Source organism: Bradyrhizobium sp. Ken51 (genome assembly GCF_055807435.1).
The window spans coordinates 1-115,343 of the sequence record NZ_JBVVPB010000017.1; the positions used below are offsets into that span (position 1 = coordinate 1).

General features: G+C 60.1%; 106 protein-coding genes, 2 tRNA genes and 2 pseudogenes (1 of these 110 running past the window's edge). 62 read left to right on the forward strand and 48 right to left on the reverse strand.

The genetic code is table 11. From position 1 onward, the window contains the following. Positions 1–484, reverse strand: a 484-nt coding sequence (locus tag AC0L27_RS25900) for a cadherin-like domain-containing protein (protein ID WP_473320675.1), incomplete at its 3' end; no start/stop codon positions are given. Positions 485–1,140: 656 nt separating this feature from the next. Next, positions 1,141–1,401 (reverse strand): hypothetical protein, encoded by a 261-nt coding sequence (locus tag AC0L27_RS25905; protein WP_275171397.1) that lies wholly within the window; start codon positions 1,399–1,401, stop codon positions 1,141–1,143. Positions 1,402–1,623: 222 nt separating this feature from the next. Between AC0L27_RS25905 and AC0L27_RS25910 the strand changes: the two genes are divergently transcribed. The 6 genes and pseudogenes from AC0L27_RS25910 to tnpC all read left to right on the forward strand — a co-directional run bounded on the left by AC0L27_RS25910 (position 1,624) and on the right by tnpC (position 7,796). Continuing rightward, positions 1,624–2,634: a hypothetical protein gene (locus AC0L27_RS25910; protein ID WP_473320677.1), complete on the forward strand. Its 1,011-nt coding sequence runs from the start codon at positions 1,624–1,626 to the stop codon at positions 2,632–2,634. A gap of 1,458 nt (positions 2,635–4,092) precedes the next feature. Next, positions 4,093–4,821 carry an acyltransferase gene (locus AC0L27_RS25915; RefSeq protein ID WP_473320678.1) on the forward strand — a complete coding sequence of 243 codons (729 nt, stop codon included), beginning with the start codon at positions 4,093–4,095 and terminating at the stop codon, positions 4,819–4,821. Between the two features lie 125 nt (positions 4,822–4,946). Continuing rightward, positions 4,947–5,318, forward strand: a complete 372-nt coding sequence (tnpA, locus tag AC0L27_RS25920) for an IS66-like element accessory protein TnpA (protein WP_473320679.1) — start codon at positions 4,947–4,949, stop codon at positions 5,316–5,318. A gap of 91 nt (positions 5,319–5,409) precedes the next feature. Then, the gene (tnpA, locus tag AC0L27_RS25925) at positions 5,410–5,844 is read left to right on the forward strand and encodes an IS66-like element accessory protein TnpA (RefSeq protein WP_473320681.1); all 435 of its coding nucleotides are present in this window, start codon (positions 5,410–5,412) and stop codon (positions 5,842–5,844) included. Then, positions 5,841–6,197: an IS66 family insertion sequence element accessory protein TnpB gene (tnpB, locus tag AC0L27_RS25930; protein ID WP_007606730.1), complete on the forward strand. Its 357-nt coding sequence runs from the start codon at positions 5,841–5,843 to the stop codon at positions 6,195–6,197. Before tnpA (AC0L27_RS25925) ends, tnpB begins: the two co-directional genes overlap by 4 nt. A 69-nt stretch (positions 6,198–6,266) precedes the next feature. After that, positions 6,267–7,796: pseudogene (gene tnpC / locus AC0L27_RS25935) on the forward strand (IS66 family transposase). A gap of 122 nt (positions 7,797–7,918) precedes the next feature. Here tnpC and AC0L27_RS25940 read toward each other — a convergent pair. From AC0L27_RS25940 to AC0L27_RS25965, 6 genes are read right to left on the reverse strand one after another with little or no spacing between them, the layout of a single operon-like run. Beyond that, positions 7,919–9,739, reverse strand: coding sequence for an ABC transporter ATP-binding protein (locus AC0L27_RS25940; RefSeq protein ID WP_473320682.1), 1,821 nt, complete (start codon positions 9,737–9,739; stop codon positions 7,919–7,921). After that, positions 9,732–10,739 (reverse strand): glycosyltransferase family 2 protein, encoded by a 1,008-nt coding sequence (locus AC0L27_RS25945; protein WP_473320684.1) that lies wholly within the window; start codon positions 10,737–10,739, stop codon positions 9,732–9,734. Before AC0L27_RS25945 ends, AC0L27_RS25940 begins: the two co-directional genes overlap by 8 nt. Then, positions 10,736–13,696 carry a glycosyltransferase gene (locus AC0L27_RS25950; protein ID WP_473320685.1) on the reverse strand — a complete coding sequence of 987 codons (2,961 nt, stop codon included), beginning with the start codon at positions 13,694–13,696 and terminating at the stop codon, positions 10,736–10,738. Before AC0L27_RS25950 ends, AC0L27_RS25945 begins: the two co-directional genes overlap by 4 nt. Further along, entirely contained in the window at positions 13,693–14,811 is a 1,119-nt protein-coding gene (locus tag AC0L27_RS25955) for a glycosyltransferase family 2 protein (RefSeq protein WP_473320689.1), read from the reverse strand. Before AC0L27_RS25955 ends, AC0L27_RS25950 begins: the two co-directional genes overlap by 4 nt. Positions 14,812–14,852: 41 nt before the next feature. Continuing rightward, on the reverse strand, positions 14,853–15,851 hold the full coding sequence (gene galE, locus AC0L27_RS25960; protein WP_473320691.1) for a UDP-glucose 4-epimerase GalE: 999 nt from the start codon (positions 15,849–15,851) through the stop codon (positions 14,853–14,855). A 1-nt stretch (position 15,852) separates the two neighbouring features. After that, positions 15,853–16,818, reverse strand: coding sequence for a UDP-glucuronic acid decarboxylase family protein (locus AC0L27_RS25965; RefSeq protein ID WP_473320692.1), 966 nt, complete (start codon positions 16,816–16,818; stop codon positions 15,853–15,855). A 135-nt stretch (positions 16,819–16,953) separates the two neighbouring features. Between AC0L27_RS25965 and AC0L27_RS25970 the strand changes: the two genes are divergently transcribed. The 6 genes from AC0L27_RS25970 (at position 16,954) to AC0L27_RS25995 (ending at position 23,646) form a co-directional block, all read left to right on the forward strand. Continuing rightward, complete coding sequence (locus AC0L27_RS25970; RefSeq protein WP_473320694.1) at positions 16,954–17,982, forward strand: glycosyltransferase family 2 protein; 1,029 nt, start codon at positions 16,954–16,956, stop codon at positions 17,980–17,982. Positions 17,983–18,352: 370 nt separating this feature from the next. Continuing rightward, positions 18,353–18,535, forward strand: a complete 183-nt coding sequence (locus AC0L27_RS25975) for a hypothetical protein (protein WP_473320695.1) — start codon at positions 18,353–18,355, stop codon at positions 18,533–18,535. 246 nt (positions 18,536–18,781) lie between these two features. Continuing rightward, complete coding sequence (locus AC0L27_RS25980; protein ID WP_473320696.1) at positions 18,782–19,999, forward strand: glycosyltransferase family 4 protein; 1,218 nt, start codon at positions 18,782–18,784, stop codon at positions 19,997–19,999. Continuing rightward, positions 19,996–20,973 (forward strand): NAD-dependent epimerase/dehydratase family protein, encoded by a 978-nt coding sequence (locus AC0L27_RS25985; RefSeq protein WP_473320698.1) that lies wholly within the window; start codon positions 19,996–19,998, stop codon positions 20,971–20,973. Before AC0L27_RS25980 ends, AC0L27_RS25985 begins: the two co-directional genes overlap by 4 nt. Positions 20,974–21,231: 258 nt before the next feature. Beyond that, positions 21,232–22,212: a glycosyltransferase family 2 protein gene (locus AC0L27_RS25990; RefSeq protein ID WP_473320699.1), complete on the forward strand. Its 981-nt coding sequence runs from the start codon at positions 21,232–21,234 to the stop codon at positions 22,210–22,212. A gap of 210 nt (positions 22,213–22,422) precedes the next feature. Beyond that, positions 22,423–23,646: an acyltransferase family protein gene (locus AC0L27_RS25995; RefSeq protein WP_473320701.1), complete on the forward strand. Its 1,224-nt coding sequence runs from the start codon at positions 22,423–22,425 to the stop codon at positions 23,644–23,646. 739 nt (positions 23,647–24,385) lie between these two features. On the opposite strand, the gene AC0L27_RS26000 is transcribed toward AC0L27_RS25995, so the two are convergent. The 4 genes from AC0L27_RS26000 to AC0L27_RS26015 all read right to left on the reverse strand — a co-directional run bounded on the left by AC0L27_RS26000 (position 24,386) and on the right by AC0L27_RS26015 (position 29,112). Further along, positions 24,386–25,078 (reverse strand): class I SAM-dependent methyltransferase, encoded by a 693-nt coding sequence (locus AC0L27_RS26000; RefSeq protein WP_473320702.1) that lies wholly within the window; start codon positions 25,076–25,078, stop codon positions 24,386–24,388. Positions 25,079–25,126: 48 nt separating this feature from the next. Further along, the gene (locus AC0L27_RS26005; protein WP_473320703.1) at positions 25,127–26,158 is read right to left on the reverse strand and encodes a polysaccharide pyruvyl transferase family protein; all 1,032 of its coding nucleotides are present in this window, start codon (positions 26,156–26,158) and stop codon (positions 25,127–25,129) included. 84 nt (positions 26,159–26,242) lie between these two features. Continuing rightward, positions 26,243–27,730 (reverse strand): lipopolysaccharide biosynthesis protein, encoded by a 1,488-nt coding sequence (locus AC0L27_RS26010; RefSeq protein ID WP_473320705.1) that lies wholly within the window; start codon positions 27,728–27,730, stop codon positions 26,243–26,245. Positions 27,731–27,789: 59 nt separating this feature from the next. Then, a complete protein-coding gene (locus tag AC0L27_RS26015) occupies positions 27,790–29,112 on the reverse strand; it encodes a glycoside hydrolase family 16 protein (protein WP_473320706.1) in 1,323 nt (440 codons plus the stop codon). A gap of 238 nt (positions 29,113–29,350) precedes the next feature. On the opposite strand from AC0L27_RS26015, the gene AC0L27_RS26020 reads away from it, so the two are divergent. The 3 genes from AC0L27_RS26020 (at position 29,351) to AC0L27_RS26030 (ending at position 32,729) form a co-directional block, all read left to right on the forward strand. Beyond that, positions 29,351–30,127 carry a glycosyltransferase family 25 protein gene (locus AC0L27_RS26020; protein WP_473320708.1) on the forward strand — a complete coding sequence of 259 codons (777 nt, stop codon included), beginning with the start codon at positions 29,351–29,353 and terminating at the stop codon, positions 30,125–30,127. 91 nt (positions 30,128–30,218) lie between these two features. Next, positions 30,219–31,439, forward strand: a complete 1,221-nt coding sequence (locus tag AC0L27_RS26025) for a glycosyltransferase (RefSeq protein WP_473320710.1) — start codon at positions 30,219–30,221, stop codon at positions 31,437–31,439. A gap of 39 nt (positions 31,440–31,478) precedes the next feature. Further along, entirely contained in the window at positions 31,479–32,729 is a 1,251-nt protein-coding gene (locus AC0L27_RS26030; protein WP_473320712.1) for a hypothetical protein, read from the forward strand. Positions 32,730–32,763: 34 nt separating this feature from the next. Here AC0L27_RS26030 and AC0L27_RS26035 read toward each other — a convergent pair whose 3' ends face one another. Beyond that, positions 32,764–33,819 carry a glycosyltransferase family 2 protein gene (locus tag AC0L27_RS26035; RefSeq protein ID WP_473320714.1) on the reverse strand — a complete coding sequence of 352 codons (1,056 nt, stop codon included), beginning with the start codon at positions 33,817–33,819 and terminating at the stop codon, positions 32,764–32,766. 478 nt (positions 33,820–34,297) lie between these two features. Here AC0L27_RS26035 and AC0L27_RS26040 point away from each other — a divergent pair, with 478 nt between their 5' ends. From AC0L27_RS26040 to AC0L27_RS26080, 9 genes are all read left to right on the forward strand, one after another. Further along, the gene (locus AC0L27_RS26040) at positions 34,298–35,329 is read left to right on the forward strand and encodes an acyltransferase family protein (RefSeq protein WP_473320716.1); all 1,032 of its coding nucleotides are present in this window, start codon (positions 34,298–34,300) and stop codon (positions 35,327–35,329) included. A 106-nt stretch (positions 35,330–35,435) separates the two neighbouring features. Next, on the forward strand, positions 35,436–35,861 hold the full coding sequence (locus AC0L27_RS26045; RefSeq protein ID WP_473320718.1) for a hypothetical protein: 426 nt from the start codon (positions 35,436–35,438) through the stop codon (positions 35,859–35,861). A gap of 94 nt (positions 35,862–35,955) precedes the next feature. Continuing rightward, complete coding sequence (locus tag AC0L27_RS26050) at positions 35,956–37,032, forward strand: ABC transporter substrate-binding protein (RefSeq protein WP_473320720.1); 1,077 nt, start codon at positions 35,956–35,958, stop codon at positions 37,030–37,032. 4 nt (positions 37,033–37,036) lie between these two features. After that, on the forward strand, positions 37,037–38,020 hold the full coding sequence (locus AC0L27_RS26055) for an NAD-dependent epimerase/dehydratase family protein (RefSeq protein ID WP_354101375.1): 984 nt from the start codon (positions 37,037–37,039) through the stop codon (positions 38,018–38,020). A gap of 66 nt (positions 38,021–38,086) precedes the next feature. After that, a complete protein-coding gene (locus tag AC0L27_RS26060; protein WP_473320722.1) occupies positions 38,087–39,478 on the forward strand; it encodes an O-antigen ligase family protein in 1,392 nt (463 codons plus the stop codon). 86 nt (positions 39,479–39,564) lie between these two features. Continuing rightward, entirely contained in the window at positions 39,565–40,248 is a 684-nt protein-coding gene (locus AC0L27_RS26065) for a hypothetical protein (protein WP_473320724.1), read from the forward strand. A gap of 115 nt (positions 40,249–40,363) precedes the next feature. Continuing rightward, entirely contained in the window at positions 40,364–42,763 is a 2,400-nt protein-coding gene (locus AC0L27_RS26070) for a polysaccharide biosynthesis tyrosine autokinase (protein ID WP_473320726.1), read from the forward strand. A 10-nt stretch (positions 42,764–42,773) separates the two neighbouring features. Further along, entirely contained in the window at positions 42,774–43,526 is a 753-nt protein-coding gene (locus tag AC0L27_RS26075) for a hypothetical protein (RefSeq protein WP_473320728.1), read from the forward strand. 411 nt (positions 43,527–43,937) lie between these two features. Beyond that, complete coding sequence (locus tag AC0L27_RS26080) at positions 43,938–44,537, forward strand: integrase core domain-containing protein (protein WP_473320812.1); 600 nt, start codon at positions 43,938–43,940, stop codon at positions 44,535–44,537. A gap of 183 nt (positions 44,538–44,720) precedes the next feature. Here the strand turns inward: AC0L27_RS26080 and AC0L27_RS26085 are convergent, their stop codons facing one another. After that, positions 44,721–45,905, reverse strand: coding sequence for a polysaccharide biosynthesis/export family protein (locus AC0L27_RS26085; RefSeq protein ID WP_354101380.1), 1,185 nt, complete (start codon positions 45,903–45,905; stop codon positions 44,721–44,723). 153 nt (positions 45,906–46,058) lie between these two features. Further along, positions 46,059–47,570, reverse strand: a complete 1,512-nt coding sequence (locus AC0L27_RS26090; RefSeq protein WP_354101381.1) for an undecaprenyl-phosphate glucose phosphotransferase — start codon at positions 47,568–47,570, stop codon at positions 46,059–46,061. A gap of 73 nt (positions 47,571–47,643) precedes the next feature. Between AC0L27_RS26090 and AC0L27_RS26095 the strand changes: the two genes are divergently transcribed. The 3 genes from AC0L27_RS26095 to AC0L27_RS26105 all read left to right on the forward strand — a co-directional run bounded on the left by AC0L27_RS26095 (position 47,644) and on the right by AC0L27_RS26105 (position 50,146). Then, the gene (locus AC0L27_RS26095; protein ID WP_354101382.1) at positions 47,644–48,348 is read left to right on the forward strand and encodes a hypothetical protein; all 705 of its coding nucleotides are present in this window, start codon (positions 47,644–47,646) and stop codon (positions 48,346–48,348) included. 71 nt (positions 48,349–48,419) lie between these two features. Then, complete coding sequence (locus tag AC0L27_RS26100) at positions 48,420–48,737, forward strand: hypothetical protein (protein ID WP_354065128.1); 318 nt, start codon at positions 48,420–48,422, stop codon at positions 48,735–48,737. A 110-nt stretch (positions 48,738–48,847) separates the two neighbouring features. After that, positions 48,848–50,146: a hypothetical protein gene (locus tag AC0L27_RS26105; protein WP_473320731.1), complete on the forward strand. Its 1,299-nt coding sequence runs from the start codon at positions 48,848–48,850 to the stop codon at positions 50,144–50,146. Positions 50,147–50,154: 8 nt separating this feature from the next. Here the strand turns inward: AC0L27_RS26105 and AC0L27_RS26110 are convergent, their stop codons facing one another. Continuing rightward, positions 50,155–50,763, reverse strand: a complete 609-nt coding sequence (locus tag AC0L27_RS26110; RefSeq protein WP_473320733.1) for a transglutaminase-like cysteine peptidase — start codon at positions 50,761–50,763, stop codon at positions 50,155–50,157. A gap of 219 nt (positions 50,764–50,982) precedes the next feature. Here AC0L27_RS26110 and AC0L27_RS26115 point away from each other — a divergent pair, with 219 nt between their 5' ends. After that, a complete protein-coding gene (locus tag AC0L27_RS26115; protein WP_275172064.1) occupies positions 50,983–51,687 on the forward strand; it encodes a metallophosphoesterase family protein in 705 nt (234 codons plus the stop codon). A gap of 34 nt (positions 51,688–51,721) precedes the next feature. Continuing rightward, on the forward strand, positions 51,722–52,384 hold the full coding sequence (locus AC0L27_RS26120) for a hypothetical protein (RefSeq protein WP_354210377.1): 663 nt from the start codon (positions 51,722–51,724) through the stop codon (positions 52,382–52,384). 615 nt (positions 52,385–52,999) lie between these two features. On the opposite strand, the gene AC0L27_RS26125 is transcribed toward AC0L27_RS26120, so the two are convergent. Continuing rightward, positions 53,000–53,440 (reverse strand): hypothetical protein, encoded by a 441-nt coding sequence (locus AC0L27_RS26125; RefSeq protein WP_354210378.1) that lies wholly within the window; start codon positions 53,438–53,440, stop codon positions 53,000–53,002. Positions 53,441–53,489: 49 nt separating this feature from the next. Then, a complete protein-coding gene (locus AC0L27_RS26130; RefSeq protein ID WP_275172070.1) occupies positions 53,490–53,771 on the reverse strand; it encodes a hypothetical protein in 282 nt (93 codons plus the stop codon). 2,490 nt (positions 53,772–56,261) lie between these two features. Between AC0L27_RS26130 and AC0L27_RS26135 the strand changes: the two genes are divergently transcribed. Continuing rightward, the gene (locus AC0L27_RS26135; RefSeq protein WP_275172072.1) at positions 56,262–56,435 is read left to right on the forward strand and encodes a hypothetical protein; all 174 of its coding nucleotides are present in this window, start codon (positions 56,262–56,264) and stop codon (positions 56,433–56,435) included. Positions 56,436–56,544: 109 nt separating this feature from the next. Here the strand turns inward: AC0L27_RS26135 and AC0L27_RS26140 are convergent, their stop codons facing one another. Next, positions 56,545–57,090, reverse strand: coding sequence for an NUDIX hydrolase (locus AC0L27_RS26140; protein ID WP_354101387.1), 546 nt, complete (start codon positions 57,088–57,090; stop codon positions 56,545–56,547). Positions 57,091–57,682: 592 nt separating this feature from the next. Between AC0L27_RS26140 and AC0L27_RS26145 the strand changes: the two genes are divergently transcribed. Then, positions 57,683–58,048, forward strand: a complete 366-nt coding sequence (locus AC0L27_RS26145; protein ID WP_354210380.1) for a VanZ family protein — start codon at positions 57,683–57,685, stop codon at positions 58,046–58,048. A gap of 30 nt (positions 58,049–58,078) precedes the next feature. On the opposite strand, the gene AC0L27_RS26150 is transcribed toward AC0L27_RS26145, so the two are convergent. Then, complete coding sequence (locus AC0L27_RS26150; RefSeq protein WP_354256593.1) at positions 58,079–58,210, reverse strand: CHRD domain-containing protein; 132 nt, start codon at positions 58,208–58,210, stop codon at positions 58,079–58,081. Positions 58,211–58,218: 8 nt separating this feature from the next. Continuing rightward, the gene (locus tag AC0L27_RS26155; protein WP_354101389.1) at positions 58,219–58,503 is read right to left on the reverse strand and encodes a hypothetical protein; all 285 of its coding nucleotides are present in this window, start codon (positions 58,501–58,503) and stop codon (positions 58,219–58,221) included. A 238-nt stretch (positions 58,504–58,741) separates the two neighbouring features. Here AC0L27_RS26155 and AC0L27_RS26160 point away from each other — a divergent pair, with 238 nt between their 5' ends. Beyond that, positions 58,742–58,882, forward strand: coding sequence for a hypothetical protein (locus AC0L27_RS26160; RefSeq protein WP_354210382.1), 141 nt, complete (start codon positions 58,742–58,744; stop codon positions 58,880–58,882). A gap of 6 nt (positions 58,883–58,888) precedes the next feature. Then, on the forward strand, positions 58,889–59,881 hold the full coding sequence (gene galE / locus AC0L27_RS26165) for a UDP-glucose 4-epimerase GalE (protein WP_354210383.1): 993 nt from the start codon (positions 58,889–58,891) through the stop codon (positions 59,879–59,881). A 40-nt stretch (positions 59,882–59,921) separates the two neighbouring features. Here galE (AC0L27_RS26165) and AC0L27_RS26170 read toward each other — a convergent pair whose 3' ends face one another. Next, positions 59,922–60,380, reverse strand: coding sequence for a hypothetical protein (locus tag AC0L27_RS26170; RefSeq protein ID WP_275172079.1), 459 nt, complete (start codon positions 60,378–60,380; stop codon positions 59,922–59,924). Between the two features lie 612 nt (positions 60,381–60,992). Here AC0L27_RS26170 and AC0L27_RS26175 point away from each other — a divergent pair. Both AC0L27_RS26175 and AC0L27_RS26180 read left to right on the forward strand, forming a co-directional pair. Continuing rightward, on the forward strand, positions 60,993–61,664 hold the full coding sequence (locus AC0L27_RS26175; RefSeq protein WP_354210384.1) for a hypothetical protein: 672 nt from the start codon (positions 60,993–60,995) through the stop codon (positions 61,662–61,664). 18 nt (positions 61,665–61,682) lie between these two features. Further along, positions 61,683–63,833 (forward strand): CHASE2 domain-containing protein, encoded by a 2,151-nt coding sequence (locus AC0L27_RS26180; protein ID WP_473320739.1) that lies wholly within the window; start codon positions 61,683–61,685, stop codon positions 63,831–63,833. Positions 63,834–63,868: 35 nt separating this feature from the next. On the opposite strand, the gene pobA is transcribed toward AC0L27_RS26180, so the two are convergent. Then, entirely contained in the window at positions 63,869–65,041 is a 1,173-nt protein-coding gene (gene pobA / locus AC0L27_RS26185) for a 4-hydroxybenzoate 3-monooxygenase (protein ID WP_473320741.1), read from the reverse strand. 48 nt (positions 65,042–65,089) lie between these two features. On the opposite strand from pobA, the gene AC0L27_RS26190 reads away from it, so the two are divergent. Next, positions 65,090–65,995 carry a helix-turn-helix domain-containing protein gene (locus tag AC0L27_RS26190; protein WP_473320743.1) on the forward strand — a complete coding sequence of 302 codons (906 nt, stop codon included), beginning with the start codon at positions 65,090–65,092 and terminating at the stop codon, positions 65,993–65,995. Between the two features lie 5 nt (positions 65,996–66,000). On the opposite strand, the gene pcaG is transcribed toward AC0L27_RS26190, so the two are convergent. Both pcaG and pcaH read right to left on the reverse strand, forming a co-directional pair. Beyond that, entirely contained in the window at positions 66,001–66,627 is a 627-nt protein-coding gene (gene pcaG / locus AC0L27_RS26195) for a protocatechuate 3,4-dioxygenase subunit alpha (protein WP_473303646.1), read from the reverse strand. A 4-nt stretch (positions 66,628–66,631) separates the two neighbouring features. After that, on the reverse strand, positions 66,632–67,420 hold the full coding sequence (pcaH, locus tag AC0L27_RS26200; RefSeq protein WP_473320745.1) for a protocatechuate 3,4-dioxygenase subunit beta: 789 nt from the start codon (positions 67,418–67,420) through the stop codon (positions 66,632–66,634). Positions 67,421–67,514: 94 nt separating this feature from the next. Between pcaH and AC0L27_RS26205 the strand changes: the two genes are divergently transcribed. From AC0L27_RS26205 to AC0L27_RS26215, 3 genes are all read left to right on the forward strand, one after another. Beyond that, a complete protein-coding gene (locus AC0L27_RS26205; RefSeq protein ID WP_473320813.1) occupies positions 67,515–68,459 on the forward strand; it encodes a LysR family transcriptional regulator in 945 nt (314 codons plus the stop codon). A gap of 51 nt (positions 68,460–68,510) precedes the next feature. Beyond that, positions 68,511–69,815: a nicotinate phosphoribosyltransferase gene (gene pncB / locus AC0L27_RS26210; RefSeq protein WP_473303654.1), complete on the forward strand. Its 1,305-nt coding sequence runs from the start codon at positions 68,511–68,513 to the stop codon at positions 69,813–69,815. A gap of 246 nt (positions 69,816–70,061) precedes the next feature. Further along, positions 70,062–71,369: a GGDEF domain-containing protein gene (locus tag AC0L27_RS26215; protein ID WP_473320748.1), complete on the forward strand. Its 1,308-nt coding sequence runs from the start codon at positions 70,062–70,064 to the stop codon at positions 71,367–71,369. A gap of 14 nt (positions 71,370–71,383) precedes the next feature. On the opposite strand, the gene AC0L27_RS26220 is transcribed toward AC0L27_RS26215, so the two are convergent. Beyond that, the gene (locus AC0L27_RS26220; RefSeq protein WP_473320815.1) at positions 71,384–72,004 is read right to left on the reverse strand and encodes a TetR/AcrR family transcriptional regulator; all 621 of its coding nucleotides are present in this window, start codon (positions 72,002–72,004) and stop codon (positions 71,384–71,386) included. A 51-nt stretch (positions 72,005–72,055) separates the two neighbouring features. On the opposite strand from AC0L27_RS26220, the gene AC0L27_RS26225 reads away from it, so the two are divergent. The 3 genes from AC0L27_RS26225 to AC0L27_RS26235 all read left to right on the forward strand — a co-directional run bounded on the left by AC0L27_RS26225 (position 72,056) and on the right by AC0L27_RS26235 (position 76,758). Next, positions 72,056–72,322, forward strand: coding sequence for a hypothetical protein (locus AC0L27_RS26225; RefSeq protein ID WP_473320750.1), 267 nt, complete (start codon positions 72,056–72,058; stop codon positions 72,320–72,322). Between the two features lie 351 nt (positions 72,323–72,673). Further along, a complete protein-coding gene (locus AC0L27_RS26230; RefSeq protein ID WP_473320752.1) occupies positions 72,674–76,078 on the forward strand; it encodes an acyl-[ACP]--phospholipid O-acyltransferase in 3,405 nt (1,134 codons plus the stop codon). A gap of 5 nt (positions 76,079–76,083) precedes the next feature. Next, a complete protein-coding gene (locus AC0L27_RS26235; protein WP_354210459.1) occupies positions 76,084–76,758 on the forward strand; it encodes an esterase/lipase family protein in 675 nt (224 codons plus the stop codon). A 3-nt stretch (positions 76,759–76,761) separates the two neighbouring features. Here the strand turns inward: AC0L27_RS26235 and tcuB are convergent, their stop codons facing one another. Further along, positions 76,762–77,868, reverse strand: coding sequence for a tricarballylate utilization 4Fe-4S protein TcuB (tcuB, locus tag AC0L27_RS26240; protein ID WP_473320756.1), 1,107 nt, complete (start codon positions 77,866–77,868; stop codon positions 76,762–76,764). Beyond that, positions 77,855–79,246 carry an FAD-dependent tricarballylate dehydrogenase TcuA gene (tcuA, locus tag AC0L27_RS26245; RefSeq protein ID WP_354256606.1) on the reverse strand — a complete coding sequence of 464 codons (1,392 nt, stop codon included), beginning with the start codon at positions 79,244–79,246 and terminating at the stop codon, positions 77,855–77,857. The genes tcuB and tcuA overlap by 14 nt, the downstream gene beginning before the upstream one ends. A gap of 155 nt (positions 79,247–79,401) precedes the next feature. Between tcuA and AC0L27_RS26250 the strand changes: the two genes are divergently transcribed. Then, entirely contained in the window at positions 79,402–80,097 is a 696-nt protein-coding gene (locus AC0L27_RS26250) for a GntR family transcriptional regulator (protein WP_354256609.1), read from the forward strand. A gap of 13 nt (positions 80,098–80,110) precedes the next feature. Here the strand turns inward: AC0L27_RS26250 and ybaK are convergent, their stop codons facing one another. The 8 genes from ybaK to mobB form a co-directional block, all read right to left on the reverse strand. Beyond that, on the reverse strand, positions 80,111–80,584 hold the full coding sequence (ybaK, locus tag AC0L27_RS26255) for a Cys-tRNA(Pro) deacylase (RefSeq protein WP_354210398.1): 474 nt from the start codon (positions 80,582–80,584) through the stop codon (positions 80,111–80,113). Positions 80,585–80,694: 110 nt separating this feature from the next. Next, complete coding sequence (gene fdhF / locus AC0L27_RS26260) at positions 80,695–83,463, reverse strand: formate dehydrogenase subunit alpha (RefSeq protein ID WP_473320760.1); 2,769 nt, start codon at positions 83,461–83,463, stop codon at positions 80,695–80,697. After that, the gene (locus AC0L27_RS26265; protein ID WP_354210401.1) at positions 83,460–85,169 is read right to left on the reverse strand and encodes an NADH-ubiquinone oxidoreductase-F iron-sulfur binding region domain-containing protein; all 1,710 of its coding nucleotides are present in this window, start codon (positions 85,167–85,169) and stop codon (positions 83,460–83,462) included. Before AC0L27_RS26265 ends, fdhF begins: the two co-directional genes overlap by 4 nt. Positions 85,170–85,416: 247 nt before the next feature. Further along, positions 85,417–85,692, reverse strand: a complete 276-nt coding sequence (locus tag AC0L27_RS26270) for a hypothetical protein (protein WP_354210402.1) — start codon at positions 85,690–85,692, stop codon at positions 85,417–85,419. 87 nt (positions 85,693–85,779) lie between these two features. Continuing rightward, positions 85,780–87,435 carry an OFA family MFS transporter gene (locus tag AC0L27_RS26275; protein ID WP_354065193.1) on the reverse strand — a complete coding sequence of 552 codons (1,656 nt, stop codon included), beginning with the start codon at positions 87,433–87,435 and terminating at the stop codon, positions 85,780–85,782. 318 nt (positions 87,436–87,753) lie between these two features. After that, complete coding sequence (locus AC0L27_RS26280) at positions 87,754–88,017, reverse strand: sulfurtransferase TusA family protein (protein ID WP_007606513.1); 264 nt, start codon at positions 88,015–88,017, stop codon at positions 87,754–87,756. Positions 88,018–88,073: 56 nt separating this feature from the next. Then, positions 88,074–89,330: a molybdopterin molybdotransferase MoeA gene (locus AC0L27_RS26285; protein WP_354210403.1), complete on the reverse strand. Its 1,257-nt coding sequence runs from the start codon at positions 89,328–89,330 to the stop codon at positions 88,074–88,076. 9 nt (positions 89,331–89,339) lie between these two features. Next, positions 89,340–89,867: a molybdopterin-guanine dinucleotide biosynthesis protein B gene (mobB, locus tag AC0L27_RS26290; protein WP_354210404.1), complete on the reverse strand. Its 528-nt coding sequence runs from the start codon at positions 89,865–89,867 to the stop codon at positions 89,340–89,342. 208 nt (positions 89,868–90,075) lie between these two features. Here mobB and fdhD point away from each other — a divergent pair, with 208 nt between their 5' ends. Together fdhD and mobA are read left to right on the forward strand one after the other, a co-directional pair. Then, positions 90,076–90,966: a formate dehydrogenase accessory sulfurtransferase FdhD gene (gene fdhD, locus AC0L27_RS26295; RefSeq protein WP_354210405.1), complete on the forward strand. Its 891-nt coding sequence runs from the start codon at positions 90,076–90,078 to the stop codon at positions 90,964–90,966. After that, complete coding sequence (gene mobA / locus AC0L27_RS26300) at positions 90,953–91,588, forward strand: molybdenum cofactor guanylyltransferase MobA (RefSeq protein ID WP_354210406.1); 636 nt, start codon at positions 90,953–90,955, stop codon at positions 91,586–91,588. Before fdhD ends, mobA begins: the two co-directional genes overlap by 14 nt. A 7-nt stretch (positions 91,589–91,595) precedes the next feature. Here the strand turns inward: mobA and AC0L27_RS26305 are convergent, their stop codons facing one another. From AC0L27_RS26305 to AC0L27_RS26315, 3 genes are read right to left on the reverse strand one after another with little or no spacing between them, the layout of a single operon-like run. Beyond that, a complete protein-coding gene (locus AC0L27_RS26305) occupies positions 91,596–93,545 on the reverse strand; it encodes a molybdopterin biosynthesis protein (RefSeq protein WP_473320764.1) in 1,950 nt (649 codons plus the stop codon). 12 nt (positions 93,546–93,557) lie between these two features. Beyond that, positions 93,558–94,664, reverse strand: coding sequence for a molybdopterin-binding protein (locus AC0L27_RS26310; protein ID WP_354210460.1), 1,107 nt, complete (start codon positions 94,662–94,664; stop codon positions 93,558–93,560). A gap of 53 nt (positions 94,665–94,717) precedes the next feature. Next, positions 94,718–95,551: an ABC transporter substrate-binding protein gene (locus AC0L27_RS26315; RefSeq protein WP_354210408.1), complete on the reverse strand. Its 834-nt coding sequence runs from the start codon at positions 95,549–95,551 to the stop codon at positions 94,718–94,720. A 401-nt stretch (positions 95,552–95,952) separates the two neighbouring features. Between AC0L27_RS26315 and AC0L27_RS26320 the strand changes: the two genes are divergently transcribed. Together AC0L27_RS26320 and AC0L27_RS26325 are read left to right on the forward strand one after the other, a co-directional pair. Then, positions 95,953–96,846 carry a helix-turn-helix transcriptional regulator gene (locus tag AC0L27_RS26320; protein ID WP_354210409.1) on the forward strand — a complete coding sequence of 298 codons (894 nt, stop codon included), beginning with the start codon at positions 95,953–95,955 and terminating at the stop codon, positions 96,844–96,846. 97 nt (positions 96,847–96,943) lie between these two features. Further along, positions 96,944–98,173, forward strand: a complete 1,230-nt coding sequence (locus AC0L27_RS26325; protein WP_275172119.1) for an ABC transporter substrate-binding protein — start codon at positions 96,944–96,946, stop codon at positions 98,171–98,173. Positions 98,174–98,396: 223 nt separating this feature from the next. Here AC0L27_RS26325 and AC0L27_RS26330 read toward each other — a convergent pair whose 3' ends face one another. Further along, positions 98,397–99,374, reverse strand: a complete 978-nt coding sequence (locus AC0L27_RS26330; protein WP_473320767.1) for a TAXI family TRAP transporter solute-binding subunit — start codon at positions 99,372–99,374, stop codon at positions 98,397–98,399. A gap of 107 nt (positions 99,375–99,481) precedes the next feature. On the opposite strand from AC0L27_RS26330, the gene AC0L27_RS26335 reads away from it, so the two are divergent. From AC0L27_RS26335 to AC0L27_RS26390, 12 genes are all read left to right on the forward strand, one after another. Further along, positions 99,482–100,456 carry a Bug family tripartite tricarboxylate transporter substrate binding protein gene (locus tag AC0L27_RS26335; protein ID WP_354210411.1) on the forward strand — a complete coding sequence of 325 codons (975 nt, stop codon included), beginning with the start codon at positions 99,482–99,484 and terminating at the stop codon, positions 100,454–100,456. 381 nt (positions 100,457–100,837) lie between these two features. Next, positions 100,838–100,913 (forward strand) — tRNA-Ile (locus AC0L27_RS26340). Between the two features lie 245 nt (positions 100,914–101,158). Continuing rightward, positions 101,159–101,584: a nucleoid-associated protein gene (locus AC0L27_RS26345; RefSeq protein ID WP_473320769.1), complete on the forward strand. Its 426-nt coding sequence runs from the start codon at positions 101,159–101,161 to the stop codon at positions 101,582–101,584. 24 nt (positions 101,585–101,608) lie between these two features. After that, complete coding sequence (locus AC0L27_RS26350) at positions 101,609–102,265, forward strand: hypothetical protein (protein ID WP_473320771.1); 657 nt, start codon at positions 101,609–101,611, stop codon at positions 102,263–102,265. Between the two features lie 246 nt (positions 102,266–102,511). Then, positions 102,512–102,588: transfer RNA gene (locus AC0L27_RS26355), tRNA-Ile, on the forward strand. 258 nt (positions 102,589–102,846) lie between these two features. Then, positions 102,847–104,487: an amidohydrolase gene (locus tag AC0L27_RS26360; RefSeq protein ID WP_354210413.1), complete on the forward strand. Its 1,641-nt coding sequence runs from the start codon at positions 102,847–102,849 to the stop codon at positions 104,485–104,487. A 400-nt stretch (positions 104,488–104,887) separates the two neighbouring features. After that, on the forward strand, positions 104,888–105,355 hold the full coding sequence (locus tag AC0L27_RS26365) for a universal stress protein (protein ID WP_275172130.1): 468 nt from the start codon (positions 104,888–104,890) through the stop codon (positions 105,353–105,355). A gap of 72 nt (positions 105,356–105,427) precedes the next feature. Continuing rightward, positions 105,428–105,556: a hypothetical protein gene (locus AC0L27_RS26370; protein WP_007600646.1), complete on the forward strand. Its 129-nt coding sequence runs from the start codon at positions 105,428–105,430 to the stop codon at positions 105,554–105,556. Positions 105,557–105,696: 140 nt separating this feature from the next. Further along, on the forward strand, positions 105,697–105,906 hold the full coding sequence (locus tag AC0L27_RS26375; protein WP_354210414.1) for a hypothetical protein: 210 nt from the start codon (positions 105,697–105,699) through the stop codon (positions 105,904–105,906). Between the two features lie 118 nt (positions 105,907–106,024). Then, positions 106,025–106,204, forward strand: a complete 180-nt coding sequence (locus AC0L27_RS26380; protein WP_473320774.1) for a hypothetical protein — start codon at positions 106,025–106,027, stop codon at positions 106,202–106,204. Between the two features lie 236 nt (positions 106,205–106,440). Next, complete coding sequence (locus AC0L27_RS26385) at positions 106,441–106,674, forward strand: hypothetical protein (RefSeq protein WP_473304716.1); 234 nt, start codon at positions 106,441–106,443, stop codon at positions 106,672–106,674. 105 nt (positions 106,675–106,779) lie between these two features. After that, entirely contained in the window at positions 106,780–107,076 is a 297-nt protein-coding gene (locus tag AC0L27_RS26390) for a hypothetical protein (RefSeq protein WP_354210416.1), read from the forward strand. 68 nt (positions 107,077–107,144) lie between these two features. On the opposite strand, the gene AC0L27_RS26395 is transcribed toward AC0L27_RS26390, so the two are convergent. The 5 genes from AC0L27_RS26395 to AC0L27_RS26415 all read right to left on the reverse strand — a co-directional run bounded on the left by AC0L27_RS26395 (position 107,145) and on the right by AC0L27_RS26415 (position 110,195). Beyond that, positions 107,145–107,435, reverse strand: coding sequence for a hypothetical protein (locus AC0L27_RS26395; RefSeq protein ID WP_354256780.1), 291 nt, complete (start codon positions 107,433–107,435; stop codon positions 107,145–107,147). Positions 107,436–107,601: 166 nt separating this feature from the next. Continuing rightward, positions 107,602–108,093: an Hsp20/alpha crystallin family protein gene (locus tag AC0L27_RS26400; protein WP_354065234.1), complete on the reverse strand. Its 492-nt coding sequence runs from the start codon at positions 108,091–108,093 to the stop codon at positions 107,602–107,604. A 365-nt stretch (positions 108,094–108,458) separates the two neighbouring features. Further along, positions 108,459–109,331 carry an RNA polymerase sigma factor RpoH gene (gene rpoH, locus AC0L27_RS26405; RefSeq protein WP_354065236.1) on the reverse strand — a complete coding sequence of 291 codons (873 nt, stop codon included), beginning with the start codon at positions 109,329–109,331 and terminating at the stop codon, positions 108,459–108,461. A 25-nt stretch (positions 109,332–109,356) separates the two neighbouring features. After that, a complete protein-coding gene (locus tag AC0L27_RS26410; protein ID WP_354218103.1) occupies positions 109,357–109,539 on the reverse strand; it encodes a hypothetical protein in 183 nt (60 codons plus the stop codon). A gap of 104 nt (positions 109,540–109,643) precedes the next feature. Then, positions 109,644–110,195 carry a TetR/AcrR family transcriptional regulator gene (locus AC0L27_RS26415; RefSeq protein ID WP_354210419.1) on the reverse strand — a complete coding sequence of 184 codons (552 nt, stop codon included), beginning with the start codon at positions 110,193–110,195 and terminating at the stop codon, positions 109,644–109,646. Positions 110,196–110,323: 128 nt separating this feature from the next. Here AC0L27_RS26415 and AC0L27_RS26420 point away from each other — a divergent pair, with 128 nt between their 5' ends. Both AC0L27_RS26420 and AC0L27_RS26425 read left to right on the forward strand, forming a co-directional pair. Further along, a complete protein-coding gene (locus AC0L27_RS26420) occupies positions 110,324–111,181 on the forward strand; it encodes an oxidoreductase (protein ID WP_354210420.1) in 858 nt (285 codons plus the stop codon). Positions 111,182–111,228: 47 nt separating this feature from the next. Next, positions 111,229–112,230: an NADP-dependent oxidoreductase gene (locus tag AC0L27_RS26425; RefSeq protein WP_354256791.1), complete on the forward strand. Its 1,002-nt coding sequence runs from the start codon at positions 111,229–111,231 to the stop codon at positions 112,228–112,230. A gap of 28 nt (positions 112,231–112,258) precedes the next feature. Here AC0L27_RS26425 and AC0L27_RS26430 read toward each other — a convergent pair whose 3' ends face one another. Next, positions 112,259–113,056 (reverse strand): adenylate/guanylate cyclase domain-containing protein, encoded by a 798-nt coding sequence (locus AC0L27_RS26430; RefSeq protein ID WP_354256794.1) that lies wholly within the window; start codon positions 113,054–113,056, stop codon positions 112,259–112,261. Positions 113,057–113,169: 113 nt separating this feature from the next. On the opposite strand from AC0L27_RS26430, the gene AC0L27_RS26435 reads away from it, so the two are divergent. After that, complete coding sequence (locus AC0L27_RS26435) at positions 113,170–113,673, forward strand: hypothetical protein (RefSeq protein ID WP_473320781.1); 504 nt, start codon at positions 113,170–113,172, stop codon at positions 113,671–113,673. Positions 113,674–113,685: 12 nt separating this feature from the next. Here the strand turns inward: AC0L27_RS26435 and AC0L27_RS26440 are convergent. Both AC0L27_RS26440 and AC0L27_RS26445 read right to left on the reverse strand, forming a co-directional pair. Then, positions 113,686–114,871: pseudogene (locus AC0L27_RS26440) on the reverse strand (adenylate/guanylate cyclase domain-containing protein). A gap of 142 nt (positions 114,872–115,013) precedes the next feature. After that, positions 115,014–115,343, reverse strand: the 3' portion of a protein-coding gene (locus AC0L27_RS26445) for a HutD/Ves family protein (RefSeq protein ID WP_354210424.1). It continues 255 nt past the right edge of the window; 330 of the gene's 585 nt are visible here — the last part of the coding sequence; the start codon falls outside the window, past its right edge; it ends in the stop codon at positions 115,014–115,016.

The following is a 115,343-nucleotide window of genomic DNA, read 5'->3' on the forward strand; positions in this document are numbered from 1 at the left end:
GCGAGGAGCTGTCGACGTCCGTCACTCCCGCCAGCAGGGTGGCCGCGCTGATGGAGTAGCTGGTATCCTCGGTCCCCCCCGCCAGCGTCACAGGTTTGGCCACCGGGGCAGCCTTGGTGGCAACCGAGCTATCGAAAGTTACGTTGTCCGCCACAAGTGCAGACAGCTTCACATTCTTAAGCGTAACCGTTTCGCTGCTCGACAACTTTACAACGACGTCCGTCCCGACCTGCTTGCTAGCGGCTTTGAAGACGGAAAAGCTTGAAAAGCCGTAATTCGCAACTCGCAATACATCGCCGCCTACTCCGGCAGCGAAGTCCGCAATCGTGTCGGAACCATAACCTTTCGAGACGACGAAGGTGTCACGTCCGGCCCCTCCCGTGAGGAGGTCATTTCCAGCGCCCCCAAAAAGAGTGTCCGAGCCAGACGTTCCAGAAAGCACACTCGTGTAAGCGCCGCTCAACAACTTGGTTTGTTTTGCCATGACTGCTTGCCCTTTTCATGCAGCAAGCAATCAAATGCCCCTCAATGCGAACTTAGCAGGAAGCCAACAAGTTGAATGATGTGTGCGAGGGCGACGGACAGACTTAACGGCCTCCTAAATTCTTGTACATCAAGAAGCAGAGGCCCGCGAAACTACGGACAGGGGTTTTGTCCGCACTACAGCAGGAGTTGCCGTGGAACTCAGATGCTCTGGTGCAATCATGGGACTTTCAGGTGACTGCTCCTCGAACTCAAACAAGAGCGCAATTGAAACATCTGCTTGACGAGCAATGTCATATTTCGCATTAGCGGAGCAGCACTTCTAAAAAGAATTTGCTCCGAGCAGCGGGTATGGCGATGTTTGTTCAAAATCCGATCTGGATCCTAGGAGCGTCAGTCGTGGCGCTGACAGTGAGCTACGATAGCGCCGTTGCCGGTCCGAGTGCAGATGCTGCACGCAAATGCATGCGCTTTTCTTATCTAGCGTATCCCTACAAGCGACCCGGCTCGGCCCCCGGAACGGCAGATCGTCAGACCTACTTCAGGGAATGCATGGGCAAGGACGGCAATGTCCCGGAGCCAGCTCACGCAGCCAGCTCGCCAAAAGGCGACGGCTAGAGGCGACGAGGTGCTCCCCCAGCGACGACCCTTTCGCTGCTATTTCTCGGTGCTCCCATCCTCAACCTTGCCGCCGTTGGCGACGCACTTGTTGAAGAAAGCCCGCTGATCCTTGCCGCTGCCCTTGGCACTGCCCGCTGCGGGATTGCCCCGTTCGCGAAGCGGAAACTGCTTGGCCGTGAGAGCGCCGCACCTTTTAGCGACCTCGGCAGTGATCGCAGATGCCGGACTGGTGGCCGAACCAAAAAGTGAACAGAGAAAAATGGAGGCCGCGAAGCCGGGGGTTAATCTGATGCGCACAATGCCTCTCCCTGCCGAATGGATACTGACACTTTCAGTCCCATCGGCTAATGCGCCGTACACTAGTTTCTTTTGAGAATTTTGAAACACCGGATTATGATAGTAAATGATCCATCGGCGGGGTGCCTAAGCAGTATGACGTCCCGTGATTTACGAGTGCCCAGCCTAGACGAAGGAGAACAGACCGGGTCTGAGGTCCAGTTCGCGCTCGTCATAGCGCGCATGATCGATACCGTTAAGAGCGACCCGGAGCTGATGCGCCGGACCGTTTACGATCTCGCGCGCCACAAGCTTCAAGAGCAACTCGGCAGTTCTGGTCCGGCCGAGATGAAGCAGGCCGAATTGGCGCTTGAAGCTGCCATTCGCGGTGTCGAGCAATTCTCGCAGGAGCAGATTTTTCCGGCACCATCTATGGCGCCGCAGTTGGATGGCCCCTTGCCCCCGTATTCCCCTCGCCCCACCCCTTTGGCCGCCGGGGTTGGGCTCGAATCCGTTGCTGAACGCCGGCATCGCCTTTTCTGGACCGCCGCCAAGCGCTCCGGGGGCGTACTTTTGATCGCTGCATTGTTTCTTGCGGTGGTCTCTCAACGCGAGCGCCTGGACTCGCTTGGAAAGGCCGTTCACAGCTATGGAAAATCGACGTCGCCGGAGCAACCTGCGCCCTCGCCGAGCTTGAACTTACCGCCGAACCCGCCTACGCCGCAACCGGGTTCGCTGCTGCCGAGGGAATACGGCATCTACGCGGTTGGCGACAGCTCATTAACTGAATTGCAGCTGCTGCCCGGCCGCCCGCCTGACATCCGGATCGCTGTTTCGGCCGCCTTCAAGCTTCCCAGGGGTGCAAGCCTGCCGAATGGACACCCCAAATTCCTGGTGTTTCGGCGCGATGTGGCGACGAACATATTGGAGCGAGCCGAGGTGCGCGTGATCGCAAAGATCACACGCGAATTCTCCAGCGAAGCTGCTGGAAAACGGCCCGGCGAAGACGATGTCTGGGTCATCAGAAATTTCTCGTATTCATACCGGGTTTCTCCGGTGCCCGAAAATTCCGAGATGTACGAGGTCCACAGTGAGGATCCGGGGCTGGAACTCCCTCCGGGCAATTACGCGCTTATCCTCAAGAACCAAGCCTATTATTTCAGCGTCGCTGGCGAGATTGCCGATCCCAGGCAGTGCATAGAGCGGGTTGTCACCACAAACGGCACCTTTTATTCGGCCTGCAAGAAGCCCTAGCTCTTTCAAATATGCCGCCGATGCCTAGCTCTGTGGGGACGATTGACGGCCGAAACGAGGGAGATTCCGATGAAACCGAAACTATTTGCGATCTTACCGCTTATTTTATCTCTCGCCGCACCGGCCTTTGCCCAAGGGACGCAGCAGAAGAACACTTCAGTCCGAACACAAGGCTCTACTGCTGGAACCCGACCGCCGGTGGCGACGCAGCCCAGCAACAATCCGTTTCAGAACCCGATTGGCCAGGGAGTGCCGCCCGCGGCTTCGTCATATCCCAACGCCAACAGCAACCGAACCAACGTTCCGCGCTAGCGAACTCGATGAGGGATTCCTTGGTCAGCGCAAGTTGACGTCTACGTCGATTGTGGATGTTCCGTCGATTCGAAGCGAACTTCCCGAGACTGCTATCTTGAACTGATCGGAGCCCCTTTCCGCTACATCGGCAAGGTACCGGAAGGACGGACCACTCAAGACCAAGCGACCCGATTTCGGCGCTTCGACGATCGAAATCTTGTCGACTATGAATGTTGACCAGCGCAAACCCTGAATGCATTGCGCGCCCGGCGTGATCGTGAAGGACCAGCGCACGGTGTCTGATTGCAACTTGAACGGCCGCGGATGCAAAATGCATACGCCGCCAGCACTAAGAGACACGGGGCACCAGAACAGGCCACCGACCAGCACTACGGCTACGGCTCGAGCCCTTCGAACATATCGAGTCATCTCACGATCCGGCCGCTGCATTTTCCGTCCTCAATAACGACAAATATAACACCCTTTTGGTAGGTAGACGCGGCGTCTCTGCGGCCACAAATTGCGCAGATTGGTTGAATTTTAGAGTTGAAGGATGATCAGGCCGGCGTCACCGTAGACTATGGAAATCGAATCGGAGCTAACGTGTGCCAAGCGAAAACGTTCGTTGCTAGATGATATAGCATTGAAATTCGGTACTTCCGCTCTGCGTTTGACGTACGGGAGCCCGGTCGATATTCATAAACTGCTTGCTGTAGTAGTTCTCGCAGGAATCTTGGTTATTATAGCAGTTTGGTACAGCGCACGTATTTGCTGTTCGTAGAACCAATGGATGCCACCCTGTTGCTTTGGTGTCTGGGGTTCTCAAGGCACTCTTGCCCGCTGGTCTCTCCTTTAAGAGATTGCTGATCGCTGGCTGCCAAGTGTGGCCAAGTATCCGCCGGTGACAAACATTGGAGGCGCAGCGTCCCTTCACCCCAGGGCTGCCCTTGCGTTTAGCCGATGTGCATTGGGGACGGCCTCTTGGCAGAACATCGTTCCCCCATCAATCTGGTTAGTTCCTCGATCCCTGCCGAAGAGCCGACCGTTGCACCGTGGTCCCTTCCGATTAGAGGGCGGCCCACGGCACCTGCCCGCCGTCTCGCTACAGCCTCTCATGCGGAAAATCAGTATTGAGTAGCCAAGCCCACAACACTGGATAGCCGGATGAAAGCTGTTGTCAAAGAAGCCTCTCTGGGCAATCTTGTTGCAGAAGAGGTCGCGAGAGGGCTTTCGACGTTGCGTGTCTTAAATCAAAAGATTTCCTTTGGGCGATCCCACATCTATCGATTGTGGAAATTGTCAGTCCTAAGAACTTTATTTGCGGCCCTGAAACACGGGCAAGGACTTAGAGTGCTCATCTTCCCTCAAGCGACATTGTCGGTGAAAGGTCGCCTGGAAGTTGGTAAAGGCGCCGTATTTCTATTCAACGAACCATGGCCCTTTTCTGGCGCCGAGCCCGGTTCTCTTGTCATAATGCGCAACGCAACTGTTCGGCTAACTGGAGGCGTTTTTGCCATCAAGTCGGGCGCCTTTGTCGAGGTGAAGGACGGTGCACTGCTTGAACTTCATGGCGGCGGGTATGCCTCGCGCAATCTGCAAATTGAGTGCCGAAGCCGAATTACAATTGGAGCCGGCGCGGCGATTGGACCAGATGTCATTATTAGAGACAATGATGGACATCAATTGACAAATGCGAACCATGACACAGTCAGTCACGTGAGGATTGGAGAAAATGTCTGGTTGGGAGCTAGGTCCACGATCCTGAAGGGAGTCACGATAGGTAGTGGCTCGATCATTGCTGCAGGCGCTTTAGTCGTAGATGACGTACCGGAAAACTCCCTTGTTGGAGGGATCCCCGCGAAGGTAATTCGGAACAATGTCAGCTGGAAATGATGCAGACTGTGTGGCTCAATCCGCTGCTGCCGAAGCGGTCGCTCGATGTCGGTGGAAGCCGCCTTCCCGGATCGGGTGCGAGCGTGAGATGGCTTTCTCATTAATTCGCAAGCAAATGAGCAAACGTGACGACGGTTACGGTTCTGGCCGGTCCAGAGCGGCGACGGCGGTGGACCGCTGCCGAGAAGCTTCTGGTCGTGGAGGAGAGTCTGGCGCCTGGGGCTAGTGTCGTCGAGGTTGCTCGACGACATGACGTTCACCGAAATCTGGTTACGGCTTGGCGGCGGCAGGCGCGCACAGGCGTCCTCGCTTGCGGGCCCGAGCCGATGCAGCGGCAGGATGGCGAAGCCCGTTTTGCGGCGGTCTCCATTGCGCCAGACCGGCAACCGTTGACGGCGCCCTCCGGAAGCTGCGGCGCGATCGAGATTGAGTTCGCGGCCGAGGCTCGGATGCGGATCACGCAAACGATCTGGAGAGAATTGGTTGCTGGAACGTAAGCGCTGTTTCGGTCCCACCTTCCATTGAAGGCGTCGAGCGAGGAATGATCGATCTCTGATTGGAGATCGGCTTGGGTCTAAGCTTGACCATATGCTTGAGCCCAGGACCTCGGTTCGTCGGGTCGAGGTCATCACGGAGAGCGGCCGACGGCGGCAGTTCTCGGCCGACGACAAGGCGCGGTTCGTCGAGGAGACGCTCGCCCCGGGAACCGTGGTATCGGAGGTCGCGCGGCGGCACGGATTGTCGCCGCAACAGCTGTTTACGTGGCGCCGGCAAATGCGACAGCCGGTTGCGATCCCAGTGGCTCCCGAGCCGCAGACATTTGTGCCCGCTGTCGTTAGCCCATCGTGCACGCCGCCGGAGCGCTCACCGCGGCAGCGCCGACGACTTCGGAAGACGCCCGAGGGGGCGGAGAACAGCGGCATCATCGAGATCGAGATCAACGGCGTCGCCGTCCGGGTCGGCCGCGGCGCGGATGCCGCGACGGTTGCGGCCGTGATCCATGCGCTGAAGACCTGCACGTGATCGGTCCGACGGGCGCGGTGCGGGTGATGGTGGCGACCAGGCCGGTCGACTTCCGCAAGGGTGCCGAAGGGCTCGCGGCCCTGGTGCGTGAGAGCATCCAGGCCGATCCGTTCTCCGGCGCCGTGTATGTGTTCCGCGCCAAGCGCGCCGACCGGGTGAAGCTGATCTATTGGGACGGCACGGGTGTGTGCCTGTTCGCCAAGCGGCTTGAGACCGGTTCGTTCTGCTGGCCCAACGTGCAGGACGGCGTCATTCGCCTGACCGCGGCGCAGCTGTCAGCCTTGCTCGAAGGACTGGACTGGAAGCGCGTCCACGCCGCGCGCGAGACACCGTCGCCGATCCAGGCGAGTTGAACTGCGGCACAGTGAATCAGTATGCATGTCGCGCTCGCGGGATGCCGCGACGCATGGTGTAATCGCATCATGGCGACGACGGCCGACACGCTTCCGGACGATCCCGGCACGCTCAAGGCGATGCTGCTGGCCGAACGGGCGCGCGCCGCGCGGCTCGAGCAGATCATCAAGGAGTTGCAGCGTCATCGCTTCGGCCGCCGGGCCGAGACGCTGCCGGAGGACCAGTTGCTGCTCGGCCTGGAGGAGGTCGAGCAGGTCGAGGCGAGCAGTGATGCCGCAACCGATGCAGCCAATGCTGCCGAGCGATCGAGCCGAGCCGCACGGCGCCGCAGGAACAGAGGAGCGCTGCCGGCGCATCTGCCGCGGGTCGAGATGCTGATCGACCTCGACGATCACGCCTGCCCTTGCTGTCAGCAGGCGCTGCACCGGATCGGCGAGGATGTGAGCGAACGATTGGATATCGTCCCGGCCCAGTTCCGGGTCCTGGTCGTAAGGCGGCCGAAGTATGCCTGCCGGGCCTGCGAGACCATGGTGCAGGCACCGGCGCCAGCGCGGCTGATCGAGGGCGGGCTACCGACCGAAGCCACCGTGGCGCAGGTACTCGTCGCCAAATATGCCGACCATCTGCCGCTGTATCGGCAGGCTCAAATTTACGCCCGCCAGGGCCTCGAGCTGGATCGCTCGACCCCGGCCGATTGGGTCGGGCGGGCAGCCTTCCTGTTGCGGCCGGTGCATGAGTGACTGCTCGCGAGGCTGAAGCAGTCGACAAAACTGTTTGCCGACGAGACCACCGCCCCGGTGCTCGATCCCGGACGCGGCCGCACCAAGACCGGCCAGCTCTGGGCCTATGCCCGCGACGACCGGCCCTGGGGCGGCACGGACCCGCCCGCCGTCGCCTATGTCTACGCTCCCGATCGCAAGGCCGAACGGCCGATCGTCCACCTCGCGGGTTTTGCCGGCATCCTCCAGGTCGACGGCTATGCCGGCTATCGGGTCCTGGCCGAGCGCGGTGACGTAGAACTGGCGTTCTGCTGGTCCCATGTGCGCCGGCGCTTCTACGAACTCGCCGCGGCCGGTCCCGCACCGATCGCAAGCGAGGCGCTCGAACGTATCGCCGGGCTCTACGTCATCGAAGCCCAGATCCGCGGCCGCACCGCCGACGAGCGTCGCGCCGTCCCCCAAGAGAAGAGCCGGCCGATCGCCGACGAGTTCGAGCCCTGGCTGCGCGCCAAGCTCAGTCTGATTAGCCAGAAGACCAAACTCGCGGAGGCTATCCGATATGCGCTGTCGCGTTGGGACGGGCTGACGCGCTTCATTGCCGACGGCCGCATCGAGATCGATTCCAACGTCGTCGAGCGTGCTATCCGCCCAATCGCGCTCAACCGCAAGAACGCCCTGTTCGCTGGCTCGGACGGCGGCGGCGAACACCGGGCCGTCATCGCCTCACTGATCGAAACCTGCAAGCTCGTCGGCGTCGAACCCCACGCCTATCTCGCCGACGTCATCACCCGCATCGTCAACGATCACCCGAACAGCCAGATCGACGAACTGCTACCCTGGGCCTATCTCGCTACCCAAAAACGCTGGCGCGTGGCCTGAGAACATCGCTTACGCTGGAACAGCAAATCCGAAGATGGAAGGGACCTTTGCTTTGCCCACTTGCGGTCGTGTAGCCTAGACGCCTACACGCTCGGTATCCCGAACTCTGATGAACTCACAATTCAAGACGTTTGGCCAGCCATCGTGGCTCTGGTGAGCGGACCACGCTCATCTTTCAACAATTCCGAAGGAAGTCCTTCTGCGCAAACTTTTCCGTCTTCTATGCAAACAACGTGATCCGCAGCGGCAATAGTTTCAAGTCGGTGCGTTATAAGCAGTATGGTTCGACCAGAAAATCGTAACTGTATCGCGCGCCTCACGCTTTCTTCCAAATTCCGATCTAACGCGCTCATGGCCTCATCCAAAATTAAGAACTGCGGGTTGCGCAAGATGGCACGGGCCAAGCCAAAACGCTGGCGTTGTCCGCCGGAAAAGCGCAGTCCGTGCTGACCGATCCAGGTATCGTATCTGTCTGGTAATTTGTCGACGAAATCGGAAATGCCGGCAATACGAAGGGCATCTAAGATCCGATCTTCAGAAGCATTGGTATCAGCCATGCGAATATTATCAATGACTGTACCCTCGATGAGGTCGACGTCCTGTCCCGCAATGGCAAGCTGCCCGAGCCAATCTGCTCGCCGCACATCCTCAAGTGGTAGACTGTCGATGCAGATTGCGCCATCGGTCGCGGAGTAAAGCCTTAAAAGTAGATTGACGATCGTTGTCTTGCCGGCACCGCTGGCACCAACCAGCGCCGTCGTCTTGCCTACTGGAATGTGAAAGGTGACATCCTCCAAAGCAGGCGCAGAACCCGAGTCGTAGCGAAAAGTCACGTTATTGAATGAAATTTTGTCGTGCAACATCTTCACCGAGCAATGCCCCGACTGCGGATAGTCCTTGTCATCTGTCGAGAGCATGCGACGAATAGAACGTAACTGTGGCTCAATCTGCGCCAAATACAACAAATTGCCCTCAAGCTCACGAATATGGGGTTGAAGACGATAGAGCAAAGCGACTGCCGTTAGCGTCGTTGCGAAACCAATGCTCCAAAGGTTCGCGGCAACGATGACTAGGCAGAGAATTAAGAGATAGCCAACCTCGGTAAGGGGAGAGATTAACGAGGAGAAACGAGCGAGCCTAAACGCGAGCTCACGAGCATCGGAGGAAGCCTGCTCAAACCTTCGCTGATGAACCTTTTCCTGCCCGTAAGCCCGGATCGTACGCATGCCCTGCAGCGTCATCAACATATGCTTGCCCAGTTCCTGATGGATGCCCTTCGCCTTGGCGCCAAGCGTGCGCGTCGGGGCCGAAAGCTGACGCAAGCCGACGGAGATGAGTAGCGAGGTGAGCAGTGCCACCACGGAAATTTTAATCGAGAGCGCCAGGAGAAATGACATGAAAAGTAAAATTGAGCAAACGCTGACTATGATACGAGTAAGGCTGCCATACCCCCCGGCAATCAGCCACGTCTCGGTGCCCAATATCTCCATCAGTTGCGCCTCATCGTGGCGCTGAAAAAAGGAATAGGAGACGGAGAGATATTGTTGATGGACAGAGTTGCGGGCGGCTTCGTTGATCTGCTCGCCGGCATAGCAACTGACAAGAGAATGAACGAACGCTATAGCGCCGCGGGCCACGATGAGCAGAAAAATGACCCCTGCTGCTGGCATAGGATCACCAAACCAACGCGCGGCATACCGCAACGCATCACCCAGAAGACCGCTTGTCGACGCTGCCAGTTCCACCTGCCCCATAGCGAGATAGAAGAAAAGAAGAACAAGCGTGATCCCAACGGTTTCCGCCAACGACGAGGCTAAGCCGAGGACAACCAGCGAAGGGGTTATCCAGCGCGGCAACGGAGCCACCTTGAGCAACCGAAACAATTCGCATAATGCTGCGCGCCTACCCACTATCAACTCAAACGCATCCTTGTCGCTAATCATTGGCCTCACTTGGTTGGCCAATACTGAACCACGAAATGGGCTCATGCGACCCCGTCCTACTCCGGATCATCGATTTCTTGAGCTGCCTGCGTGCGGATCTGATAGCTTCCCGCGGCAGGTCAAACGTGAGCACAACGGCAGCCAGGAGAGGATCCCGTTGCATCAAGAGCTTCGACGATGACAGAAAATAGCCAAACTTGCCCATCGTCAAAGCTCTCCAAAGCAACCAACTGCCGAAATTTCTTAGGCCACGATTTAACCTATTCTTCCGGTTCCGATGGCGAGTGATCATCTCATCCATCACTAACATCCAGGATCGCAGCATTCGAGGTAGATTGCTTGACATGTTTTCCGGCAGATAGCGGTAGCCAATCTGATACTCTGGGACGACGGCGAAGTGGTACTGTTCCGCCACGCGACAATAGAAAAGCAAATCTTCGCATCCCTGTGCGCCCGCCTTGTGAAGGTCACTCTCGAAGCCGTTTGCGGCTACGAGAGCCTGCCGGCGAACCAAAGCCGCGCTGCCGTTGCCTATAAAATTACCAGCGAAAATATCGTCCAAAACGTCACCCGCACAATAAGTTGGCGGAGCTTTCAGGATCACACGGCCATTTGCGTCAATAAGTACATACCAGCTATAAACCAAGCCGATCTGCTCCCCTCCTTCGACCATCGCATTAAGCTGACGCTCTATTTTCGTCGCCGCCCAAAGGTCATCCGCATCAACGAAAGCGACAAGGTCGGCATGGGCACTTTGCCAGCCCCGATTTCTGGCCGCCGCAACGCCAGCGTTGTCTTGACTGATAATCCTAATTCGTCGATCTAAGGCGGCATGTTGCTGTACGACAACGAGAGTGTCGTCGGTCGATCCATCGTCAACGACTATGATCTCGAGCAATTCGTGTGACTGCGATCTAACGCTGTAAAGGGTCTCATGGATTGTTGAGGACGCATTGTATGCGGGGATCACCACGCTTACGAGATGCGGATCGATCGTCATCGATACGCCTCCATGCAATTTACAAATGCATCAAGTGTGCTGTCGCCCCGCACTTCGATCCGCGGAAGATCAAGCAGATCGTCCGTCAGCCTCACCACACTATTGACCGTGCTAAATCCGACCTTGAAACCGCACTCCGCCGCAAGAATTCTAAGCCTCTGATCTGTACGGCCGAACGGCGCTGCAAGCGATGTCACGGGTCGGCCCAGCCATTTTTCCAACTGCGCGCGGGAGCGCGTCAATTCCTCGGCAAGTTTTCTTGTTGAAAGCCCATCGCCGCGGGAGTGGCTTGCGAGATGACTGCCGAATGTCGCTCCTTCCATAGCGAGTTCTGAGATTCTCGCAGCGCTCATAAGCGGCGCAGGGCTCCCGGCAGACGTGTCCCATTCCGACCGCGTGCCGACAAGGTCGGTTACAATGAATACCTCTGCAGAGAAATCATTCTCCTGAAGGATAGGCCAAGCGTTCTCGGCAAAATCTTCATAGCCGTCGTCAAACGTGATCAGAACGGGTCGACCAACGAATGGGTGATTATTCTCAATAAACCATGCGAGCTGTTCCGAATTGATTGTGTGATATCCGTTACGGCGTAGCCATCGCATCTGCGCCCTAAACGCTTCCGGCCGCAGGCGATACCGCGCTAGTTGCTCGGGCCCGTCGGCGGCAATTCGGTGGTACATCAAGACAGGAATATGCGAGTTCCTCTCGGAGCCCGCCAATTCCAAACGCCGTGCAACGGCACCATCCCATACTATAAACCGCGCGACTTCGGTCTCTATTGGCGCGTTGACCGGGGCATTCTGCACATGCGGCGCGGGGGCCAGCTCTCCAGGGTACAACCGCCTGTATCGATCTACCCGATATAGCTCCGTCTGTATGGAAGCTTCCAGGGCAAGTTCGGGGACGCTCTCCATTACCTGCGAAATTTTTTCCGCTCCGAATGGGTTTTCCCAGTCGAACCCTGTTCGCGACATATTATCTTTTAGTACGAAAGCATGCGCTGTGAGAAGGTGCCCGCCGGGTCGTAAAGACTGTGCTAGTCGTTTTGCGACTCGATCTAACTCAGCTTGATCGTCCAAATAGTAAAGCACCTCAGAACAAACAATTAGATCCATATCTTTCGGAACGGCATCGGTGGACAAATCAAGATGAGCGAAGTCAACATTGCTCAAAGCATTACATCGGGTTCGGGCTCGCTCAATCGCCTTGACTGAAATGTCAGATGAAACCAAGTGCTTGACTCTGGCGGCCAATTGCAAAGTAAAATGCCCCTCAGCGCACGCAAGTTCGAGAGCACGCTCGGGCGCTTTAGCTGGAAGCAAATCAAGTTGTCTGTCAAATTTTTCCTGTTCGTACCGCGAACCATAATTCCAAGGATCCTCCTCCTCAAATAGACCCTCCCAAAAAAGCTCCCGGCCGACGTCCCGAGCCCTCTCTACGCCTCGCAGGCGACTGTATCTCGATGCAACCGAATTTGACTCAGCTAGTGGTGCTGCCTGCTCATATGCGACGTCCTTTAATCGCTGCAATCGACTCGCATGCTCAGTCGAGCTACTTGACCTAAGTTCGATGAACTCTCGAGGCAGAAGCCGCTTCAAACGCCGCCTTACTTCGTAAGCTCTAAGTTTTAGCCAAACGACTTTTCCAACTCTTTTATCAATCGGCAAGTTTCCTATATGACCGGTGAAGAGCTCCATCCAGAAGTCTGGGCCGATTTCACCCAGTACGCCGACGTCAAGCAAAGCCAGAATGCGTGGTCCGTCGCAAAGATAAATATAAAGACGATCAATGCCCCCAATCGGCGCTATCGGGGACAGTCTACGAAGGTCAACGCGCAATCCGTAGGTCAGGGAGAGCGCCCGCGGTTCTGAAAGATCGTCAAAATCTAGTAACTTGCGCTCGAACGAATACTGAATTTTGCGGGCGGCATCCAGGTCGTTCCACGCCTGTCCTATTTCGCTGATCAGATCCGCAGTCGGACCACCATAGTTGGCCCAATGCCTTGCAAGTTTAGCCGGGACCGTCCTGGCGCCCACCATGATCGAATCCAGCAGAATGCTAACGATGACATCGGCGGCAGCATCGGTCTTAGGGATGTCGCTCAGCAACCCGCTTATAGTCGGGGGAGCTTGGCCGCGACCGCAATCAAAGCCGGCACACCACAAACAGAAATAGGCATAAGCCGTTGCCGCACTGCCTACTGGCCTCGTAGACGGATCGTCCTTGAATACTGCTGAAGATGATTCCGTTCCGCTGCCAGCAGAAAAGCCCCGCGCAATTACAATCTTAGCATCCGCCATCATGCACGCAACATCTTGCGTGAGTGAGCTATCGCTCGCTCGATAATAGCTCAATCTTTCGCTTACATGAATCCAATTTCCACCTAGCCGTGCGACGCGCTGCCAAAGATCCCAATCTTCACAGGTGCGGAGGGTGGCATCGAACCCGCCGATGGCTAAAACAGCAGCCCTTTTAACTAGTACGCTATGAATAACGGTGGCACAGCTCCTAGCGAAAGACTCGAGCGGAGCCTCTTCGATGCGCCCGTCCCCGCGCACCGGCGATTCAGTGCCGTCGGGCATTACCCGACAATAATTGCAATAAGCAGCTACCGCTGACGGGTTCTTGTCGAGCGCCGCGTTCATCTTGCACAAAAAATGATTATCGATCCAATCGTCGCTGTCCAAGAACAACAATCGCTCAGCCTTCGCGTTCGCTATTCCGACATTGCGCGCTACGGATGCGCACCTTGCGTGCGAGCTAAGCGCGACAAATCGACTATCACGCTTTACACATTGGTCTATGATCGTCGGCGTTCCATCTGTCGAACAATCGTCAACAATCAGCGCCTCCCATCTTGGGTCCACCTGCTCAATCACGCTCTCGAGCGTTTTCGCCAGCGTTCTTTCCGCGTTGTGCGCTGGAATAATGATCGAGACGACGCAATCGGCCGTCATTCGGACATTCTCTTGCGATGATAAAAGAACAAACCCGCAAAATATCCACTCATTTCCTCTCGTAGAAAGCGATCGCCGACACTCCTTCGCCCTAGAAGCTTATTACGAAGTCGGCCTAGGTACCACCGAGGCACGACATAGTATGCCTGCTTTCGATTGGCCGCGATCCCCGTCCTCTCGAATTGCACGAGCAATGCAGCAGCATGGCCGCGCATGTAAAAATATATCTGGCTAGCTAGCCCCTCCAACGTCTTTCTGTGAAAGTGGAAGGCAACCGATATTGGAGAATACCGGCAAGTATACCCCTTCGCAAGCAACCGATACCAATATTCCGAATCACCTGAACAGCCGGCCTGGCCTACATCAAGCCGCTCATCAAAGAGACCGATTTCGTCAAACACTTTACGACGAAAGGCCATACTGGCTCCCGCACCCAATTCCCAAGCAGGAAAAACTCGCTTGGCGTAAGACTCAAACTGCGCCTTATCGAAATCGTGCTGTCGATAGCCCTTGCCAAAGCTCCAATAACTTTCGAAGTGAACTTGTGCTTCAGTCGCAAGTTCTGCCGGCAGCACGAGCCCCGTCACGGCGCCGATTTGTGGCGCGTCAAACGAGGACACCAATCGCTCCAACCAATGCGGATGCAGGGTCACATCGTCGTCGGTGTATGCTACAATCTCGCTGGTTGCGAGCAGGGCACCAGTATTCCTTGCGACATCAAGTCCCGGCCGATCCTCGCGAACGTAAGTGACCCCAGCCGCGAGCGCGACATCCCGCGTTCGCTGATCGCGAGACGCATTATCTACGACGATTATTTGGCGAGGAGGATAGCTTTGCTGGGGGAGCGACGAGAGACACACCCGGAGTTCATCCGGACGGTCGCGAGTGCAGATCACCACGGTTGCGGTAGGTAAAGGCTGGTCTCGTTGTCGCAATTCGGCATCGGCAGCTGCCAGAAACGTTGCATCGATATGCGCAATCTGAGAATTTGTCGTTTCGCCTTCATGCACGAGTACGTGGCCGATCGGTCGGTCGCCTCGCCAAAAAACGTTCATCCCCTCGCCTAATTGTGTGTTGGCGACGTCTTCGCATGACGTCACCGCGATATGCGCCACACCCCTTCCCAACGGAAGGTCTTTGAGCAAAGCAACGTTCGTCATAATTGCGGACAACAAGAAGGATGATGACGATCGCGCCAGGTGAGAGCCGTCTCGATGATAAAATCGATCTGAGACTGCCGTGGCCTCCATCCGAGTTCTCGCTCGGCCTTGGCGAAGGAAGCAACAAGCTCGGGCGGGTCTCCCTCGCGCCGCGGACCAATCCGAATAGCGGGATTACTCTTTGCAACACGCCTCACTGCTTCAATCAATTCAAGCACGCTGGTCCCAACGCCGCTTCCGAGGTTGAACACATGCGTGCCGCTTCGTCCCAATAACATCTCGCCAGCAAGCAGATGCGCTCTCGCCAGATCACCGACGTGGATATAGTCCCGGATTGCGCTACCGTCCGGCGTGGGAAAGTCGGTTCCAAAGATTGTGAATGGTCTATCCGGCCTGCGGGCTGCCTCGATAGCCAGAGGAATGGCATGGACCTCCGGCTCGTGATGCTCCCCAATCTTCCCATCCGGGTCGCAGCCGGCGGCGTTGAAGTATCGCAGCGAAACGGACGCCATTCCATAAGCCTTGCCGTAATCCTCTAACATTCGCTCGATGATCATCTTAGACCACCCATAAGCATTGATCGGCGATTGACGATGACTCTCGTCGATAGGTATGTACTCAGGGTTTCCGTAGCTCGCACACGTGCTGGAAAACAAGAGATGGCGACTGCCGGCCGCGCGCATCGACTCTAATAGCGCTAGAGTGCCGGCCGTATTGTTCTCATAGTAGATTGCGGGATTTTGCACGGATTCGCCGACGTAAGCAAAGGCAGCGAAATGTGCAACCAAATCCGGCTTAAACTTATCCAGTGTGGCACGCACCTCGCTCGAGTTCTGGATATCACATTGTACTAGAGGACCCCAGCGGACGGCTTCGCGCCAACCTCTTGAGAGGTTGTCCAGAGTTACTACGTCCCATCCCGCACCGGCGAATGCTTTGCAGCAGTGTGAACCTACGTAACCGGCGCCTCCGGTTATCAGCACTGTTTTAGTCATGCTACCTACCCGCGCCGTCAACCATCAGCAATTTGTCGAAGTATGCGATTGTTAGCTGCAGACCATCTCGAAGTGGAACCGACGGGGACCAGCCCAGCGTGTGACGCGCTCGAGTTATATCAGGCTGACGCTGCTTTGGGTCATCCGTGGGCAGCGGCTTGTGGTCGATAACCGACCTGGATCCAGTGATTTCAACGACCAAATTGGCCAACTCCAACATCGTGAATTCGATAGGGTTTCCTAGGTTGATTGGTCCCGTGACATTCTCGCTCGTATTCATCAGCTTAATGAGACCATCAATCAGATCGTCGACGTAGCAAAACGACCGGGTCTGACTCCCATCCCCGTAGACCGTGATAGGTTGGTTTCTAAGAGCTTGCACAATGAAGTTTGAAACCACCCGCCCATCATTCGGACGCATTCTCGGACCGTAAGTATTGAAGATCCGCGCAACTTTAATTGGAAGGTTGTGCTGCCGTCTGTAGTCAAAAAACAGCGTCTCGGCACAGCGCTTCCCTTCATCATAGCAAGAGCGTGGGCCGATCGGATTAACTCGTCCCCAGTATGACTCATCCTGGGGGTGCACCTCGGGATCACCGTAAACTTCCGAGGTTGAGGCTTGGAGAATTTTAGCGTTCACTCTTTTGGCCAGCCCAAGCATGTTTATTGATCCATGTACGCTGGTCTTAGTCGTTTGAACTGGATCGTGTTGATAATGAACCGGGCTGGCTGGGCACGCTAAATTATAGATCTCGTCAACCTCGACGTAGAGCGGAAAAGTAATGTCGTGTCGCATGAGTTCGAAGCGATGACACTCCAGCAGGTCACGCACGTTTGCTTTCGAGCCCGTGTAGAAGTTGTCGAGACAAAGAACTTCGTGTCCCGCATTAATCAGCTTCTCGCATAGATGTGAGCCCAAAAAGCCCGCACCGCCGGTGATTAATATCCGCCTTGCCTGACGCGCCACTAGCAACCCCTTGTAATTGTTGAAGATTTACCTTATTTAAGTACGACTATCGCAATACGACCGGCCAACGGCTAGAATTTATGAGATTGCATCAAACAGTACAGTTCAATTGAAATTAAGCATTAAGATGGTGTCGTGCGTTCTCCCCATTTGTTGAGAGACAGGCTCATTTCAGTCATCGTGCCGGCTTTTAACGCCGGACAGACTATTTATGAGACTGTGGTAAGCGCGCTGAACCAGACGCACCGCAATCTTGAAGTGATCATTGTAGATGATGGCTCCACAGATCAGACGAGGCTCGTCGCCGCGCAACTTGTCGAACGGGATGTGAGAGTTCGTTACCTATCTAAGCCGAACGGCGGAGTAGCTTCGGCACGCAACTGCGGAATTGCCACAGCCCGCGGGGAATTCATCGCCACTCTTGACGCGGACGACCTCTGGCAATCGACAAAACTAGCGCGACAGCTTGAACGGTTCGAAAGCCGAGGTCCCGAAACCGGGCTCGTCTATGCCTGGTGTTGTTGGATTGATACTTGCGCCAACGTCACTGGTTTTGCTCCCCCGACCCCGCTGGAGGGCAGAATTCTTCCTGAGATGTGCCGAGGTAACATTATAATCAGTGGTAGTAACGCGCTTATAAGACGAGAAGCACTGATTGCTGCGGGAGGTTTCGACGAGTCGCTTCGCTCTCGCGGAGGTCAGGGCTGCGAAGACTGGAAGTTGTATCTTCAAATTGCAGAGCGGTACGAGATAGCTATGGTTCCGGAATATCTAATCGGGTATCGCGTCTCACCCGGCTCGATGTCCGATGATTTCGCGCAGATGATGCAATCCAGGCGATTTGTGGAAGCCGAATTCCTATCGAGATATCCGGAATTGTCCGCCAATTTCGCGCGCGGTGAAGCCATACTTGCACGATCGCTCGCATTGCGAGCGATCGATCGCGGACATATTCGCCATGCAATCGAACTGCTTACCAATCAGTCGCAGGGCAGGCTAACAACCGCGGCTGCGTCACTTGTGTGGCTGCTGGGTGGCTCGACCCGTCGTTTGCTGAGGTGGTTACGGCAAGATGTGTCTCCCGCAACTAACAGGTTTCTCCCCGAGCCACCAACGAAACGGCGCTGTGGCACCCGTCGACCGAACAGTATCGAAGGCGGTTGAAGAGGTAACAACCGCAGATGCTGGGGCCGGGGTTTCCGAATGCACCAGAGCTAGTCAAGGCTTCTCAGGCACAGGCTCGTCAGTCGGATAGAAGCGAGCCCGTCGGGCTTCCGCCAGCACTTTCCCGCCAGCGGATCTTGCTACGGCAGTCCACTGGTAAACGTCTGGCCTGCATGGACCAAACGTTCGAATACTCCCGGGGGGCACAACGCCGTTTGTGGGAACGACGACTTCCTGGCCGCCCATATCCCTCGTGCCTTCCGTCAGGGTTAGCAGCAAGAGTTTGGTATCAGGCGGGACGTTGCGGATGCGGATTTCGGGATTTGGAAATAGGGTAACGCAGCCCTTCGTCCCCTGCCATGAGAAATCGATGAGCATCGGGTCGGCGACCGCCGGCACGATCGCAGCCACGAGGGCAGCGGATGCACCGAACAAAATTCTGAAAAACATGAAGGGCCTGCTGATCAAAGGCCGCAATTTCGCCGACTACATGGTGTCGAAAGCAGCGGGTCAAAAGCAGCGAACACGTTGCTATTGTCCAATTGAGCACTAACTGTCACAAGCACGACCCGAGATCAAGCAGCAAGTACTGGCTCATGCTCTCTCGGCCCGTTTCATGGAGCTCAGCGCGGTGGGTGCCATGGGTTTAGGCAATCTGACGACCGCCACGGGCCGTACAGGTTCGGACGATTTTCGCCGCTATTAACGGTTAAGTCGGCGCCTGATAGACAACCAGGATAAGATCGGACATGAACTTGCGCATGATCAACAATGCATTCGCGCGTCCAAGGTGGTCCCATTGAAGATTTTAGTTCATGACTATGCCGGCCACCCCTTTCAAGTCAATCTCAGCCGCGAACTCGCCTCGCGAGGACACCAGGTTACGCACGCCTACTTTCACGGCGATCACGGACCCAAGGGCCGCCTTGTACACAGCTCCTCTGATCCCTCCAGCCTATCTTTTGAAGGGGTGAAGCTGCCGCGTCCGTACGACAAAAAATCTTTCGTCCGCCGCCGGTTCGATGACGTGACCTACGGAAAAGCGGTCGCAAAGTTGGTGATGTCATTACGGCCCGATCTCGTCATTTCGGGCAATACGCCTACCGAGGCTCAGACCGCGATTGTCAAAGCCTCCCGCAAATGCGGGGCCGCCTTTGTGTTCTGGGTTCAGGACTTCTACAGTATCGCCGTTTCAAAGCTGCTGCGAAAGAAGATGGGTCTGATCGGCGCGGGCATTGGCACCTACTATTCTGTCCTCGAACGCCGACAGTTTGCCCACTCCGACGCCATCGTGGTGATCACCGACTCTTTTGCTGACGTCGCAAGGAAATGGGGAAGTGCCGGGGAAAAGATATTCACGATCGAGAACTGGGGTGCGCTAAACGAGATTTCGCCTCTTTCCAAAAACAATGATTGGGCGCGACGTCACGGCCTCTCTGATACGTTCAACTTCCTATACTCCGGCACGCTCGCATTGAAACATAATCCGCAGCTTCTGATTGACCTGGCGAGAGACGTGAAGGGCCGCGCCAAAGTTGTGGTGGTGAGCCAGGGCGTGGGTGTCTCGGAACTCGAGCGCGCGAAGCGTGAGCATGGAATCGACAACCTGATCTTGTTGCCCCTGCAATCGTTTTCCGATCTGCCTAAAGTTCTTGCAACGTCTGACGTGACAGTCGCGACAATCGAACCCGATGCGGGGATGTTCTCTGTTCCGTCCAAAGTGCAGTCATATTTCTGCGCACAACGCCCCGTATTGCTTGCGGCACCAGGGGAGAACCTCGCTTCCCAGGTCGTCAGCAGGAATGGAGCCGGCCTTGTGGTCGACCCGACTGATCGGGAGGGATTCCTGCGTTCCGCGGTTCAGTTGATGGAGGACCACACCTTGCGCAACGCTGCGGCCAAAAGTGGTAGGAAATTTGCTTTGGAGAATTACGACATCAAACGGGTGACTGACCGTTTTGAAGGGGTATTTGAATATGCTAACCGTGCTAGAAATTCGAGAAAGGGAACTTCATGACTAAGACGGCCCTGGTTTGCGGTGCAGGTGGGTTCATCGGCGGGCACCTGGTCAAACGGCTCAAGCGCGAAGGTTTCTGGGTGCGCGGTGTGGATCTGAAATTCCCGCCATTTGCCGACACCGAAGCCGACGATTTCGCCGTTGGCGATCTCCGCGACCAGTACTTCTGTCGACAGATCACAGACCGCGGGTTCGACGAGGTCTACCAGCTCGCCGCAGATATGGGCGGTGCTGGTTATATTTTCACCGGCGAGCATGACGCCGATGTGATGCACAATTCGGCCACGATCAACCTCAACATGTTGGATGCCTGCCAAAAGCGGAATGTGCGCGGCATGTTCTATTCCTCTTCGGCCTGCATGTATCCGGAGCACAATCAGCTGGATCCAAACAATCCGAACTGCGCCGAGGACTCGGCTTACCCGGCAAACCCGGACAGCGAATATGGCTGGGAGAAGCTGTTCTCCGAGCGGCTCTATCTCGCCTACAATCGCAACCATGGCATGCGCAATCGAGTAGCGCGTTATCATAACATTTTTGGGCCCGAGGGCACTTGGGATGGCGGAAAGGAAAAGGCGCCAGCTGCGGTCTGCCGCAAGGTGGCCAAGGCCACGAACGGCGGCGAGATCGAGATCTGGGGCGACGGCACCCAGACCCGATCCTTCCTCTATATCGACGAATGCTTGGAAGGCACAACCCGACTGACACGGTCAAACTTCGAAGGCCCGGTGAATGTCGGTTCCGAGGAGATGGTCACGATCAATCAGCTCGTTGACATCGTCGCCGATATTGCGGGCAAGAAGCTCCACAAAAAGCATATCCCGGGCCCGCTCGGTGTGCGTGGCCGCAATTCGGACAACCGACTGATTGGCCAGAAGCTCGGCTGGAAGCCATCCGCTACGCTGCGCTCAGGCCTTGAGAAGTCGTATGAGTGGATCGAAAGGCAAGTGCTTGGGAACAGGCCGGCGGCCTAGTTCCCGAACAGCCCTCCGAGGCAAGTGATGGCCGCCGGTTATTGACTCACCTCCTCGGTCGATAGACCGGCCGCGCCCTTTCTTGGCTCCCCTCCAACGCATGCAATCGTCGGGATGCAGCCGACTCCAGCCGGCGACCTCTCTGAGGACTTCCTGGCCTTGGCGGCGCCAGCGGAAGGTAGGCGCTCTGGCGCCCGCCTATTCGCGCGGCGGCACACTTGGAAGCGCAGTCACCGATAAGATGAGCAGGACGTTGCAGTGCGTGCAGATTCGACCAGCGAAATCGAAGTATCCATCGTGATTTGCACTCGCAATCGTGCGAACCGTCTGGAGGACACGCTGAATTCGCTGCGGGCCTTACGTAGCCACCACGCCTACGAAGTCATCTGGGTCGATAACGCTTCGACCGATGGCACGGCGGCCGTGCTGCAGCGCGAGTGCGCCAATAACGCGGCATCAAGATACGTGCTCGGCAAGCGGATTGGACTGGGAGCAGCGCGAAACGAGGGCTGGAAGGCGGCGAGCGGGAGGCTTGTTGCCCTCACCGACGACGACTGCTATCCGGCGCCCGACTACGTGGACGCGATCGTAGCCGCCTTTGCCGATCATTCCGATGCCGGCGCGATTGGCGGACGCATTTTGCTTTACAATCCGAAACACGCCCGAATCACCATCGACGAAGATCCGCTGCGGCGAACTTATTTGCGACGGACATTTGTGCACCCCGGGGCCCTGCACGGCGCAAACATCGTATTTCGACGCACGACGCTCGAGACCATCGGCGGAATCGATCCCGAGCTGGGCGCGGGTACTCGGTTTCCTTGCGAGGATATCGACGCGGTGACCGCGGTACTGTGGGCCGGATTCAACGTCTATTTCGACCCGAGACCCGTCGTTTATCATGACCATGGGCGTATTGAAGCCGACATTCCGGCCTTGCTGGGCTCCTACGACCGCGGACGCGGCAGTTTCTTCGCAAAATACATCCTGCGGCCGGATACTCGAGCCACGTTCGCGATGCGCTGGTTGAGATCGGCCTGGAATCGACGCGGTTGGGGCGGTCTGCGGACTCTGCGAACCGAAATGAGTGCGGCTGCCGAATATGCAATATCGAAGAAGCGGTACGATGCGGTGCTGCTGGCAGCGCCGCTATGTCTGACCGTGCTGGCGTTCCAAGCCATGATGTCGTTGTTCGTTCCATCGGACAAGCCAACGCGGCCTCGCGAACTTGGTGGCTGAGCCAGTGAGCTATGCGTCCAGATCGGCGCGGTCTGCCACCGAAGCACGTGGGAAAGCGCAAAGCTCGGCAGTTTTCGCAACATTGCGATTTTGTCGACGGAGCCTATTGCTTACCGGGCTGATGGGGTTGCTGCGCGTGCCATCTAATTTAACGACCTACCAATAACCGGTACTCGCATTTCCCCTCACGCGCGACGACCTGGACAAATTATGGACCAAAGCGCTAACGACGTAGAGCACGCACCCGCTGATTCCGAGCGCATCGGTCATCTCGATGGATTGCGGGGCATGGCTGCGTTCTGGGTATTGGCCGGCCATACCTGCATCCTTACCCAATATAACATTCCGCTACTGTCGAAGCCAAATTTCGCCGTCGATCTGTTTATGCTTATTTCTGGCTTCCTGATGCAGTATCAAGCGACGATCCGTTCACATCGTGAGCCCTTTGACGCTCCGTCGTCGTGGGTCTACTTCTGGATCCGCCGATTCCTTCGACTCAGCCCTGTCTACTATCTAACGCTGTTCATTGCGATTGTTTTCGGCACCCATTTTGGCGCGTGGCGCGGCGCGGTCGCGAATTTATTTCCGGAGACTGCGACGGAGATGGCACGCTATGCCGACGGCTCATGGTCCAACGTCCTGATCCACGTTTCCTATCTGTTCGGCTTCTCCCCCGCTTATAGCTTCCGAACGGCGCTGCCCGACTGGAGTATCGGGCTCGAGATGCAGTTCTATATGCTATTTCCGTTCTTGTATCTGGTGGCTAGCCGTATCGGTTTCATTCCGCTTTCGATCGGGGCCGCGGTCCTGACCGCGATCCTTTGGCTGGCAGTGCCCGCGTTCCTGCGTGCTTTCGCCGAGCCCGCGTTCCTACCACTCAAGATCAACCTCTTCATTGCGGGAATGGTAATTTCGGCGAGCATGTTTAGTCGAAACCCGTGGTGGCTGTTCGCAGGCGCCCTTACGATGGCTGCCCTGCCGCTGGACGGCATTTTTTCGGTTAAGACTGGCGTGATCAGGGTTATCTGCGCTGCGGCCCTCGGCGGCCTTTCACTGTATCGAAAACTGTCGCTACCACCTGTCTTCACAAGGCTTGGCGACGCCGTGACGAACGCGCTCTCGAACCGGTTCTGCTTCTGGTTCGGCGAACTCTCTTACGGCGCCTATCTGATACACTTACTGATCCTGCTACCCATTGCCGCTACCGTAAACTCATGGGACATGTCGCCGAGGGCGCGGTTTGCATTCTGTCTCGCCAGTGTTACGATTCTCACTTACGTGCTTTCACGACTGATTTTCTCGCTGGTTGAAAATCCAGGGCGCAGCCTTGGTCGAAAACTCATCACCGTGCTGAAGAACGAACCCGCAAAACCCGTGACAGAAGCGACAGGTGATTTCCCGAAAAAGCAGACTAATGCTGCGCCAACGCGTTAGCACCAGCCGAAACTCACAGATCGACTTAATTTGATGGGCTCTTGTTCCGTCATAGGGGCTGCCACACGCCAACCAGGGAGTCTGATGCCGCCTCTCTAATTCATGGGCAATGTTCCTATGCCTCAGCAACAGCCTGGAACGTCTCTCGCGATGATTTGACTTATTTGCCGCGAAAGCTATTCCGGATTGATGTGCGGCCAAGAAGTTGCTGCGCGACGACGTGCAGGGCGACTTCCTCGCGGATGCCCAAGCAATAGTACTTGCCGAAATCGCGAAGAGCGGGCCGGCGGATTGTATGGCTTCGAAGTATTTGGCATACCGCCGCCGACATCCGACAAAGATGATGACAAGTCCGAACTACCGTATCAGGCAATCGCGTCCGGCGAGTCGACGGGCATCGGACGACCAATACTATAGATACCGGCAAGATGTTTGAGGAAGTAAAGCGCTCGTTTGCACGTTACAGTCTCTGCCTGCGAAGGCTTGTGCGAGCATTCCGTTCCACAATATCATGGACCGGCCGCGCTCGCCCATATCAATTGTGTGCATGGGGCTGATCCTGCCCAAGCTCACTAGCCGCGGCGTGATCTTCCCGGACGACTATCACGATTTTGGTGGGGCCGAACCGTCAGCATGAAATCACGCGCAGTCGGTTGGAACTTCAACTTTCGGACGGCGTCAACGTCATGCTGATCCAGAAAGTGAGATCGACAACGACTCCTTGACGCTGAGCCAACGTTCACGCCATTTTGGGCTTCCTGGCAATCACCACGTAGTTTTTCGGGAAGCCTCGCTCGGTAAATTTGGAGCGTTCATCCAAGACGTAAAACAACGTGGCCAACGCCCCGAACAGCAGCTTGCTCCCGAGCACGACCGGCAACGAAGCCCACCCTAGCAGTCCCGGGGCAATCCTGCCAGGCTGCGTCGGAAGGTATTTTGCTGCTGACTTGAGTTGATAGGCAACGGTGCCGAAATATCCTTCGAGCCATTTGAGCTCCAGAATCTCGTAGCCGGCCTCACTCAGCAGGTGCCGCCAGCCGAACTGTGTATAGCGATAGAAATCAAAGGGCTGCTCGTGCTCCTCATAAAATAGCGGCGCCGTGCAGATCATCATGCCGCCCGGCTTCAACACCCTGCTGAGCTCGAGGAGGACGAGGGCCGGGGCGGAAAGGTGCTCCATCACTTGGTTGAATAGAACCGCGTCAAATCGCTCGTCTTCGACCGGAATCGCCGAGAGGTCGCAGACGTAGGTCGACTTCGCATATTCTTTGTCAACCTTTTCGAAGTCTGCAGCCTCGTACTCGCAATGTTTGAACAAATGCTTGTAAGGCTGACTGCCGGCTCCAGCGTCAAGAATTCGTGATCCCGCCGAAACCATCGTGGCGAAGGCGGCATTTTCACGAAGCAGCCAGGTTCTCGAGGAATTTCGCACGAATAACTCCAATAGCTTCGAAATGGGATGTTATCGGGAATCTGGAAACTAAAGCGCTTTACGGCCCCGTTCCCGCATCGCGCAGTATAGCTTGATCTCCTGGTCCAGTTCGCCGCTCGATTCAGAGAGACCATCAAACGATTTTGTCCAAGCCTCCACGTAGGCGCCGATCTTGCCATAATTGTTGTCCAGCACGGTATGCGGGAGATCGAGCAGGACCGACAGGATGTGGCTGTGAAGCCGATCGGTGATGACATAGGAAGAGGAGCCGAGTTGCTTCAATCCGCGCTCGACGCGGTGTCCCGACAGAAGCTGATACCACCCGAACCTAACCTCGAGCCGCGACGGCAGCCGGCCCCGACGAAGCGACGAGATCAGCTTTTGTAGCCATGCCTTGGCGAAAAGGGACTTGCCGATACCGCGCGGTTCCCACAACCAGTCTTCGACGGCCACGAATTCCGGGAGCGGCGTGTCGAGCTTGTGATCGACTTTCTCGACATCCGTCCGCAGCAGCAGCAGCAGTTCACGCGTCTTCTCCGTCTGTTGACGCTGCGGCCCAAGACAAAAGGCCATGTCCGGACAGCGGTAAACCGCACAGGAAAATTCACGAGTTGCAAGCTCGAAGCTTCGAAGGTCTCGGGTCAGAAGGATGAAATTCTTGTGCTCGGCGATGGTCTCGGCGGTGTTCCTGAGATTGGCCGCAGAACTGAAATAAAGGGTCTGAGGCAGCTGAATGATTAGCCGATCCGGAAAATCCGAAATAATCTTGAGACGAAAGTTCTGATACTGGGGCCAGACGTCGCCGAAATTGCCGCCGCCGTGAAGAAAGATCGGACCGGACGGAACGGCCTTGCTGAAATCTTCCTTGGACCAGTCGTCATAAGTGCAGACATATCTTGGACTTCTGCCCAGCTTCTTTGTGAGGTATGCCACTTCGCCGCGCCATATCGCACTGTCTCCCACATTGGTATGGTCCGGAAAGTCCAGCAGGGCATAGTCCGTTACGCCGACAAGGTAAGGAGAAAGGACGAGGTTGATTTCGGACTGCAGGGCAGCGATTAGGGTACGAGCGTCACTCATTGGAGATGCATCTGAATTTTTCACTTGGCTTGACTGAGTCATTGCGATGGCGCTACTTCGGATGTCCGATCTCATGCATACTCATTAAGTAACGCCTCCAATCCTGAACCGGCGCGCGCTGATCTTCGAAATCAGTTCGATTGCCTCTCGTTCAGGTCCGGGCGGACGGCCCGCGAGGAGCCAGAGCGTATACAGGACAGTGACGTAGATCACCGCTCCTGAAAGCGTTACGCTCGCAACTTTACAGATTAGCGCGGAAGGCTCGGTATCATTGCCACACCATTGGCCGACGAGATAGGCGCCCGCCGCCATAGCCGACACGCTGATGACCGGACGAGCATTGACCGCAAGTTGGGTTAAAATGGGAACGTCGATCAACTTGCGCACCATGGCCATGCTGATACCAATGCCGATTAGCCCACTTACGCAGCGCGCCCAAATTATGCCGATCAAGCCGTTAGTCAGGAGACCCACGAGGATCAGCGGTATGCGCACGGCCACATTCCACACATCCCGTTGCAGAAGCCCTTTGGTTTGGCCCATGGCCATTCCCAGCGGTTGCAACGCATAGATCATTGTCTGAAACGCGAAAATACCAGATAGCAACTGAATGATAATGACAGCGTCTGTCCATTTTTGCCCCATCGTTAATTCCACCAACGGGCGCGCGATTAGGGCAAATCCGCAACCGAGCGGCAGGGCCAACGTGCAGAGGAGCGCCTGAGCACGCTGAAAGGCGTTGCGCAGCCGATCGATATCCTGGTTGAGTTTGGCGAACCCGGGAAACAAAGCCTGTGACAGCGGCATCGTGGCTTCCCGAGTGGGTAGCAAGGCAAGGTTTTCACCGACGGCATAATAACCAAGCGTGGTCGTGCCCAAAAAATAACCTATGATCAGATGATCGAATTTCCAGTTCAGCGTATTGATCGCCTGGCCTAAGGTAAGCCATACCGAGAAAGATAGCAGTTCGCGCATTCTGGTGAAGCAGATCCGCGGCCGATAGGCGATCACTAAATAGGAAAGGAGAATTCCCGCTAGCTGCGCGGCTAGCGTCCCGACGACGATCGCCCAATAACTGCGGAATTCGAGCGCCACAACGGCCGAAGCAGCGAATCCGATCACCTTCTGGGAAACGCCGAGCACGAATTCTTGCCAGAAGATCAGATCTCTCGAGAAAACAATCAGCTTGGGGTTGATGGTTCCCCCGATCAATGCCGATAGGCTTAGCGCCGCCATCAGATTCGCTAGCCGCTCGTCACCGTAAAAACTCGCTATCGGCCAGGCAAGCGCGAGGATAATAACGGCCAGCACCAGGCCCCGCAGTAGGTTGAGTGAAAAAGCCGTGTGGAAATGCTCATCGCTTGCATTCTTCTGATAAACTAACGCGGAGGCCAACGACAGTTCGGTTACGGCCAAGACGATCACGCTTATGGTCGACGCGATTGCGACTAGGCCAAAGTCCGCGGGCGCAAGAAATCGAGCCAGAAAAAGCATGCTGAGAAATGTAACGAGATTCCCGATCGCCCGCGTGATAGCGATCCAGAATACGCCCTTCGCCAGCAGCGCCTTCATGGCCGGGACTGCCGCTGTCTGGACCGCGCCCCCGGGAATGCCGACCCCATCTCGCGACATCAACGCGACTGTACATTCAGCGACAACAAGCGACAGGACCTTGCCTTGACCGGTTGATTGACGTCGGTACTGCAGGTAACCGGGCTGGGCAAGACTTGCTTCGCGCCGTTGGCGCCGGGCACGTCGGAAGTAATTCTGCCAACTAGCACATAGGATCCCGCCCGCTGAATCGCCGGCAACGAAATCTGAACTAGGCTGGTGTCATTATCGCGCTTCTTCACTGAGCCGTCCTGAAGCTTTACAGTGGTAGATGCCACCGTTGATCCGGTTACCTCGTCGAAGACCCATGCGTGGAGCGTCCTGTTGGACGGATAGTTTTCCGGAAGCTTGACCGGTATTTCGATGTTCAAAGGGTCGCTGGTATTGAGCCACAGCGCCCCCGCTCTGGGTTGCTTGTCTGCCGCTGCCTTCGTGACGCTGAGGAACGCCGGCTTCGGCATGTCGTTGAGTATCGAGGAATATCCGAACTCCTTGGGGTCGGGCGTCAGCTCGCCGGGACCGCATTGGCGAGAGCCCTTATCGGAATTGGTGAACTGGCAAATACGAACATAGTCGATTTTGAATGACTGCGGAAACGCCGCCTCGTCAATCCCGTGCCGGCCAGCCCATTTGCTGCCGCCGACAGCGAAGTTGAGGTCGACATGAGCGGGGGGGCCGAGCTGGCCGTCCTGGCGCAGCCATTGGTAAGTACGGGTATAAATCAGCTTGCCATCCCAGAAGAAGGAGACCTTATCGGGAGCCCAGACAAATCCTGCCGTATGCCAGCCCAGGTTGAGATCCTCGCTCCCATACATGTTCTGAAATTTGAGCAGGAAGGACTTATCAACGTAAGTATAAGACTGTTCGCGCCAGACGCCAGACATATTCGAGTGCAGAGAATTGGCCTTGTCCTCCACACCGTTGATGACAAACTCGAAGATGTCTATCTCGGGTGGGTGCCAGGTCTTGCCGTTGATGTCATAGTCAGCCTCGAGCCAGAACGCTGGCCAAACGCCTTTCCCGTTCGGCAAATAGACCCTCGCCTCGTAGTAGCCATAATAGAACGTCTGATGAGTTCGGATCATCGCCGACTCGAATAAGTTCGTTCCCTCCAGTTTCTTCGCGACCAGGCTCAACACGCCATCAGACAACACATGGTTGTCGCGATAGCGCTGGTTCTCGTCGTTGAAGTGGTCCATCGTCTCGTTTTCGTAAATGTAACGCGTGGCCCATTTCGTCCGATCGAGCTTCGCGCCGTTGAATTCGTCCGAGAACACCAACTCCCAGCCGGCGGACCATGCAGCTTTTGTGGGCAAGATAGCCGATACTATCAGCACCGCCACAGGAAGCGGCCTGTACCTTTTCGCAAAAATCGTGGAGTCGCGCGAAAATATCATTCCTAACCAACTTTCCCGGAAGCCTGCCCGTAACTTGACGGCCGCGCAGCGACAAGGCAATCCATCCATCCATCCAACTAACTTCGTTCGCATGCACCATGTCCGCCGCGATTGGAGAAACAAGCAAAGCGTGCCATAAGCCGGGACTGCGTCAGAAAGATGCCCTGGATCGACCCGAGCCTCCATGAATTCAGACGTTAAAGTAATCGTTATCAGCTTACCAGATTCTCCACGCCGGGAGCGCATGGGCGCCAACTTGAACGCGCTGGGCCTTCCATGGAAATACTTTGACGGACTTCGCCACCCGCCCGCGCACCTGCCGCAATATGATGAAGCCCGGTCCATTCGCTACTGGGGTCGGACGCTTTCGGGATCGGAAATCGGCTGCGCTGCCAGTCACCTTGCTGTGCTTAGCCAGCTCGCAACGTCGCGTGAAGAGACTTGGACGCTGGTGATCGAGGACGACGTCGCGCTGGACGCAGGGTTCAACTACAACGCGCTTTTGTCGCTCTGCAGGATCGGCCAAATTGGATATCTGAGATTGTATGCGCGCCACCTGCCGTGCTTGAGGAACGTAACGTGGCTCGGACAACGCCAATTGATAAGATTCGAGAAGGCTCCGATGGGAACGCAAGCGTATCTGATCTCCAGCAGCAAAGCTCGGTCTTTCGTCGGATCCATAACGGCAATATGCCGTCCCATAGACTGGGAGATGGATCGCTTCTGGCACAACAATCTAGCGAACTACGCCCTGTTTCCGTTCCCTTGTATCGAACTTACAACGGCCTCTTCCATCAGGAAGCAGGCAGAGGCCGACAGAAAGCCGTCAGCACTTGACAGGGTCGCCTGGGTCGCATGGAAATCAAGGGAAGCGGTTCGACGCTTTATGACGAACGTTTATCTGCGGCAGCGCGATCGGACCATTCGACGTGCACTGCTGAAAGGGCCGCTCGAATTCTAGGCGGAGCCAACTGCCAGATGCAATTCCTAGACTTGTCGTCTTGGCCATCGGACCCCGACTCTAGCAGCCACGATTCCGATAGAGGCACAAGATGAAGAAGATACTTTGGATTTGCGGCCGCTTACCGTCGCCTCTATTCAGTGGAGACGCGCTTTACTCTGCGGGCTTGTTGAAGGCGCTCGCCAAGACCAACGACGTCGCGCTCACACTGGTTGGGACACACAGAACAGAAGCTCCAATTGGCGACCATATTCTCGGCCTTCCCAATACCGTCTGCGTCGGGACCCCTCCAGCTCGTTCGTCAGCGCTATCTAGTCTAATCTCCTCTCTGCCTCGAGACGCCTACAATTTGAGGGCGCCGGAACTCAAGCAAACTTTGGGAAAGCTACTGAAGCAACACTGGGATTGGATCGTGGTCGACCACGCCTACTCCGCCGGAACGCTTTCAGCAATTCTCCGGGAGCGAAATGGCGCATCGATCTGCTACGTTGCTCACAATGCGGAGGGCCTAATCCGCACTGAAATTGCGAGTAGCTTCAGCAATCCGTTGCGACAGACCGTCATGCGGCTCGATGCTGCCAAATATGGCTCATTGGAAAAGCGCATTGTCAAAGCTGCGGATGCAATCATGTGTATCACCGAGGCGGATGCTTCCTATTTTGCTCAGTTCTCGGACAACGTCCACGTGGTCCCTCCGGTCTATCTTGGAAATGTGATTGAGGCTCGTCACATCGACGAGAAGTCCCCACGGGCGCTCCTTCTCCTCGGGTCATTCGAGTGGATAGCTAAACAGAAGAACCTCGAGCTGATTGTTGACAGCCTTCTTCCCAGTCTTCAACGGACCAACGTATCGCTAAATGTGGTCGGCGCGGTTCCGGAAACAATACGGGAGCGCTATCGCCACTTCAGTCCCCAGCTAACTTTTCACGGTCGCATCGATGACGTCACCCCGTTCCTGTCCTCAGCGCGTGGAGGCTTAGTCGCGGATTTGCTTGGTGGAGGCTTCAAGCTTAAAGTCTTAGATTACGCATTTCAGCGATTGCCCATCTTCGGGCTAAAGCAGGCAATGGCTGGCACCACGAGCGAACAACAGGCAGCGATGTTTCTCGCCGGCAGCCTTGATAGGTTGGGAGAAACAATTAGCCAGGACATCGACAATCTCGAAGCACTTAACCGACGCCAGAATACCTTATTCAAGTTGTTTTCCGCCCGTTTCGGACTTGAGGCGGGCATAAGGCGCCTCAGAGAGGTCTTTCTGACGTCGTTCTCGTCCGTCGATCCAAGTGACAATAAAACGAAAACAAACGTTTAGCTGGCCATTTTAGGCTAGGTCCCCTCGTCGGATAAGCTTATGACTTCCACCACGGTCGAAAGAGCATCACAAACTAGCGAACCAACCGTGGAGCTTTCCCCGATGGGAAAGCGCGCGATCTGGGTTTCGATAGTTGCGGTTCTTTTTCTCGGGCAAGTTGCCTACAACATTGGGGAGTTTCCCCTTGCCGGTGACCTCGTGTCATATGGCATGTTCACGGCCTACCTATTGGTGTCGGGCTATGCTGCGGTTAGCGTTCCCTCTCTTTTTATTTTCGCTTGCTTCGTCGCGCTCGCGGCCATCAGAATTCCCTTTGCTGAGTCCGCCACGTCCTGGAGCTCGTTCCTGCTGCTTTGTACCCTCTATGCACCGTTCATTTTCCGCCTTGTAGAGAGGGCTGATCTCGAACCTACTCAGAACTACATCCTGAACGCTTTTGTTACGGGCGCTTCCATTATTGCGGGGGTGGCAATCCTTCAGATCGTACTCGTCAATGCTCTGAAGCTCTCGGCCCTTGCAAACATTTATTTTGTTCTTCCCACGGCAGTTCGCGGAGCTGGCACCTACACGTTCCTACGAGAAGGCGGAGGAGGAATCGTAAAGGCTAACGGGTTTTTTCTGCGCGAATCGGCAGATCTTTCGTTTGTTACCGCGCTCGCTTTGCTGATCGAGTATCGCCTGCGCAAGAGGCTGCACATCTTAGTTTTGCTGGGCGCAGCATTACTGTTCTCGATGTCTGGCTCCGGCGTGATAGCATTGATAGCAGGGTTACTGCTGCCGAGATCATTGGGACGAGTTCCGGCCTTTGTTGCTTATACAGCCGGCTTTGTGCTACTGCTAGTCGTTCTCTATAGCCTCGACAACCCTTTGCTCAACATATGGTTCGGTCGCCTTTCTGAATTCAGCACCCCGAATACGAGTGCTTACGCCCGGTTTATTGCACCGATGCAGATGGTCCAACTTGGCTTTGAGAAGGGCTTTTTTACGACTTGGCTTGGCAATGGTGCGGGCAGTTATTTCCGGGACCTTTCGATCGGAAGGTTTGGCTATGAGGTAGCCGATCCGACTTGGGCAAAACTCACCTATGAATATGGTCTCGCTGGATCCGTTCTCGTTCTTACCCTTCTGATAGCGAGACTATATTCGAGCTCATTACGAATGGAGCTGTGCAACTTCTTAATGTTCGGGTGGATTAGTTTGGCGTTCGTGCTGAAACCAGGCTATGCTCTAATCATCTGGCTTCTGACCCTCGTGCCACCAGCTCGCAGCAGATTGTCGACTGATCCCTAACGTTTCTGCTTGCAAATTCTAAAGTCGCTGGTCCCTACCGAACGACACGCAGCACATTGAGCGCGCGCTTTATCCATTTTGGCCGACTAGTTGGCGCGTAGCGCCAGCTCGCCAAGACGCGTGAAAGGCCATGGGGTCCCAACAGCACGAACATTGTCCATAAGAATAGCGACGCTCGTTGGGAATACGAAAATCCTTGCGGACAGGCAAGCGCCCGGAAACTGTCAGAAAAAATTCGTGTCGCGCGATCCTCCGCGATGGGATGCAAGTCTGGTCGCAAGGCAAATGACGCGGCGCGCAAACAAAGAAACTGCATATTTTTGCTTAACGCGTCCGCCGCAACTCGCAACCCGACGCTGTCGGCCACCTCGGTGAGGAACTTATGACGGCGCTGTGTAACATCAACCTCGCGTGCAAATCGGCTGTCCTCCAGGTTTAGAAACGCGCCGTGATTGAGCCCATGAACACGGTAGTCTACTAAGGGCTTGGGAATGGTGATGACATCACCGTAGGCCGGCGCTGCCGTCACTAAATAGCTGTCGGGCGCTCTATCCACGAAGTCGGATTCGAATCTGAACACGCGATCGACAACGAATCGCGAATAAGCGTTCCCAGATCCAGGAGGTGTCGGATATGTACCGGCGGCGGTGACCCATTTTCGAATCTGCTGGGGGGTAGGAGAAACGAAAAATTGAGGCAATATATTGCCCGTCGGGTTGCCATCGGCATCAATGGTTCGCATCTGAAACTGAAACTTGCTAACTTTCTCCGACCACCGAGCCGCAATTTCAATCATCACGTCTGGGTGCAGCGCGTCGTCCGAATCAAGGAAGATGATCACATCTCCCGTGGAGCGGCGAAAACCATTTACGCATGACTGCATCTGGCCGGCATTCGCTTGCTTGACGAAAACGATCCGGTCGGCAAATTCGCTAATGACCTCGACCGAGCTATCGGTTGATCCATCATCCACGACGATCACCTCAACTCGTGGCCAAGAAACGTTTAGCGCACTATTGATGGCCGCACCCACGTATTTCGCGTAGTTGTAATTTGGAATGACGACCGACAGGGTTAACTCGCTCGCCAACTGCGCCTCACGAACCTTAGCATTAATGGAGACTCACCTCCGAACTCGGATACCTACCTTACGTCAAGCATATATTATCTCAATGGGTGAACCCGGGAAGCCATGATGCTGTCGAAATGCGACCAACATCTTGTATATACTAGTGTATTCTGAATCTTGCGTACGGCAAACATCCATCTTATTGACGCTTCCGGTAGCGGATTTGGAATCGAATTTTCAGCCGCGCCCGCGCTACACATCTGGGCGGATTCGGCTAAGAGGGTACGTCTATGGCATCGTCGATCATCATTCGGCCGGAAATGAAAGGCGAGTATCGGTCACAACGTCGATCGCCGACGGCTTGTCCGTTCCAGGATGCGAAGGGATCTGCGCTCGAGAGGCCACAACGCTCCGTCAGTGCAAGCGAGGGCTGACCCGCACTTAGATTTTCAAACCGCCCGTGATTGTTGAAATGCTTGAAACTCACTTGGAGCACCCAGTGCACAAACTTGGCTCGTTTCCGTCCTTAGAAGAGCGCCTGGAGCAAACAAGAGGTCGGCCAAGCGGCTTCGACTATATGAGGCTTTGCCTGGCACTTGGCGTTATGGCCGCCCATAGTGTTTTCCTGACCGGGCAAACAGAGATTTACAAAACAAATGCTTGGACGGTTCTTGGCGTAGCCGTTTCCATGATCGTTCCTATGTTTTTCGCGCTGAGCGGCTTTCTTGTCGCCGGGAGTCTGGAGCGATCTAAAACGCTACTGAAATTTCTGGGCTTGCGAGTGCTTCGCATAATGCCCGCTCTTTCAGTAGAAGTTTTTCTGTCCGCCATAGTTCTTGGCGGTATCTTCACAACACTCGATTTGAGCGAATACTATCGGGATAGCCTCTTTGTTCGGTATTTCTTCAATCTCATCGGCCACATTCAGTATGTGCTACCGGGCGTCTTCGAACAGAATCCAAACCATCTGGTGAACGGACAGCTGTGGACGGTACCTTACGAGCTCGTTTGCTACATATTGTTGGCGATAGTCGCGCTGATCGGAGCATATAAAAATTCCCGCGCGCTCACGCTCGTAATAGTTGCATGCTACCTTTTTCAGATTGGAAATACGATAATTAGACCTAACCACGAATTCAGGGGAGCAGGTGGAACGACCATTGTAACGATGTTCGTGTGTGGACTTTTTATGTATAGATTCCGAGCGAGAATACCTTGGTCCGGATTGATTGCGTTGGGTTGCCTCATCGCAACGTTAGCGCTCAACAACTTTGTTCTCAACGGCATGAGGTTTGCTGGACTTCCCCTTGCGTATTTGACAGTCTATGTTGGCTTGCTCAATCCTCCGCGCAATACTGCCTTGCTGAGCGGGGATTATTCTTATGGCCTCTATTTGTACGGCTATCCAATACAACAAGCCATCGTCGACGCCGCCCCAAACTTCCGGCAATGGTACTGGAATTTGCTTCTTGCTGTTCCAGCAGCATTTGCTGTCGCCTTATGTTCCTGGTGGATCGTCGAGAGACCATGACTGCGGGCAAGACATTTGTTAGATAGATATGAGGCTTGGAGGTTCTCATTTGGTGAACTGACGAAGAGCCCCCCAAAAAGCAAGACTTCACTTTCGAGTTAGTTCAATGCTGAAAAGCGCAGCCGTACTGATAATTCTGATTGCGATTTTCACGGACCAAACGCACGCTCAAGCTCCGACCTCCGGAAAAGCAACCGCACCAATTTTCGGCGGCGCCGGAGCTACGGCACAACGCGCCAATCCCTTCCAGGGGATGACCGGGACTTACGCGCCATTCCACAAGACCTCAGATGGTCAAGCCTGCATCTCGGTTCACCCGATATCTCGTCCTCAAACAGTGAATCCAAAAATCATCGATCAAGTCGTGCTCGTAAGTAACATTTGTGGCCAATCGATCAGGGTCGAAGTTTGCTACGCCGGCAGTAAGGACTGTATTATTGTGCCGTTGGTGGGGTACCAAAAGCTGCAAAGGACTTTAGGAGTTGCGCCAGGATCGACTTCCTTCAAATATCAGTACCGTGAACTCTATTGAACCGTCTTGAAGCCCGGCCAGTTCTGCGCTCCTTGTCCCCAACGATGCGGCTGGTGAAGTATTCATCGGCGCCGGCCTGAGAACGAATATTTAGATGAACAGAGCTCGACGAAGCGCCGGCAAAGTCCACATTGGTTCCTGTGGCCTCAGCGGATTGGTGGTCGCCTGCGCTTTGGCCGCGGCTCTGTTGTTTTGGTTGAAGCCCTCCCGGAGTGACGCTCTCAAACCTAACGAGGCGGTTGTCCATTACACGCTTCAGTTGAGCGACCCGATATCGCCCGCAGCTGCCGGAACCATTGTGGCCATCTCGGACGGCATTTTCGCCCAAGTCGGACTCAACATCCGCGTGCACTCAGGCTCGTTGGACAACGATGCCATCGCAGCAGTCGTGGCCGATGAGAATACCATCGGCCTGGCTTCAACCGGCGGATTTCTAAAGGCGCGATCGGAAGGCCTCCCAATTGTGGCTTTCGCCGGAAGCTTTGCAGTCAGCTCCGTCCAGTTTTTTACGCTGCCCGACACCGCGCTTTTGAAGCCGTCGGACCTCGAGGGCAAACGCATTGGATATAAGGACGGGCCGGAACTCTCGGCTGTTTTCTACGAGTTTGTCAGAAAAAACTCCCTGGCGCAGAGCAGGATTGTTTTGATCGAAAGTGGAGCGGCGCTGCAGGATCTCCTGGACCGAAAGATAGATGTGCTTCTCGGGCGCGCGGACGTCGAAGGTCAGCAATTGTCGCAATTGAACATCGACTATAGGACCCTTAGCCCCGACGGCTACGGCGTCCATGCTGCCGGACCGGTATACTTTGTTCAGGAGCGCGCCCTTGCCAAGCGACGCAATCTTGAGAAGTTCATCACCGGTACAGCGGAGGGTTGGAGTGCCGCGTATGCCGCTTATGGAAGAACAATTCCTATAATCGCCAATTCCACTTCCCCTCCTCTCCCGATCGCTTTGACATCTCGCCTGATGGATAATCAGCGCCGTTTCTTGCGCCCCTTTGGCACGAGATTTGGCGAGCTAGATGAGCAACGCATTCGTGTTCTTGCATCCCAACTTTTGCTGCGACGTATCATTCAGGAGCCCGTGGATCTAAACCGTGCAATCAACTACGACGTTTTGAAAGAGGCCTACCGTAAGGAGGCACGTAACCTAGATCGCAGCGAGCCTTGATCCAATGTCGAGCGGTACTCAAGCTATTATCTTCGGTGGTGCCGGCTTCATCGGGACTCACCTGACAAGCTACCTAGTGTCATCCGGCAAGTATGATCGCGTCGTTTCCATCGACATCAGCGAACCTAGAAGTCGCGTTGCCGGCGTCGAATATCTGCACCATGATGTGCGTGACACGATTGCTCCCGGCATCTCCAACGGAGACCCTGTCGACATCTTCAATCTTGCGGCCGTTCATGTCACGCCAGGTCACCCGGACGGCGATTACTACTACACCAACGTCTTAGGGGCGGTTAACGTTTGCAGGTTCGCCGACGAAATCGGCTGCAAGGATATTGTTTTCACGAGCTCCATCTCGATCTATGGACCAAGCGAGGCCGCGCTTGATGAGGACGCCACGCCACGGCCTGTAAGCGCCTACGGCCGCTCAAAGCTTGCGGCCGAAAAGATACATCAGCTCTGGCAATCCGAATCATCGGACAGGCGGCTGACCATTGTTCGCCCCGCGGTGATCTACGGACTTTATGAGCGCGGAAATTTCACACGTCTTTCGCGAATGCTGGAAAGGAAGGCCTTCGTCTATCCAGGCAGAACGGACACCATCAAATCCTGCGGCTACGTGAAGGATCTTGTTTCCTCCATGATTTATATGTCGGCGCGAAATGAAGGCCTGTCGATCTATAATTTCTGCTTTGAGCACAGACATTCCATCAGCGAGATATGCGCTTCTTTCTCGAGGGTCGCCGGTTATACCCAACCGCGGCTCACCATTCCGATTTGGTTGATGAATCTCGCAGTGCTTCCGTTTGAAATCCTGCAAAGCGTTGGCCTAAAGACCGGGATCAACCGCGAGCGGGTAAGGAAATTGTGGTTTTCCACGAATATCCTACCCAAACGCCTGGTCGCGAACGGTTTCGAGTTTTCCTATGATATGGATGCCTCGCTCGCAGAATGGAGACGAGATTCCACTCTGAAGGATTTCGATTAGCCGTTCTTCTAAGGGGGCTCCCATCGGCTACCCACAAAGCTTACGTTCGCACCACGAGACAACGTGATGAGTGTGTCCACCGCAAATGGGGCCCTCAGCTACGCCCGCTTCACGGCGACTATTGGCTTGTGCGCGGTCGTTGCCCTTGCACCGCTGCCATTTGCGTCCATGGACATGCGGATTGTGGCGGTCTGGATACTTTTGCTATCGGCCGTGCTCCTTTTGGCGAGTTTGCGACCGGTAAGCTCTCGCGACCTTTCATTCATCATCGGCTTCGCAACAATTTCGCTGGCTTGGACCTTTGTTGTTGGCGCACAGTTGGGAACAGCTTCGCTGCCATCCGCATGGTTGACGGCTTCGATTTGGCAGCAGGCCTCGGCTATTCTAGGGCAAGATTTAACTGGCTCTGTTTCGGTAGCACGAAATCAGCCGTTTTTTGCTATGGGATCACAGATCGCTTGTTGGATGTCGATGCTCTGCGGCTATCTGGTCGGCCGTGATAGACGTGCCGCCCGTTGGCTGTTGCTGGCCTTTTTAGCATCCGCACTAGCCTACGCGGTGTATGGATTGTTCGCGTTCATTTTTTGGCCCAACTATTTACTTTGGCACCAAAAATTCAATTATTTGAATGCGGTGACAGCGACCTTCATCAATCCAAATGTTGCGGCCTCGTATTTCGGAGCCGCAAGCGTTGGATGGTTTTTGGTTTTTGCGAGCTCAATGAACAACAGCTCGGCTCCGCTTTCTTGGCGCGAGCAGATCAGGTTTCGCCTTCGGGCGGCGCGAACAGTGCTCCACCTGCTGGCCTGTTTCGTCATCCTGGCTGCGACCATGATGACGGGCTCGCGCGCTGGTTCGGTTGTGTCCCTGCTTTGCATGGCGGGGGCTGTCGGAACTCACTTCCGCAATCAATTGAAACAGCGGCACTTGTTGTGGGTTTTTCCGATCGCGGCCGTAATATTGATTATTGGAGCGATTTCGATCTTTGCGCCCGGCGTCAACCGTAGATTTGGCACCCAGGGCTTCTTTGATGCCGGACGCTGGCACGCCTATGTGTCAATGGCCGAAATCATCAAGGAGTATCCATGGTTCGGTTCCGGACTTGGGACCTTTCGCTGGATCTTTCCAGCGTATCGGAGCGGAGAGCTTCCTTCCTATGGCACGTGGGAACAGGGCCATAATACCACCCTGGAAATTGCCTCAGAAATGGGCATCCCCTTCACCGCGATCGTAGCAGCCGGCTGGTTGGTCGCCCTTCTCATTCTCGGACGCGGAATAACACGGCGCAATCGCGACGGAATTTTTCCAACGGCGGCCTTTTGGGTCGCTACCTTGGCGGCAGTTCATTCGCAGGTCGATTTTCCCCTGCAAATTCCTGGCTTTAGTTTGGCGATCTGCCCCATCCTGGGTATGGGAATGGCTCAATCCTTTTCAAGCAGTGAACCGCCATTAACCTAACCTCACAGGATGCTTTGCGGTACTGTACATTTGCCTAATTTTCTTTTAAAAACACGTGATTAGGTCACAAAGTGGATGGTTTGATCATGAAGGCACCAGAAGGCTCGGCGTTTTCGAAGTACATTTTCTCGGCCACGCTCTGTGCGCTGACATTGTACTTTCCCACCGGCGCCCTTGCCGCCTGCGTAAGCGATGCTGACGCTGCCCAAAAGGCGGCGAATTTTACCACCAATCCATCATCCCTTTTGAATGGACCCAATGGACCTCGCACATCCGAAGAGATCGCGGCAGATGTCCAGACCTTTGTCGCCTCCTATCCTCAGGCGCTGCCGGCGGTGCTTAGTGTCCTCAAGGACTTGGCCGGCAAGGGACCATCGACCTCCGACCTCCAAAAAGCAATCGGCACCGGCCTCGGTAAGGCGGCGAATGTTTGCAAAACGACCGACGTGACTTTCTCTTTGGAAATTCAAGGCGACCTGGGTGCGACCGGGTCGTCCGATGCAAACGGCCAGTACGCTGCCGTTACCGGAAACGATCCGACCCGAAGCGTAGCTCTGTCAGGGGCCACGACAGGATCTTCCGGCGGCGTTGGCGGTCAGACGACACCGACCGGGGGTGCATTCTCCGGGACATCCTTCCAGAGCTTCGTATCGAACAGCGTCTCTAACAACCCGACGAACTATTTCAGTTCGAGCGTTGGCGGTGCGGGATCAGCAGGCGGGAGCAGCACCACGACGATTATCTGCTCTGTCTCAGGGACCTGTCCCTGAGCATTCGAGCATCGCAGTTTGGCCTTCGTGATGCTTTAAATCACGCTTATTTGCGCTCGGAGCGGCTAGCCTTTATTCGGCCGCCGCGGCGCAGCTCATCAGACAGACGGGTCGGATGCTTCAGACACGAATTTCATCTCCCTCTCCGGCACAGGTTCAAGGCACCGATTCAGCCTCGCTGGAACAGACTGTTTCGTCGGCCATCGGTCTCGTCACTCGGCAATATCCCGTGATGATTATCACGGTGCTCCTCTGCCTGGGTCTTGCAGGCACGTATTTGTTGGGGGCGACCAAGCGTTACACCGGGACCGCTGTCCTTATGATCGACAGCCGCAAGATGCAGGGACTTCAAACACAAACGGCGGTTGGTGGAGATAATCCTATAGATTCGGCGATGGTCGACAGCCAGGTTGAAGTACTGAAATCGGAGACCATCGCCGCCGCGGTCATCCGGGACCTCCGTCTCTTGGACTCCCCGGCCTTTATGCAAGAGGACGCTGGGCTGCTGAGCGGGCTATCGCAGCTGCTTTCGAGCTTTTTCCCTGAGGAAAAGCCATCCGACGATGGACTGATGCGAGCCGCCGTTGGGAGGATTCAGAGCGGGCTCACCATCAAGCGGGTCGGATTTAGCTATGTTATCGAGATAGCATACCAGTCCACCTCGCCAGAGCTGGCCGCGCGGATCGCCAACGCCGTCGCAGAGAATTACATTACAGATTCTCTTGAATCGAAATATCAGGCTTCGCGCCGTGCGGCGGTCTGGCTTCAAGATCGGCTCAAAGAACTCCGCGCCCAGGCCTCTGCGGCGGAGCGGACGGTGGTCGATTACAAGGCAAAAAATAACATCGTTGACGCAGGCGGACGTCTGCTGACCGAGCAACAGCTGGCGGAGATCAACAGCGCTTTGACCGAGGCTCGCGCAAAGCGCGCCGAGGCCCAGGCCAAGCTCGAGCGCATTACCTCGATCTTGAACGCGGACGACAATGATTCGCGAGTGATCCTGAACGATTTGGGTGCCGTCAACGATTCAATGGCTAATCCCGTGATCACCAAGTTGAGGCAGACCTATCTCGATTATGCGGGCCGCGCTGCGGATTGGTCCAATCGATATGGTCCAACTCATTTGGCCGTGGTCAATTTGCGCAATCAAATGCGCGAAATTCGGCACTCCATTATCGATGAGCTTCGGCGCACGGCAGAAGGTTACAAGAGTGACCTGGCAATTGCCAAGGCGCGTGAAGAATCCAGCCAGAAAAGCTTGAACGAGACGATCGCCGTTTCGAATGATACAAGCCAAGCCCAGATCGTTTTGAAGGACCTCGAGAGCAACGCGCAGAGCGCGCGCGCGCTGTCAGAGAATTTCCTTCAGCTCTACATGGTATCAGTCCAGCAGCAGTCATTCCCGATTACCGAAGCAAGGGTCATCACCCAGGCCTCACAATTGTCGACGCCGAAGACTTCCCCCAAGACTGCTTTGGTTCTCCTCGCGGGTATCGTCGGCGGATGCATCCTCTCCGGCTTGGTGGCGATCTTCCTCGAAATGCTGGACCGCGTCTTCCGCACCGTGCATCAGGTTGAACGCTTGCTTCAGACCAACTGTTTGGCATCGATTCCGGTGATCGGGTCGGAACCAGAAGCTGGAATGGGACTGCCCTTGAAGCTCATCAAACGGTGGTCCCCATTGTCCAGGAGTAGAGCGGAGGCATGGTCGCGATCCAGTGAAGCAGCGGGTAAGTCGCTGCGCGCCGATGTAGGGAGAACCCATTCACGATCCAGCACAGACCGGCTGCTCACCATCGATAACAGCGTCGGACGGTTCGCGATCAACTCGCCCTTTTCCCGATTTGCGGAGGCGCTCCGGTCGATCAAATTGGCGGCCGACTTGAGCAACTTCGGGACTCCCCACAAAGTTTTGGGCATCACATCCGCTCTTCCCAATGAAGGAAAATCCACCGTTAGCGAAGCTTTGGCTCAGACCACGGCACAAAGTGGCCTACGTACACTTCTGATTGACGGAGACCTCCGTAACCCAAGCCTCACCGACCGGCTTGCACGGTCGGCCGATGCTGGATTGATTGAAGCCGTGTTTGGCAAGGCCGATCTGAAGGACGTGATCTGGGTCGATCCGCAAACCAATCTGCATTTTCTTCCTTGCGTGGCGGCGTCTCGATTTTCGAACTCCAGTGATCTGCTGGCGTCCCCGCAAATGGAGAAGCTTTTTCAGCATCTTCGTGAACAGTACGACCGTATCATTTTGGACTTGAGCCCTATGGCTCCTGTGATCGACGTTCGCGCCACCGGCGGTCTCGTCGACTCCTACATTCTCATTGTCGAGTGGGCCAACGCGAAGGTCGACGTGGTCGAGCGAGTTTTACGGGAAAATCCCCTTGTTCGCGAGCACATGCTGGGCGCCGTTCTTAACAAGGTGAACTTAGCCGCGATGAACCGCTACGATTCCTATAGCGGAGGCTACTACCGCAACCGATACTACAAACGCTACGGATACGTGGATTAGTCAGCTAACGATGACGGCCGTCATAAATGCTTTTGGCAGATTGACAACCGTTCTTATCGCCTTGAGCTCGGCAGGCTGGGCGGTCTCCTTCCTCTCTAATTTGGATGAGGGAGTCGCACTGAATAATGTAGCCAACGCGGTTTTGTCCGGGAGCGGTTTTAAGCGAAGTTCCGTTTCCGAAGCAGCATTGTCAGCCGCTGAGACTCGCAAGATCTGCAATCCACGCGAAATCAGAGCGGCTGCGATCATCCGCCTGCGCCTCTATGAGACCGCCGTCGATTCTCCCGACATGCGGCTTGCCGATCAGCGCCTGACGACGCTTCGGTCATCAGTCAGAGAAGCTCTCGGCTGCGTTCCGACTGATGGGCTATTGTGGTTCATCGAATACTGGAGCGCCATTAATCAAGGCGGTCATGTAAGCGATCACCTCGAGGCTTTGCGGTTGTCCTACCGGTTGGCGCCTTACGAGGGCTGGATTGCGCTCCGCAGCCCGTACGTGCTGGCAATCTATGACACGCTTCCGCCGGACCTTCAGGAAAGCGCCCGCAACGAGTTTGTGTCGATTGTTCGAACGGGCTGGATCCGCGACGCGGTGAAAATCCTCAAAGGAGCCGGGTGGAGGCATCACCAAGTCCTCTTGGCTGGGCTTGGAACGGTGAGCTTGGACTTTCGTCTCCAATTAGCCCGCGCCCTGCGCGCCGAAGGCTTAATGGCGGACGTTCCAGGGGTTGAGCCCCAAGAGTTTAGACCTTGGAGATATTAGTTCTGAAGTCGTCCTTCAAAGTCTAAATCTCTTCTCACGGATCCCAGAGATTAGGAGGAAGTGGAAGCGGATGATTTGTTCAACTTGAAATCACTGCAGATGCGCCGCTCGGCTGTTCGCGAGTTGCGACTTGATCGCGATAGGGCGAGACTTTGCGATTGGGCAAAGGATCGTCAGATTTTGCGCCGACTGAAAGGAGCTTTCGATGCTCAGGCGCGCGCTCATGGGTTTTTTTCACAGCCGTAGTGGTCTACTCAGCTTCTCCTTCTCAAGCTGAGATGATTTCGTCCGCAAAGCCCGACGAGGTGACGGGTCACCCGGGGCGCTCGACGGCACGTGGCTGTGGACCTGACCTTGCCCCTCGGGCTTAATCCATTGAAGTTCGTTCTGGCCCAAGCCGAGGACCAGAGCATGAAGCGCAAGCGGTTTACGGAAGAACAGATCATCGGGATTTTGAAGGAGCACGAAGCGGGGGTTCCGGTCGCCGATCTCTGCCGCAAGGATGGTGTAAGCGACGCCAGCATCTACAAATGGAAGGCCAATTTCGGCGGGATGGACGTGGTCAGCGATAACGGCAGCGAACTCACAAGCAACGCCATCCTGGTGTGGGCCGACCAAAGCCGTGTCGAATGGCACTACATCGCGCCGGGCAAACCCATGCAGAACGCCTTCATCGAGAGCTTCAACGGCCGGCTGCGGGATGAGCTGTTCAACGAGACGTTGTTCACGTCACTGGCACAAGCCCGCGTCACACTTGGATGTTGGCGGGCCGATTACAACGATACAAGACCACACTCGCAGCTCGGATGGAGAACCCCGTCCAAGTTCGCGAGGACCTGCCACCCGCGCCGGGATCTGGCGCTGCGCTATGCCAAAGGCTCCGCGCCAGCTCCCGGCGCTGCCACCGCCCAATCGGGCAAACCCAACGGCACGGGCGAACTCAGGACCGGAAAAAACGTGGGGGCAAGGTCACGGAGGCTGATATGGCCATCCTATCCGTTTGCCTTGTAATGATCAGCGTCACGTTGTTGACGATAGTTGCGATCGCACCGCGTCTGAATTTTTGGACAGACGATCTCTGAATGGTCGGCTTCCTCTACACCTTAGCTCGCGTGCAAGGGGACTTTGGTGGCTTGGCAATCCGCCGGCGCGTTAGAAGACATTACTGCCTCACCAATCTCCGGCGGACGGCGATCACTGCCGCGAGGTGATGCGTAGGATCTGTGCGTTGTTGGCGGTCACGACGGTATCATTAGCTGTCGCGATCACGACACGAACGAACTGCAGGAACTTGGCGGTATCGACGGTGGCTGCGTTAGCGGCAAACAGAACGTCCTTGTCCCGCATATCAAATTTAGTCGCCAGGAAGTATGCGGCGGGATCGCGGAAGTCTGCATTGTAGACCACCGGCACCGTTGGCCCGACGAATTTGGAGCAATCCACGCCTAGCCGTTCGGCGAGCTCGCGCGGCTCCCGGCGATAGAGGTACACGCCGCTCGGCTCCGCTTGGCCATCCAGGAGGCCCCCCGCCTTCGCCATCGCCTGCGCCATGTTGATCTTCCACATGTCGAACGGGAATTGTCCCTGCTGTCCCGACGCACCGAATGCCAGGAAGATCTGCGGTTCACGGTAGACATAGATGGTATCGCCGGGATGGACCCAGACATTGTTGGCGGGAGTATAAACCAGAGCACCGAACGGAACCGTCGCGCGCTTGCCGTGACGCTCAAGCGTGACCCAGGTTTCCCAGCCCTGCCCCTTTGGACCACCAGCCCGCGAGATCACGTCGAGGACCCGCTCACCAGCCGCATTGGCTGTGAGACGGGTAGGCTGATTGACCTCACCGAGAACGCTGATCAGCGAGGTGTTCTGGGTGACTAGCGAGACCACCACCTGCGGTTCGATGGCGCGGTTGCCGATCGCCTTGACGATGTCCTGCTGGATCTCACTGGGCGTGCGGCCCGCGGCCTTGACGGCGCCCGCATACGGAACAGTGATGAAACCGGCCGAGTCGACGTTTTGGGTCGGCAGGGCAACGAAATTGCCTGGGCGCACGCCTGCTTCGGCCGGTATGAAAAGACCACCCGCCGCCGCCTCGAAGATCGACACCGCAACCACGTCGCCAATGCCAAACTTGATGGAGGGCGGCGGTCGATTGTCAGGGAACGAGCCCGCGATGGCACCGGGCCCGTATTCTTTGAGGATATCGACCACGGTGGGCGTGAGCGTCACCAACCCATATTCCGGGCCATTCTTGGTGTGCTCGCTCTTGATGACGTGGTCCTCAGGACCCGACATCGGCATGATTGCACAGCCCGCAGAACCGAGCAGCACAGCGGAAAGCACCCCTACAAGAACGAAGCCCCGTTTAAATTCCACCCGAGTTCCCCACTGCAACGAACCTCAAATTCCGCGAATTCCCGAGAGGAGTCAATGAATCGCGCCTGATAACCCGGCTCCTCGGGAGAATAAGCTGGAGGTTGTTGCAATGCGGTTACAGGCGAGCACCGGGTGGAGACAACCCGATAGGGGCTAATAGGCGTTTCTGCGGCGGGTAAGTTCCAAGCACGTGAGCAGGAGGATTTTCAGGTCGAGCGCCAAGCTCCAGTTGTTAATATACCAGAGGTCGCAATCCACCCGGCCCTTCATCTGTTCGACAAACGCGGTTTCGCCGCGATAGCCTTTGACCTGCGCCCAGCCCGTAATACCCGGTTTGACATGGTGCCGGAACGCATAGTCGCAGAGCAGCTGGCCGTAATGCCCGTCATGCGCCAACGCATGCGGCCGCGGACCCACCAAGGACATCTCCCCTTTCAATACGTTCAAAAGTTGCGGAACTTCATCGATGCTCGTCTTGCGGAGCATTCGTCCGGTCCGGGTGACGCGGGTATCGAATCGCTTCGCCTGCACCACGTTGGGACCATCCTCCATGACGGTCATTGTCCTGAACTTGACGATCGAAAATTGATTCTCATTGAACCCGTTCCGCCGCTGCCGAAAAAATACAGGGCCAGGCGAATCCAGCTTGATCGCTACCGCGCTGAGAGCCATCAGCGGGGCGAGAAGGATCAACCCGATCGACGCCCCCACAATGTCCAGCACGCGTTTGCCCAGCTGCTCGGCGCGGGAGAGCGGGCCGCGCTGAAGTTCGACAGAGAGCGAGTTTTTTACCCGGAACGACGGGTTCTGAACCAGGGAGCGCACCCGCCGATCCGGCAACAGCTGCACCGGCAGCGGCGAAATCCGAAGCCCATCCCGCATCAGCTCAATCTTGCGGGTATCGCTCCAAGGAAAGGCCAAAACGATACCCTCAGCGCCTTGCGCGCGTGCCGCGGCAATGGCGCGCTCTAGCGCCGCGAGCTCGTCTTGGCTTAGGGCAAAGCCGCCTGTGGCGGTGGGGAGCATCACACGCTCCACTTCGGTCAGACCAAAATTTTCCAACAGCGTTTCAAGGCCTATCGACGCCAGTTCCTCGCGGGTCCCGAGCAACACGATACGGCGCCCCCGGACCTGCCCATCCGCAACCACACTCAAAACCAGCCGTCTGGACATTCGGCGGCAGACCACCAGCAGCAGCGGGGCAAGCAGGCCAAAGCAGATCATGGAGCCGCGCGAGTAAACCGCGCCGCTTTTCATCAAAAACACCAAGGAGGTCAGCAGCAGGCACACCAGGGTCCACTGGCCAAGGATCCGCCCTATATCCCTCCGCTTCTTTGCAAGAGCCGCCCGAAGATCATACAGACCGGTGGCCTGTCCGATGATCACGTAAAGCATCGCTGCGACAATCCCCTGAGCCACGACCGGCTCGAGGTTAAGTTCGGCGTTTGCGAGCGTTTGATAGATTCCGGCGCCCACAAGGCTCGACAATACGATCACGGCAGCGTCCAGGACTGCCAAGAAGTACGCGAGGCTTGAGTAGGGTATTTTCAAGCCAAACCAGCGGCCGTCTAATGCAGCACCGGCCGCCGCACCGAGGTCAGGGGCATCAGGCAGCTTGGAAGACGTCGCATCGCCTCGTTTTGAGAGTGAAGTTCGCGGGATCAAAAATCGCCTCCTACGAAAACAAACAGGCCACCGCCGCCAAGAATCACTCTAGCCGCTGCAATGCAGCAGAATTATGCAGAAAACTAACATCAAAGGCTGTATAATCGTCCCTTACTGCCAACATGATGAGCTCAGAGTCAAGCCATTGTTTTCCATCATCATTCTGGACCGGCTGACTGTCGCGTCGGCATTCACGTTAATCCTTCTGGCCACAACCAGCGAAAGTTTCGGTCAACACCCTCGCGGGACGCGAGAGTGCGGTCCAGGACTTGGCTCCGAAGAACAGAGAAATTGCGATAAGCAATTTTCCGAGCAGCTGCGCAGCCGCAGCGGCATTGTGACACTCGCCCAAGGCTGGCAGCTGGTGAAAACCAAAAGCCCGACAGGGGGACAGGATGCCATCTCGGTCATGCACGTTGCCGATTCGGGGAAGTCGGACATCGGCCTCGCTGGCCTGAGCCTTCAGTGTGGTCAAGAGCGCCAGAGGATCGACGTGATTGTGATTCTTCTGGACCGTTGGTCGCGCACGGATCGTCCCAAGATCGTCCTCACCTCCGCGAGCGGCCGAGCTGCTGAATTTGAGGCATCCGTCACCCAGGCCGGCGAGGCTCTGTTACTCCCGAAGAGCGCATCAGAGCTCGTGCAGAATGATTGGCAATCCGCAACGGAGCTTAACGTCGAAATCGACGGCAAGGCTGGTCGGATCCGGGGGGTCATTCCCGTTACCGGACTGGCTGCCGCGGTCCGAACCTTGATGGAAAGCTGTGCAGGCCGCTAGCGCTGAATCCGGGGGGAACGAGTGACGATTCCTTAAGAAGATGGGTGGAATGGTGGCGATGGAGACAGACAATGACCCCGGTCGCCATCTTGCTATTTCTTACGGGCGCGGTCCTCGCGTGGCGCTTTCGCGTCTGGATTCTTGTGCCCTTCTGCCTAATCGCGATCGTTGCCACGCTCTCGATTCAACTTGCTCAAGATCAGGGATTTGCAACCGCAGTCGGATACGCACTTTTGGCGGGCTGCGCGCCACAATTTGGCTATGCCTTCGGCCTGCTGGCACGAGGCACATTGATGGCTCGCTATTCACCCCGTCAAACTGTTTCTCGGAAAGCGTCGGTGGCCGCGCTTTATCGGCAGACATCGGCTCACGACGACCGGCATATCTGACAGGGGTCCCTAAAACAGAGTTTGGCGAGGCGGACCCCCCATGCGATAGTGAAGCATCGCCCCTGGCCATCAGCTTCCTTCACTTTCCTCATCCCCCTTGAAGTTCTCCATTGCCGCTCGCGTTTTCCCTTCTGATCATCCTGTTGGCTGCAGCTGCCGCAACGCCATTCACCGATGGCATTTTCGTCCAGCATACGGTGTATCTGCTGGCCCCGCTCATGCTGCTGTCCGCGGCCGCTGCGGCGAGCTTGGCCGATCTTACTGCACTCACTCCGCTCCGCAGGTTTATGCTGGCGGCGCTTTTCCCGATGCTCTGGATGGTGACGCAAATTGCTCCCCTTCCATTCTCCCTCGTGAATCCCATCTGGCCCACAACAGCCGTCGCGTTAAATGAACCGTCGTTGGCGGGGCGAATCACGGTCGACCTGGGAAATACTTTGCGCGGCTTGATGTGGTATTCGGCCCTCCTGTCACTGCTGCTCTCCACCATCCTGCTGGCAAAAGATCGCAAAAGGGCGGAAGTCTTGCTGGTCGTTCTGACTGGCGGCGCGACGTTTATCGTGCTCGCGAGTTTGAGTCAGATCGTGCTTGCCCGAACAGCCTTGCTAGATCTCGGTCTGGCAGAAAACAATTCGCTTGCCCTCGTTGGGGTCATTGCAGCGCTCGCAAACACGGCAACGATTGCAATGGCAGCGGAGCGCCAGCTTGGTCGCGCCGGCACTCTCTTTCCACTGAATGGCCCATTCCTGCTGCGCATTGTCCCGGGCATTGCCGGTCTCATGATGTCTCTTGCTTACCTGGCAACGCTCGAACGAATAGTCCACATGCTAACGGCGCTGGGATTTGCAATCATGCTGTTCATTGCCGCCGTCCGTCGTCTCGGATATCGGTCTTGGCCGTCGGCGCTCCTGGCCGGCCTCCTCATTATGATGGCTGGTGCAGCGACGCTATCCCTGGAACGACCCGCGACATGGGCGGATCTGCTAGCTCGGAGCCGAATCGAGAATCAAGAATCTGTAGCGATCACACGGCGTGCCATATCGGACAGCTCGTGGACCGGCAATGGCGTCGGAACATTCGCCCAGGTTGCCCGCATCTATCAGGACTATGCTGTTGGTATTGCGCCGCGCGCTCCTTCAACTGCAGCGCTGGTTGCAATCGAATGGGGTCGCTTAGCCCTGCCAATCCTGGCGTTATTTGGGCTTCAGGTCTTCTTTTTCGTCTTGCGCGGAGCCGTTGGACGCGGACGGGACTCGTTCTTTGCCAGCACAACTTGCGCCCTTGTGCTTGTCGCAATTTGCGAGAGCTTTGTCGACACGAGCATGTTGAACCCGGCGGTGCAGATCATTCTTGCAGGATTGATCGGGCTCGGCTTGGCGCAAAGCACCGGGCGGACCAGCGCCCTGTAAGCGCGACCTCAGACCCTGGCGCTCGAGATCGTCGCCCAGAGCTTGGAGTTGGGCATCTGCATCCGCACCCAGCGATAAGGAACACGCGACCACGGCTTGATCTGGGGCGTCATGTTATCTAGCACCAAGTCTCCGCTATTGGTCCGGACCACGAGAATCAGGTGATGCTCACCGGAATTGACCATGACCTCGCTCAATAGCAAGGCGCGAGCCGGCCAACCGCGCTCCAGCAATTCATGCCGCTTGCTGACCGCATAGTCGTTGCAATCGCCCCGCGCTGGATTGATCAGCCATTGCTCGCCAGCCACGCCGAGTTCATTCCTCTCCGGGGCAATTCCGCGGTTAACCACCTGATTGATCTCCTTGAGATCTGCCCATCGCTCGTCGGTCAGCCGGACCGGCCCGCCCCGAAACATCGGCCGCGTGCGGCACTCGCCTCGGTATCGAAGACAAAATTGGGTAAACGCCATCGGCGGAAGAGTGGGAGTTTCGAGCTTGATGCGCTGGATTGCGGATTGAAGCCCCATTGGCATTCCCACAAGTCCGGCGTGGACCGGCTCAAGCCACATGGAGCCGGCTGCGATGACCCCGAGGGCGATAGTGATGATTCTGCGCATTAGTTGCTCCCCGCATGCTTATTGGCTAGGAAGCTAACGCGAAGGGTTTGAAATTTTGCGGCATCCCGCCATTCAATTAGAAACAAAAGCCAAGCAGGACATTGCGATCCCGTTAACTATGTGAGCTGACCTGAATCATTCGGGCGTTAGCCCCAAAGACTGCAAAGGCGACAAGTTCGGCAAATGCTCAGATTGTCGAGATCGAGGAACAAAAGCCGAATGCCGACGGTGCCCGAGGGCATTCGCATCTATGCGATAAGCGACATTCATGGATGCGCCGATCTGCTTCAGCAGATGTTTGCCGTCATCGACCGCGATCTCACCACAATAGGTTCAAGGCGCGCAATCCACGTTTTCCTCGGAGACTACATCGATCGAGGGCCTGACTCGAATCGGACCATCGAATTGCTGATGGAACGCGGCATGAAGCATGAATCGATCTTCCTGAAAGGCAATCATGAAGCCTTCCTGTTAGACGTTCTGCATGCCCCTTCGCAGCTTCAGGATTGGAAACAATATGGCGGCCTCCAAACCTTAGCCTCGTATGGACTTAGACCTTCCCTCAATCCTGATCCGGCAGAACAAGACGAACTCATTCGACGATTATCGCAGGCAATTCCGCCTCATCAGTTGCACTTCTTCAACAACCTGCGGGCGCGCTTTGTGTGTGGAGATTTCTTTTTTGTCCATGCTGGAGTGAAGCCTGGTGTCGCCCTGGCGAACCAACAAGAACAGGACATGCTCTGGATTCGAGACGAATTCCTGGAGAGCAACAAAAATTTCGGGAAATACATCGTCCACGGCCACACCCCCGTCCAGCAGCCCGACATAAGACCGAATCGGGTCAATATCGATACGGGCGCCTATGCGACCGGAAATTTGACCCTGTTAACGCTTCAGGACGACAGTATGATTGCCTTGTAAATCAATGACACGTCGTTTTTGCTTTGGAGATTTGATGCATTCAACGACCCTAGTTCGCGTCCTCCTGTTGGGCCTTGCGGCAGCCGTCGGCTGTTTTGGGATCGTATCAGCGGCCGCAGAACTGATCACCTCCAAGCGGCCGGATTTTCCAGAGGACCCAACCAAGGCCAGTCTCAGCTCGAACGCTCCACCCGAATGGGTTGGATTGATCTCTCCCTTGCGCTCTGACCTCGAAGGCAATCAGGCTCTATTTCTTGCGCTCCAAGTAATGCAACTGCCAAGAGGTGATGACAGGGTTCGGGCCCAGAGCGAACTTGCCCGGTCGCGTCTGAAGCATGTTGTCTCCATATCGCCATACGATGCTGAGCTATGGCTCGCCTTGGCAGTGCTGGAAGCCCGGCAGGATCCGGACAGTCCAGCAGCGATCGAATCCTTGAAGATGGTCTATCTCACGGCACCGAGCGAAGGCCGATTAATGCCTCTGAGGCTTGCTTCTGCAACCCGATTCGATGCCCTCGCCAGCCCCGATGTGAGGGAGCTAGTCCAAGGTGACATCCGCCTGATGTTGACGCGAGAGCCGAAACAAACGCGAGCCCTGGTGTTCGCATATCGGCAAGCCTCAGCCCGGGGCAAAGAATTCCTGAAAGATGCGATCCGGGCTATCGATCCCGCGCTTCTCAACGTGCTCGGGGGCTAGTCGAGCGGGCCTGCTGCGGGCGGAGGAGTTTGGCCAGCCGACCCAGTTTAGAGCATATTGCCCGTTCCTCGCGAAGCGTCTAAGATTAAGACAACTGGGGGCCCCCAAATGCGATCAATTCTCGGATTACTTACGCTCACCCTGGGCATGTGGACCTTGGTGACACCGTCTTACGCCGCAGACTACGCCGTGCCTACGCAAAGGACAGCGGCGCGTATTCCGTACATTGACCGAGGTCCCAATCCGTACTGCGGGCCCCGCTGCGGATGTCCCACGGTGGCGCAGGTTCGGCACAGGTCGCTGCAACAGGCCTACCCCGCCACATTTGATCCGCGCACGAGGGATGAGCCTCACTATTACTATGGGCCGGTCCGCACTTATGTGCGTTACGTGAACCCCTTGGATCCTGAGCGGGTCTTGACCTACTAGTTTGCCACGCAGCCTTAAGCTCCGTTTAACTGCGGCGGTATAGCCTCGTTCATCGAACGGGGCTAGGTTCGATGTTCGCCATCCAGTTGCTGTCGTGCGCCTTCGTGCTGGGCGCGGCCGTTACATTCGGCAGTTACGCGTTGCTGCGGCATTGCTTGATGCAGTGGAGTGACGAGTTCTGAAGGCCTAGCGCTGCACGTTTCCAGCCAAACGCCCTTCGTTCGCTGGCCGGGAATTCGGAAACCTGCTCAGCACGGCTGCCTTCATGAATTTGTAGTGCGCAATGGAAGAACAGAGTTCTTTCAACCGGCGCTGGCCGCTCTGGATCTCCCGATCGAACAGATCCTGATGATGGTTATCCAACGCCTCGCGTTCGAGATATTCATCATCACCGTTGCCGAAGGTCACCGCGGCCCGGGCCAAGACATCTTCGACCCGACGGTTCAGGCCCGATTGCTCCCGCTCGGCCGCGTGCAGCGCTTCCTCGATCGCGACCAGGATAGGCTCTATGCGGGTCCGGTCGGTCTCAGCATCTCGTTCAGGCGAACGCGCGCGGAATCCCCGTTCGCCGCTGAAACGGCCTTTCAGGAAATTGTGCGTGCGGGCCCGCAGGAACAGCTGGAACATGCGTGCGTTTTCCGGTTCAAAGCCAGATTGGAAAATGGGTCGGCGATGGTTAATAAACCTTAAAGCTTCTGGGTTGCTCGGCCCGGCTTCGTGCCATCCAGGCCTTCCAGGCACTCTCATGCTTCTGATACAATTCGAGCCAGCGCTCCTGCACCGTGGCCGCCCAAAGCACGCCGTCGTCAAGCGCCTGACCTTTAGCCTGACCGAACTCGGCCCGGCCCTCGAGGCGCTCGAATTCGAAGGTTTCCTCAACCGTCAAGCCAATCAAGACGCGCTGGCCCGCAGCATCAGGCAGATACCGCCGCGGGGCGTTGTTTCTCAGGCTCGTCATGGCGCTCCCCCTTTAGTGATCCACGGACCGGTCGGGCCTCGAGAACGTCGGCATTATCCCATGTGTCCCCCAACGGGCCATCGATCAATGTCCAAATTCAAGGGTACGGAGCAACGATATGCTTCCACATGCAGTACCGACCGCGAACCGCACGAACAACAGAACGCGGGCGTTAACGTAACCGAATGTGGTTACGTGAGAGGTCACCGAGCCTATTGTTGCTCTGCTCGCACGTGTCGCGAAAACAGAATAGCCCATCCCAAGTTGCAAACATTCAGAATGCACGCCGCGCTCGGACGAATGATGTAGCCTCTCCGGCTGTCGCGGAACGATAGTGCGAGTACAGCCGGCGGCGCTCGTTGCGTTTGCGCGATCGCCAGGCCCGGGTTGCGTAGCCTCCGCCGAAACCGGCAAAGAAGATCGAAGCCAAAACCGCAACTAGCACCATTGGGCAATCTTTCCATATGCAAGACGTTTCCAACTACTAGCATTGTGGTCGCGCAGTTGTGTCGACATCGTGATAAGTGTCGCTGATTTTCTCATCTCGGCGATAATATCTTGGGCAGCACAGTGCTTAGAAACTGATCGCGCGCACTTCAACCGAAGCACCATAGAGACAGCCTCACGAGCAACAGCGTGATGAAATACAGCCAGCCTGCCATCGCGATCATCGCAAGGCTGAAAAATCCGACCTCGAACATACGGTCTCGAAGCCTTGCGAACGACGATATTGTCTGTGTTTCTTGTAGCATGTCGGTGCTTGCACTCTCCAGTCTCAAGCATATCAAATTGAATTCGGCGATCTCATGACACGAAAGACACGAAGCAAGAATCTCGGTGTGAATGCGACCTTCCCGAACGATCTTAGACGAGTCGTGTTTAACCCTGCGCGCAACGAGGTTCCGAAGATACACACTCCAGAAAACGACGCTGCGGAGAAATCCTTCAAAGCCACCGACTTCATTCGATCAACGCGCCTCTCCTCGCCACGAAGCAAGTTGGCCTTTGCTCAACCCAGATTTCCAACGAGAGAGCAGACGGGGCGGTTTTGCGCGAACCGGAGGCGGCGCCGTCCCGCGAACATGGATCCACTTGCGCCTCCATCACCTTGTTGAACAGTGGAGAGCCGCCTCCTATCGGCTGGCTCTCTTTGTGGCGAAAAACGTCACAAGGATTCCGCGAAATTGCCTTATCTCGGCTGACCCGCGTGCGTACAATGGTCGGTAACTCGTTCACGGGGTTTCCCTCAATGCTGGGTCTTCTGCTCTTATTTCTGATTGCGATGACCTCATTTGCGGCGGGGTACGTCACCCGTTCAGCGATCTCGCGGCGGCGGCGGGCGAACTATCTCAAGTTGGAACCTTACGTTCGGCCGTCACGACCATCGAAGCCTCCGTCGTTTTTGGTGCGTTCAGACAATCGCAACTCTCCACCGCTCCAAAGACTTGCGTCCGGTGGTCGTCGCGGCAGCTGACGTTGGTGGCTGTTTGCATTGAGCGCTTCAACGCGTAGGCTGGTGGGCTTTATTGTCGTTCGTTTCGCTGGGATATTCTGGGATTGCGCATTCCGGCGGCCGTCGCCAGGCGGGCACCAAGCATGATCCCTCATTTCTACTTGCTCAATCAACCGTAGCTTTGTTCACCGCAGTCGCGCTCTCAGCGCCGTGGTGCCCCTCCACAACAGGCCCAGGTATGGTTTGGCATCGCCGCGCTCTGGGTTCATAGTGGTGGCGCATCAACCAGATGGAAAACTCAATGAACCGTTTCGCAGTGCTTCTGGCGGGGGCCGCGCTCCTCGGCACCTCCGCATCCGCTCATGCTCAGGGGACCTACTCAAACGGGAGTCGCAACGGATATGCCGGCAGCGCACCACGTTCGACGATCTCGACAACTACATCTCCAGTCTCGCCTTCCAGTCCCGCACCTACACCAAGAAATCTGGGGACGGGCCAAGGACGAACTGAAGGCGCTATGGGGCTCACACCGCAACTGCAACGCGAACTTGGGATCGGGCGGCAACAATGAGTCGCCGCTGGGCAGTGCCGGGCAATTAGACCCAGTCCATTCTGCAGCGCTTCGATGGCGTAACCGACATGCTTGGCTTTGTAGGCGAAGAACCCGTGCCCCATCGCGTTTATGCCGTCACGACTTAGCCGTGATCAAGCGACCAATGGCGGACTGACTGCTTGGCCATCAGGCTTCCGGGTTCGTGCAGCCGACGCACGTTGCTGTGCATCAGCCTCGATGTATTTACAAAGGGTGCAGCTCTGCTGAACGAAACCTCCGTGCTTATACGGGGGGGCCCGATTTTGTCCCGGTAAGGTTGAGCGGTTAGCTTAATCCGCGTTGTTTGTTGCGAACTCTCACCGATCGCTTATCCCATCGTCTCACCGGGCTCCCCCAAGCTCGGCCCCACCCAAGCAAAGCCGTCGAGCGATATGGGTCCGCTTGGCGGCTTTGTCTTTGTCGCGACGAGAGGATGATTTCGGTTATGGCGCGCAAGCCCTGGTCGTTCAAGGAAGACCGCCGGCTGATGGAGTTGGCCAAGTCTTCGGCTTCATTGGAGGAGGCGGCGAAACAGCTCGGACGCTCGCCCGATGCGATCAAGCGCATGGCCTTGCGCCTTGGTCTTTCGCTGAAACCAAAGACAGGTAAGAAGGGCTAGAGCGAAAGCGTTGCGTCGAGCGCGCAGCGTTCCATCTCCGCTCGGGCGCAGCTCAACCGCGCGACGATCGACCAACGATCTCTCGATGACTGCGAGGCCGCCAAACCGGCTAGAGGACCAGAAGCCCTCTCGCAGATGCCTGAGCCAGCACCCCCAAATGGGTCTGCTCGCCGAATTCGCCCGACAGGATGAGGCTGCGAAGTTCATCCGGCGAGGCGGAGCTGACCTCGACACCTGGCTCTTCCACAAATCCGGGCGCGCGACCGCCGGTTCTGACGAAGAACGAATGAGTCGTATTGCTGATCCGGCTGGAGCAGGTCGCGCATCTGCCGATGAGCTCGACGCTCATCGTGGGATAGCCAGTCTCCTCCAGGAGTTCGCGCGTGGCGGTTTCCGGCGGGTCTTCGTTAGGATCCACCACGCCCGCTGGCAATTCCAGCGAGAAGCGCTCGATCGCCGGACGATACTGACGCACCAGGAGAACGCGCGAGTCCGGCGTCATCGCCAGAATGACTACATAGTCAGGTTGCGCAACTGCATAATAGGTTTCAACGGCAGACTCCGCGGAGAACCTCACATCCCGGGCCACGACCTCGAGCCAGGGGGAGACCACCATATGCTCGGTCTTTAGGATCGTCGGCAATTCCCGGACCATCAGACAATTCTCCTTCGTTGAACCTTGCTGGTAAACCATATGGCCTTGCAGGAATGAGGCCGCTGGCGCGGGAGGCCTGAATTCCAGCGGCTGAATTAGGCGCTTTAGCCCTATTCGCCAGGGAACCGAACGCGCAAATTTGCGTTGATCTCAACTTCGTCGCGAGGTCTGGCCGTGGCACATCTAGCCATTTCCGTCATCCTGGTCTGGTTGGCTATCAATATCGCCTTCGTGGTCTTGCGTTTGCGAGCCACCCGGCCACAGCATGGTGGCAGCACCCGGCAGGTTCCCATTGCGCCCTACAATCCCGCACCCGCTTCCCTCCGCCATCGAATGGGCCGCTAAAACTTGAGAGCGGAGGAGTAAGGGTCTCGGCCCCACTGCCTTTCCCGAGATTCAACGAGTTGGTCGAGTCACGCTGCTTGACGCAGAGCGCTAAATTTCCGACCGACGCGGTGCTGGTGGCCTGACTGGATTGAACCGTTACCCGGGCCGGCAAAACGCTCCGCACCAGGCGTGCCCTGCTCAATCAGCCTTAACGATACTCTCATCTTTCAACGCGGTCTGGCTCCCATCCGGCTATGATCGTCCAATGCGCCGAAACCACCTTATCGCAGCCGCAGGAATCTGCTTCGCGCTCATCGTCTATGCCACGCTTGCGAGACTGGCGGGGAGACCCGTGCTTATCGGTCATCACGAGGCTTATTGGGTCGTCGTGATCGAGCGCTTCAGCGCCTACGGGTTGCTGGGATTTCTCTTATCCTTCCTGTTGCCCGGTCGGCTCACCCTCGCATGCTCGCTTGTCGTGGCCGTCGCAATGGGGCTCGAAATCCTGCAAGCAATGACGCCCGATCGTGATCCGGGTTTCCTGGACGTGATGCAAAAAGCAGCAGGCGGGACCGTCGGGGTCCTCCTCGCTCAAACAATCCTGGCCTTCCTACCGAGACCGCCCGCCTGAGCAACACGTCCGCATCGGAAGTTGCTGTCGTTATTTCATCATTTGTCCGCGTCGTTCACCGCCCGGGTTCGCGACCGTATGAATGTTCGCGTGCCATTTCCCGGCCAGCAGATCCGCAGCCTGCCTTGGCTTTGCCCGTTCTAGGCGAGCTGTTCGGAGCATGCGGGCGGCTAAGCCGACCGGCGCCGGCCCTGGAACTGGTTCGGCGTCAGGAGTTCTGCCATCTGGCGGTGGGTGTCCTGGAGCGCCTCGATAGCGCCGTCCAGATCAAAATCGGCGTCTCGGACCGAGGCGAGGAATTTAGCCGTCAGCGCCAGATCGAGCTTGACGCGGGTTGCGCCATCGCGGCTTTTGCGGCGGTCAAGTGACAAATGGATGGCCCGCATTCTGGCCTCGGCAGGCGTGCAGCCACTGAGCCCGGCGAGTTCGTCATAAGTCATCCAGATCTGTGCCATGTTTCAGTCACTCCTTTACTCGGCCTCAGCTTATTTTTCGTGCTTAAAGCTTCGGTTGCCGCGATGCGCGCGCCGACCGTTTCGCAGCGATAGGGTCAATGCGAGCTAAACGAAGAAGGACAATCGTGCCGAGCCCTCGGTGGGTTGCATACAGCGAAGATCGATCTATGCTCACCCGATCGATCAACTGTTGAACTGAGGCAATCACATTGGGACAGATCACTTCGGATGCCCTCTGATGTCGTGTCCCGTGGCCACGCGGCATGTCCCCACCTTCGGCAAGCGTTTCGAATGGCTGACGCTTGCGGTGCTCGTGCTGTGCGCCGATTTGGTGCTGGCGGCGCCTGCCTGGGTCATCGTTGATTTCGCTTTGAGGTAAGCACACATGACCGACCGACCGACTGTCCTCGTTACGGGAGGCGCGGGCTATATAGGCTCGCATGCCAGCCGCGCACTGACCGCCGCCGGCTATCAGCCCGTCGTATATGACAATCTGTCGACAGGTCATCGCGGCTTCGTCGCCGGCCCGCTGGTAACGGGCGATCTGCTCGACGGCGCCGCGCTGGCGCGCGCCTTCGCCGAGCACAAAATCACGGCGGTGATGCATTTCGCGGCGGCGAGCCTCGTCGGCGAATCCATGACCGACCCGCAAAAGTACTACATCAACAATGTGCAGGGCACGCTGTCGCTATTGCAGGCGATGCGCGATGCGGGTTGCCATCGTATCGTGTTCTCCTCGACCGGCGCTGTCTACGGCAATGCCGATTCCAAGGAACTGCCGGAAGACTTCCCCTGCGCGCCGATTAACCCCTATGGCGCATCGAAGTGGATGATCGAGCGCATGCTGGCCGATTACCGGTCGGCTTACGGCTTCGGCGCGTTCTGTCTGCGCTATTTCAACGCCAGCGGCGCCGATCCTGCCGGCGGGATCGGCGAATTGCGTGACAACGAAACTCATCTCATTCCGCGCGCCATGATGGCGTTACAGGGCCATGTCGATTTTGCCGTGTTCGGTGAAGACTACGACACGCCCGATGGCACCGCGATCCGCGACTACATCCATGTCACCGACCTCGCCGCGGCGCATGTCGTGGCGCTGAAACTGCTGGAACAAGGGCATGCCGGCGGCAGCTTCAATCTGGGCACCGGCTCCGGTTTTTCGGTGCGGGAAATCCTGACCGCCATCAGGCAGGAGACCGGGCGCGAGGTGCCCCACACCGTCAAACCGCGCCGCGCCGGCGATCCCACCTATCTGGTCGCCGATCCCTCTGCAGCGCGAAAAGTGCTGAATTTCGTACCGCGACATTCGGATCTGCCGACCGTGATCCGCACCGCCTGGGCCTGGCACCAGAGGGCTCATCCGCTTAAGCAGCCCTGACGACATCGTCGAAGTCGATCGGGCGGGATAAGACGTTGCCTTATGGTCTATTCCGTTCTGACCCGAGCGATCCCGGCGCAAACGGATGGCGCGATCGCGAACGGCCGTCGAGCCCCTTGGGCAGCTTGTCGGCATTGAGCTTCACGACCGCACCTCTGGCGTCAACGGCCGGCGCCTCGTCCCGGCTGTAGATGAGCGTCGCCTCGAAGGTCACATCGGGCGCCTGCTCGGCCGTCCCGGAACAGGTCGCCATCGCGCCGCTGCACACGCCCGAGAGCTTGACCTCGACTTCGTCGAGCCCGAACACAGTCGGCGGCCCCTCGGCATGTCGCCGCGTGGTCAGAACCGCCGTGAAGCGCTGCTCGTCGATTCGGTAAGAGCCGCCATACGTGAAGAAGCTGTCGCTGCCGGAGATTCGTCCCTCCGCCAGATGCACGACGCCCGTGCCCTGACCGCGCGGGGTCCTGAACCAGGCAGCATATTTGCCGTCTCTCAGCATGAAAACATCCACCGTAAAAACTCAAACGTATTTGCAACCAACTCTGGGGCGCGACAATGACCCGCGCGGGGAGCATTCCGCCACGGTTAACGTCCTGCAAAGCGAGCCAGTCAAATTGCTGCCGACGCGCAGCGACGCGGGCGAGCGCACGCTCCCCCGCGCAGCGGGCAAGAAAGCTGGACCTCGTTGCATACCGCGCTAAAAAGATCGGCTTGCCGACCTCGTTTGGCAGCTTGCATATAACCGCTATCAACTCAGCCAGTTCGTGACAGCTAGCCTTCCTGTCGCGCTGGGAGGAAGTGGTCGAGATTGCAGCCGGTCAGCAGGCGACGCCATATCAGAAGACCGAGGCGACGCTCCCGCCCATTGTGGATATAGAGAGTGCAGCGGAGGGCCACCCGGTCGAGGCCGTCCCAGCCGAATGAAATTATCCATCCGGCCAACAGCTTCCCGGCGCACTGTTTTCTCCGGTCGCTGATTTGAACCTCTTCCTGATAGAGTGCACCAATATCTAAGAGTGATTCCGGTCACACTTGCCTGGGCGTTTCGCTGCTAAGCATCGGGCCTGGATGGGGACCGGGCAAGTATCGGTCGAATTGGATGAGAATTCCCATGAAAAGCCTGATCGGCGCTGTTGTCGGCGCGTGCTGTCTTGCTGCCCCGGCTTTGGCGGAGAGCCCGGCCGCCATCGTCGAGGACGTGCAAGGCAAGGTCGACGGCGTCGCGTTCATGGATTATGTGGCGCCGGGCAAGATCATCAAGCTGGGGCCCAAGGCAACCATTACGCTCAGCTATCTCAAATCGTGCCAGCGCGAGACCATCAGCGAAGGCGTCGTCATGGTCGGCACCGAGCAGAGCACCGTGCAGCTCGGCGAGGTCAAGCGGGAAAAGGTACCCTGCGATACCAACGCGGCAAAACTGTCGGAGCGCGAGGCGAACCAGAGTGCCGCGACGACCTTCCGCACCATGCGGTCGGACGCCAAGGGTGGCGCTCCGGCCAAGCTGCCGACGCTCTACGGAGTCGCACCGTTGGTGCAGGCCAAGAGCGGCAACACCCTGGTGATCGAACGCACCGATGGCAAGGAGCCCACGATCAGCGTGCCGCTCAAGAGCGAGACCATGGTCGGAGGCAAGTTCTATGACTTCGCCAAGGCCGGGAAGTCGCTGACGCCGGGCGGCAGCTATCTCGCCATCCTCGGCACCAAGCGTTACGCCTTCCAGGTCGATCCCAGCGCCACGTCATCGCCGACGCCGATAGTCGGACGCCTGCTGCGGCTCGAATAGGCGGCTAGCGACGGGGCGATGCGGCGGATCGGCAGACGGGACATCGTTGCAGCGATCCTGATTGCGCTTCTTGCAGGCGCCGTCGTCACGTCTCCACCGTTCCAGACGCTGCAGGGCCTATCGCTCGACATCCTCACGGCACTGCGCGGCAAGCTCGTCGGCGACCGCCGCGATCCCGCGACATCACCGGTCGTCGTCGTGGCCATCGACGGCGAGACCTACGACACTCCGCCGTTCAAGGGATCGCCAACGCAGACCTGGACGCGCGAGATCGGCAGGGTTCTCGGCAGCATCGACGACGGCGGCGCCCGGGCGATCGGCTTCGACGTCATCTTCCCGAGCTCGATCGAGCAATCGGAGATTCCCTTCGGCGACGCGTCGCTGGGCAGCCGCATGAGAGGCTTCGATCGGGACTATCTCATCGCCCTGCGGAAGCTTTCCGACAGCGGCAAGCTGGTGCTCGGCGAGATCCTGAGCAACGACCATCAGGAAAGGCCCGACCGCGCGCAGCAACTGGCGGTGAGAAACAATATCCGCGCCCTCAACGTCCATACCGACACCGACGACGTGATCCGGCGGATGCCGCTGAGCTTCTCGATCGACGGCAAGCCGGTCCCCGCGATGGCGGTCGAGCTCGCCGCGCGCGCGCTCGCCGGAAAGCCCGAGATTGGACCGTCCGGAGCGACCGAATTGTCCGGTTATGCAATTCCGAGCGCGGTACCGAACACACTGACGCTCAATTTCCGAGGACTGGGCCGCGACATCCCGACTTTCTCCTTCGCCGATCTTCGGGCCTGCGTCGAAAAGGGCGATCGCGATTTCTTTCGCCGCGCCTTCGGCGACAAAGTCGTGCTGCTAGGCACGGCCCTGAATTTCGATGATCGCAAACTCACCTCGGTGCGACTGTCCGGCGGACATGACGGAACGCCGGGGCCACGATGCGCCCAGCCCGCCCCGGCAAGCACCGCACAAAAGGCCCGCAGCGACATCGCCGGTGTCTTCGTGCATGCCAACGCGGTACGAAATCTGATCGAACGCGATGCGGTGACCGAGCTCGGCTTTCCATTGCGGAGCATTCTTACCATGGTGTTCGCAGCGATCGTGGCCTGCGCGGCCTGCGTGCTCGCACCGGGTGGCGCACTGATCGCCTGGTTCGGCCTCACCGCCGTTTACGCCGCTGTGGCCGTCGGTGCATTCGTCCATGCCTTGGCGCTGCCGCTGACGGAGCCGGCACTCGCAAGCCTTGCCGCGCTCGCGATGATGATCGGCTACCGTTTCGTGCTGGCCGATCGTGACGAGCGTTTCCTGCGCAAGAGCTTCGCGTTCTATCTCGCCCCCGAAGTGATCGACACCATGGTTGCCTCCGGCAAGATGCCGGCGCTCGGCGGCGAAATGCGCAACGTCACCATGTTCTTCTCCGACCTGAGCGGCTTCTCCTCCATCGCCGAGACGATGACGCCGGGCGAACTGGTGACGCTGATGAACGAATATCTGTCAGCCATGACCGACATCATCGAGAGCCATGGCGGCTATGTCGACAAATATATCGGCGATTCCATCGTCGCCATGTTCGGTGCGCCCGCCGACGATCCCGCGCATGCGCGCCACGCCGTCCATGCCGCGCTGAAATGTCACGAAAAGCTGGCAGAGCTCAACGCGGGCAGCGCCGCTTTCGCCGGCCACGGCCTGTCGCACCGCATCGGGCTCAACAGCGGCGAGGCCGTAGTCGGCAATATCGGCTCCCGCCGCCGCTTCAACTACACCGTGATGAGCGACACCGTGAACGTCGCCTCGCGGCTCGAAGGCGCCAACAAATACTACGGCACCGCAATCATGGCCTCGGAATCGACGATGGCCCAGACCGGCGACGGCTTCGCCTGGCGTGAACTCGACGCGATCCGGGTGCTGGGGCGTGGCGAGGCGATCAGGGTGTTCGAGCCGCTCGCGGACAAAGGCGCGGAGAGCGCCGGGCAGAAAAAAGTGGCTGCGGCTTACGCGGAGGGGCTCGCCTGCTGGCGGGCACGGGAGTTCGCGAAGGCGGCTGACGCGTTCGAGCGAACGGCGGAAATGGATCCGGCGTCAGCGCTTTTTGGCAAGCGCGCGATTGTGCTCGCTACAAATCCACCGGGGTCGGACTGGACGCCGGTGAACATCCTGGAAGGAAAGTAGCGCAGCGTGGCGGCGGTTTTCGGGTCCACTCCACGCTAAAACGGCAGCCCCACATAATTCTCCGCGAGCAGGCGCTGTGCCGTCTCGGACGAGAGAAGATATTCCAGTTCGGTCTGCTGGAGCCGGTCCTCGTATTCGAGCCGGTCGGGGAAGCGATGCAGCAGCATCGTCATCCACCACGAGAAGCGTTGCGCCTTCCAGATCCGCGCCAGCGCCTTGGCGGAATAGCCCTGAAGCCCGGAATCATCGTCGTTCTGATAGTGCGCGAGCATGGCGTGGTAGAGATAGTAGATGTCGGAGGCCGCGCTGTTCAGCCCGCGCGCGCCGGTCGGCGGCACGATGTGGGCGGCATCGCCGGCGAGAAACAGGCGGCCGTAGCTCATCGGCTCGGCCACGAAGCTGCGCAACGGTGCGATGCTCTTTTCGATGGACGTTCCCGTGATCAGGCGGCCGCCGACCTCGTCCGGCAAACGACGCTTCAGCTCGGCCCAGAACGCATCGTCGCTCCAGTCCTCCACCTTATCGGTGAGCGGCACCTGGACGTAATAGCGGCTCAGTACTTGCGACCGCAAGGAACACAGCGCGAAGCCGCGCTCGTGCTTCACGTAGATCAGCTCCGGCGACACCGGTTTCGTGCGTGACAGCACGCCCAGCCAGCCGAACGGATAGATCTTCTCGTATTCCCGCAGCACGTCCTTCGGGATCGACTTGCGGCTGACGCCGTGAAAGCCGTCGGCGCCGACGATATAGTCGCAATCGACCCGGACAGTCTCGCCATTCGAGCGATAGGTCACGTAAGGCCGATCCGAGGTCACGTCATGCGGCATCACGTCCTCGGCATTGTGCACGACGTTGCCGCCGAGGCGGTCGCGCGCCTCGTAGAGGTCGCGCGTCAGCTCGGTCTGGCCGTAGACCAGCACCGAATTGCCGCCGGAGTGCTTGTGGAGGTCGATCTGGGAGAGCACGCCGTCATGGGCGATCTCGAATCCCTTGTGGATCTCGCCCTCGCGGTCCATCCGCTCGCCGCACTGAGCCTCGCGCATCAGCCTGGCGAAGCCGTGCTCGAGCACGCCGGCACGGATCCGGGCAAGCACGTGGTCGCGGCTGTATTTTTCCAGTACGACCGTGTCGATGCCCTTGAGGTGCAGGAGCTGGGACAACAGCAACCCGGACGGCCCGCCGCCGATGATACAGACCTGAACTTTCATTTTTGCATCCTCCTCGGCACTTTCTTGCAGATTCAGCACCGCTGACCGATGGAGGCTTTCGTCTTTGTCTTGTACTATTCGAACATGAGAAGCGCAGCCCCCGCCCCGGCAATCCGGGTCTACAATTTGTTCGGCGAGTCCGGCGATCTGCCCGATGTCGTGCATTGCGAGACGATAGCGTCGCGCTCGGTGCTGCACGACTGGACGCTGGCTGTGCACCGCCATGCCCGGCTGCACCAGGTGCTGCTGATCGAGCGCGGCGGCGGCGAAGCCACGCTCGACGGGCGCGTGGTGCAGCTGAAGCCGATGCAAATCGTCAACGTGCCTGTCGGCCACGTCCATGGCTTCCGTTTCGTGCCTGATACCCAGGGTTGGGTGCTGACCATCGCCGGGGAAATATTGGACGAAGCGCTGCTCGCCTCCGAAGGACTGCGCGGTGCCTTGTCGCGCTCGGCCGTGATACGCGGCACGCCGCAGATCCGGACCACCATGAAGCAGATCTTTGCCGAACACGCCGCGCGCGATTTCGGCCGGGCGCATGTGCTGCGTGCACTGTCGGCGGCCATGATCGGGCTGGTGGCCCGCGCGCTCACCAGCGAGAGCGGTGGCAACGGCACGGCTGAAAGCGGACTATTCCGCCGCTTCGAGGCGCTGCTGGAACAGCATCATCTGGAACGCTGGAGCGTCGCGGACTATGCGGGCGCGCTGTCGATCACGCCGACCCATCTCAACCGGGTGACGCGGGCAGCAACCGGCGACACCGCCTCGCACCTGATCCTCAACCGGTTGATCCGCGAGGCGCGGCGCAACCTCGTCTACACCAATTTGCCGGTCTCGACGATCGCCTATGCACTTGGCTTCGAAGACCCCGCCTATTTCAGCCGGGTCTACGCCGCCGCCACGGGCGTGTCACCGCGCGCCTTTCGCGCGCGGCTCCACGGCGACGAGACCTGAGACGATCACACGTCGAAGAACACCGTCTCTTCCGGTCCCTGCAAATTGATCGTGAAAGAATACACGATCTTGCCGGCGCGTTCGCTGCGCTTTGCGATCAGCGTCGAGCGCCGGACCGGCTGCTCGATCAGGTTGAGCACGGGGTCGGCGGCGTTGGCGGCCGCTTCGTCCGAGAAATAGAGGCGCGTATTCAGACCGATGTTGATACCGCGCGCGACGATCCAGACATTGATGTGCGGCGCGCCTTTGCGGCCCGTCTTGTCGATGATCGCGCCCGGCTTGATGGTCTCGAAGGTGACAAGACCGCTCTCGAAGTCGGAGCCGGCGCGGCCCCAGCCACGAAATTCCTCGTCAAGCGGGCCGGTCGACCGATCGGCCGGATGGTTGTAGCGGCCGGCCGCATTGGCCTGCCAGATCTCCAGCAGCACGTCGCGCAGCGGCGTGCCGCTGCCGTCGATCACCCTGCCCTCCAGCGTGATGCGCTCGCCTTGCGTGTTCGGCGTCACCAGCACGTTGGAAAAATTCTTCTCGAAAATGTCGAAGCCGGCCATGGCCGGGATCAGCCCGATATGGACGTAGGGCCCGGCCGTCTGCGAGGCGGTTTCCTTGAGGTAGTTGAGCGGCTGCGGCATGGACCTAGTTCCCTGCGGTGCGATTTTCAAAGTAAGTGGAGCGCTGGCCGCGCAAGACGATATCAAAGCGGTAGGCGAGCGAGTCGAACGGAGTCGATGCGTTGAGGTCGAGCGGCGCGACGAGGCGCTCCAGCGCATCCTTGTCCGGGATCGTCGTCAGGATCGGGCAGACCGGGATCAGGGGATCGCCCTCAAAGTACATCTGGGTGATCAGACGTTGTGCGAAGCCCGAGCCGAACACCGAGAAGTGGATGTGAGCGGGACGCCAGCTGTTGACGTAATTGCGCCAGGGATAGGGCCCCGGCTTCACGGTACGGAAATAATAGTAGCCAGTGTCGTCGGTCAGCGCGCGGCCGCAACCGCCGAAATTCGGATCGATCGGCGCCAGATACGTGTCCTTCTTGTGCCGGTAGCGGCCGCCGGCATTGGCTTGCCAGAACTCGACCAGCGTGTTCGGCACGCCGCGGCCGGTCTCGTCCAGCACGCGGCCGTGGACGATGATGCGCTCGCCGACGGGATCGCCGTCCTTGGCGTAGTTGCGGATCAAATCATTATCGAGCGGGCTGAGGTCGTTGTGTCCGAACACCGGCCCCGTGATCTCCGAGACCGAGTTCTCAAGCGACAGCAGCGCCTGGCGCGGCGAGCGCAGCACCGAGGATTTGTAGCCTGGCGCATGCGCCGGCGGATGCATGGAACGGTCGCGCTGGAAGAAGTCGCCGTCACCGAGCGGCGGCGTGAACGGCTCGGGGCGGTTGGGGCGGGTATCCCGCAAGGCTGGCGCCTGGGCATGCATCGGCGTTGTCTCTCCCTCTGGCGCCCCGTTTGGGCGCACGGCTTACCGGGAGATGATGACGCCGGCTATTCTCAAGATAAATAGATCGATTATAATGAATTCCATGAAGCAAATCGATCATTTGGCGCTCGATGGCCACGCGCTGGAGCTGTTTCTGGCGGTGCTGGAAGAAGGCTCGGTGACGGCGGCCGCAACGCGGCTCGGCCTGACGCAATCCGCGGTCAGCCACGCCCTGAACAAGCTGCGGCGGATCGTCGGCGATCCGCTGTTTGCCAAATCCGGCCGCGGCATTGTGGCCACGGCGCACGCCCAGGCACTCGCGGCAAAGGCGCGGGCGCTGATCGACGAGATGCGGAGCTTTGCCGGCGGCGTCACGTTCGCGCCGGCGAGCGCGCAGCTTTCGCTGACAATCGCCGCGAACGACCTTCAGCGCGACCTGCTGCTGCCGCGGTTCTTCGATCACGTCGCCGCGCAAGTGACGAGCCTGAACCTGCGCGTGATCCCGTCGCAGTCGCCCTCGCCGGCGATGCTGCGCGAAAACCGCTGCGACCTGCTGATCACGCCGCTGCCGCCGTCCGGCGTCGACATCGTGCAGAAGCGTCTGCTGCAAGACCATTATGTCTGTTACTTCGACCCCAAAGCGCGTGCCGCGCCGGCTACGCGCGACGCCTATCTCGCGGCGCGTCACATCACGGTGGTCTACACTGACAATGAGCGGCTCGACTTCGATCGCCGGCTTGCGGCCAACGGCTTCCACCGCGACATCGCGATCTCGGTGCCGAGCTTCTCCGGCGTGCCGTCCTTCCTGCGTGGCTCGCAGATGCTGGCGAGCATGCCGAGCCTGCTGGCGCCCGGCGTGATGCACGGCTTCGCGCAGGTGCGGATTCCGCTGGCCTCGCGCACGCGAACCCTGGCCGAGCTGCCGATGTTCATGGTCTGGCACCAGCGCTATCAGAAAGATCCGGCGCATCGCTGGATCAGAAGCCAGCTCGAGACCGTGGCGGCAAAGGCCTCGCACCCCGCCCCCGCGAAAACCTGATCCCCGTCAAACCCACTGGTTGCGCCGGGGCCGCCACGCTAGAATTCCCCCATGACAGTGACCGACATTGCGAGCCGGACCTACAATCACAGCTGGCGGCTGGATCCCATCATCCGCAGCTTGCTTGATACCGACTTCTACAAGCTATTGATGTTGCAAATGATTCGGGAATATTACCCGGATCAGCAGGTGACGTTCTCGGTCATCAACCGGTCGCGCCATGTCCGGCTCGCCGAAATCATCGACGAGGGCGAACTGCGCGCTCAGCTCGACCACGCCCGCACCATCCGCTTCACCAAGAAAGAGCTGATCTGGCTTGCCGGTAATACTTTCTACGGCAAGACCCACATGTTCTCGGCGGACTTCATCCGCTGGCTCGCCGAATTCCGGCTGCCCGAATACGAGCTTCGCAAGGTCGAAGGCCAGTACGAGCTGCACTTCCACGGGCCGTGGAGCCATACCACGATGTGGGAGATTCCTGCGCTCGCCATCCTCAACGAATTGCGCTCGCGCGCAGCGATGAAGGGCCGCGGCCGCTTCGAGCTCGACGTGCTCTATGCCCGCGCCAAGGCCAAGCTGTGGACCAAGGTGGAACGCCTGCGCAAGCTGGATGGCTTGCGGCTCTCCGATTTCGGCACCCGTCGCCGCCATGGCTTCCTCTGGCAGCGCTGGTGCGTGGAGGCCGTAAAGGAGGGCCTCGGCCCGTCCTTCATCGGCACCTCCAACGTGCTGCTCGCGATGGACAATGATCTCGAAGCGATCGGCACCAACGCCCATGAACTGCCGATGGTTGCGGCCGCGCTGGCCAGGGACGACGAGGAATTGCGTTGGGCGCCCTACCGCATCCTCGACCAATGGCGCCAGACCTATGGCGGAAACCTCCTGATCGCGCTGCCCGACGCTTTCGGCACCAAGGCTTTCCTGCGCGATGCGCCGGAATGGGTCGCCGACTGGACCGGCTTCCGTCCCGACAGCGCGCCGCCGATCCAGGCCGGCGAGGAGATCATCAAATGGTGGGAGCAGAAGGGCCGCAATCCCAGGGACAAGCTGCTGGTCTTCTCCGACGCGATGGACGTGGGCTCGATCGAGGAGACCTACCATCACTTCACCGGGCGCGTGCGGCTCTCGTTCGGCTGGGGCACCAATCTCACCAATGATTTCGTCGGCTGCACGCCGGACGGCTCGTTCAATCTCGATCCGATTTCGCTGGTGTGCAAGGTGTCGTCGGTCGATGGACATCCGGCCGTCAAGCTGTCCGACAATCCCGAGAAGGCCACCGGCCTGCCTTCGGAGATCGAACGTTATTTGCGCGTCTTCGGCGACGCCGGCCGCGTGCGCAAGCCGGTCCTGGTCTAGCGCCAGACCAATCTCTCTCCATCAGGTAAACCATTGGGGGCGCATGCGAGACATCGGCTCTCCGATGCCGCGTCAGTTCCGGTTCGACGGCATTTGCAACGATCTGCAAGCATCCACTTCACAGCGCCTTCACCCTGCGACGCAGTCTCCCGGCATTTTCAAGTCGAGTTAAGCACCCTTCGTGGGTAATCCGCGTTATGAGCGGATCGCTCCGCTGGGGTCGTTGAGCGACTTGGGGAACGCAACGTGTTTCGCAGAACAGCGCCGTCAACGAAGGGACGAAACTTCCTTCATGTCATCAAGCTTGTGTCGCCTTTCGTCACGGTCGTCCTGCTGCAGGCGGCGATCGCCGGGTTCAGCCTGGAGGTGATGTCCTCGGTCCGCGCCTATGTCGCGGGCGAAGCGCTGTGGTCGCGCTCGCAGAAGAACGCCGTCTATTTCCTCAATCTCTATCTGCATTCGGGCGACGCCAGCCAGTTTGCGCAATATCAGGCCTCGCTGGCCGTTCCCATCGGCGACGAGTTCGCGCGCTGGGCGCTCGAGCGCGATCCGGTCGACGTCGAGGCTGCCCGCATCGGCTTCCTGCAGGGCGGCAACCATCCCGATGACGTTCCGGGATTGATCTGGCTGTTTCGCTACTTCAAACAGGTCAGCTTTCTCAAGGAAGCGATCCGCGAGTGGGCTGCCACCGACCCCATGCTGCTGGAGCTGAGCGTGTTCGGCGAGGTCATCCGGTCAGAGCTGAAGAACGGGCCCGTCCAGGACAGCAAGCGCCTGCAATTATTGTCGTCGCGGCTTTCGGAGCTCAACACTCAGTTCACGGTGCACGCCAAGCGGTTCTCCACCGTTCTCGGCGAAGGCTCGCGCGCCATCAAGATGACGCTGACTGGCGTCAATATCGTCACAGCGATGACGCTGATCCTGCTCCTGATCTGGCACACGCGGCGATTGGTGCTGCAACGAGAGGCTTTCGAGGACGCCCTGCAGGCCGAGAAGGAGCGCCTGGCCTGGCAGGCGTCGCACGACTGGCTGACCGGCTTGTCCAACCGCCGCGCATTCGAGGCCCGCCTGCAAAGCGAGTTGGACGACACCGCGGCGGGTTCGCTGGGCCTGATCCTGCTCGATCTCGACCAGTTCAAGGACGTCAACGACAGCTGCGGTCACCTCGCCGGCGACCGCCTGCTCTGCCAGATCTCGCGTCTCCTGCAACAGGAGCGGCGGCCGCATGACCTGGTTGCCCGGCTCGGCGGTGACGAATTCGGCCTAATCCTTCCGCAATGCACGCCGTACGACGCCGTGGATATCGCCGAACGGCTGCGCCGGTCGCTCGAGCTATCCGTCTTCGCGTGGGATGATCGTTGCTTTGCAGTGACGGCCAGTATCGGCGTTACCTGCATCACCGACGGCAACACCACGCTCGAGGACGCGATGCGGCGCGCGGACGCCGCCTGCTATCGCGCCAAGGAGAACGGACGCAACCGTGTTCAGGTCGACAACGGGACGACGGACGTCGTCGTCGTCACCTCGCGGCAGCGCAAGGCCGCCAGCGCTTAGCAGCGCTCAGCGCTTTATCGTAGTAGCAGAATCCCGAGCCCCGCGAGATGCGCATCCAGAAATTGCTCGACCTGCTGGCGCAGCATCTGCGGTGGCACGGCCAGCATGCGCTCTTCGAGGCCGAGCGAGATGATCCCGTGCACGGCGGAAAACAGGGTGCGTGACAGCAGCGCGATCTGCACGTCGTCTGCATTCGGAAGCAGCCGCACCAGGGGCGCGTGCATCAACGCGAAGGCGTCCATCACCATCTGAAGGATGTCATCGGGGTAAGGGCGGTCGTCCTCCATCCGATGTTCGAACAGCGAGCGCAGCAGATTGGCGTGCCCCGCGAAGAATTCGAGGTAGGTCGCAGCCAGCCCGTAGAGCTGGCGAACGGGATCCTCGGCAGGAACCTGGCCGAGCCGCACCGTCAGCGCCTCAACCGTCTCCCGATTCACGGTCAGGATCACCCCGTCGAAGTCGCCGAACTCATTATAGACACTCCCAACCGAGCAGCTGGCGGCGTCCGCGACATCCCGGACTTTCAATGATTTCAGGCCCTTAGTTGCAATAATGCTGCGAGCGATCTCCACGATCTGCTGCCGCCGTCGAGATTTTTTTCGGTCCCGCAATGATTCGTCTTGAACATTGTTCATTTTCAGGATACTCATTTGAACAATGTTCAAGTTAACCCGGAGACCTGCAAAATGCAAACCCTCACTGTTGATATCGCCTCCACCTTCGTCGATGACGCCACAGCTCTCGTGACCGGATTTGGCCGCGGCCTCCTGCGGTTCGCGATGGGGCCAATCGATCGCATCGCAAATGCCTGCGATATTGCCGGCGTCCTGACCGAGCGCCGCGCGACCTTCCGCATGTGGCGGGCCAACCGCGGCCGTGCCCGTCATGAGGGCCGCCGCCTTAGCCTGCTCGGCCGCCTCTCGCCCTTTCGCCGCCTCGCCCATCTCACCTGAGGCGAGCGCAGCCGCCACGTTCGGGTCGCCCCGAATGCAATATCAAGCCGCAAGGAAGGACTTACCATGTCTCGACATTCGAGCCGATGCCGCGGCCTTCGACGATGCGGTTCAGGTTTCGCTCATCGCCCGGGGCAATATCCTGGCAGGCGCGGCCTGCCTGGATAAGGCCGCAACCGAACCATTGCGAACCAAACCACGCCACGCGGAGACCAACAGGATCGGAAGGTAAGCGCGCAGAGCAGGCCGGGGCGACTGTCGTCAACCCACAATAGCCCGTCGCATATCCTCTGGACCCAACGTCCATCCGACAATGAAACTTCAGGCAGCCTTTCCAAAACAGGACTAGTCATGATCAGGGATTTGATGTCGTCACGCCGCTTCGCGCCGCTGTTCTGGGCGCAATTCTTCTCGGCGCTGAACGACAACGTGCTCAAGAACGCACTTGTCATCATCCTGCTTTACAGTGCCGCGACCGGCCACGGAGATGCGCTGGTGACGGTCGCGGGCGCCGTCTTCATCTTCCCCTATTTCATCCTGTCCGGGCTCGGCGGCCAGCTCGCCGACAAATACGTCAAATCCGTCGTCGCAAGGCGGCTCAAATTCGCCGAGATCTTTGCGGCGGGCTTTGCCGCGGCCGGCTTCTTCCTGCACTCGGTGCCGTTGCTGTTTGCAGCACTCGCACTGTTCGGCGTCATCGCCGCGCTGTTCGGTCCCGTGAAATACGCGATGCTGCCGGATCAGCTCGAGCTCGGCGAGCTCGCGACCGGCAACGCGCTAGTCGAAGGCGCGACCTTCATGGCTATCCTGCTCGGCACCGTTGCCGGCGGCCAGTTCGTGGCCGGCTCCGCGCATATGGGCTGGGTCGCATCGGCCGTCGTCGTGCTGGCCCTGCTGTCCTGGGCCTTCGCCTCCCGCATTCCCGCGACGACCCCGTCTGCACCCGATCTGCCGGTCAACGCCAATCCCTGGACCTCGACGCTCGGCCTGTTGAAGACCTTGCACGCCGACCACCGGCTGTGGGACGGCACCGTGATCGTCTCCTGGTTCTGGCTGGTGGGCGCCATCGTGCTCTCGCTGCTGCCGGCGCTGGTCAAGGAGGTCATCGGTGGCACCGAGGGCGTCGTGACGTTGTGTCTCGCCATCTTCGCAATCGGCATTGCCATCGGCTCGCTGTTCGCCGCGAATCTGAGCCACGTTCGCCCGAACCTCGCGCTGGTGCCGATCGGCGCCATCATGATGGGGTTTGCCGGCATCGACCTCGCCTGGGCGATCGGCGTGACCGCCAAGGGCCAGGACATCACCGCGGGCGACTTCGCAACCTCGTTCGCGGGCCTGCGCATGCTGGTCGACTTCGTCGCCTTCGCATTCGGCGGCGGACTGTTCGTCGTTCCGTCCTTCGCCGCTGTCCAGGCCTGGTCGGCTCCCTCCGAGCGCGCTCGCATCATCGCTGCAGGCAACGTGCTGCAGGCCGCCTTCATGGTGGCCGGCTCGCTGTTCGTCGCACTGCTGCAGGCCGGCGGATTGCACATAGGCTGGATCTTCTTCGGCCTCGGCGTCGCCAGCTTCGGCGCGGTCTGGTTCGTGCTGACGAAGTGGGGCAAGGAAGGCGTGCGCGACTTCGGCGGGCTGCTGTTCCGCGCGCTGTTCCGCACGGAGGTCCGCGGACTGGAGAACCTGCCGCCCGCTGGCACGCGCATGCTGATCGCGCCCAACCATGTCAGCCTGATCGACGGCCCGCTGCTGCACGCCGTGCTGCCGATCGACGCGAGCTTCGCGGTCGATACCGGCATCGCCAAGGCCTGGTGGGCCAAGCCGTTCCTGCGAGTGGTCAAGCATTACACCATGGACCCCACCAAGCCGCTGGCTGCGCGCGACCTCATCAAGCTCGTCGGCGCCGGAGAGCCGGTGGTGATCTTTCCGGAGGGACGCATCACCGTCTCCGGCTCGCTGATGAAGGTCTATGATGGCACCGCGATGATCGCGGACAAGGCCGACGCGGTCGTCGTCCCGGTCCGCATCGAAGGCGCCCAGCGTTCGCATCTCAGCTATCTCAACGGCAGCCAGATCAAGCGCTCGTGGTTTCCGCGGGTGACCGTCACCATCCTGCCGCCGGTCAAGCTGCCGGTCGATCCATCGCTCAAGGGCAAAGCGCGCCGCAACGCCGCGGGCGCAGCACTTCAGGACGTGATGATCGACGCCATGGTGAAAAACGCCATGCTCGATCACACCCTATTCGAGGCGCTCGGACACGCCTATCGCGACCGCGACACCGGTAAGGTCATCGTCGAGGACGCGCTCGGCACCAAGCTGACCTATCGCAAGCTCATCCTGGGCGCGCAGGTCTTGAGCCGGAAGCTGGAGAACGGCACCGCCATCGGTGAGAATGTCGGCGTGCTGCTGCCGAATTCCGCAGGCGTCGCCGTCGTCTTCATGGCGCTGCAAAACATCGGCCGGGTGCCGGCGATGCTCAACTTCTCGGCCGGCCCGGTCAATGTGCTCGCCGCCATGAAAGCCGCACAGGTCAAGACCGTGCTGACGTCGAGGGCCTTCATCGAGAAGGGCAAGCTCGACAAGCTGATGGCGGCGATCTCCGCGGAAGTTCGCGTCGTCTATCTCGAGGACGTCCGCGCCTCGATCGGCACGGCCGACAAGATCAAGGGCCTGCTCGCCGGTACTACGCCGCGCGTCGTCCGCCAGGCGAGCGACCCGGCCGTCGTGCTGTTCACGTCGGGCTCGGAAGGCACGCCGAAGGGCGTGGTGCTGTCCCACCGCAATATCCTTGCCAACGCCGCACAGGCGCTGGCGCGGGTCGATGCCAATGCCAATGACAAGGTGTTCAATGTGCTGCCGGTGTTCCACTCCTTCGGGCTGACTGGCGGAATGATGATGCCGCTGCTCGCGGGCATTCCGATCTACATGTACCCCTCGCCGCTGCACTACCGGATCGTGCCCGAGCTGATCTACCAGACCGGCGCCACGATCCTGTTCGGCACCGACACCTTTCTCACCGGCTACGCCCGCTCGGCGCATGCCTATGACTTCCGCACCCTGCGCCTGGTGATCGCCGGCGCGGAGGCGGTCAAGGATCGCACCCGGCAGGTGTTCATGGAGCGTTACGGCATCCGCATCCTCGAAGGCTATGGCGTCACCGAGACCGCGCCGGTGCTGGCAATGAACACGCCGATGGCCAATCGTCCCGGCACGGTCGGCCGCCTGTCGCCGCTGATGGAAAGCCGCCTCGATCCGGTCCCCGGCATCGAGGACGGCGGACGCCTCTCGGTGCGCGGACCGAACGTGATGCTCGGATACTTGCGGGCCGAAAACCCCGGCGTGCTCGAACCGCTCGCCGAGGGCTGGCACGACACCGGCGACATCGTCGCGATCGACCCGGCCGGCTTCATCACCATCAAGGGTCGTGCCAAGCGCTTTGCCAAGATCGCCGGCGAAATGGTCTCGCTGTCCGCGGTCGAGAACATCGCGGCGACGCTGTGGCCGCAGGCCGCATCGGTCGCGGTGTCGATCCCGGACCCGCGCAAGGGCGAGCGCATCGTCCTCCTGACGACGGAGAAGGTTGCAGAGCGCAGTGCGATGCAGGGCCAGGCCAAGGCGATCGGCGCGTCCGAGCTGACCGTTCCCGCGGCGATCATGGTGGTGGACAAGGTGCCACTGCTCGGCACCGGCAAGACCGACTACGTCACCGCGACGACGATGGCCCGCGAGCAGGCGTCTGGGCCAGAGCGCGAGGTGGCGTAAGCGAGATGCACGAAGCGCCTCAATCAGGCGAGGCGCGATGCCCGGGAGTGGTTCTGCTTCACGGCATCGCGCGCACCTCGGCATCCCTGACCAGGCTGGAACGAACGCTCCAGGCAAGCGGCTTCGCAACGCGCAACATCGACTATGCCAGTCGCCGCAAGCCGATCACCGCACTCGCGGACGATATTCACCCAGAAGTCGCCCGCTTCGCCGAACGCGATGCGCCGCTCCACTTCGTTGCGCATTCGATGGGCGGTCTGGTGGTGCGCGCCTACATCGCAAAATACCGTCCGGACCGGCTTGCCGGAGTGGTGATGCTGGGCACGTCGAACGGCGGCAGCGAGGTCGCCGATCTCCTGAGCGGATATCGCCTCTACAGCACATTCTACGGACCCGCCGGACTCGAGCTCACCACCACGTCCACGCCCCGGACCGACGCCCTGCCCGCTGTGGACTATCCAATCGGTGTGATCGCGGGAAACCGCTTCATCGATCCCGTCGCCGGTCTCTTCGTTCTGCCGAAGCCGAATGACGGACGGGTCTCAGTGCAAAGCACGATGGTCGCCGGCATGGCCGACCATATCGTCGTGAAGGCGTCCCATACCGGACTTCCGCGTCATGCCGCCGCGATCGAACAGACGATCGCTTTCCTGCGCGACGGCCGCTTCCGCACCGTCTGACTCTTAAGACCCGGCTTCTCCGCGCCGCTCCTGCGCATAACGCACCAGCGCCGCGAAGCGATAGATGCCGTGCACGAATTTGCCGTAGGGCATTGTGATGAACAGCGCGAACACTGCACCCAAATGCAGCGCCAGCAGCGGGCCCATGGCGGCGGTCTCCCGCAAGAGCAGAAGCAGCATGCCGGTGAAGCCGGCCAGGAACAGCATGGCGATGAAGCCGACATCCATGCCGTAGCGCTGCTCGTCGAGCAGTGCCGGATCGCGCCGCATCTTGGCGACGAACAGGCCGATTGGCCCGATGATCAGGCCGACCCCACCGAGCGTGCCGAGCACCACGGGCAGATCCCACCACGGATACGGCGCCTCGCGGCCGAGCAGATAGTGATACAGCGTGGCGACCGAGGTCGCGGCGAAGCAGAGCAGGAAGCCATAGAAGGTCAGGTGATGATACAGCTTGCGCCGGTCGGTCGGCTTGTCATCCTCATTGTAGCAGCCGACGCCGCCACCATGGAGATAGCGCAGCTCACCAGCGTCGCGCGTCGCCTGAAAGATCGAGCCACCGTCCGCAGGACCACCGATCGGCGGGCCGATATCCCGCCAGAACGCACGCACGCTCATCACCAGCGCGAAGATCGCATAAAGGAAGGCAGCGCTGAACAACGCCGCCATCGCGTTGTGCGGCATCAACCTGTAGAACGCGCCGGGGCCGGTGTGCACGCCGAACAGCACGCTGCGGTCGTTCAGGGCCGCGAAGCCGAAGATGAAGGCAGCCATGCTGAGCGCGGCGACGATGCTGATGACGAGGCCATTGCGCGCGAAGGCACCGGACAGCGCCTGCGGCCAGGCATAGGCCGCGTAGGATTCCGCGCGCGCGATCGCCAGCGTCTGCGGGACGTTGACGTTGAATTCATGCGGCGGCGAGAACTGGCAGTCGACGTAGCATGCGCCGCAGCCATGACAGAGATTGGCGAGATAATTGAGATCGCCGTCGGAGAAGGCGCGGCGCATCTCCATGGCGGGAAATACCGCGCAAAGGCCTTCGCAGTAACGGCAGGAATTGCAGACCGTCATCAGGCGGTCCGCTTCGTCGAGAATCCTAGTTCCGTGCATGTTTCGCCGCTTCCCGTCCCGCGATCCGTCCGAACACGCTGCCGATGGTCATGCCCATGCCGGCGGCATAACCCTTGCCGAGCACGTTGCCGGCCATGATCTCGCCGGCCGCGAACATGTTGGCCGACGGCTTGCCATCAGCCATCAGCATGCGCGCCTCCCTGGTCACACGCGTGCCGAGATAGGTGAAGGTGATGCCGGGCCGCACCGGATAAGCAAGATAGGGCGGCGCCTCGATCCGCCGCGCCCAATGCGACTTCTGCGGCGTGATGCCTTCGGTGCGGCAATCGTCCAGGATGGTGTGATCGAAAGTGCCGGGCCGCACCGCGGCGTTGAATTCGGTGATGGTCTTTTCCAGCGCGGCCGGATCGAGCTCGAGCTTGCCGGCGAGCTCAGCCACGGTCTGCCCTGCGATCGGCGGGAACAGCGTCGGCATGAAGCTCGTGACCACGGTGGAATCGAAGATGATGTAGGCGATCTGGTCGGGCTGCGCGGCTACCAGCCGGCCCCAGATCGCGTAGCGCTTCGGCCAGATGTCCTCACCTTCGTCGTAAAAGCGCTGCGCATGCTTGTTGACGACGATGCCGAACACGACCGAATCGTGCCTTGTGATGATGCCGCCGTCGAATTTCGGCGCGCGGGCGTCGATCGCGACCGCATGGCATTGGGTGGGATCGCCAACCTCCTGCACGCCCTTGTCGAGCAGCATCTTCAGGATCGAGCCGCGGTTATAAGGCGAGCCGCGGATCAGGAAATTGTCGGCGGCCTCGCCCCAATATTGCTTCAGCCATTCGATGTTGGCCTCGAACCCGCCGGCCGCAGCGACCAGCGACGTCGCGCGGATCTCGATCTCATCCCTGATCGGTCGCTTGAGGCGGGCGGCGAGAAACATGCCGTCCTCGATCACGAGGTCGCTGACCTCGGCCTCGTATTCGACTTCGACGCCGAGCTTCTCAGCGGTGAGATAAAGTGCGTTCAGCATCGCGCGGCCGCCACCGAGAAAGAAGGAGTTGGTGCGACCAAGGCTCAGCGTGCCGCCGAGCGAGGGCTGCCAGCGCACGCCCTGCTCCACGATCCAGTTCAAGATGTCCTTGGACTCACGGATCATGTGCCGGGCCAGCACCTCGTCGGTCTGGCCGCCGGTGACGCGCAGGAGATCCTCCCAAAACTCCTCCTCGGTGTAGGGGCCGGTGAGGATTTCGGTCGCGTCGTCATGGGCGCAGCGCATGTTGCGGGTGTGGCGCGTGTTGCCGCCACGATAGAATTTCGGCGCGCCTTCGAGCACCAGCACCGACGCCCCACCGCGTCGCGCGCTGATCGCCGCACACAGCGCCGCATTGCCGCCGCCGATCACCAGCACATCGTATTTGCTGCTCATGCCGTCTGCCCGATGCGACGAAGTTGGAGACATTCTGCCCGCCGGCGGCCCCGGTCAATCCGGCTGGCTATTGCGCACCATTGTATACAAAGATATACAAACGTCCAGCAAGCGCGATCGCTGCATGCGCAGGATGCGCGAGCCCACGGGGATGCATGGCAAGACGCCCGACAAAGGCAGGCGGCTCGATCGCGCGCGGCGGCGGCTTGGCGCTCGGCGAAGCCGTGTTCCGCTCGCTCTGCGAGGCGCTGCAGGCCGGCAGCTACCGCGCCGGCGACCGCCTGCGCGAGGAAGAGGTCGCCCAGCGGCTGAAGGTCAGCCGCACGCCGGTGCGGGAGGCTCTGGGGCGGCTCGCGGCACGCGGGTTCGTCGAACCTGCCGGCGGCCGCGGCCTGATCGTGCGCGACCTCGACATCTCGGAGGTGCTCGAACTCTACGCCATGCGCGAGATCATGGAGGGCGCCGCTGCCCGACTTGCCGCCGAGCACGCCTCGGCGCCCGAGATCGATGCACTCAGGGATATCGAGCAGGCTTTCGTCGAAGCGTCCGAGACCGACGCGGCCGAGATGGCAGGAGAAATGGCAAGGCTCAACCGCGCCTTCCACGAGGCGATCTGCCGCGCCGCGCGCAACCGCTATCTCGACAACGCTTCGCGGGAATTGCAGGACTGGATCGCCCTGCTCGGTCCAACCACGTTCACCGTCTCGGGCCGCCCCTCGACCAGCCACCGCGAGCACCAGGCCATCATCGACGCCATCGCGGTTCGCGACGGCAGCAAAGCGGAGCAGCTCGCGCGCACACACATCCGCGAAGCGCTGCGCTGTCGGCTGAAGCTGTTGCAAAAGCAGTAGCAGAGCGCGGCGCTCAGGCGACCAGTTCCGCGACGATCGCCTTCAACACGTCCCGCACATCGCCTGGACTGAGCCGCACCTGTAGTCCTCGCTGACCGCCATTCACATACACGTAATCATGCGCGAGCGCGCTCTGCTCGATCACGGTGCGCACGGGCTTCCGCTGCCCGAATGGGCTGATGCCGCCAACCTTGTAGCCGGTGAGGCGCTCGGCCTCCGGCGGCTTCATCATCTGCGCCGACTTGCCGCTGAAAGCGGCGGCGAGCTTCTTCATCGAGACTTCCTGGTCGGACGGGACGATCACGCAGACCGGCTTGCCGTCGACCAGCGCCATCAGCGTCTTCAACACGCGCGCGGGATCCTCCCCGAGTGCGGCAGCCGCCTGTAGGCTGATGCTCTCGGCATCGGGATCGTAGTCGTAGGTACGGACGGTGAAGGCAATGCCGACGGCTTCAAGCGCACGCGTGGCTGGGCTGACTTTGGACATAGATCAGGTTTATCACCGTCATTGCGAGGAGCGAAGCGACGAAGCAATCCAGAATCTTGCTGCGGAGGCAGTCTGGATTGCTTCGCTTCGCTCGCAATGACGGCGCAGTCCTACTCCGCTGCGTCCCGCAACTCGGCGCGCTCGGCCCTGGCCGCGCAGAACTTGAACTCCGGGATCTTGCCGAACGGATCGAGCGCCGGGTTGGTCAACAAATTCGCCGCCGCTTCCGCGTAGCAGAACGGCATGAACACCATGTTCTCGGGAACGTCGCGGTCGGAGCGGACCTTGACCTCGACCGCGCCGCGGCGGGTCTCGAGCCGGATGAAATCGCCGGGCGCGAGCTTCTTCCTGTGCATGTCCTTTGGCGACATGAACGCAACCGCCTCGGGCTCGATCTGGTCGAGCACCTGCGCGCGGCGGGTCATCGAGCCGGTGTGCCAATGCTCGAGCACGCGGCCCGTCGAGAGCACCATCGGATATTCGGCGTCGGGGATCTCGTCCGGCGGGATGACGTGAGCCGGCACGATCTTGCCGCGGCCGCTCGCGGTCGGGAAGCCCGTGGTGAAGATGATCTCGTTGCCGGGCTTGTTCGGATCGTCCGCCGGATAAGTCACCGCACCTTCACGCACCAGCCGTTCCCAGCTGATGTTCTTGAGCGACGGCATTAGCTCCGCCATCTCGGTGTAGACGTCACCAGGGCCGGCGTAATTCCACGGCAGCCCCATCCGCTTGCCGATCTCCTGGATGATCCAGAGATCCTGCCGCGCGTCGCCCGGCGGCTTGATTACCTGGCGCGCGAGCTGCACGCGGCGATCGGTGTTGGTGAAGGAGCCTTCCTTTTCGGCAAACGCCGAGGCCGGCAGGATGACGTCGGCGTGGAACGCGGTCTCCGTGACGAAGAGATCCTGCACCACGAGATGATCGAGCATGGCAAGCGCCTGGCGCGCGTGCTGGAGATCGGGGTCGGACATCGCGGGGTTCTCGCCCTCGATATACATGCCCGTGATCTCGCCCGCATGGATCGCGTTCATGATCTCGACCACGGTCAGGCCACGCACGGGATCGAGATCCTGGCCCCACAGCTTCTCGAAGGCACCCCGCATGTCGTCGCGGCCGACCGGCTGATAGTCCGGCAGGAACATGGGGATCAGACCGGCATCGGAAGCACCCTGCACGTTGTTCTGGCCGCGCAACGGATGCAGGCCGGTGCCGGGACGGCCGACCTGGCCGGTGATCAGCGCCAGCGCAATCAGGCAGCGCGCATTGTCGGTGCCGTGGACATGCTGGCTGATGCCCATGCCCCAGAAGATGATCGACGATTTTGCCCGCGCATAGGTTCGCGCGACCTCACGCAGGGTCTGCGCCGGGACGCCGCAGATCGCCTCCATCTTCTCCGGCGTGAACTCCTTGATCTTCTCCTTGAGGTCCTCGAACCCCTCGGTGTAGCCGGCGATGTACTGATCGTCGGTCAGCCCTTCGGTGATGATCGTGTGGATCATCGCGTTCAGCATGGCGACGTCGGAGCCCGGCTTGAACTGCAGATGCTTGGTTGCATGGCGCGACAGCGTTTGCCGGCGCGGGTCCATCACGAACAGCTTGGCGCCGTTCTGCTTGACCGCATTCTTGATGAAGGTCGCGGCGACCGGATGGTTCACGGTCGGGTTGGCGCCGATCACGATGATGACCTCGGCGTCCATCGCAGCCGAGAACGGCGCTGACACCGCGCCCGAGCTCAGACCTTCGAACAGCGCCGCGACCGACGAGGCGTGGCACAGACGGGTGCAATGGTCGACATTGTTCGAACCGAAGCCGGTGCGCACCAGCTTCTGGAACAGATAGGCCTCCTCGTTGGAGCCCTTCGCCGAGCCGAAGCCCGCCAGCGCCTTCACGCCCTTCTCGTCGCGGATCATGACGAGGCCCTTGGCCGCGATGTCGAGCGCTTCTTCCCAGCTCGCTTCGCGGAAATGCGTGAACGGATTGGCCGGATCGACCTGGTCGTTGGAATCCTTCTTCGCGTTCGGCAGCCGCACCAGCGGCTTGGTCAGCCGATGCGGATGGTGGATGTAGTCGAAGCCGAAACGGCCCTTGACGCAGAGACGGTTGCGGTTGGCCGGGCCGTCGCGACCCTCGGCATAGATCACCTTCTCGTCCTTGACCTCATAGGTCACCTGGCAGCCGACGCCGCAGAACGGGCAGAGCGAATCTACCTTCTTGTCGGCGTAGGTGGCGCGGGTCTGCTTCTCGTCGAGCATTACGGCCGGCATCAGGGCCCCGGTCGGACAGGCCTGCACGCATTCGCCGCAAGCGACGCAGGTGGACTCGCCCATGGGATCGTCGAAATCGAACACGATTTTCGAGCCGTGGCTACGATAGGCCATGCCGATGACGTCGTTGACCTGGACCTCGCGGCAAGCGCGCACGCAGAGGCCGCACTGGATGCAGGCGTCGAGATTGACGCGCATCGCCGGATGGCTGGCGTCGGTCGCCCAACGCTCGGCGGCGGGGAAGCGGCTCTCGGTGACCCCAGTGGTTGCGGCCCAGTGCCAGAATTTGGATTCCGGATCATGCGAGGTCTCGCGCGCCGGCTGATCGGCGACCAGCAGCTCCATGACCATTTTTTGCGCGGAAACCGCGCGCGCGCTCTCGGTCTTCACCTTCATGCCGACCGACGGCGTGCGCTTGCAGGACGCCGCGAGCACGCGCTCGCCCTCGATCTCGACCATGCAGGCGCGGCAATTGCCGTCGGGGCGATAATCGGGCGCCGGCGAATAGCACAGATGCGGAATCTCGCGTCCCCCGCGTTTTGCGACTTGCCAGATCGTCTCGCCTGCATTGGCCTCGACCTGCTTGCCGTCGAGCTCGAACGTAATCTTCGTCATTCGGCCGCTTCCTTGAACTCGTCAGGGAAATATTTGATCACGGTGGCAAGCGGATTCGATGCCGCCTGTCCAAGCCCGCAGATCGAGGCATCGCGCATCGCCTGGCTCAATTCGTCCAGGAGAGCGCGGTTCCAGACCGGCTGCTGCATCAGCAGTGCGGCCTTCTGGGTTCCGACGCGACACGGCGTGCATTGGCCGCAGCTCTCGTCTTCGAAGAACTTCATCAAGTTCAACGCGGCCCCGCGCACGCTGTCCTTTTGCGACAGGATCACGATCGCGGCCGAGCCGATGAAGCAGCCGTATTTTTCAAGCGTGCCGAAATCGAGCGGGATGTCGTCCATCGCCGCCGGCAGGATGCCGCCGGACGCACCACCCGGCAGGTAAGCGTAGAACTGATGACCGTCGGCCATGCCGCCGCAATATTCCTCGATCAGCTCGCGCGCGGTGATGCCAGCAGGCGCGAGCTTCATGCCGGGATTCTTGACGCGGCCCGAGACCGAGAAACTGCGCAGGCCGTGCCGCTCGTGGCGGCCGTGGCCCTTCCACCAGTCGGGGCCCTTCTCGACGATGTCGCGCACCCACCACAAGGTCTCGATGTTGTTGATCAACGTCGGCAGGCCGAACAGGCCGACCTGGAATGGATATGGCGGCTTGTGCCTGGGCAGACCGCGTTTGCCCTCGATGCTTTCCAGCAGCGAGGATTCCTCACCGCAGATATAGGCGCCGGCGCCGCGCCGCATGTGCAGCGTCGGACCGCCCGGCGGGAGCTTTGCGATCTCGCGTTCGAGGATTTCGCGCGATGCCGGATATTCGTCGCGCAGGTAGATGTAGATATCCGAGGCCTGTACCACATGGGCGCCGATCAGCATGCCCTCGAGAAAGCGGTGCGGATCGCTTTCGAGATAGACGCGATCCTTGAACGTGCCGGGCTCGCCCTCGTCGCCGTTAATCGCCATCAGCCGCGGGCCGGGTTCACCAAGCACCGCGCGCCATTTACGTCCCGTCGGGAATCCGGCGCCGCCGAGACCGCGCAACGAGGCGTCGTCGAGTGCCTTCAGCAGGTCGTCCGTCGGTAGTTCGCCCGAGCGCAGGCGATTGAGCAGCTTGTAGCCGCCGCCGGCGACATAGGCCTCATAGCCGATATATTTGGGCACATGCGCGTGGGTGTCGCCAGCCTTCGCTGCCGCCATGACATTGGCGACCGTAGCGTGATCGACGAAGTTGTGTCCGACTTCCGCGGCAGGCGCCGTGTCGCAGCGGCCGACGCAGGGCGCACGCACCACGCGGATGCCGGGACCGGACGCATCCTGCAAATCGGCGAGCAGCTTCTCTCCGCCGAGCATCGCGCAGGTCAGCGAGTCGCAGACGCGGATCGTCAGCGGCGCGATATCGGGCTCGCCTTCCTTCACCACGTCGAAATGCGCGTAGAAGGTTGCGGTCTCGAACACCTCGGCGAACGCGAGCTTCATCTCATCGGCTAGCGCGGCGAGGTGCGCGGCCGAGATCTGGCGATACTTGTCCTGAATCAGATGCAGATATTCGATCAACAGGTCGCGACGCCGCGGCCTGTCGCCGAGCAGCTGCTCGATCTCGTGCGCGGCGGTGGGATCGACCTGCCGTCCCTTGGGCGTGGATTTGGCGCGCTTCCGTCCTTGGCCGGGATGTTCGAACTCGCGAACCTTGTGAACGTCGTCGTTGCTGCTCATGGAGACGTCGCGTTCTCTTCAAATGCGTGATGAGTTTAGGCCGGATCGCCACAGCGATCAGTCTTCATTTCTCGACTCGATCAACGGAAACGGCAGTTCCTGCGCCCCGCCGACCAAGCCAAATTCGACGCAACTCTAGTCTCTGGTATGCCAGATGCAAGACAATTTAGAGCGTCTCTAGAATGATTTAGGAGGCAGGCGGTCGCCCGCCATGCCCCTTTACGCAAGCGTCGGACGGAACCCGATCTCAGGTCTTGCTCATGCACTCTTCGATGTAGAACCAGCGGTCATCCCCGGCGAGGCCCTTGGCTTTCACGTCGGCGCGGCAGGCCTTGAGCTTCGGCTTGTTGGCTGCCCATTTCGCCTTCATGTCTTTCAGCTTCTGCATGGTGAGCTTCATCTTGCCAGGCTTTGCTTCGGTCGTTGCAGCAGGCGCCGCCGGTGTCGTTGTCGTCTGCGCGGATGCGGTATGAAGCCCAGCGACGAGCAGCACGGCCGCAAGGCAAATTCGAGTGCGAAGCATTTCAATCCCCCTAAGTCCCATTGATATCTAAAAGGCAAACGCCTCGGGACGCTGATGATCAGCGTCCCGCTTCTGTCTCGACGGCGGTCAGAATATCTTGACCGCGCTCTCCAATGTCTTCCAGACACCCCAAAGCAGGGGAACGCCGACGAAGGCCCAGAACAGCGCCGCCTTGGCGTCAAGTCCGCCAAATCCGATGCCGTAGGAGCCGTGCGGCCCCGCGGCGGCGGCGTTGGCGCTTGCAGCCTGCAACTTGGCGACATCGGCCTCCTTCATGTGCCATTTCGAATCGACCGGCTTGATCAGATAGTTGCAGATCAAACCCGCGATCAGCATCGCACAGAGGATGTACATGGTCGTGTTGTAGAGCTGATCGCGCGGCACGCCTGCCGCGAGCTGGAACTCGCGGATGTAGTTGACCACGACGGGGCCGATGATGCCCGCGGTGGACCACGCCGTCAGTAGCCGGCCATGGATGGCGCCCACGAACTGGGTTCCGAACATGTCGGCGAGGTAGGCCGGCACGGTGGCGAAGCCGCCGCCATACATCGACAGGATGATGCCGAAGCCGAGCACGAACAGCAGCTTCGAACCCATCGCCGCAAAAGTCGGCGCCAGCGCGTAAAGCACGATGCCGAGGATGAAGAACGTATAGTAGGTGTTCTTGCGACCGATCTTGTCCGACAGCGATGCCCAGAAGAAGCGGCCGCCGATGTTGAACAGCGACAGCAATCCGGCGAACCCCGCGGCAATCGCGGCGATCTGCGCCTTCTGCCCCGCATCGAGTGCGTTGAAGCCCACCTCCGGCAGGCCGATCAGCTTGCCGGCGAAGATCTCCTGGAGCATCGGCGAGGCCATGCCGATCACGCCGATGCCGGCCGAGACGTTCAGGCACAGCACCCACCAGATCAGCCAGAATTGCGGCGTCTTGTGCGCGTCGTTGAGATGGACGTTGGCCTTCGAGATCATCGCGTTGGCCTTCGACGGCGCGGTCCAGCCCTCGGGCTGCCAGCCGGGCGGCGGCAAGCGATAGCGGAACGCGCCGATCATCATGAACACGAAGTAGATGACGCCCATCGCGACGAAGGTCTCCCAGACGCCGACCGAGGTCGGGGTCTTGAAGTAGTTCATCAAGAGGTTCGCCAGCGGCGCGCCGATCATGGCGCCGCCGCCGAAGCCCATGATGGCCATGCCGGTCGCCATGCCGCGGCGATCCGGGAACCACTTCACCAGCGTCGACACCGGCGAGATATAGCCGAGGCCGAGACCGATGCCGCCGATCACGCCGGAACCCAGCCACAACAGCCAGAGCTGATGGGTGTAAACCCCGATCGCACCGAGGAAGAGGCCGCCGCACCAGCACAGCGCCGAGACGAAGCCGGCCTTGCGCGGGCCTACGCGCTCCAGCCAGCCGCCCCACACCGCAGCCGCGATACCGAGCAGCACGAAAAAGAGCGTGTACATCCACCCCATGCTGGCGACCTTCCAGTCGCAGCTGGTCGTGAACAGCTCCTGAAACAGTGACATCTCTGCGCACGCCTTCGGCGCGGTCACGCCGATCGCGCGCGACAGCGGCAGCCAGAACACCGAGAAGCCGTAGGCCATGCCGATGCAGAGATGGATGCACAGCGCAGCCGGCGGCACCAGCCAGCGATTGAACCCGGCGGTCGCGATGGTCCGCTCGCGATCCAGAAAACCTGCGCCGGCACCCGAAAGTGTTCCCGCGCTCTCGATGGTAGACATGCATTCCTCCCCTAAAGCCGCCCTTCTGAGCGGCCTGCCACGACGGTCCTGTTCCTCAGCCTGCAGCGCAGCCTTTGTCCCTGCTGCCCCGCATAATGATCGACGCGCGCCAGGATCATCACGCGCATCCGAGACGTTTAACCCCTAACCATGGGGACTATGCCCGACGCCACGGCCGGGCTTCTTTCGACGGCCCATTTGCTCCGCATATCGCAGGCAAGACTCGACCTCCGCATCTCGGCGGAGAACGTCAATTGGGGCAGAAGTGATGATCGATGTCGATAGACAAAAGGTAGGTATCAACCGAGTGACTGCCGGCTAAGTGGGCAGCGCACCATTGATATTTTCTATCGAGCGATCGGCCTTCTCTATCAAGAACACGATGCGCGCGTCGTTGCGCTCGGTGATCTCCACCGTGTCGCCGGTCTCTCGGATCAGGTTCGGAATGTCAATCACCGACAGCGGATCGGTGCAGTACACTTCGAGCTGATCGCCCGGCTGCAGCGGCTTCAGCGCTTTGCGCGTCTTCAGGGCGGGCAGCGGGCATTTCAGCCCGGTGAGATCGAGCGTCGTTCTGGTCATCGACGCAACATGGCGGGAAGGGCCGATGGCGTCAACGCCAAGGCACAACGCCGGACTCAGAGCAGATCGGCATAGGACAAGAAACCCACGCACTGCCCCGGCTCGACACGCGTGACCTCCTCATCGAGCTCGATGAGGCCGTCGGTGTCGACCAGAGAGGACAACAGCCCAGCCCCCTCGCGTGGAAACTTGATTGCCTCGAGTGCGCCGTCCTGCGTGCGCCGCAAGGAGGCCCGAACATATTCGCGTCGGCCCGCCTTCTTCCTGTAGGTGAATGCCGCGCGCACCGGGATCGGCAACAGCGGCGCCGGCAGGCTGCCCGCAAGCGCCAGCACCGTCGGCCTCACCACATGCACGAAGGTGACGAAACTCGCGACGGGATTGCCCGGCAATCCGATCAGCGGCGTGCCCTCAATGATGCCCATCGCCACGGGACGTCCCGGCTTGATCGCCATCCGCCACAACACCAGCGAGCCGATGCTCTCGACTGCGGCCTTGACGTGATCCTCTTCCCCGGTCGACACGCCGCCGGTGGTGAGGATCAGATCGTGCGTGCCGGCGACTTGCTTGAGGCCATTCGCAAGCGAGATACGTTCGTCGCGCAAAATGCCGAGATCGCTGACGTCGCAGCCGAGCCGGCGCAGCATCGCCATCAGCATGAAGCGATTGGAATCGAACAGCTGCGAGGGCGCGCGCGGCTCGCCGGGCGAGGCCAGTTCGTCGCCGGTCGAGAACACCGCGACGCGGATGCGCCTGACGACGTCGAGCCTGACAAGGCCGAACGCCGCCGCGAGCGCGACATGCTGCGGCAGCAAGCGCTGGCCGGCGCGCAGCGCGATGTGGCCTTGTGGAATGTCCTCTCCCGCAGGGCGGACATTCGCGCCCGGCTTCAGCCCCGGCGGCAGCACAATTCGGCCGGTACCATCGACGCGGACGTCTTCCTGCATGAAGACGGTTTCGGCATCCGGCGGCATCGGCGCGCCGGTGAAGATGCGCGCGGTGTGGCCGGCCTTGATCGGCGCCAGTGCCAGACCTCCGGCCTGGATGCGGCCGTCGAGCGGGAGTGCCCGCTCGGCGCTGTCCGGAAGATCCGCGTTGCGCACGGCGTAGCCGTCAACAGCGGAGTTGGTGAACGGCGGCAACGGCAGCGGCGCCGCGATATCGCGGGCCAGCACACGACCATCAGCATCGACAAGCGCCACGGTTTCGAGATCGACTATGGCGTTGACGCGCGTCGTGATCAGACCAACGGCCTCGTCGACCGACATCATCGGTCCGCCGAAGGCAAAACAATCGTCCGACAGTTGCGCCATGGTGCCTCGTCAGCGCATCGCGGCGCTTTTCGCGACCGCTTCCTCGACCGGCATCGCCGCGCTAAGCAGCAATTCCGCGGCTGCGGCGATATCGTCGAGATGGACGGTCGGCAGTCGGGTTTCAATGGCAACGTCAGCCGCGATCCCGAAAATTCCGGGATCATCGGGAAACAGCAACGGCTTGTCGTTGGCGGCGCGATGCACTTCGATCTTGCGATGCGGCTCGCGCTTGAAACCCTCGACGACGACGAGATCGACCTCCGACAATTTGCTCAACAGTTCCGGCAGACGCGGCTCCATCGCCCCGCGCAATTCGTGCATCAGGGCCCAGCGATTTGACGAAGCAACCAGCACCTCGGCCGCGCCGGCCTCGCGATGGCGCCAGGAATCCTTGCCGGGAACGTCGACGTCGAACTGGTGGTGCGCATGCTTGATGACCGAGACGCGCAAGCCAAGCGCATTGAAATGCGGGATCAGCCGCGTCAACAGCGTGGTCTTGCCCGCACCGCTCCAGCCTGCAAGGCCGATGACTTTCATTCCAGCTCCGTCTCCGCGAGCGACCCGGTCCTTGATGGAACCACTCTCTCCTCCGTCATTGCGAGCGCGGCGAAGCAATCCAGGAATGCATCCACGGCGGCAGCCTGGATTGCTTCGCTTCGCTCGCAATGACGAATAGGCGGCATTTCGTTCTCTCGCTAGCATGCTTATATCGGCTTGACCCGAATGTCATGCTAACGTCGCGGCCATGATGAAGATCGACAAAGCCCCAGCGCCCCTGATCGTCCCCGACACCGAGGACCCGCGCCTCACCGAGAGCGTGACCGGGACCGACCAGTCCGGCGCCAGGATCGAGATCAAGGTGCCGGTGGAGCGCCCGCTGACGCTCTACCTGAATTCGCAGGAGATCGTCACCATGATGACGATCGGCGACTATCCGGAATATCTGGCGCTGGGCTATTTGCTCAACCAGAACATGCTGAAATACAACGACGCGGTCACCGAGGTCGAATACGACGACGACCTCCAGGTGGTGGTGGTGCGCACCGAGCACCACACCAATTTCGAAGCCAAGCTGAAGAAGCGCACGCAGACTTCGGGCTGCGCGCAGGGCACCGCCTTCGGCGATCTGTTAGAGGCGGTCGAGAGCGTCGCGCTGCCGAAGGCGGAGCTGCGCACCTCCTGGCTCTACCAGATGACTCAGACCATCAACACCATGCCCTCGCTCTATCTGGAGGCCGGTGCGATCCACGGCTGCGTGCTCTGCAGGGAGGGCGAGCCGCTCTGCTACACCGAGGATGTCGGCCGTCACAACGCCGTCGACAAGATCGCGGGCTGGATGTACCGCCACGGCGTCGATGCGTCCGACAAGATCCTCTACACCACGGGACGGCTCACCTCCGAGATGGTGATCAAGACGGTCCGCATGGGAATTCCAATTTTGGTATCGCGCTCCGGCTTCACCGCCTGGGGCGTCGATCTCGCCCGGCAGGTGGGCTTGACGCTGGTCGGCCGCGCACGCGGCAAACGGTTCATCGCGTTGTCGGGGGAAGAGCGCATCGTCTACGACCAGAACCTCGCTTACGTCGAGGAGGAATCGGCCAAGCACAAGCGCAAGGGTGAAGGTGGTGACGATTAGCTTTCCGACCACGCAAGGCGTGCTGCTCGCCGGCGGCCTCGCGCGGCGCATGGGCGGCGGCGACAAGCCGATGCGCACCATTGGCGGGCGCACCATCCTGGAGCGGGTGATCGCACGCCTGAAGCCGCAATGCAGCGGGCTGATCCTCAACGCCAATGGCGATCCCGCCCGCTTCGCCGCGTTCGGTTTGCAGGTCGTCGCCGACGACGTGCCCGGCTTTCCCGGCCCGCTCGCCGGCATCCTTGCCGCGCTCGACTGGACCGCGGCGAACCGGCCTGAGGTGGAGTGGGTGCTCAGTGCCGCCGGCGACTGCCCGTTCCTGCCGCGCGATCTGGTCGCGCGCTTGCACGAAGAACGCCTCGCCGCGAATGCCGAGCTCGCCGTCGCGGCATCAGGCGGCCAGTCGCATCCGGTGATAGGCTTGTGGCGCGTTGGCTTGCGCGACGAACTGCGTCACGCGCTGGTGGTCGAGGATCTCCGCAAGATCGACCGCTGGACCGCGCGCTACCCGCTCGCGACGGTGACGTGGCAGACCGAGCCGCTCGATCCGTTCTTCAATGCCAACACGGTCGAGGATATCGCGGAAGCCGAGCGGCTGGCCGCACTGGATGCGGCGTCTTAATCAAGCTCTACGCCGGCCGGAATCCCGCCCCCTCCAGTGCCGCGCGAGCCTCGTCCGAGCCGAGCGCATCTAGAAAGGCCTGCACTGCTGGTCGCTGCTTGCGCGCTGTGACCAGTGCGAAGTCATAGTGTTCCTCCGCGAGGGGAATGAAACCGAGGCCGACCGCATGGGCGACTGGCGCAATGGTCATGCCCCAGTCGGCGCGGTGCTGTGCGACCGCCGCGGCCACCGCATTGTGCGAGCGTGGCTGGTTCCAATAGCCTTCCGGGCGCGCACCACCGAGCAAGCGATCGATCAGGATGCGCGTGCCGGCGCCCTGGTTACGGTTGACCATGATGCAGGAGGGATCAGCGAGCGCCGCGACGACGGCGTCCTTCGCGCTGTGGCCTTCGAAACGCTTGTCTCCCTTGCGGAACACGATGCCCTGCATCCTTCGCCAGCCTGGCACGAGTTCGAGTCCTTCGACGAGGTAAGGCGTATTGTAGGTCTCGGTCTTGTCGTCGAATAGATGGATCGGCGCCAGATCGCATTCGCCGCGCCGTGCCGCCGCAAGTCCGCCGAGACTGCCGACCGCGATCGAACGCACGGTCAGGCCGGCATGCGCGAGTTGCGCCGTGACGAGATCGAGTCCGGTACAATGGCTGCCGACGATGACGAGATCGGGCACCCGCACGTGCGGCGTGAAGAGCGTCACCTCGGCCTCGGTTCCGGCCGGCATCTGGTCGGCGAGCGCGTCGATGCGCAGAAAACCGTCGGCCTGCGCGAACGACGTGATCGCACCGGATCCCTTGCGGGAGGGATAGGCGATCAAGCCGTCCTTGCCTTCCACCAGCGAGACCATGACGAATTCGGTGCGGCCGAGCTCGGACGCAATGCGCACCGGCACGGTCGCGCTCACCCTGGCATCGGCGCGTGGGGGCAATCCCGCAATCTTGCGCAGCACGGGCACGATCATGTCGTGGAAGGTGAACATCGCCGAGGTCGGAAAACCCGGCAGGATCACCACCGGCTTGCCGTCGCACACCGCAAGACACAGCGGCTTGCCGGGCTTGAGCGCGATGCCATGCGCGATGATGCCGGGCTGGCCGAGCCGGCCGATGATGCGATGGGAGAGATCGCCCGCGCCTTTCGACGTGCCGCCGGAGAGCACCAGCATGTCGGCGTCCGCAAGCGCACGCCGCATGGCGGCTTCGAGCTGGGCTTCGTCGTCGGGAATGGCGCCGAGGAACACCGCTTCACCGCCGTTCTCGTCGATCGCAGCAGTGACGATCGCGCCGTTGGTGTCGTAGATCGCAGCAGGCGCGAGCACCTCGCCCGGCTGAACCAGTTCGTCGCCGGTGGAGATCACGGCCACACGAGGTTTGCGCACGACGCGCACTTCGGCAATACCGCAAGCCGCCAGCATGCCGACCTCGCGCGAGCCGATGATCGTGCCGGCGCGCAGCAGCGCCTCGCCGCGCGCGATATCGGATCCTGCGTAGGATATGAATTGCCCGGGCGAGGCCGCGCGACGGACCTCGATCGCACCCGACCCGGCCGGCTGGGTATGCTCGACCATGACCACGGCATCGGCACCGCGCGGCAGCGGACCGCCGGTGGCAATCGCCGTTGCCGTTCCCGCCGCCACTTGCAGCGCCGGGACGGTGCCGCAGTGAATGGTCTCGCCATTCAACCCGAGGCGAACCGGCGCGCCTTCGCCGGCTCTCGCAAGGTCCGCCGAGCGCACCGCAAAGCCGTCGACATTGGAACGGTCGAACGGCGGCACGTCGATCGGCGCAGTGAAGTCTTCAGCGAGCGACGCACCGAGCGCAGCACCGAGTTTGCGCGTTTCGCTCAAAAGAGCGCGCGGGAACAGCGCGGCCTCGAAGCGAGCCAGGGCCTCCTCGCGGGAAAGGATTTTGAGGAACTGTTCCTGTTCGAGCGCGCTGCGGACTTGCGATTGCGGGATCACGGTCATGCTAAACCCATATCATTCCCGCATTAGATAGGCATCGACCGGCGCGCCCGCTGCAAATCCCTCGTGACTGGCGGGAACGAGCAGCCATGCATCCGCACGGGCAATTGCCTGGAGCGGCCATTCTCCTACCGCAAGCGGCACCCACGCACGATGTTCCTCGGCCAGCAGGACCATTTCGGCGATGCCGACGCTGGATGCAATTTTTCGCGCGAGCGGCAAGTTCATCTGTCGGCGCGGCAGCCGCGCCGATAGCGGGTCTACGAGCGGCCGCACGAGCGCGAGCCAGACCGCGAGCGCATGATCCGGCGATCCGGGCAAGGCGACGACAGGAATGGTTCCGAGCCGCCCGACCGCGGCGGTGCGTCCGGGCTGGAGCGCAAGACCATGGGCGATCACGTCACCATGCTGGGCCAGCGCCGTGACCGCTGCATCCGTGCGACCGACACCGCTGCCGCCGATCGTCAGCAGGAGATCGCAGGTGGGCGCACCGAACGCCGCCGCGATCGATCCCGCATCGCGCGCGCCGGCCTCGCTCGTTTGCACATCCAGTCCTGCGGCGCGTGCGATGTCCGCGATCAGATGCATGGTTCCCGTTGCGCCTGGTACATTGACAATGCGCAGCCGCGGACGGCGCACGCGCAGTCGGTTCAGTCCGGCGGCGCGCGCGAGCAGCAGAGCGCCAGGATCGATCGGATACCCCTTTGCCGCGGCAGGCGTGCGTCCGTCGATGTCGCTTCCAGCACGCCTGACGCCCTGCCCCGGCACGCCCTCCGCCAGCACCTGGGCGAGCGGACCAGACAGTTCGACTGCGTCGGCATCGAGCACACAGTCGCATCCCGCCGGCATCGCCTCGCCGGCATCGACCCAGGCGGGCGCTGTTGCGAGAGGCAGCGGTGAATAGGAGGACGCGCCGACCAGATCATTGGCGCATAGCGCCCAGCCGTCCGCGGCAGCGACGTCGCGAGGCGGTCGGGCCGCGAGCAGCGGATTGCCGGCCGCGATACAGCCGGCCGCTTCACTCAGCGGCAACTCCACCGGCGCGAGCGGATCAAGCCCTGTCAGCAACGCAGCGAGCGCGGCGTCGAGCGGCGTCAGCGATGGCGGCAGGCGCTGGGTCATGCGCATGGTGGACCACGCATCGCCCGGTTTGGCAACCGCTGGCGATACGAACGTCAGCCGCCCGACTTGTCCGCATTGGGGAAGAACAGTTGTTGTCCGTCGACCTTGTATCGGGCGATCACCGCCTGTCCGTCGGGCGAGATCAGCCAGTCGACGAAGTCTTGCCCCAACTCCTTCTTGACGTTCGGAAACTTCGCGGGGTTCACCAGCATCACGCCGTACTGATTGAGCAGCCGCTTGTCGCCTTCGACGACGATGTCGAGATCGCCGCGTTCCCGAAAAGCGATCCAGCCGCCGCGGTCGGACAGCACATAGGCGTTCGCCGCGCGCGCTGCGTCGAGGGCGGAGGCCATGTCCTGCTTGGCTTCGCGATACCAGGCGCCCTTGGTGCGGGCGATGTCGATGCCGGCAACGATCCAGAGCGCGAGCTCAGCGGCATGCGTGCCCGAGCGGTCTCCGCGCGTCACGAACGGCGCGCCCTTGGCCTCGATCGCCTTCAGCGCGGTCGCGATGTCCTTGCCCTTGACGCCGGCGGGATCGCTCTTCGGCCCGATCAGCACATAGTCGTTGTACATCACGTCGAAGCGCTTCGCGGCAAAGCCGTCGGCAACGAATTTCTCCTCCTGCGGCCGTGCATGCATCAGCACGACGTCGACTTCGCCCCTTCGTGCCCCCTCGAGCACCTCGTCGGCGCGCCGCGCGATCACCGTCACCTCGATGCCGGTCTTGTCACGGAATATCGGCAGCAGATAGTCGAGCAGGCCGGACTCCTGCGTCGCTGAGGTCGTGACGAGCACGATCGCGCGGTCCTCCGCGGATGACGCCGCAACGCCTGCGGCGAGGCCGCAGACAAGCGCGAATGCAACAGAGAGGCGGCGGACGGCCATGATCGGGTTCCCACTGGCTAAGACGCGATCATGATGATGATCGATTGCGCCGCACTCGTGACGCGGTTGCTCGTTGCGGCGCCGGATGCCAACAACAAAAGATAGAGCGCGGATCAAACCACTACCGGCGACAGACTTACCCTGCGCGCCGCGCGCCGACAATTCGGGAAATCTCGGCAACGCACGGAGCGGCATGCCGATTGCAGTCGCGCACGCGACAGCCGCACGATCCACACCACGCGAGCGATTCAGGATCGTTCACCAAAGCAGGGATCGCGCGTGAGGATGTGTTGCAAAGCAACGAGATGATCGGGCATGGTCGTGGCGGACAAAACTTGAAATGCAGAATTCCACCTGCGTCGAACGTCAAAAAGAAGCAAGAATTTGCATAGGAATGCAGGATGGAATTCCTGACGACCAGCGAAGCCGCCGACTATCTTCGGCTCGGCGAACGCAAGCTATACGAACTGGTCACCACCGGTGCGATCCCCTGCACCAAGGTGACCGGAAAGTGGCTCTTCCCGCGGCACGAGCTCGATCTCTGGGTGCTGTCCGGACTGGCGCGTCCGGCCGGCATGCTGATCGCCGAGCCGCCGCCGGTCGTCGGCGGCAGCCAGGACGAGCTTCTGGATTGGGGTCTGCGCGAATCCGGCTCGGGCCTGGGATCGATGAGCGAGGGCAGCGCGCGCGGGCTCGAGCGCTTGCAGCGCGACGAGGTGATGGCCGTGGCAATGCACTTCCACAGCCTCGATGCCGGCGGCAATCTCGCCGCCGACGCCAATGCGACGGTCCTGCGAGATGCTCCGGACCTGCATGATGCATTGCTGGTCGCGTTCGTGCGCCGCGAGCAAGGTCTCGTGCTGCCGCCGGGCAATCCCAAGCGGCTGCGCGGCCTTTCCGACGTGCTCGCGCTCGGGGCCAGGATGGCGATGCGGCAACAGGGCACGGGCGCGCAGATGCTGCTCGATGTGCTGCTGAAGCGCGCCGGCGCCTCGACGCGCGATTTGCGCCGGATCGAGACGCCCGCTCTGACCGGGCCGGATCTCGCCGAGATCGTCCGCGCGGGACAAGCCGATTGCGGAATCGCGACGCGTGCGTCGGCGCGCTCGGCCGGCCTCGATTTCGTGCCGCTGGTCTGGGAGAACTTCGACCTCGCGATGCGGCAGCGCAGCTATTTCCGCCCCGCCATGCAGGGCCTGATCCGGTTCCTCAGCGAAAAGCGGTTGCTCCAGCGCGCCGAGGAGCTGACCGGCTACGATCCCTCCCCGGCCGGACAGATCCGCTTCGCCGGCTGACGTTGACGCCCGCCCCCAAATAGTTGCAAAAGAAACCAATTCAGCCGGGCATACCCGGGGCACACCGGCCAACGCGCCGGATCAGGGGAGGACAAACGTGAAGCCAACGAGATTTGGACTGCCGGTCGCTGCCGGCTTTGCAGCGACGTTCGTGGCAGCAACACTGCTGCCGGGCGCCGCATTGGCGCAGGTGTCCGACGACGTCGTCAAGATCGGCGTGCTCACCGACATGAACGGTCCGGCCTCGGCGCCGACCGGCCAGGGCTCGGTGACGGCGGCGCAGATGGCAATCGACGATTTCGGCGGCACCGTGCTCGGCAAGCCGATCAGCATCGTCGTCGGCGACCATCAGCTCAAGGCCGATATCGGCGGCGCGATTGCACGGCGCTGGTACGACGTCGACCAGGTCGATCTGATCGTCGACGTGCCGGTCTCCGCGGTCGGGCTCGCGGTGCAGAACATGGCCAACGAGAAGAAGCGGCTGTTCATCACCCACTCCACCGGCACCGCGGATTTCCACGGCAAGTTCTGCTCGCCTTACGCGATCCAGTGGGTGTTCGACACCCGCGCGCTCGCGGTCGGCACCGCGGACGCGGTGGTCAAGCGCGGCGGCGACAGCTGGTTCTTCATCACCGACGACTATGCCTTCGGCCATTCGCTGGAGCGCGACGCCTCGGCGGTGGTGACCGCCAATGGCGGCAAGGTGCTGGGCTCGGTGAAGCCGCCGCTGGCAACGCCCGACCTCTCTTCGTTCGTGCTGCAGGCGCAGGCCTCCAAGGCCAAGATCATCGGCATCGCCGCGGGTCCCCCCAACAACATGAACGAGATCAAGACCGGCTCCGAGTTCGGCGTGTTCAAGGGCGGCCAGCAGATGGCGGCACTGCTGGCGCTGATCACCGACATTCATGGCCTCGGCCTGCAGGCCGCGCAAGGGCTGTTGCTGACGACCTCATTCTATTGGGACCTGGACGACAAGACCCGCGAATGGTCGAAGCGCTACTTCGCCAAGATGAACAAGATGCCGTCGATGTGGCAGGCGGGCGTCTATTCGAGCGTGATGCACTATCTCAACGCCATCAAGGACACCGGCACCGACGATCCGCTCAAGGTCGCCGCCAAGATGCGGGAAAAGCCGATCGAGGATTTCTTCGCCCGCAACGGCCGCTTACGCGATGACAATCTGATGGTGCACGATCTCTGGCTGGTGCAGGTGAAGACGCCGGAGGAAAGCAAATATCCGTGGGACTATTACAAGATCCTCACGACGATCTCGGGCGACAAGGCGTTCGGTCCGCCGGACCCGGCGTGTGCGATGGTGAAGAAGTGAGGGTGTAGCGAAGTCGCGCTGACGGTGCACCCTCTCCCCTTGCGAGAGAGGGTGGATTCGCGAAGCGAAGCCGGGTGAGGGGTTGTCTCCGCTCGACCAGCTCTCGCTGAATGCGCGGAGAGATACCCCTCATCCGGCGCTTCGCGCCACTTTCTCCCGCATCCGCCTTCGCCAAGGCTTCGGCGGACATGAGGGGAGAAGGAAGTAAGCGGGCGGCCGCTCGCTACTTCAGCACTCCGATTTCGCGGAAGTATTTTGCGGCGCCCGGATGGATCAGCTCGGGCTTCGGCGCGGCGGCGACGGTGTTCGCGGCCGTGGTCTCGCAGGCCTGGGCGAGCTGCTTGCAGAATGTCGGCTCGACACTGTGGAGCGTCTTCGCCAGCCGATAGGCGACATCGTCGGGCAGATCTTCGCGCGTCAGCACAAAGCTCCAGGAGCCGAGCGAGGCGATCGGCTCGGATTGGTTCGGGTAGCTGCCGGCGGGCACGGTGAGCGGCTTCAGGAACGCGTGCTTGGCGCGGACGCGCGCGATCTCCTCGGTATCAGGCGCGATGAAACGCGCGCCTGACGCGCTCGAGGCTACCGCGGCAAAACCGGGCCAGCCGATCCCCGCGCCCCAGAGTGCTGCGACACGGCCATCCTCGACCATCGCGGGGCCGTCGCCGGCGCGGTCGAGATAGATCGCCTTGAAATCCTCGTCCTGCCTCAACCCGAGCCCATCGAGCACGTAGCGCGCCAGGATCGGCAAGCCGGAGCCCTTGGCGCCGAATGCGACGGGCTGGCCGACGAGATCGCGAATGGTCTTGTAGGGGCTGTCCGCGCGCACCACGAACATTCCGGGGTTGGAATAGATCGCCGTGAGAATCTTCAACCGTACCGGCGCGCGGCCGATGCCGGCGAAGGCTTCATAGGCCGGCTCGCCCGCGACCAGAGCGAGATCGAGCTCGCCCTTCTCCAGCAGCGGAACGTTCTCGTTGCTGCCTTTGGTGTTGCGCGGGGCGATGATGGCTTGCGGATCGGCCGCGTTCATCGCCTGCGCAAAGGCGTTGCCATAGAGCGGAAAGCCGCCGCCGGGCGTCGCGGTGCCCAGGCTGATCGTCAGGCCGGGTGTCGTGCTCGGAATGGCGTTGCCTCCGGTTTGAGCGATGGCGGGGCTTGAAAGCAGCGCCGCGCCGAGAACAAGGGTGATCGCGAATCTCATGGTCGGTCCCGGCGGGGGCGCGTCAACATCGACTTGCGGCGATGTAGGCAGCGCCCCGTTTTTGTGAAAGCATGCAGCTCAACGACAATAGAACAATGGGAGGCGTCATGTTGCGAATTTTGCGTAACAGTGTTTTCGGGCTGGTTTTCCTTTCAACGCTGTTGGGCGCCGCACCTCCCGCCTCCGCCGCTTATCCCGACCGTCCCGTGCACTGGATCATCGGCTTCTCCGCCGGCGGCCCGGTCGACATCGTGGCGCGGATCATGGCGCAGTGGCTGACCGACCGCTTCGGCCAGCAATTCATCGTAGAGAACCGCACCGGCTCCGGCGGCAACATCGCGGCCGCTGCCGCGATCACCTCACCGCCAGACGGCTACACGCTGCTGTTCGTCGCGCCCAACAACGCGATCTCGACCTCGCTCTACAAGAAGCTGCCGTTCGACTTCCTGCGCGACACCGTGCCGGTCGCCAGCATCATGCAGCTCACCAACATGCTGGTCGTCTCCAACGCGTTCCCGGCGAAGACGGTTCAGGAGTTCATCGACTACTGCAAGGCCAATCCCGGCAAGATCTCCTTTGCCTCGTCCGGCAACGGCACCTCGGTGCACATGTCGGCGGAGCTGTTCAAGGTGATGTCCAAGTGCGACATGGTGCACGTGCCCTATCGGGGCTCGGCGATCGCCTTCCCCGACATCATCTCCAACAAGGTGCAGCTGATCTTCGACAACCTCCCCTCCGCGATGGAGCAGGCCAAGGGCGGCAATGTCCGCGCGCTCGGCGTCACCTCGCCGCAGCGCTGGCCGAGCGTGCCGGACGTGCCCGCGATCGCCGAGACGTTGCCCGGCTTCGAATCGGTCGGCTTCTACGGCATCTCCGCGCCGAAGGGCACGCCGCCTGATGTGATCGAGATCCTCAACAAGGCCGTCAACGAGGCGCTGAAGGACCCGAAGCTGGTCGCGCGCCTCACCGAGACCGGCGGCATCCCCAAGCCGATGACGCCGGCCGAGTTCGGCAAGCTGGTCACCGACGAGACCGAGAAGTGGCGCAAGGTGGTGGAGTTCGCCGGCGTGTCGGTGGACTAGCGCCGGGGAACTGCCGCGCGCCTGCAGCGCGCCAACGAGACGTCGGAGGGGATCGAAAGACCCCTCCCGACAAAATGTGCGAAAACAACCCCATGCACAGTAGAAACATCTTGGGATTACAAGGGGTTACAGAATCGAAAACCGAGCCCCCTGGCGCGATTGCCAGGGGACGGGGGCGAAGGCTCGGCGAGGTGGGCTTGCGCCGTCGGGCAAAACAGGACTATAAGGGCATCATCGCAAATTTCGGTTATTCAAAAATCTCAGGCCTTGCCGCGCCAACGTTTGCAAGCGCCGGCGCCAGCATTGCACCCCCGCCTCCGTCCCTGTAAACGAACCGCGCACCGTTGCCGGCCGCGCAGTCCCGCGAGCCGTCTCGCGGCGGGGCCTGTAGCTCAATGGTTAGAGCCGGCCGCTCATAACGGTCTGGTTGCAGGTTCGAGTCCTGCCGGGCCCACCAGTGCGAATCCAATTAGGTCGCTAGCACTGGGCCACAATCTGTTCTGGATGCTTGACGAAATGAAGAGACTGCCGGAAGCGAAGCCCTTCTCCGCTCTCTCCTATTGACTCCGGGCACACGCCATCTATGTTCTCTATTTGTTCTTATGTCAATCCCGACCTTCCGCGCAACTTGGCATTGTTGTTTGGACGTGACCACCCCCGTACCGAGCGATACGTTATCAAGAATTAGCTGGGGGAGTGCCTGTGCCAAGCAAGATTTTTCACGTCGCGATTCATGATTTGCGCCGCAAAGGCGAAAACGATTTTGAGTTTGTAGTTGGCAAGACCGATTTGAAGAAAGGTGTCACCGTAAATCGCGTTGTCGACGAGCTTCACCGTCTGTACGCCCGGCGTGCGTCTAAGTCGCACGGCAAGTTCTCAAGCGACAGTGTCCACTTTCCAACGCAGACCTATCTCAGGACTTACCTCGACGGTGGGAGCAAAGACTTTAAGGCTCTAACCAATTCGCTGATGACTACATTGGTGACGCAAGCGCGCCGCAAGCCTGGGGCTACCGGCGGACATGTTTTCTTCGTGCATTTCGAGGATGAGTCTAAACAGTTTTTGATGATCGCGATCGTCAATGACAAGTTGGGCGCAGCGATATCCTCGATGCGGAGGAAACATTAGCTGCCAGCAAGCAAAGGTAGCGTTATGGACGTTTTTACGTTTATCGCCGCGATGACGGGTCATGCCATGTGGCCGTTGGTCGTTATCGTTTTACTGATACTGCTGAGAAAGCACCTGGGTGTCCTGGCTGAACGTATCGAGGAGTTTAGCTTTGGTGGGGCAAAGCTCACATGGAAGAAAAAGCTAGAAGAGGGCGCCAAGATCATCGAGTATGAGCCGACGCCGCAACTCACACCAACACGAGAAACCGAGCCGGCGAAGCCCGATCCGCGTCACGATTCGCTCTCGCCCGATGAAAAACGGGACAGGATTGCCAAGGGCTTTGTGCATCGCAAGGAGATGCGCCGGCAACTTTTAATGAGTTCGGCGTTCGGGAAGGTGCTCTCTGGACTCGATGAAGTCGATAAACTGCTGTTTGAGATTGCTGACCGAATGGGTCTCGATCCCGCCTCGCCATCCTCGGTCATGTATTCGATGGTGGCGCGGGGAAACGTACCGCCGAGCATTGGCAAGCTTTACGATACGCTGCGGGATGCGAGAAACCTTATAGCTCATTCGCCCAACCTGCCCGATGAAAACGAGGCTTCTGAGTATCTACGGCAGACGCACTACCTCATGTCTGTTCTCGAAAACCTCAAGCAAATGATGCCGGGGCGGGAAGAGCGGGAGCAATTTCAGTGATCGAGGCCTCGGTGACGCTTTCACTGTCGGAACTACGATGAGAAGAATTGCGCTGATAGTGCACTCAACGAACCCGATTGTTTCGCAAGTTCGAAGGCACGATCAAATTGCACGTAATAAACCCCTGACGCGTTCGCGGATCGAAAGCTTCTGATCACGTGCACTCAATACATGGGCTCGTAAGCTCAAGATTGTAAACGAACCGCGCACCCTTGCCGGCCGCAGCTTTCGCGGCCGTCTCGCGGCGGAGCCTGTAGCTCAATGGTTAGAGCCGGCCGCTCATAACGGTCTGGTTGCGGGTTCGAGCCCTGCCGGGTCCGCCAGCCTTCGCTCGCTTCGCGAGCTTCGGCTCGGCAAGCCGGAGCCATAAATGACAAGCGAAGCGGGCGAAGGCCGCCGCGCCAAAGCCCAACAATCAATTGCTTGAGCCGTTACCAAATTTTCCGGTGGATCGGCTGATTTTGTTGGTGCCAGACATGCTCAGGATCGCGACACTCTCCGTTGCGACACGCGATCTCCGCGGGCGCATCCGGCGGCGGATGTGTGGCGCCGCTTCGGCCTCTCTCATGTCGGGACTGAGTATGCGAAAGCTTCTGGCGATTTTGGTGATCTCGTGCTGGGCCAGTTTGGCTTACGCACAAAAGGCCGACCTTATTGTCACGAACGCAAAGCTCGTGACGCTGGATCCCGCATCGACGATCGCGCAGGCTCTCGCAGTCCGCGACGGCAAGATCGTCGCGATTGGCGGCAACGATGCCATGGAAGGCCTGATCGGGCCCGCGACGCGCCGTGTCGACGCAGGTGGACGCACCATCATTCCGGGATTGATCGATTCCCATATTCACGCCGTGCGCGCCGGCCTCACCTACGCAACCGAGGTCAACTGGATCGGCGCGAAGACCATTGGCGAGGCCATGGAACGCTTGCGCCAGGCGGCAAAGGCGCGCCCGGCGTCCTGGATCATCGTGGCCGGTGGCTGGAGCGAATTGCAATTTGCGGAGAAGCGGCGGCCAACGCTCGCCGAGGTGATGTCGGCCGTTCCCGACAATCCGGCTTACATCCAGTTGTTCTATTCGGCGGTGCTGATGACGCCAAAAGCGCAGCAAGCGCTCGGGATTTCCGCGGATCAATTGCCGGCCGGTATCACAGCCGCATCGGGCGACAGCACGGGCTGGCTCAACGGTTCCATTGTCAGTATCTCCGCGCTGTTCGATCGGCTGCCGAGGCCGAATTTCGAAGAGAATGTCGCCGGCACCCGGCAGTTCTTCATGGAGCTCAATCGTCTTGGCGTGACCGGGATCGTGGATCCCGGCGGCTTCAGCATTTATCCCAGCCATTACGCCGCCCTGCAAAAGCTCTGGCGTGACAAATCACTTTCGGTTCGGGTTGCCTTCAGCCTGTTCGCCCAGAATGTCGGCGCGGAATTCGAGGAGTACAAGACCCTCACGCCGTTCCTGCCGATGGGATTCGGCGACGACATGCTGCGGTTCAACGGACTAGGCGAGCGGATCACCGGCGCCATGTACAACAACAATGCGCCCGACGCGGCCGCCAAGGACAAGTTCCGCGAAATCATTCGCTGGGCGGCCAAGCAAGGGCTGACAGTCACCATCCACTGGCAGGAAGACAAATCCGTCCATCACCTCCTGGACCTCTATGACGAGGTCAACAAGGAGACGCCGCTCGCGCCGTTGCGCTGGTCCATCGCCCATCTCGACAACACCTCGCCCGAAACACTGGCGCGCATGAAAGCCCTCGGTGTCGGCTGGACCATGCAGGACGCGATGTATCTCGGAGGCGACCGTATCGTGGCGCAGGTCGGCGAAGCCGCGCGCAGCATGCCACCGATCGTCACGGCGTTGCGCATTGGGGTCCATGTCGGGGCCGGCACGGATGCGCATCGGGTCGCATCCTACAATCCGTTCGTGGCGCTGCAATGGATGCTCGACGGCAAGACCGTCGGCGGACACTCGACGCGCGGCCCGGACGAAACACCCAGCCGCGAAGATGCCTTGCGCCTCTACACCGTGGGAAGCGCGTGGTTCTGCTTCGACGAGACGCGACGCGGCACGTTAGAGCCCGGCAAGCTCGCCGACTTCGCGATTCTCGATCGGGATTTCTTGTCCGTCCCCGTCGAGCAGATCGGCGCCACGGCGTCGCTGCTGACGGTCGTGGGCGGCAAAATCGTCTACGCAGCGGATGCTTTCTCGAGCGCGAAATGAGAGCTGGAGGGCGACCGCGCCGCTCTCACGAGATCTCGGTCTGTTGTCCATTGCGGCGACATTCGCTCTCGGCCCACACATGCAGCTTCGGCGGCCGAGCCGGATGTCATACCAATTTCGCCGCCTGCTATGCCTACGGCATCGATATGGTGATTGTGCACTCAGTGAGCCCGCCCCTTTTTGGGGTACGAAGACTTTGAATTAAGTGCACTGTGACCGTAATCCCTTATTAGAAACGTGAATAAAAATACTCGGCACGATGAGACGTGTTCACCTAGCGCGGCTGCCTTTTCGAAGCTGTGACGGCGAGACCATCGTCTAAAACGCACATAGACCCATGCCGCACACCGGCCCATATTACCCAGGCATCACTTTGTTCGACGAGCAAGGGAGCCACCGCATGTACGCCAACATTCTCTTGAGCACGGACGGATCGGACGTCGCGACGAAGGGCGTTGAGCATGGCATTGCCCTGGCGAAGGCCTTGAACGCCAGGCTGACGATCATCACTGTGACGGAAGCACTGCCGATCGACTATGGGGGCGGACACGACTCGGGATGGATTCCGACGCGGGACGAGATCGATAGCTATGACGCGGCCTGCAAGGTCCGCGCGGGCAAGGTGCTCGATCAAGCGCGCGCGATGTCGGAGCAGATCGGCGCGCCTGCAGAATTCTTGCACGTTCCGAATGCGCACCCCGCGACTGCGATCATTGAAACAGCCAAGCTTGGGGGATACGACCTGATCGTGATGGCCTCTCATGGACGACGCGGCCTCAGGAAGCTGTTTTTGGGCAGCCAGACATCCGAGGTCCTGGTGGACGGCAGCGTGCCGGTGCTGGTGGTGCCGAAGCCGGCATCAGTGTAGGGATTATTGGCACCACTCAGCTGATCCGCTGAACGACCGCACAAGACCGCTCTCCCGCGGCAGGAGCCATCCATGACCAGTGAAAAAGGCCCGAACATCAAGAAGAAGCAGAAATGCAAGAACTGCGAAGGCAAAGGCCTGCTCAAGAAGGGCGACAAGGTGGTGAAGTGCCAGCGCTGCAAGGGCACGGGCGTGCGGTGATGATGAGGTGATGACCTTCCCGCCGCGCTAATTCGCGCGGACGCCACCGGCAAAGTGCTTCTCGAGAGCACCGGACCTGACATCCTCGATTGGCACTTCCTGCCGCAAGGCGCGTTGCGGTCTTTTCGAGGGAGATGCAGATGACCAAGACCGACACGCAGGGCGCAAAGACCGGGACATCGCCGACGGGTTCGGCGGCGCTCAACCCCGGGGATGAAGCCCCTCCGGGAACGACGGGCACGGGCGAAGATGTGTGCCCCGATTGCCATGGCAAGGGGCGGATCGACGGCGCTCCCTGCGCCACGTGCGGCGGCAGCGGGACCGTGATCCGGGCTGTCGGCGGGGCCTGAGCAAAGCGCAGGACGCGGCGATTGAGCCGGGCTGTGACTCTCCACCGCGGCTTCATTGTTCCAGCAACGAACGGCCCGCATCCGTGTTTTCCGGATGCGAGACACAATGAGGCGCGCCATGACCAGGGATCCCGGACTGAAGCCCGACGACTTTCCCATCGAAGCCGACAAGGACAAGCTCAAAACACATAAGGGCGAGCCGGTCGCCTCGGCCGAGTCGGAGAAGATCGCGGATCAGATCGCCGAACGGCTGAACGAGCCTGCCCACCAGGAAGAGCAGGATCGTTGGTCGGCTTAGGCACTTTGCCTTGCCGGCAGCAACCCGCAGAGAGCAACGGCTTTTGTAGGAACGACCTTAGGCCGTTGCGTATTGGGCCGCGCCGGGTCCTTGCGATTCCGGCAATGGCGGCCCTGGCTCGAAGCCCCGCCCCCGGGTCACAGGCCGGGACCGCCTGACGGGGATCGGCCCGTCGTCTCAGGCCGGCATCTCAGCCCGGCATTTCAGGGCCGTCTTGGAGGACTGCGCGAGAGACCATGGAGGCGCCCACACCAGGGATGCAAAACCCGCTTCGACAGGCGCGGCTCTACGGCTACCTGATCGAACGCGAGGGCGCGCTGTTTCATCCCGGCGGCAGCCACCCGCTGTGCAGCGCGGGCATGACGCGACGCATGATCGAGGCGGGCTGGCTGGTGAAGGCCGGCGACCGCTACGAGCTGACACCGCAAGCGCAGCAACGGATCGCCCCGGGCGCGATGAGTCCGGGATGACTTAATCGTCGGTGGTGCGGCATTTCCGCTCCCGCGCAGGAACAGGTGCGTCCCCAAATCTTTGCCTCGGCACGGCATGTGACGACGTCAAGCAAAGGAGCGGACATGAAAAAGCTGGTTCTCGCAGGGCTCGTTGCGGCTCTCGCATTCTCCCCTTCCGCATTCGCGCAAGGCGGCGCGGGTGCGTCCAGGACCGGGTCGAGCATCGACTCCTCTGGCACCGGCGGCGCGACGGGAGCGGGCGCCTCCAGCCTCAACACGTCATCGGATAACAATGGCGGCGGCGCGAACGCACCGGCGAAGTCGTCGACGACGCGGCCAGGCGACAACGACACCAGGCAAACGCAAGGAGGCCAACAGGCCATGCCAGGTTCCGGCTCCACCGGAGCGAACCGCAAATAGGCGCGCCGGAACGATTGACCGATTTCGCTCACGCAAAAGGCCCGGATGATGATCCGGGCCTTGTCTCGTCACCACCAGGGATCCCAATAGGGCGGTGGAGCGTAGGCGTAAGGTACATAATAGGCCCGCCGCACGACGCGCGGTCCATAGTAGCCGTAGGGCGGACCATAGTAGCGCGGGCCATAATAGGCGTTGGCCGCCAGACCAGCCGTAAGCGCACCGGCAACAAGGCCGAAGCCGATACCGGGACCTCCCCAATGGCCGTGCCAGCCGCCGCGCCAGCCATGAGCTTCCGCCGGCGAGGCCGCCGCCACAAACAGGGCCGAGATCATCGTGAGGACCAAAGCAAGTTTCTTCATGTGCGACTCCCAGAACTTGGAAACCGACCGCAAAACGCCAAACCGGAATTGAAGTTTCCGGGCGTTTCGGAAAATTTTGCAGCGAGCCGACGGACGCGAATGCCTCCACGAAACGGCAGCGGGCGAGAGCGGTGGCTCCCGCCCGCTTCATGCTTACACTCCATGCTTACTTGCCGTTGATCGCGATCCGCTTCACCTTCTGTTGTGCGGCCGGTGACTTCGGCAGGGTGACGGTGAGAACGCCGTTGTTGAAGGAAGCGGCGACCTTGTCCTGGTCGACGTCATCGACCGGAATGCGCCGCTCGAAACGGCCATAGTAACGCTCGCTGAAGAGACGTTCCTTGTCTTTCGTTTCGCTCTTCTTCTCGCCGCTGATCGTCAGCACGCCATTTGCAAGCTCGACGTTGACGTCCTTCTGCTCGAGACCGGGAAGCTCGGCGACAACCTTGACCTCCTTGTCGCTCTCGTCGAGTTCGACGTTCGGCCAGCCCATTGCGGTCGAGGAGCCGAACGGACTGAGATCGAAGCTGCGGAAGGCGTCGTCGAACAGCCGGTTCATCTCGCGATGAAGCGCAAGCAGCGGATTGCCGGGTTCGCCGCGCTGAACGGCCATGTTGCGTGAGCCGTTGTTCCACGGAATCAGATCGCGTAGTGCCATTGTCGTTTCTCCTTATCTCCTGTCTTGATGGTCGATTGGCGCAGCTCAGCGCGCGGCGATGGCCACGCACGCGCTGCACAGCCCGGACGATCAGCTCGTCAGGCCGCCTGCTTGTGCTCGATTTCGGGTCGGCGTTGCCGGCAGCATCGATCGCGATGCGACGCGGCGGAACGGCGGTCGAAACCAATGATCGAACACCAGAGGGGAGACATATCGTCGTTTCTCATAACCACATCCTCCTGTGAGCAACATGGATTAAGAGCATCACCGGGGCGAGCCCCGATGGCCTCGCCGGACCCTGCTTTGGCGTCCGGCACCGCACTCGCATGCGGTTGCCAAAAGAATTAGGAGGCGGCGATTTGGTTTCAAGAGCCGGTTGCCAAGCGCCCCCCGATGGCGGCCCGAACCTTTTCGAACGCGCGCATTTCGATCTGCCGCACCCGCTCGCGTGAAACGCCGTATCGTGCCGCGAGCTGCTCGAGCCTCAGCGGCGGCTCGGAGAGCCAGCGCGCCTCGAGAATGTCGCGCTCGCGCGGCTTGAGGAGGTCCAGCGCGCCGGCAAGGGCTTCACGCCTCCGTCTGGTTTCTTCCCGCTCGGCGTATTCGGCTTCAGGACTGGACGCGGGGTCGACGAGCCAGTCCTGGACTTCGCCGCCGTCGGCATCGCGCACCAAAGCATTGAGCGACAGGTCGCCGCCGAGGCGCCGGTTCATCTCGATCACGTCGTTCTCCTGCACGCCGAGCCGCCGCGCGATCCGGCTGGCGTGCTCGGGGCGGAGATCACCATCCTCCAGGGCGGAGATTTCCGCCTTGGTCCGGCGAAGCTTGAAGAACAGCTTCTTCTGCGCCCCGCTGTTGGCAATCTTGACCAGCGACCAGGACCGCAGGATGTATTCCTGGATCGACGCCTTGATCCACCACATCGCGTAGGTCGCAAGCCGAAAGCCCCGCTCCGGCTCGAAGCGCTTGACGGCGTGCATCAGGCCGACGTTTCCTTCGGAAATGATGTCCGCAACCGGCAGGCCATAGCCGCGATATCCCATCGCGATCCTGGCAACGAGCCGCAGATGGCTTGTAACCAGATGATAGGCTGCCTCACGGTCGCCGTGCTCGCGCCATCGCTTCGCGTAGGCCATTTCCTGGTCGGGCCGCAGCATCGGAAACTTTCGAATTTCCGCCAGGTAATGTGTCAAGCCGCCCTCAGGCGACAGCATCGGAACAGTTACAGTGCTTCCCATTGCCCACCTCTTCGAATTTGTCTGCTTACGCTCCAAAATCGACATGACAGAAAATGGTTTCGGCCGAGGATGTTACGACCGGTGGGGCTGGCGGCTGAGTTTGCGGCGGCTCCGGCCGCGTCACGAGATAGAGCTCGCCCGCCACCAATAGGAGGGCAGCGACGGCCAGGGCCAACATGCCGAGCACCAGATCGCTGTCGTCATCCATGCGCGTTCGAAAGTATGTCGATGTCGAAGTTCGGCAGCCATCGGCTTTGGCTGTCAGCGCATCGAACGTCGTCACCGGAATTTTGTTCCGGCCTTCCGGCGCTCTCACCCCGCCAGCGAATTCCTCGTCGCGCGAAGAATATCGTCCGACAGCTTGGGATCGTCCACGGCGCGGGCGAGCACGAGGGCGCCGACCATTGAGGCGGCGGCGGCGAGCGCCTTGTCCTCGCGCTGGCGTGGCTTCAGCGTGGAGGCCATCCGGCTGCTCAGCAGGGCGATCGTACCGCGCACGCCGGCGGTGAAGCGCGCCCTCAAGCCGCTGCCTTGACGTGACACCTCACAGGCGAGCGCAGCGAAGGGACAGCCGGCGGCGGCATCGTCGCGATGCCCCGGGGAGAGATACTGCGAAACATAGTCCTCGAGCGCGAAGGCCTCGGGCAATTCCTGGCCTTTGGCCTTGATCGCATGGGCGACCGCTTCCTCGACCAGACGCTCCTTGGAGCCGAACTGGCTGTAGAGGCTGCCGTGCGTCATCCCGGCCGCCTCGGCGAGCGCGTCCACACCGACGCCGGCGATGCCGCGCTCCCGCAGCAGGCGCGAGGCGGTCTCGAGAATATGCTCGCGATTTTTGGCGGCCTGTTCCTTTGAGACGCGCATGGGACCGATCCTTGGACAAGGGATTTGGGCACGGGGCTTGACTTTTATAATTACGATCGTCATCTATATCAATAGTTACGATCGTAATCAAACGATTTCAGACCCGGTAGTGGCGTCGGAGAGGCACTATGAACAGGATTAAACCGAAGATCGCGCTGGTGACCGGCGCCTCCTCAGGCATCGGTCAGGCCACGGCGGAGCGGCTCGCAAATGCCGGCTACAAGGTGTTCGGCACCAGCAGGCGGGGCGCGCAGGCCGGCAAGCAGGCGTTCGAGATGTTGGCCCTCGACGTCACCAGCGACGCATCGGTGGAAGCCGCAGTCGGCGAAGTGATCCGGCGCGAGGGCCGCATCGACCTGCTCGTCAACAACGCCGGCTTCGGCGTTGCCCCCGCCGGCGCGGAAGAGAGCTCGATGGAGCAGGCGCGCGCGATTTTCGAGACGAACTTCTTCGGCCTGATCCGGATGACGCGCGCCGTCGTGCCGCACATGCGGCGCCAAGGCAACGGCCGCATCATCAATATCGGCTCGGTGCTTGGCTTTCTGCCGATGCCCTATGGCGCGCTCTATGCCGCGACCAAGCACGCGGTGGCGGGCTATTCGGAATCGCTCGACCATGAACTGCGCACGCGGGGCATCCGGGTCTCGGTGGTCGAGCCCGCCTACACCAAGACGCCGTTCGACGCGAACTTCATGGAGCCCGACGCCACGCTCGAGGAATATCGCGAGGCGCGCGCCGGTGTGACCAAACGGGTGAACGAGGTGATGACGACGGCCGAACAGCCCGGCGTGGTGGCCGAGACCGTGCTGAAGGCCGCGAGCGCGGCGCGCCCGCAACTCAAATACGCGGCCGGCAGCCTTGCAAAGCGCCTGCGGTTTCTGCGCCGGTTTGCGCCCGCAGCCCTCGTGGATGCCGGAATCCGAAAGGATTTGCGGCTCGATGCGGTGGCGGCGTCGCAGCCCGCCCGCACCGCGCGGGCTTTCTGAGGGGCGCAAGCTTGCCGTCGCGAAGAACCTCCGGACCGAGAAGAAAAATGAAAGCACTCGTCTTCAAGCGCTACGGCAAGCCGGACCAGATCGCGTTGGCCGACATCCCCCGGCCGACGCCGAAGCCGAACGAAATCCTGGTCCAGGTTCACGCCGCGGGCTTGAACCCAATCGACAACATGATTCCGAAAGGGACGTTCAAGCCGATCCTCAAGTTTCAGCTGCCGGCCACGCTGGGGAGCGACCTGGCGGGCGTCGTCGTCGAGGTCGGAAGCCGCGTGACCCGCTTCAAGCCGGGGGACGCCGTCTTTGCCAGCATCTTCGATCTCGGCACCGGCGCTCTCGCAGAATTCGCGATCGTGCCGGAGGATGCCGCCGCACTCAAGCCGCCGAACCTGGACTTCGTGCAGGCGGCCTCGATTCCGATGGTCGGCCTGACATCGTGGCAGGCGCTGAGGGAGCGCATACGGCTCAAGCCGGGCCAGAAAGTGTTCATCCCCGCGGGCGCCGGCGGGATCGGCACGTTTGCGATCCAGCTCGCGAAATATCTCGGGGCAAAAGTGGGGACGACGACCAGCACCGGCAATATCGATCTGGTGCGCAGCCTCGGGGCTGACGAGGTGGTCGACTACAAGATCCAGCAATTCGAGGCGGTGCTGCGGGACTACGACGCGGTGCTGGGTACGCTCAGGGGCGACGCGGTCGAGACATCGCTTCGGATCCTGAAGCGGGGGAGCAGGATTGCTTCACTGGTCGGGCCGCCGGACGCCGCGTTCGCGCGCGCCCGGGGCATGAATGTCTTCATGGTGCTGCTGTTCGGATTGCTGAGCCGCAAGATTATTCGCCAGGCCGGCAAAATCGGCGCGGACTATTCGTTCGTGTTCGTGCACCCGGACGGCAGCCAACTCGCCGAGATCGGCGAGCTTCTCAAGGCGGAGCGTATCCGGCCGGTGATCGACAAGGTCTTTCCGTTCGAACAGGCGAAAGAGGCGCTGGCGTATCTCGAAAGGGGACGAGCTAAGGGGAAAATCGTCGTCCAGATGAGATGAGGGCGTGGATGCGGCCCGCCCAATCGCCTCAGCCCTCTACCCGCCACAGCCGCCATCGTTCCGGCACGCCCTTGAGCTGGTGCATGCCGTGATCCCTGAAACGGATTTCGGACTGCGACGCCAGCAGCTCCTTCACCGCACTCGACACCAGCACCTCGCCGGCGCGCGCCTTTGCGGCGACGCGGGTGCCGATGTGGAAGGCGAGGCCGACCGCCTCGGTGCCGCTCACGGTGTATTCGCCGGCATGCAGTCCGACCCTGATCTCGAGGCCGAGCGTACGCACGGCCTTCTGAAGCGCGGTCGCGCAATTGATTGCGGCAGCCGGCGTCTTGAACGTCGCCAGCACGCCGTCGCCCGTCGTCGTGACCTCCTTGCCGCGCGAGCTCTTCAGCTCCTTGCGGACCGCCGCGTAATAATGGCCCATGATTTTGGTCCAACGGACATCGCCGAGCTTTGCCGCTTTTGCGGTGGAGCCGACGATATCGACGATCAGGATCGTGGCGAGCGCTCGCTTGAGCTCGGTGCTGCCTGCGGCCGGCCGGCGACGGAGCACGATCGCGCCGGCCAGCGGTTCATAGCGATGGTTGCGGCGCCGCGCGATCGCGGCCTTTGCGTAATCCTGGGCACGCTGCGCGCTGCCACAGCGAATTGTCTTCTCCTGCGGCAGACGCGTCCAGTAGACCTTTCGTCCGTCACCGGCGCCCTGGACCTCCACGGCGCCCCACTTCAGGAGGATCGCCGTGCCGACGCGCCGGACACACCACGCCTTCGACGTGTAACCCGATACGTTCGACTGATGGATTCCGATGCGGAGGAATTTTGGCATGAACGTGCGGCCGATCGAAGCAACGTTTGGGCGACCCAGGGTCAAGCGTAGTGACACACTCGCGCATTGGCAATACGATCCCGTCAAGACCTGTTCATTTGAAACCAGTGCATATGCAAAATCATTTTCGCGCTTTTTGTGAAGCCGCCCTGTTGTCAGCCGCGCTCGAAATCGTCGCCTTGCCCGACATGGCGCGTGCGCAGTCGGGGAGCGCCGGCGGCAGCATCGGCAACGACGAAAAATCGCTGTCCGGTTCGCGCGAGACGCCGCGGGCGGCCGAGCCTTCGAAGCCGGCACGACGCAGCAAGCCCGCGGACGACGAGCCGCGCCGCGCGCCGCAAAAGAGCGGCGGAGGCGGCAATCTCGACGGAGCATGGGTCCTGACCAGTGTCGGCGCGTCCTGCGGCACCTCCACCGATACGGTGGTCATCACCGGCGGCCAGCTGGTCGGACAGTACGGCACCGCTCAAGTCAGTCCGAACGGCTCCACATCCGGGGTCGGTGCCGCCGGAAGCCTGACCTGGACCATGTCCGGCCGATTTTCAGGCCGCAGCGGCTCCGGTACGTTCCGGCGATCCGATGGATGTGTCGGAAGCTGGACCGGATCGAAACAGTGATGTTTCCTTGCCTCAGCCCTGATACGCAAACAGCTCGATCGGCTCGCTGAAGCCGCGCACCCCGTGCTCGCCGACACGCTCCAGATCGAACTGGCTGCCAACGAGATCGGCGAATTCGCGTGACAGCAGCACCGTCTTTCCCAATTGCTTGGTCAGGGCTTCAAGGCGCGAGGCCATGTTGACGGCGGGACCGATCACGGTGAAGTCGAGCCGGGTGGACGATCCGATATTGCCGTACATGACGTCGCCGACATGGACGCCGATGCCGTAGTTCAGCGGCGCGCGGCCGGTGCCGTCGTTGCGCGCGTTCAACGCGATCATGGCCTGCCGGGCTTCGGTCACGGCGTGCAGCAGGTTTGCACCGGCATTGGGCTCGCTCAGCGGGAAGATGGCGAGCAGGCCGTCACCGATGAATTTCAGGATCTCGCCGCCATGCCGGGCGATCGGCTCCGACATCGCGTCGAAATAATCGTTGAGCAGATCGATGACGTCGTCCCGCGGCCAGTTGTCCGAAATCTTGGTGAATTCGCGCAGATCGCAGATCATGATCGCGGCGCGCACCGTCGTGCCGGTGCCGCGCCGCGTGGCGCCGGCCAGGATGAGCTCGCCCGCGTGGGAGCCGACATAGGTCTCAAGCAGCGTCCGCGCCAAGCGATTTTTGATTCGGATCTCGCTGACCAGCGACAGCACCGGCAATATGTTCTTGAGGGCGGCGATATGCGCGTCGTCGAAACCGCCGGGCCGGTCGGTCGCGAAGGTGACGAGGGCGCTTGCCGAGCGTATGATAGAGGGGCCAGGCCACGTAGTCGGTCAGGCCCTGCGCGCGCATCTCGCGATAAAGCGCGTGCTTGCGGCCGAGCGCGGGGTCGCCTTCGAGATTCTCGCGCAACTCGGTTGCGCCGTCGAACATTTCGCTGGCGGGACTACCGATGAACTCGGACCGCTCGCGGACGTCATAGTCGACCCGCGCAATCTCCGCCTCGCGCATGCCGTCGGACCACATGAAGCGGGCGCCCAGCCATTGCGGGTGCTGGATCAGCACGTGAAGCGTCGACCGCGCCAGCGGAATACCGGCCTGCTGAAGCCGGATGCACATCTCGGCAAAGATAACGTCGATGAAGCGCTGGTCCCGCGTGCCGTTGATCAGCCAGTCGACGACGCCGTCGGACAGCGTGGCGGATTTCTTCTCTGGGATCATATCTGCCCGTTCATATCGTGGCCGCCCGCATCGTGCTTTGGGCGGCGGCTGCATCAGGGCAGATATCGTGCTCCGGCGCGACGGCGTCAACCTAGCTAGTTGCACGGATTGTACGCATCGCTCTGATGGGCGGGAACGCCGTTCAGCCGACGATTTGAATAGAGCCCAGCACAGCCCGCCCCGAGACGAGCGCAAGCGTCGATGCCCCCGTCAGTTCGACCTTCAACGTGTTTTCGTGCGAAATCGAAAAATCCGTACCGTCGAGACGGATGCCGCAGTCGCCACGCGCCGCATAGACCAGATGCGTGCCGGCGGACAATCGCCGTTCACCGGGCTCCCTGAGCGCTTCGAGCTCAAGAGCGACCGCACCGCGCCGGCCCATCAAATTCACGACCTCGACTGGCCCTTCCTCGAGCCTGGTCACGATCTCGAGCTCGCCGGTGAAGCGCACCGTGGTGAACGGCTCGCGCTC

Coding starts and splice junctions, on each gene's coding strand:
- tcuB (WP_473320756.1), bottom strand. CDS start 77,868: ATGCACGGAACTAGGATTCTCGACGAAGCGGACCGCCTGATGACGGTC.
- AC0L27_RS26415 (WP_354210419.1), bottom strand. CDS start 110,195: ATGCGCGTCTCAAAGGAACAGGCCGCCAAAAATCGCGAGCATATTCTC.
- AC0L27_RS26075 (WP_473320728.1), top strand. CDS start 42,774: ATGACGGCCGTCATAAATGCTTTTGGCAGATTGACAACCGTTCTTATC.
- AC0L27_RS25950 (WP_473320685.1), bottom strand. CDS start 13,696: ATGACGGCCGATTGCGTCGTCTCGATCATTATTCCAGCGCACAACGCG.
- AC0L27_RS26380 (WP_473320774.1), top strand. CDS start 106,025: ATGACCAGGGATCCCGGACTGAAGCCCGACGACTTTCCCATCGAAGCC.
- AC0L27_RS26005 (WP_473320703.1), bottom strand. CDS start 26,158: ATGAGTGACGCTCGTACCCTAATCGCTGCCCTGCAGTCCGAAATCAAC.
- AC0L27_RS26120 (WP_354210377.1), top strand. CDS start 51,722: ATGCATTCAACGACCCTAGTTCGCGTCCTCCTGTTGGGCCTTGCGGCA.
- AC0L27_RS26235 (WP_354210459.1), top strand. CDS start 76,084: ATGCACGAAGCGCCTCAATCAGGCGAGGCGCGATGCCCGGGAGTGGTT.
- AC0L27_RS26225 (WP_473320750.1), top strand. CDS start 72,056: ATGCAAACCCTCACTGTTGATATCGCCTCCACCTTCGTCGATGACGCC.
- AC0L27_RS25975 (WP_473320695.1), top strand. CDS start 18,353: ATGAGCATCGGGTCGGCGACCGCCGGCACGATCGCAGCCACGAGGGCA.
- pcaH (WP_473320745.1), bottom strand. CDS start 67,420: ATGCATGCCCAGGCGCCAGCCTTGCGGGATACCCGCCCCAACCGCCCC.
- AC0L27_RS26080 (WP_473320812.1), top strand. CDS start 43,938: ATGAAGCGCAAGCGGTTTACGGAAGAACAGATCATCGGGATTTTGAAG.
- AC0L27_RS26320 (WP_354210409.1), top strand. CDS start 95,953: ATGGAATTCCTGACGACCAGCGAAGCCGCCGACTATCTTCGGCTCGGC.
- AC0L27_RS25945 (WP_473320684.1), bottom strand. CDS start 10,739: ATGACGATCGATCCGCATCTCGTAAGCGTGGTGATCCCCGCATACAAT.
- pcaG (WP_473303646.1), bottom strand. CDS start 66,627: ATGCCGCAGCCGCTCAACTACCTCAAGGAAACCGCCTCGCAGACGGCC.
- AC0L27_RS25915 (WP_473320678.1), top strand. CDS start 4,093: ATGAAAGCTGTTGTCAAAGAAGCCTCTCTGGGCAATCTTGTTGCAGAA.
- AC0L27_RS26250 (WP_354256609.1), top strand. CDS start 79,402: ATGGCAAGACGCCCGACAAAGGCAGGCGGCTCGATCGCGCGCGGCGGC.
- AC0L27_RS26370 (WP_007600646.1), top strand. CDS start 105,428: ATGACCAGTGAAAAAGGCCCGAACATCAAGAAGAAGCAGAAATGCAAG.
- AC0L27_RS26360 (WP_354210413.1), top strand. CDS start 102,847: ATGCGAAAGCTTCTGGCGATTTTGGTGATCTCGTGCTGGGCCAGTTTG.
- AC0L27_RS26070 (WP_473320726.1), top strand. CDS start 40,364: ATGCTTCAGACACGAATTTCATCTCCCTCTCCGGCACAGGTTCAAGGC.
- AC0L27_RS26160 (WP_354210382.1), top strand. CDS start 58,742: ATGTCGTGTCCCGTGGCCACGCGGCATGTCCCCACCTTCGGCAAGCGT.
- AC0L27_RS26350 (WP_473320771.1), top strand. CDS start 101,609: ATGGACGTTTTTACGTTTATCGCCGCGATGACGGGTCATGCCATGTGG.
- AC0L27_RS26025 (WP_473320710.1), top strand. CDS start 30,219: ATGAAGAAGATACTTTGGATTTGCGGCCGCTTACCGTCGCCTCTATTC.
- AC0L27_RS26335 (WP_354210411.1), top strand. CDS start 99,482: ATGTTGCGAATTTTGCGTAACAGTGTTTTCGGGCTGGTTTTCCTTTCA.
- AC0L27_RS26055 (WP_354101375.1), top strand. CDS start 37,037: ATGTCGAGCGGTACTCAAGCTATTATCTTCGGTGGTGCCGGCTTCATC.
- AC0L27_RS26135 (WP_275172072.1), top strand. CDS start 56,262: ATGGCGCGCAAGCCCTGGTCGTTCAAGGAAGACCGCCGGCTGATGGAG.
- pobA (WP_473320741.1), bottom strand. CDS start 65,041: ATGAAAGTTCAGGTCTGTATCATCGGCGGCGGGCCGTCCGGGTTGCTG.
- AC0L27_RS25995 (WP_473320701.1), top strand. CDS start 22,423: ATGGACCAAAGCGCTAACGACGTAGAGCACGCACCCGCTGATTCCGAG.
- AC0L27_RS25940 (WP_473320682.1), bottom strand. CDS start 9,739: ATGATTAGCGACAAGGATGCGTTTGAGTTGATAGTGGGTAGGCGCGCA.
- AC0L27_RS26140 (WP_354101387.1), bottom strand. CDS start 57,090: ATGGTCCGGGAATTGCCGACGATCCTAAAGACCGAGCATATGGTGGTC.
- AC0L27_RS26400 (WP_354065234.1), bottom strand. CDS start 108,093: ATGGCACTACGCGATCTGATTCCGTGGAACAACGGCTCACGCAACATG.
- AC0L27_RS26205 (WP_473320813.1), top strand. CDS start 67,515: ATGAATTCCATGAAGCAAATCGATCATTTGGCGCTCGATGGCCACGCG.
- galE (WP_354210383.1), top strand. CDS start 58,889: ATGACCGACCGACCGACTGTCCTCGTTACGGGAGGCGCGGGCTATATA.
- tnpA (WP_473320681.1), top strand. CDS start 5,410: ATGCTTGAGCCCAGGACCTCGGTTCGTCGGGTCGAGGTCATCACGGAG.
- AC0L27_RS26390 (WP_354210416.1), top strand. CDS start 106,780: ATGAAAAAGCTGGTTCTCGCAGGGCTCGTTGCGGCTCTCGCATTCTCC.
- AC0L27_RS26170 (WP_275172079.1), bottom strand. CDS start 60,380: ATGCTGAGAGACGGCAAATATGCTGCCTGGTTCAGGACCCCGCGCGGT.
- AC0L27_RS25910 (WP_473320677.1), top strand. CDS start 1,624: ATGATCGATACCGTTAAGAGCGACCCGGAGCTGATGCGCCGGACCGTT.
- AC0L27_RS26180 (WP_473320739.1), top strand. CDS start 61,683: ATGCGGCGGATCGGCAGACGGGACATCGTTGCAGCGATCCTGATTGCG.
- AC0L27_RS26430 (WP_354256794.1), bottom strand. CDS start 113,056: ATGCCAAAATTCCTCCGCATCGGAATCCATCAGTCGAACGTATCGGGT.
- AC0L27_RS26315 (WP_354210408.1), bottom strand. CDS start 95,551: ATGGCCGTCCGCCGCCTCTCTGTTGCATTCGCGCTTGTCTGCGGCCTC.
- AC0L27_RS26100 (WP_354065128.1), top strand. CDS start 48,420: ATGACCCCGGTCGCCATCTTGCTATTTCTTACGGGCGCGGTCCTCGCG.
- AC0L27_RS25985 (WP_473320698.1), top strand. CDS start 19,996: ATGACTAAGACGGCCCTGGTTTGCGGTGCAGGTGGGTTCATCGGCGGG.
- AC0L27_RS26145 (WP_354210380.1), top strand. CDS start 57,683: ATGCGCCGAAACCACCTTATCGCAGCCGCAGGAATCTGCTTCGCGCTC.
- AC0L27_RS26115 (WP_275172064.1), top strand. CDS start 50,983: ATGCCGACGGTGCCCGAGGGCATTCGCATCTATGCGATAAGCGACATT.
- AC0L27_RS26275 (WP_354065193.1), bottom strand. CDS start 87,435: ATGTCTACCATCGAGAGCGCGGGAACACTTTCGGGTGCCGGCGCAGGT.
- AC0L27_RS26435 (WP_473320781.1), top strand. CDS start 113,170: ATGCAAAATCATTTTCGCGCTTTTTGTGAAGCCGCCCTGTTGTCAGCC.
- AC0L27_RS26395 (WP_354256780.1), bottom strand. CDS start 107,435: ATGAAGAAACTTGCTTTGGTCCTCACGATGATCTCGGCCCTGTTTGTG.
- AC0L27_RS26020 (WP_473320708.1), top strand. CDS start 29,351: ATGAATTCAGACGTTAAAGTAATCGTTATCAGCTTACCAGATTCTCCA.
- tcuA (WP_354256606.1), bottom strand. CDS start 79,246: ATGAGCAGCAAATACGATGTGCTGGTGATCGGCGGCGGCAATGCGGCG.
- AC0L27_RS26095 (WP_354101382.1), top strand. CDS start 47,644: ATGCAGAAAACTAACATCAAAGGCTGTATAATCGTCCCTTACTGCCAA.
- AC0L27_RS26365 (WP_275172130.1), top strand. CDS start 104,888: ATGTACGCCAACATTCTCTTGAGCACGGACGGATCGGACGTCGCGACG.
- AC0L27_RS26375 (WP_354210414.1), top strand. CDS start 105,697: ATGACCAAGACCGACACGCAGGGCGCAAAGACCGGGACATCGCCGACG.
- pncB (WP_473303654.1), top strand. CDS start 68,511: ATGACAGTGACCGACATTGCGAGCCGGACCTACAATCACAGCTGGCGG.
- AC0L27_RS26175 (WP_354210384.1), top strand. CDS start 60,993: ATGAAAAGCCTGATCGGCGCTGTTGTCGGCGCGTGCTGTCTTGCTGCC.
- AC0L27_RS26150 (WP_354256593.1), bottom strand. CDS start 58,210: ATGCTCCGAACAGCTCGCCTAGAACGGGCAAAGCCAAGGCAGGCTGCG.
- ybaK (WP_354210398.1), bottom strand. CDS start 80,584: ATGTCCAAAGTCAGCCCAGCCACGCGTGCGCTTGAAGCCGTCGGCATT.
- AC0L27_RS26330 (WP_473320767.1), bottom strand. CDS start 99,374: ATGAGATTCGCGATCACCCTTGTTCTCGGCGCGGCGCTGCTTTCAAGC.
- AC0L27_RS26065 (WP_473320724.1), top strand. CDS start 39,565: ATGAAGGCACCAGAAGGCTCGGCGTTTTCGAAGTACATTTTCTCGGCC.
- AC0L27_RS26050 (WP_473320720.1), top strand. CDS start 35,956: ATGAACAGAGCTCGACGAAGCGCCGGCAAAGTCCACATTGGTTCCTGT.
- fdhD (WP_354210405.1), top strand. CDS start 90,076: ATGATGAAGATCGACAAAGCCCCAGCGCCCCTGATCGTCCCCGACACC.
- AC0L27_RS26285 (WP_354210403.1), bottom strand. CDS start 89,330: ATGGCGCAACTGTCGGACGATTGTTTTGCCTTCGGCGGACCGATGATG.
- AC0L27_RS26190 (WP_473320743.1), top strand. CDS start 65,090: ATGGAGGCTTTCGTCTTTGTCTTGTACTATTCGAACATGAGAAGCGCA.
- AC0L27_RS26110 (WP_473320733.1), bottom strand. CDS start 50,763: ATGCGCAGAATCATCACTATCGCCCTCGGGGTCATCGCAGCCGGCTCC.
- AC0L27_RS26230 (WP_473320752.1), top strand. CDS start 72,674: ATGATCAGGGATTTGATGTCGTCACGCCGCTTCGCGCCGCTGTTCTGG.
- AC0L27_RS26280 (WP_007606513.1), bottom strand. CDS start 88,017: ATGACCAGAACGACGCTCGATCTCACCGGGCTGAAATGCCCGCTGCCC.
- rpoH (WP_354065236.1), bottom strand. CDS start 109,331: ATGGGAAGCACTGTAACTGTTCCGATGCTGTCGCCTGAGGGCGGCTTG.
- AC0L27_RS26130 (WP_275172070.1), bottom strand. CDS start 53,771: ATGACGAGCCTGAGAAACAACGCCCCGCGGCGGTATCTGCCTGATGCT.
- AC0L27_RS26385 (WP_473304716.1), top strand. CDS start 106,441: ATGGAGGCGCCCACACCAGGGATGCAAAACCCGCTTCGACAGGCGCGG.
- mobB (WP_354210404.1), bottom strand. CDS start 89,867: ATGAAAGTCATCGGCCTTGCAGGCTGGAGCGGTGCGGGCAAGACCACG.
- AC0L27_RS26265 (WP_354210401.1), bottom strand. CDS start 85,169: ATGAGCAGCAACGACGACGTTCACAAGGTTCGCGAGTTCGAACATCCC.
- AC0L27_RS26030 (WP_473320712.1), top strand. CDS start 31,479: ATGACTTCCACCACGGTCGAAAGAGCATCACAAACTAGCGAACCAACC.
- AC0L27_RS26420 (WP_354210420.1), top strand. CDS start 110,324: ATGAACAGGATTAAACCGAAGATCGCGCTGGTGACCGGCGCCTCCTCA.
- AC0L27_RS26010 (WP_473320705.1), bottom strand. CDS start 27,730: ATGAAGGCGCTGCTGGCGAAGGGCGTATTCTGGATCGCTATCACGCGG.
- fdhF (WP_473320760.1), bottom strand. CDS start 83,463: ATGACGAAGATTACGTTCGAGCTCGACGGCAAGCAGGTCGAGGCCAAT.
- AC0L27_RS26155 (WP_354101389.1), bottom strand. CDS start 58,503: ATGGCACAGATCTGGATGACTTATGACGAACTCGCCGGGCTCAGTGGC.
- AC0L27_RS26125 (WP_354210378.1), bottom strand. CDS start 53,440: ATGTTCCAGCTGTTCCTGCGGGCCCGCACGCACAATTTCCTGAAAGGC.
- AC0L27_RS26310 (WP_354210460.1), bottom strand. CDS start 94,664: ATGACCCAGCGCCTGCCGCCATCGCTGACGCCGCTCGACGCCGCGCTC.
- AC0L27_RS26410 (WP_354218103.1), bottom strand. CDS start 109,539: ATGGATGACGACAGCGATCTGGTGCTCGGCATGTTGGCCCTGGCCGTC.
- AC0L27_RS26270 (WP_354210402.1), bottom strand. CDS start 85,692: ATGCTTCGCACTCGAATTTGCCTTGCGGCCGTGCTGCTCGTCGCTGGG.
- AC0L27_RS26305 (WP_473320764.1), bottom strand. CDS start 93,545: ATGACCGTGATCCCGCAATCGCAAGTCCGCAGCGCGCTCGAACAGGAA.
- galE (WP_473320691.1), bottom strand. CDS start 15,851: ATGACTAAAACAGTGCTGATAACCGGAGGCGCCGGTTACGTAGGTTCA.
- AC0L27_RS26045 (WP_473320718.1), top strand. CDS start 35,436: ATGCTGAAAAGCGCAGCCGTACTGATAATTCTGATTGCGATTTTCACG.
- AC0L27_RS26425 (WP_354256791.1), top strand. CDS start 111,229: ATGAAAGCACTCGTCTTCAAGCGCTACGGCAAGCCGGACCAGATCGCG.
- AC0L27_RS26220 (WP_473320815.1), bottom strand. CDS start 72,004: ATGAACAATGTTCAAGACGAATCATTGCGGGACCGAAAAAAATCTCGA.
- AC0L27_RS26060 (WP_473320722.1), top strand. CDS start 38,087: ATGAGTGTGTCCACCGCAAATGGGGCCCTCAGCTACGCCCGCTTCACG.